Origin of the sequence: Caballeronia arationis (assembly GCF_001544975.2) — a bacterium.
Lineage (GTDB): Bacteria > Pseudomonadota > Gammaproteobacteria > Burkholderiales > Burkholderiaceae > Caballeronia > Caballeronia arationis.
Map to the genome: position 1 here is coordinate 57,672 of NZ_FCOG02000014.1, position 83,507 is coordinate 141,178.

Below are 83,507 nucleotides of genomic sequence, written 5' to 3' on the forward strand. Positions count from 1 at the left end.
GGACTGTAGTACGGCAGCATGATGCCGCCCGAGCCAATGCGGATGCGCTTCGTCAGACTACCGATCCGCGCGAGCATCACTTCCGGGCATGGATTCGACACGCCGGAGAGGCCGTGATGCTCGGCGCACCAGTAGCGCGTGTAGCCGAGATCGTCGGCGAGCTGGGCGAGGTCGAGCGTGGCCGCGATGGCGTCGGCTGTGCTGTGGCCGTGGATGACCGGCGTCTGGTCGAGAACGGAGAGTTTCATCATCGTGCGGAGTATGCAGAGTGTGCCGTTTGTGCCGTGCGCTCAGGACAGGATCGAGCCGCCACGCGGCGCGCGCTTTGCAATTTCGCCGATCAGCGTGCGCGCGAGCAGCTTCTTGTCGGCACGTGGCAGGCACGTCTTTCCCGATGCTTCGAAAAGCACGACCTCGTTGTCGTCGAGTCCGAACGTCAGCGGGCCGAGGTTGCCGATCAGAAGCGGCACGTTCTTGCGCACGCGCTTTTCCTCGCCATGCAGGTCGAGATCGCCGCTTTCTGCCGCAAAGCCGACGCAGTACGGCGGATTCGGAAGCTTCGCGACGGCTGCGAGGATGTCGGGATTTTCGACGAAGCTGAAGGTCGGCAACTTCTCGTCGGCCGATTTCTTGATCTTGTGCTCGCTCACGTGATCGACGCGCCAGTCGGCAACGGCCGCCACCGCGATGAAAATGTCGGTGTCGGGACTGGCGTGCATGACCGCGTCGTACATCTGCTGTGCGGTCTGCACGTCCTCGCGGTAGACGCCCCACGGCGTTTCCAGCGCGACCGGTCCCGCGACCAGATGGACGTCGGCGCCGGCCTGCGCGGCGGCGCGAGCGAGCGAGAAGCCCATCTTTCCCGACGAGCGGTTGGTGATGCCGCGCACCGGATCGAGCGGCTCGAAGGTCGGGCCGGCGGTGATCAGCACGCGCCGGCCGCGCAGGATCTTCGGCTGGAAGAACGCGCAGATGGCTTCGAACGTGGCCGTTGGCTCCAGCATGCGGCCGTCGCCGATTTCGCCGCACGCCTGCGGACCGGAATCCGGCCCGAGCACTTCGACGCCGTCGCCGCGCAGGGTTGCGACGTTGCGTTGCGTCGCGGCGTTCTGCCACATCTGGCGGTTCATCGCGGGCACGACGAGCAGCGGACAATCGCGCGCGATGCAGAGCGTCGAGAGCAGGTCGTCGCACAGGCCGTGCGCGAGTTTGGCGATGAAGTCGGTGGAGGCGGGCGCGATGACGATGGCATCGGCTTCACGCGACAGGTCGATATGCGGCATGTTGTTCGGCACGCGGGCGTCCCACTGGGACGTGTAGACCGGGCGGCCGGAGAGTGCCTGCATCGTGACGGGCGTGATGAACTGTGTGGCTGCCTCGGTCATCGCGATCTGGACGGTGGCGCCGGCCTTGGTCAAGAGACGCGTCAGTTCGGCGATCTTGTAGCAGGCGATACCGCCGGTCAGGCCTAGTAGCAGGTGCTTGCCTGCCAGTTCTGCTGTTTGGTCCACTTTGCCCTCCGGGCTGGTCTTGGTTTGGAATCTGCGGTCCGGGGCGGGCGTGGATAGCATTTGATTTCGATCCGCTTCTTCGATGGAACTTGCTTTCTTTGTGGTCTGTTAGCCCTGCCCCTGTCCGGGGCGGGACTTACTTTCTTTGCTGCTGCAAAGAAAGTAAGCAAAGAAAGCAGCTTTTTCAGGCATCAGTCACAACACGTCAACGCACGAGCATTACCGAGAGGTGCAGCGCCTAAGTGTCGCCCTCAAACATCCGCCCGGCTTGGTGCGCGCACGCACTGACGCCACTAGCAGTCCAACAAAGCGGTATGCGCTACGTGCCGTTTCGTCCGCGCTTCGCTCGGACGAGGGGCACAACCGAAAACCAGCGGATTGCATCGACCGCGAACCTAAACCGCACGACGAATGTACCTTTCGTCCAGCGAAGCGAAAACGGATGAATGACTGCTGTGCCAATCCGTTCACTGTGCGATGACACAGTGCGTGCCGCGCACCAAGCCCCTATAGTCCTTTGAGGGCGACACTTAGGCGGTATGTCCACTCAGTACTTCAAGGGCATTGCCGCTCTAAGACTGTTGCCTGAAAAAGCTGCTTTCTTTGGTTACTTTCTTTGCAGCAGCAAAGAAAGTGACTGCCGCCCCGCACAGGGGCAGTGCTAACAGACCGACGCGAAACAAGTTCCATCGAAGAAGCAGATCAAAACCAAACCACACCCGGCGACCCTACTTCGCCGTCCTGACCCGCCGCAGTTCATCGAAGACGAGCAACACCGCCCCGACGGTAATCGCACTATCCGCGAGATTGAACGCCGGCCAATGCCACGTGTTCACGTGAAAATCGAGAAAATCGATCACATGCCCATAAGCAAGGCGATCGATCACGTTACCGATCGCCCCGCCCATGATGAGCGCGAGCGCGGTGCAGAACAAACGTTGCGCCGCATGCTTCTTGAGCAGATAGCAGATCACGATTGTCGCCACGATGCCGAGTCCCGTGAACGCCCAGCGCTGCCAGCCACCCGCCGCCGCAAGAAAGCTGAACGCGGCGCCGCGGTTATAGACGAGCAGCAAATTGAAGAAGGGCGTGAGCGAATGCGGCTCGCCATAGGCAAACACACGTGCGACCGCGATCTTCGTCAACTGGTCGAAGAGAATCACGATCGCCGCGACGCCGAGCCACGGCGCAAGAGAACCACTGCTTTGTTTCGACATCGTTCTTGCCATTATGCTGCGCTCCGCGATTCGCCGGAGCCGAAGAGGTTCGAGATGCAGCGCCCGCACAAGCCCGCGTGCTCGGCGTTCGCGCCGACGTCGGCGCAGTAGTGCCAGCAGCGCTCGCACTTCAGATACTTCGATGCAATCACCTCGACGCCTTCCTCCGCTTCGCTCGCCACCTTCACGAGCGACGCAGCCGACGTGATCAGCACGAACTTCAGGTCAGCGCCGAGGCCCGCGAGCGCGTCGTAGCGCGCACCGCTCGCACGTACTTCGACTTCCGCCTGCAGCGACGAACCGATCTCGTTCGCCGTGCGCGACTCTTCGAGCGCCTTCGTCACGTCGCCGCGAGCCGAGCGCACAAGCGTCCACTTGTCGAGCAGCTCGCCCGCGTTCGGCACTTGCGGATACGCGTGGTACACCTCGGTAAAGATCGTGTCCTGGCCGGGCTTCAGCACCTTGTACGCCTCTTCCGCCGTGAACGACAGATACGGCGCGATCAGGCGCAGCAGCCCGTGCGCGATGTGAAAGAGCGCGGTCTGCGCGGCACGGCGCTCGCGCGAATCGGGCTTCGTCGTGTAGAGACGATCCTTCAGCACGTCGAGATAGAAGCCGCCCAGGTCTTCCGAGCAGAACGTCGCGAGCTTGGAGACGACCGGATGGAACTCGTACTTCTCGTAGTGCGCGAGCGCATCGTCTTGCAGGTTTTGCGCGAGCGCGATCGCATAGCGGTCGATTTCAAGCCACTCTTCGACCGGCAGCGCGTCCTTCTCGACATCGAAATCCGACAGGTTCGCGAGCAGAAAGCGCAGCGTATTGCGGATCCGCCGATACGTCTCCGTCACGCGCTTCAGGATTTCCTCGGAGATCGCGAGTTCGCCGGAATAATCGGTCGAGGCGATCCACAGGCGGATGATTTCCGCGCCAAGCCGGTTCGACACCTCATGCGGATCGACACCGTTGCCGAGCGACTTCGACATCTTGCGGCCTTCGCCGTCGACGGTGAAGCCGTGCGTCAGGAGCGCGTTGTAGGGCGGGCGGCCATCGAGCATCGATGCCGTCAGCAAGGACGAATGGAACCATCCGCGATGCTGGTCCGAGCCTTCCAGATACAGATCGGCGGGGAATTGCAACGAGTCCTTGTGCGAGCCGCGCAGCACGTGCCAGTGCGTCGTGCCGGAGTCGAACCAGACGTCGAGCGTGTCGCGGTTCTTCTCGTACATGTTGGCGTCGTCGCCGATCAGCTCACGCGGATCGAGCGTCTGCCACGCCTCGATGCCGCTCGTTTCCACACGCTTCGCCACTTCCTCCAACAGCTCCAGCGTGCGCGGATGCAGTTCGCCCGTTTCCTTGTGCACGAAGAACGCCATCGGCACGCCCCACTGGCGCTGGCGCGAGAGCGTCCAGTCCGGCCGGTTCGCGATCATGCTGTAGAGACGCTGCTTGCCCCACGACGGATAGAACGCCGTCGCCTCGATGCCTTCGAGCGCCGTTTCGCGCAGCGTCTTCGCGCTGTCGTGCGGCTTCACGTCCATGCCAGCGAACCATTGCGACGTCGCGCGATAGATGATCGGCGTCTTGTGGCGCCAGCAGTGCATGTAGCTGTGCGTGTACTTTTCCGACTTGAGCAGCGACTTCGCGCCCGCGAGCGCCTCGACGATCTGCGGATTCGCCTTCCAGATCGAGAGCCCGCCGAAGAGCGGCAGCGATTCGATGTAGCGGCCGTCGCCCATCACCGGGTTGATGATGTCGGAGTCGGCCATGCCGTGCGCCTTGCACGACACGAAGTCTTCCACGCCATACGCCGGCGACGAGTGCACGATGCCGGTGCCGCTTTCGGTCGTCACGTAGTCGCCGAGATAGACGGGCGCCGTGCGCTTGTAGCCCGGATGCGCGGACGCGAGCGGATGATGGAAGCGCAGGTTCGCGAGCTTCTCGCCCTTCGCGGTCGCGAGCGTCGTTCCGGACAGGTCGTAGTTCTTCAGGCACTCCTCGACGCGCTCTTCGGCGAGGATCAGCAAGCCCTTCGACGTATCGACGAGGCTGTACACAATCTCCGGATGCACGTTCAGCGCCTGGTTCGCGGGGATGGTCCAGGGCGTCGTCGTCCAGATCACGATGCCGCCTTCCGCCTTCGGCAGCGACGCGAGCCCGAACGCCTGCGCGGTCTTTTCCGGTTCGGCGAAGGCGAACATCACGTCGATGGTCGGATCGGTCTTGTCCTTGTACTCGACTTCCGCTTCCGCGAGCGCCGAGCCGCAGTCGAAGCACCAGTTGACCGGCTTCAGGCCGCGGAACACATAGCCCTTTTCGAGAATCTTCGCGAGCGCGCGGATCTCACCGGCCTCGTTCGCGAAGTTCATTGTCTTGTACGGGTTGTCCCAGTCGCCGAGCACGCCGAGACGCCGGAAGCCCGCCTTCTGCTTCTCGATCTGCTCGCTCGCGTAGGCGCGCGCCTTCTGCATGACTTCGGCGGCCGGCAGCGACTTGCCGAACTGCTTTTCGATCTGGATCTCGATCGGCATGCCGTGGCAGTCCCAGCCCGGCACGTAGACCGCGTCGAAGCCCGCGAGATTGCGCGCCTTGACGATCATGTCCTTCAGGATCTTGTTGACCGCGTGGCCGAGGTGGATGTCACCGTTCGCATACGGCGGGCCGTCGTGCAGGATGAACTTGTCGCGGCCCTTGCTCGCCGCGCGGATCTTCTCGTAGATCTTGTTCTCCTGCCATTCCTTCACCCATGCCGGTTCGCGCTTGGGCAGGTCGCCGCGCATCGGGAACGGGGTGTCGAGAAGGTTGACCGGGTATTTCGACTGCGGCTTGGCGTCGGACTTCGAAGAGGCTTTCTTGTCGCTCATGGATGACTCAGTGTGAATGCTGTGGGGCGGCGCCGGGTCGCTTCAATGATCTGGTTGGGCGCGCCGTGGATCGGCTAGGCGAGGCAGCGGGCGGCGCGCCAAAACCTCGCGCCGCGCGCTCACCTAATTCGGTCGGTCGCCGATGTGGCGAAGCCGCTTGCGCTGCCCGTCGTGCCGGAACCCGTGGGCGCGCTCAGTTGGCCGTCCGGATCGCCGGGCCGGCCGCCGCTCGTCGCGAAATATTCGCGCGCATTGGCGACGTCGCGCGCGATCGCGGCCGTCAGCGTTTCGAGGTCGATGTACTTCTCCTCGTCGCGCAGTTTCTTCAGGAATTCGACGCGCACGAGCTTGCCGTAGGCGTCGCCGTGCCAGTCGAGCAGGTGGACTTCGAGCAGCACGCGGCCCGAATCGTCGACGGTCGGACGCAGGCCGAGGCTCGCGACCGCCGGCAGCGGCTCGGGCGCAAGCCCATGCACGCGCACGATGAAGATGCCCGCCGCCGCCGGCCGTTTGTGGGCGATCGGCAGGTTCAGCGTTGGAAAGCCGAGATCGCGGCCGAGCTTCGCGCCATGCACGACGTGCCCGCTGATCACGTATGGACGGCCGAGCGCGACATGCGCGGCGTCGAGATCGCCCGCGACGAGCGACGCCCGCACCGACGACGACGAGATCCGCGCGCCGTTCGGATGCGCGACGGTCGCCATCTGCTCGACTTCGAAGCCGTGCTGCTCGCCCGCCGCCTTGAGCGACGCGAAGTCGCCGGCGCGCTTGGCGCCGTAGCGGAAGTCGTCGCCGATCATGACCCAGCGCGCGTGCAGGCCGTTCACGATGATGTTCTCGACAAACGTGTCCGGCGACTGCCCGGCAAACGTGCGGTTGAAATGCTCGACCACCACGCGGTCGACGCCGTTCGTGCGCAGCGCTTCCAGCTTGTCGCGCAGCATCGCGATGCGCGGCGGCGCGCCCGCCGGGTTGAAGAACTCGCGGGGATGCGGCTCGAAGGTCATCACGCAGACCGGCAGGCCCCGCGCGTCGGCGGCGGCCCGCACGCGCGCGAGCAGCGCCTGGTGGCCGCGGTGGACACCGTCGAAGTTGCCGATGGTAAGTGCGCAGGGCGCCCGGCTCTCGGCATTGGGTAGGCCGCGAAAGACTCTCACGATGGCGGATGGTCGGTGGTTGGGCTCTTTGGGCTGATCTTCGCCGCCGCGCCGGGACCGAGGCTCGGGCGAATGCAGCAAAGCGTTCGATTATAAACGCTCACACGGATGCACGGCGCCGGCGCCCCGTTTTGGCACGGTTTTCGCAGCGCCGAATGATAAAATCCGCGGATGAAAAAAATCGTCATTCTGATTTCCGGGCGAGGAACCAACATGGAAGCCGTCGTGCGCGCCGCTGCGCGCGAAGGCTGGCCGGCCGAGGTTCGCGCCGTCGTATCGAACCGGCCGGACGCCGCCGGCCTCGGTTTCGCCGCCGCCAACGACATCGAGACCGCGGTCGTCGATCATCGCCAGTATGCTGACCGCGCGGCTTTCGATCGCGCGCTCGCCGCCGCCATCGACCAGTTTGCGCCCGATCTGGTCGTCCTTGCAGGCTTCATGCGCGTCCTGACGGACGGTTTCGTCAACCACTACGCCGGGCGCATGCTGAACATCCATCCGTCGCTTTTGCCGTGCTTTCCGGGCTTGCGGACGCACCAGCAGGCGCTCGACGCCGGCGTGCGCGTGCACGGCGCGAGCGTCCATTTCGTGACGCCGACGCTCGATCACGGGCCGGTCGTGGCGCAAGCCGCCGTGCCGGTGATGGCCGGCGACGACGCGGCCGCACTGGCCAAGCGCGTGCTCGCCGCCGAACACGTCATTTACCCGCGTGCGGTGCGCTGGTTCGTCGAAGGGCGTCTCGCCATCGACGGCGAGCGCGTCGTGCTCACGCCACCGGAGCCGCAGTGGCTCTTTGCCGACATTGCCGGGGAGGGCGTATGAGGCTGCACGGATTTCTGATTGGACAAACCGAAACACTGATCGCAGACGTACTGCGGTTTTCCGGCCCGGCCGATGCCGCCACCAGCCGCTTTTTCCGCGCGCATCCGAAGCTCGGACACAACGAGCGCGGCGTGATCGCGGAAGCGGTGTTCGCGGTGCTGCGCCGGAAAATGGAGTTTTCGCACCTCGCCGAGAGCGGCAGCGGCAATCAGGCGCGGCGTCTCGCGCTGCTCGGCCTCATGCAGACGGCCGGACTTTCGGCGCTCAAGCCGTTCATCTCCGCCGACGAGCACCAGTGGCTCACGCAAGTCTCGAAGATCGATCCGGCGAGCCTGCCGGTGCGCGTGCGCACGAACCTGCCGCAGTGGATCCACGATGCGCTCGCGAAGCGTTTCGATGCCGAGGAACTCGCGCAGCTTGCCGCCGCGCTGAATTACCCGGCGCCGCTCGACTTGCGCGCGAACCCGATCAAGGCGACCCGCGACGCGGTCGTCAAGGCGCTGACCGAAGCCGGCATCGACGCGGGCGAAATGCCGTTCGCGCCGTTCGGCGTGCGCGTCGACGGGAAGCCCGCGCTCACGCGCCTGCCCGCGTTCCAGGAAGGCTGGATCGAGGTGCAGGACGAGGGGAGCCAGTTGCTCTGTTCGCTCGTGGCGCCCAAGCGCGGCGAGATGATCGTCGACTTTTGCGCGGGCGCAGGCGGCAAGACGCTCGCACTCGGCGCGATGATGCGCTCGACCGGCCGCCTCTACGCGTTCGACGTCTCCGACCGGCGTCTCGCGAAGCTCAAGCCGCGTCTGGCGAGGAGCGGGCTGTCGAATGTGAATCCGGTCCTGATCGACAGCGAGCACGACGCCAAGATCAAGCGCCTGGCCGGCAAGATCGACCGCGTGCTCGTCGATGCGCCGTGCTCCGGCCTCGGCACGCTGCGCCGCAATCCCGACCTGAAATGGCGGCAATCGCCGGACTCGGTCGCCGAACTCACGCCCAAGCAGCTCTCGATACTGTCGAGCGCGGCGCGGCTCGTGAAGGTCGGCGGGCGGCTGGTCTACGCGACCTGCAGCATGCTCGAGGCGGAAAACGAAGGCGTCGTCACGCAATTCCTCGCGGCGAATCCGCAGTTCAAGCTGATTCCGGCGCGCGACGTGCTCGCGGAGCAGCGCATCGACCTCGATACCGGCGACTATCTGTCGCTCTGGCCGCACAAGCACGGCACCGACGGTTTCTTCGCCGCCGTGCTCGAACGCGTGCCCGCGCCGGCCAAGGCGCAAGCGGCGGAAACACCGGAAGCGGCGGAAGCGCCGGAAGACGCGCCTTCGGAGTAAGCGACGTGCCCGCGAGGATGCAGAACGCCTATTTTCCTCACATGCTCGGCGGGATCGTCCGCGATTTTGGCGAGGCCGCGGCGATCTGGCAGGTGATCGTGCTGTTCGGCTCGCTCGCCGTGGCCTGGTGGCTCGCGCGCATCCTGCGGCGGCAGCTCGAAGAGCGGCGCCAGTCGCGCTTCGAGGCGCTGCGCTTTGGCGCCGAAAGCCTCAACAAGGCGCTCTTTCCGCTGCTCGGGACGGTGCTCGTCTCGATCGCGCAGGTCGTGATGTCGCAGTTCATGCACACGGCGCTTCTGCGGCTCGCGCTCGTGCCGCTGCTCGGCATCACCGTCATCTACACGATGTTCTACGTCGCGCGGCGCGTCTTCAGCCGGGGTGGCGAGGCGAGCGCGCTGCTCTTTCTGTTCGAGAAAGTCGTCACCGCGCTCGTCTGGGTCGCGATGCTGCTGACCGTGATGGGCATCCAGGAAGACGTCGTGCGCTGGATGGCGAGCGTGCGCTTCAACCTCGCGAACGCGCACATGACGCTGCTTTCGCTCGCGTCGGGCGTGCTGTGGGTCTGCGTGACGCTGATCGTCGCGATGTGGGCGGGCGCCGCGCTCGAAGACCGCCTGATGCGCGCGCGCTCGCTCGACGCCAACGTCAAGGTCGTGCTCGCGCGGATCGGCCGGGCGCTGATGATTCTGGCGGCGATCCTGATCAGCCTGTCGATCGTCGGCATCGACGTCACCGTGCTCGGCGTGTTCGGCGGTGCGCTCGGCGTGGGGCTCGGCTTCGGCCTGCAGAAGATCGCCAGCAATTACGTGTCCGGCTTCATCATCCTGCTCGACCGGTCGCTGCGGCTCGGTGACATGATCAACGTCGCGAACTTCCAGGGCACCGTCACGCAGATCCGCACGCGTTACACGATCGTGCGCGGCCTCGACGGCATCGAAACGCTGATTCCGAACGAAAAGCTGATCACCGACGTCGTGCAGAACCATTCGTCATTTCTGACGCGCGGCAACGCGAAGCTGGCCGTGCAGGTCAGCTACCGCTGCGACGTCGAGTTCGCGATGAAGCTGCTCGCCGACGCCACGCAGGGCGTCGAGCGCGTGCTGCAGGACCCGGCGCCCGTCGCGCTCCTCGCGAGCTTCGGCGCGGACGGCATCAACCTGGAACTGAGCTTCTGGATCGAGGACGCGGCGAAAGGGACGGGCGGCGTGAGATCGCAGGTGAATCGCAACATCTGGCGCCTTTTTTCCGAGCACGGCATTGAAATTCCGTACGCGCAGCGCGAGATCGGGATCATCGATGGCGTGAGCGCAATGCCGCCGGATTCGGAAATTGTGACTCGATCCTCATCTGTCACCGATACAAACGATCGGCAATAGCCGGTCTGACCATCAAAATCTCTCCGATCTCACGGAAAACGGCTAGTTCGGGAGGAGTTCGAATCTTCCTCGTTTTGCCATCAATCAAAAAATTTCTCCTTTGGCACAACGACTTGGAACGCTTGAAGTAGAATGCGATCGAACTCCTGCATATTCCTTTCACGCGCCCAACACACGTCGAAGACGTTTTTCGACCGGCCATTTTTTCCGCCTCAACAGGTAAATTGCCTTGCTGAATTCCTCGCTTGATTTTCTCGCCAACGGATTGCTCGACTTTTCCTGGTGGCAGATCCTGCTCTACACCCTCGTGATGACCCACATCACGATCATCGGCGTTACGGTCTATCTGCACCGCTGCCAGGCGCACCGCGCGCTGGAGCTGCATCCGATCGCGAGCCACTTCTTCCGTTTCTGGCTGTGGATGACCACCGGCATGCTGACCGGCCAGTGGGCCGCGATTCACCGCAAGCACCACGCGAAGTGCGAAACCGAAGAAGATCCGCACAGCCCGCAGACGCGCGGCATCTGGAAAGTGCTGCTCGAAGGCGCCGAACTCTATCGCACGGAAGCGAAGAACGAAGAGACGCTGCGCAAGTTCAGCCACGGCACGCCGAACGACTGGATCGAGCGCAACATCTACACGCGTTACCCGATCCTCGGCATCAGCGTCATGATGGTCATCGACGTCGCGCTGTTCGGCATCGTGGGCCTGAGCGTGTGGGCCGTGCAGATGATCTGGATCCCGTTCTGGGCCGCGGGTGTCGTGAACGGTCTCGCGCACTGGTGGGGTTATCGCAACTTCAATTCCGCCGACGCCAGCACCAACATCTTCCCGCTCGGCATCATCATCGGCGGTGAAGAGCTGCACAACAACCACCACACGTACGCAACGTCGGCGAAGCTGTCGAACAAGTGGTACGAGTTCGATATCGGCTGGATGTATATCCGCATCATGTCGGCGTTCAAGCTCGCGAAGGTGAAGAAGCTCGCGCCGACGCCACGTCTGTCCGCCACCAAGCCCGTGCTCGACAATGACACGCTGCAGGCCGTGCTCGCGAATCGCTACGAAGTGATGGCGCGTTACGGCAAGACGCTGAAGCACGCGTATCGCCAGGAACTCGCGAAGCTGAAGGAAGCCGGCGCGCGCGAGAAGTACCAACTGATGCACGGCGCGCGCAAGTGGTTCCACAAGGAAGAAGACGGCCTGAACGAGCCGCAGCGCCAGCAGTTGCCGGAAATTTTCTCGGACAACCAGAAGCTGCGCACTTTCATCGAACTGCGCAAGGATCTGTCGGCGATGTGGGACCGGTCGAATGCATCGCGCGAACAGCTGCTCGTGCAATTGCAGGACTGGTGCCATCGCGCTGAACAAAGCGGCATCAAGGCGCTGCAGGACTTCGCGGTTCGCCTGCGTCGCTACGCCTGATCGATCGCTGCAGCAGTTGCACGCTCAGGCACGCGTTATCCGTTAAAATTTGATGACGTCACAAGACCCCGCTCTGGCGGGGTCTTTGTTTTTGGACGGCCGAAATTCGCGAGAAGCGAGGCAGCAACCGTTGCATGGACCAGAGTAGGGCGCTTATGCGTCAACTCAGGTCGACAGGAGACAGAGGACAGCATGGAAGCGAGCATCAGGAGCGTCGAATACGATCGACCGCACGGCTTGACGTGCGGAGTGGGCGAAGCGTGGGCGAAGGTACCGGACGCGCCATCGGTCGAGCGCAAGCGGGAACTGAAAGAGCAGATCCGGGCGTTGCTCAAGCGCGAGAAGGCCGTGCTGGTCGCGCACTATTATGTCGATGCGGAATTGCAGGAACTTGCCGACGAAACCGGCGGCTGTGTCGCGGATTCGCTGGAGATGGCGCGCTTCGGGCGCGATCACGCGGCTGATACGCTGGTTGTCGCCGGCGTGCGTTTCATGGGCGAGACCGCGAAGATCCTGAGCCCGGAAAAGCGCGTGCTGATGCCGGATCTCGACGCGACCTGCTCGCTCGACCTGGGCTGTCCCGCGGACGAATTCTCCGCGTTTTGCGACGCGCATCCGGACCGGACGGTCGTCGTGTATGCGAATACCAGCGCGGCCGTGAAGGCGCGGGCGGACTGGATGGTGACGTCGTCGATCGGACTCGAGATCGTCGCCGACCTGCACGCGCGCGGCGAGAAAATCCTGTGGGCGCCGGATCGCCATCTCGGCGGCTACATCCAGAAGAAGACGGGCGCCGACATGCTGCTGTGGCAGGGTTCGTGTCTCGTCCACGACGAGTTCAAGGGCATCGAACTCGACCTGCTGCGCGCCCAATATCCCGACGCCAAAATCCTGGTTCATCCGGAGTCGCCGGAAGCGGTCGTGGCGCTCGCCGACGTGGTCGGCTCGACGACGCAACTGATCGACGCCGCCGTGCGTCTTGATGCGAAGCGTTTCATCGTCGCGACGGACCTGGGGATTCTGCACAAGATGCGGCTCGCGGCGCCGGGCAAGACCTTCATCGAGGCGCCGACCGCCGGCAACAGCGCGACCTGCAAGAGTTGCGCGCATTGCCCGTGGATGGCGATGAACGGACTCGCGAATCTGGCCGAAGTGCTGGAGCGCGGCCACAACGAGATCTTCGTCGATCCTGAGATCGGCGCGCGCGCGCGTCTGCCGATCGACCGGATGCTCGACTTCGCGGCGCGCCACAAGAAGCGCGTGCAGGCGAGCGGCGATCTCGCGAAGGATGGCGCGCTCTTCTCGAATGTAGGAGCGGCTTGATGGCGACGGATTCGAACGATTTCGTGTCGCCGCTCTACGCGGAGATTCGGGCGCAGTACGGCGAGGCGTTTGAAGCGGCGCTGGCTCGCAATGTCACCGATGCGCTCGCCGAGGATATCGGCAGCGGCGACCAGACCGGCCGCCTCGTTCCCGCCGATACGCGCCGCACGGCACGCATCACAGTGCGCGAGGAAGCGGTGCTATGCGGTGTGCCGTGGTTCAACGAAGTAATGCGGCGCGTCGATCCGTCGATCGACGTCGAGTGGCAGTATCGCGAGGGCGACCGCATGGCCGCGAACACGCCGGTCGTGCTGCTGCACGGCCCCGCACGCGCGCTCTTGACCGCCGAGCGCAACGGCCTCAATTTCCTTCAACTGCTCTCGGGCGTGGCGAGCGCGACGCGCCGTTTCGTCGATGCGATCGAGGGCTCGCGTGCGCGCATCCTCGATACGCGCAAGACGCTGCCGGGTTTGCGGCTCGCGCAGAAGTATGCGGTGCGCGTCGGCGGCGGAGCGAATCAGCGGCTCGCGCTCTACGACGGAATCCTGATCAAGGAAAACCACGTCGCCGCGGCGGGCGGCGTCGGTGCCGCGATGGACGCGGCGCTCGCCCTGGACGCGGGCGTGCCCATCCAGATCGAAGTGGAGACGCTCGAACAACTGGAGTCGGCGCTCGCGCATCGCGCAGAGTCGATCCTGCTCGACAACTTCAGCTTCGACGCCATGCGCGACGCCGTGCGCATAACCGCCGGCCGGGCGGTGCTCGAAGTGTCCGGCGGCGTCAATTTCGAGACGGTTCGCCAGATTGCCGAGACCGGCGTCGACCGGATCTCGATCGGCGCGCTCACGAAAGACGTGCGCGCAACCGATTACTCGATGCGGCTTATCTGACTTCGACCGCGACGCTCAGACCTGACGCCGCCGGGCCACCGGCGGCGTAAGAACGGTCGGCAGCGCCTTCGGCAGCGTGTCCGGCCAGTCGCGGCTGAAGTGCAGCCCACGACTTTCGCGCCGCGAACACGCGCTTTCCACGATCAGCGACGCCACGTCGACGAGATTGCGCAGTTCCAGCAAATCGCGGCTCACCTTGAAATTCGCGTAGTACTCATGGATCTCCTCGCGCAGGAGCGCAAGCCTGTGCTGTGCGCGGGCGAGCCGCTTGTCGGTCCGCACGATGCCCACGTAATTCCACATCAGGCGCCGCAGCTCGTCCCAGTTGTGCGCGACGACCACTTCCTCGTCCGGATCGGAGACGCGGCTTTCGTCCCAGTCGGGCAGCGGCGCGTGACAGCCCGCCGAGAAGCCTGCCGCTTCGATCGCCTGAGCCGCCGCCCGGCCCACCACGAGGCATTCGAGCAGCGAATTGCTCGCAAGCCGGTTCGCGCCGTGCAGCCCCGTATACGACGTCTCGCCGACCGCGTAGAGGCCCGCGCGATCCGTACGCCCCGCGAGATCGGTCACCACACCGCCGCACGTGTAATGCGCCGCTGGCACGACGGGGATCGGCTGCTTCGCAATGTCGATGCCGAATTCGCGGCAGCGCGCGAGGATCGTCGGGAAATGCTCTTCGAGGAACGCTCGCGGCTGGTGGCTGATGTCGAGATACACGCAGTCGATACCGCGCTTCTTGATCTCGAAGTCGATCGCTCGCGCGACGATGTCGCGCGGCGCGAGTTCCGCCCGCTCGTCGTGCGCGGGCATGAAGCGCGTGCCGTCGGGCAGGCGCAGGATGCCGCCTTCGCCGCGCACCGCTTCCGAAATCAGGAAGGATTTCGCATACGGGTGGAAAAGACACGTGGGGTGGAACTGGATGAACTCCATGTTCGACACGCGGCAGCCCGCGCGCCACGCCATCGCGATGCCATCGCCGGTCGCGGTGTCCGGGTTCGTCGTGTACAGGTAGACCTTGCCCGCGCCGCCGGTCGCGAGGACCGTATGCGGCGCCTCGATCGTCACCGTGCGGCCGCTCGCGAGATCGAGCGCGTACAGACCATGACAGCGATGCCCCGGCAGGCCAAGGCGATCGGACGTGATCAGGTCGATCGCGTAGTGATCTTCGAGAACGGTGATGTTCGGATGATTGCGCACGCGCTCGTTGAGCGTAGAGACGACTGCGTGGCCGGTCGCGTCGGCGGCGTGGATGATGCGCCGGTGGCTGTGGCCGCCTTCGCGTGTCAGGTGAAAGCCGAGTTCCGCGGAAACGTCCTTCGTGAACGGCACCCCTTCCGCGATCAGCCATTCGATGGCCGCGCGCCCGTTCTCGACGATGAAGCGCGTCGCGGCCTCGTCGCACAGGCCGCCGCCGGCGACGAGCGTATCTTCGACGTGGTTGTCCGTGCTGTCGGCGGAGTCGAGCACGGCGGCGATGCCGCCTTGCGCCCAGTCGCTCGCGCCGTCGCTGACGGTGCGCTTGGCGATGATAGCGACGCGCCGTGTCTGCGCGAGATTCAATGCGACGCTGAGTCCCGCCAGGCCGCTGCCTACGATTGCTACGTCGAAATTCATGCTGCCGCTTCTCCGTCGTTATGCCTTGTAGTCGCTCGTCTCGCATTGCGCGGAGAACGTGAACCAGCAAGGATACCGGGCAAATTCCGGGACGGACAGTCGGCCGAACGCTCAATATCCCGCGGAAATGCAAAAAGCCCCGCATTCGCGGGGCTTTTTGCTGTCTTCGTCGGGCTCGTTGAAACCAGATTTACTTGATCTTGGTCTCTTTATAGTCGACGTGCTTGCGGACGACGGGATCGAACTTCTTGATCAACATCTTTTCCGGCATGTTGCGCTTGTTCTTCGTCGTGGTATAGAAGTGACCCGTACCTGCGGTCGATTCGAGCTTGATCTTGTCGCGTGCGCCCTTGGCCATTTCAGTGCTCCTTAGACTTCACCGCGTGCGCGCAGGTCTGCGAGCACAGCGTCGATACCGTTCTTGTCGATCAGGCGCAGGCCGGCGTTCGACACGCGCAGACGGACCCAACGGTTTTCGCTTTCAACGAAGAAACGACGGTTCTGCAGGTTCGGCAGAAAACGACGCTTGGTACGGTTGTTCGCGTGGGAAACGTTGTTGCCGCTCATCGGCGCTTTCCCAGTTACTTGGCATACGCGTGCCATGAGAGCACTCCTAATACGCTGAAATTCTGAGTTCGAACGCCTGGTGTAACTCCCGGTGCGCATGCCTTGACGGCATTACCAGAGAGCAACCCCACTAACATTCCGCGCTCGGAACAGGTTGGTTGAAAGAAGCAAACCGAGATTCTAGCAGCAAAAACTCAGCAATATCAAGCCTTTTTGGTTTCGTTCCGATTGAGATGGGCGCCCGGCCCGCACACATTTGCCTCAAATCCAGCCCTGTCGCGCGAAAGAGAATATCTCATTCGAGGCGACGACCAGATGATCGAGCAGTCTGACGTCGATGAGCGTCAGCGCGTCCTGCAGCGTGCGCGTGAGCCGGCGGTCGTTTGCGCTCGGCGCGACGCCGCCCGACGGGTGATTGTGCGCGACGATCAGTCCCGCCGCGTTCAGCGTCAGCGCGCGCCGCACGATTTCGCGCGGATACACCGCCACGCGCGTGATCGAGCCGCGCGCCGATTCTTCCGCCAGCAGCAACTGATGGCGCGCGTCGAGATAGAGGCACACGAAGACTTCATACGGACGCGTGCCGATGAGCATCTTCAGATAGTCTTCGACTGCGCCCGGTGAATCGAGTAGCGCGCGTTCGCGGGCACGCTCCGCGAGCGCCCGCCGGCACAATTCCGAGACCGCTAGCAACTGCGCCGCCCGCGCGGGCCCGATGCCGCGCAGCGCGCACAGTTGCGTCGCGGAGGCATCGAGGACGCTGCGCAAGGTTCCGAAGTGCGCGAGCAGTTCGCGCGCGAGATCGACCGCTGTCCGGCCCGGGATGCCGGAATGAAGGAGGAGCGCGAACAACTCGGCATCCGAGAGCGACCCGGCGCCGACGTCGAGCAGCCGCTCGCGAGGCCGTTCGCCCGCGGCCCAGTCGCGGATGGGGGACACGCCCGGCGCAGGTTTCGCCGGCTCCGCGATGTCGCCGGCACCACGCACCAGTCTCAGCGCAGCGTTCATGTTGTCCTCCGCACGGAGAGCCGCGGCTGCGCTTCCATATAGTACGGCCGGTCACGCGCGATGAAACCGGGCGGCACGTCGGTTGTCGAGTGTGGCTTACAATGGCGGTTTGGCGCGCCGCGGCGCCCGGCAATCGCGGCGCATGTTGCGCGCGCGCCGTCTCTGACTGTTCGGTTACATCCAATACACATGAGCATCATCGATATCTCCGAGGTGAAACCCGGTTCGCACGTCACGCTTCACTACCGGCTGGCGCTGGCCGATGGTGCCGACATCGTCAATACCTTCACCGACAAGCCCGCGACGCTCCTGCTCGGCGCGGGCCAGCTTGCACCGCCGCTCGAAGAAATTCTGCTCGGGCTGAAGGTCGGCCACCATTCGACCTTTCAGCTAACGCCGGAGCAGGCGTTCGGTCCCCGAAATCCCGAGCTGATCCAGCGCGTGTCGCTTGCGACGCTGCGCGAAAACAGCATGATCGGCGAGGATTTTTCTCCGGGCGATCTCGTCGAATTCAATGCGCCGGGCGGCGGCCGCTATGCGGGCGTGCTGAAGGAAGTGGGCGAAACGTCGGCGCTGTTCGATTTCAACCACCCGCTTGCCGGCCAGGCGCTGGCGTTTGAAGTGAAAATCATCGGAATTCTGTAGCCATGAGCCTCGCTGACACCCTGACCGATATCGAAATCCTCCTCGCGCAGCCGCGCGGGTTTTGCGCGGGCGTCGATCGCGCAATCGAAATCGTCGAGCGCGCGATCAAGCTGTTCGGCGCGCCCATCTACGTGCGTCACGAAATCGTGCACAACGCCTATGTCGTCGAGGATCTGCGCAAGAAGGGCGCGATCTTCATCGAGGACCTTGCGGACGTGCCGCCCGGCAGCACGCTGATCTTCAGTGCGCACGGCGTGTCGAAGGCGGTGCGTTCGGAAGCCGAAACGCGCGACCTGCGCGTATTCGATGCCACCTGCCCGCTCGTGACCAAGGTCCACATGGAAGTCGCGAAGATGCGCCAGGAAGGCTTCGACATCGTGATGATCGGCCACAAGGGCCATCCGGAAGTGGAAGGCACGATGGGGCAGTCGGGCGAGGGCATGCATCTCGTCGAGGATATTGACGACGTCATGGCGCTCGCGCTGCCCAATCCGGAGCGCATCGCCTACGTGACGCAGACGACGCTCTCCGTCGACGACGCTTCGGCCATCATCGATGCGCTCAAGAAGCGTTATCCGGCGGTGAAGGAACCGAAGAAGCAGGACATTTGCTACGCGACGCAGAATCGCCAGGACGCGGTGAAGTTTCTCGCGCCGCAGTGCGACGTGGTGATCGTGGTCGGCAGCCCGAACAGCTCGAACTCGAGCCGCCTGCGCGAAGTGGCCGAAAAGCGCGGCATCCCGGCCTATATGGTGGATTCGCCGACGCAGATCGATCCGAAATGGGTCGAGGGCAAGAAGCGGATCGGTGTGACGGCGGGCGCATCCGCGCCGGAAGTGCTCGCGCAGGCGGTGATCGCGCGGTTGCGCGAACTCGGCGTGCGCAGCGTGCGGCCGCTGGAGGGCATCGAGGAAACCATTTCCTTCCCGCTGCCCCGCGGCCTGGCACTGCCGCAGTAACGCGAAGCCAAAATAGAAGCGCCCTTCGGGGCGTTTTTTTGCAGTGAATATATCCAAATAAAGATAAATAAATCTAGATCGCGCGAAAGACTCGATAGCGCGGCTGAACCTGTCGCACTTTCCCGGTGCATTCCACGGAAACCGAGCCTTTGCTCGAAGTAAGGGCATTCCCTTACGCCGTGCAGCATCGCCGAACCTTACAATCCGCCGCCTGCCGGACACTTACATTTTTGGTGCAACTGCTGCACAAACACGGATCGCAACCTGGTTGCGCCTCGGCGCGAAAATCGGTCAAAAAGAGCGGTTGCAATGCAGGAAAACCCCTGTCACAGAACAATATTGCCCGTCCCATAATTAGAGTTACAATGCGCGCGTTCCAGCCCGGAAGGGCTTGAAATATCGGCTTTTAGAGGCGCAGGAGACCTACTTAATGCGAGTCAAGTTTGCTTACGCCGTGACCTTCGCGGCTGCGGTTGCAATGGCAACCGCATGCGGCAAGAAGAGCGATGGCGAGGCGGGCACCGGAGCATCGGCCGCCAGTTCGGTGGCCGCACCGGTGGCGGCGGCATCGGCATCGGCATCGACGCCGGCGAGCGAGGCGGTGACGGTCGTCAAGATCGGCCACGTCGCGCCCCTGACTGGTTTGCAGGCGCATCTCGGTAAAGACAACGAGAACGGCGCCCGGCTCGCGCTGGAAGAAATCAGCGCGCAGGGCCTCACGATCGACGGCCATCCGATCAAGCTCGAACTCGACGCCCAGGACGACGCCGCCGATCCGCGCACAGGCACGGAAGCAGCACAGAAACTCGTCGACGACCACGTCGTCGCCGTCATCGGGCATATGAATTCGGGCGTGTCGATCCCGGCGTCGAAGATCTATCGCGACGCGAACGTGGCGCAGATCTCGCCGTCGACGACCAATCCTGACTACACGAAGCAGGGGTTCAAGACGACGTTCCGCGTGGTCGCCACCGACGCGCTGCAAGGCCCGGTGCTCGCCGATTACGCGATGAAGACGCTGCACGCGAAGAAAGTGGTGATCGTCGACGATACGTCGGCCTACGGCCGCGGTCTCGCGGACGAATTTTCGAAGACTGCCCAGGCGGGCGGCCTGAAGGTGCTGTCCCGCGAGGCGACCAGCGAAAAGGTTCGCGACTACAAGGCGATCCTCACAAAAATCAAACGATCCCAGCCCGACGTCGTGATGTACGGCGGAATGGACGTGACCGGCGGCCCTTTCATCAAGGAAGCGGCGGCGGCCGGCATCAAGGCCAGAATCCTTGCCGGTGACGGGGTGTGCACTGACAAGATTGCGGAGCTTGCGGGCGACGCTGTACAGAACCTGGTCTGTTCGGAAGCGGGACTCGCGCTTTCGAAAATGGACAAGGGAGCGGATTTCTCCCAGAAGTTCGAGGCCCGCTTTCACACGCCGGTGCAGATTTACGCGCCGTTCACGTATGACGCGATGTACGTGATCGTCGACGCAATGAAACGCGCCAATTCCATCGAGGCGCCCAAGGTGCTCGCTGCGATCGCGTCGACCGACTACAACGGTCTGACGGGACACATCGCATTCGACGACAAGGGCGATTTGAAGGCAGGCACGATCACGCTTTACGACTTCAAGGACAAGAAGAAGAACGTCCTCGATGTCGTGAAGCAGTGATGGCGCGGCGTTTGCAAACTGACGGCGCCGGCTACCCGGTGGCGCCGTTTCCGTATCCGTCCGACAGGTGTCCGCCGCCACATCCGGCAGCGGGCGCGGGTCGAGGCGATTGACCCTTACCGGTTTTTTTACACGTACGCGCGGTGCCGTTCTCGATTTCGCTTCACACCGGTTTATCGGCCGGTGATAAAGCGGTATCCAGTCGCACGGGCTAAGGAGCTTTTAATGGATATTTTCATCCAGCAGATCTTGAACGGTCTGGTGCTAGGCAGCGTCTACGCCATCATCGCACTGGGCTATACGATGGTGTACGGCATTCTGGGCATCATCAACTTCGCTCACGGCGACGTGCTGATGGTCGGCGCGATGGTGGCGCTTTCCGCGATCGGCGTGATGACGAATCACTTTCCCGGCTTGCCCGGACCGATCATGCTGGTGATCGCGCTCATCGTTGCGGCAGTTGTCTGCGCGCTGGTCGGCTATACGATCGAACGGGTCGCCTACCGCCCGCTGCGCAAGGCTCCGCGTCTCGCACCGCTCATCACCGCGATCGGCGTGTCGATTCTTCTCCAGACCCTCGCGATGATGATCTGGGGCCGCAACCCGCTGCCGTTCCCGCAGCTTCTCCCGACCGATCCGATCAACGTGATCACCGCGACCGAAACGCGTCCGGGCGCCGTCATCTCGATGACTGAAATCGTGATCATCGTGGTGGCTTTCCTCGTGATGGGCGGCCTCCTGCTCCTCGTGCACAAGACCAAGCTCGGCCGCGCGATGCGCGCGATCGCCGAGAACCCCGGCGTCGCCTCGCTGATGGGCGTGAACCCGAACTTCGTGATTTCCGCGACCTTCATGATCGGCTCGGCGCTGGCCGCGCTCGCGGGCGTGATGATCGCCTCCGAATACGGCAACGCGCACTTCTACATGGGCTTCATTCCGGGCCTGAAGGCATTCACGGCGGCGGTGCTGGGCGGGATCGGCAACCTCGGCGGCGCGATGGTCGGCGGCGTGCTGCTCGGCCTGATCGAACAGTTGGGCGCGGGTTACATCGGCAACCTGACGGGCGGCGTCTTCGGCAGTAACTACCAGGACGTGTTCGCCTTCATCGTGCTGATCATCGTGCTTGTGTTCCGTCCGTCCGGCCTGTTGGGCGAACGCGTTGCAGACCGCGCATAAAGGGAGCGTATAAAAATGACATCGATTCAACCGATTGAGCCGTCGACGACGCTCATCCCCGAGAAAAAAGGCGCGAAAAGCTACGCGATCACCATTCTGGTCGCCGCGTTCGTGATCCTCGCGCCGATGGTGATCGGCGCGGCCGGCGGCAACTACTGGGTGCGCGTGCTCGACTTCGCGATGCTCTACGTGATGCTCGCGCTGGGTCTTAACGTGGTGGTCGGCTTCGCCGGCCTGCTGGATTTGGGCTACATCGCGTTCTACGCGGTTGGCGCGTACGTGGCGGCCTTGCTGTCCTCGCCGCAGTTGACGAGCCAGTTCGAATGGATCGCACAAATCGCGCCCGGCGGGCTGCACGTGCCGTTCCTCCTGATCGTGCCGTGCGCGATGGGGCTCGCGGCAACCTTCGGCGTGCTGCTCGGCGCACCGACGCTGCGTCTGCGCGGCGACTACCTCGCGATCGTGACCCTGGGCTTCGGGGAAATCGTCCGGATCTTCATGAACAACCTCGATCGTCCGATCAACATCACGAACGGTCCGAAGGGTATTACCGGCATCGATCCGGTGACGGTCGCCGGCTTCAACCTGTCGCAGACGCACACGTTGTTCGGACTCAAGTTTCCGTCCGTGTACATGTACTACTACCTCTTCGTGCTGTGCGCGCTGTTCGTGATCTGGGTGTGTACGCGCCTGCAGCACTCGCGCATCGGCCGCGCCTGGGCCGCGATCCGCGAAGACGAAATCGCCGCGAAGGCGATGGGCATCAACACCCGCAACGTGAAGCTGCTCGCGTTCGCGATGGGCGCGTCGTTCGGCGGCTTGTCGGGCGCGATGTTCTCCGCGTTCCAGGGCTTCGTGTCGCCGGAATCGTTCACGTTCTGGGAATCGATCGTCGTGCTGGCGTGCGTGGTGCTCGGCGGCATGGGCCATATTCCGGGCGTGATTCTCGGCGCGGTGCTGCTCGCCGTGTTCCCCGAATTCCTGCGCTCGACGATGGGTCCGCTGCAGAACGCCATCTTCGGCCATCAGATCGTCGATACCGAAGTCATCCGCCAGTTGCTGTACGGCCTGGCGATGGTGCTGATCATGCTGTATCGCTCGGAAGGCCTGTGGCCCGCCGCGAAACACGAAGACAAGATCGCGAAGATCGCAAAGCGCAACGGCAAGAAGCCGGCGCGCGCCTAAGGCGGGGGAATTCAAATGAGCGATAAACAGAATCGATTGTCCGTGACGGGCGTGAACAAGCGCTTCGGCGGCTTGCAGGCGCTCTCCGATGTGCGCCTCGAAATCAAGGAAGGCGAGATCTACGGCCTGATCGGCCCGAACGGCGCCGGCAAGACGACGTTCTTCAACGTGATCACGGGCCTCTACACGCCGGATTCGGGCGTCTTCAAGCTCGATGGCGAAGCCTATACGCCGACCGCCGTCTATCAGGTGGCGAAGGCGGGCATTGCGCGCACGTTCCAGAACATTCGTCTCTTCGGCGGCATGACCGCGCTGGAGAACGTGATGGTCGGGCGCCACGTGCGCACGAAGCACGGGCTGATCGGCGCGGTGTTCCAGACGCCGTCCGAGCGTCGCGAAGAGCGCGAGATCAAGGAGCGCGCGCTGGAACTGCTCGAATACGTGGGCGTGCTGCAATACGCCGACTACACGTCGCGCAATCTGTCGTATGGACACCAGCGGCGTCTGGAAATCGCGCGCGCGCTGGCGACCGATCCGAAGCTGCTCGCGCTCGACGAACCCGCCGCCGGCATGAACGCGACGGAGAAAGTGGAACTCACGCGCCTGCTCGACAAGATCCGCTCGGACGGCAAGACGATCCTCTTGATCGAACACGACGTGAAGCTGGTGATGGGATTGTGCAACCGCATGACGGTGCTCGATTACGGCAAGGTGATCGCCGAGGGTCTGCCGCAGGACGTGCAGAAGGACCCGAAGGTGATCGAGGCATATCTGGGTGCGGGGGTCCACTGATGTCCACAACTAACGCGATGTTGAAAATCAAGGGCCTGCAGGTCAATTACGGCGGCATTCAGGCAGTCAAGGGCGTCGATCTGGAAGTCGGGCAGGGCGAACTCGTCACGCTGATCGGCGCGAACGGCGCGGGCAAGACGACCACGATGAAGGCGATCACGGGTCTGAAGCCGTATTCGGCGGGCGACATCGAATACATGGGCCAGTCGATCAAGGGCGTGCCGACGCATGAACTGCTCAAGCGCGGTCTCGCGATGGTGCCGGAAGGGCGCGGCATCTTCGCGCGGATGTCGATTCTGGAAAACATGCAGATGGGCGCGTACCTGCGCAACGACACCGCCGAGATCCAGAAGGATACCGATCGCATGTTCGGCTTCTTTCCGAGGCTGAAGGAACGCGCGTCGCAGTATGCGGGGACGCTCTCGGGCGGCGAACAGCAGATGCTGGCGATGGCGCGCGCGATCATCTCGCGTCCGAAGCTGTTGCTGCTCGATGAACCGTCGATGGGTCTGTCGCCGATCATGGTCGAGAAGATCTTCGAGGTGGTGCGGGCGATCTCGGCCGAAGGCATGACGGTGCTGCTGGTCGAGCAGAACGCGCGGCTCGCGTTGCAGGCGGCCAACCGCGGCTACGTGATGGACTCCGGACTGGTGACGATGTCCGGCGACGCCAAGACGATGCTGAACGATCCGAAGGTGCGGGCGGCTTATCTGGGCGAGTAATCACGCGCCACGCCGCTTCAGGTAAAAAACCGCATGCGCCTCAAACGCATGCGGTTTTTTTATGCGCTTTGAAGCCGCTTGCCGAGGCTCACGACTTCATCGGCGCGATAGCCGAGTTTTGCGTAAAACGCCTGCACGTCGGATTTGCTGGTCAGTATCTGCAGGTTCACTTTCGGACATCCGCGTTTCGCCAGCTCGCGTTCCGCATGCTGGACCAGCGCGCGCCCGTACCCGTGCCGACGCATGTCCTGCGCGACGGCGAGCGAATACAGCCATCCGCGATGCCCGTCGTAACCCGCCATGATCGTGCCGATCACGCGCGCATCCACCTCGCCCACGAAGAACAGATCCGGCTGCGTCGCGAGCTTGTTCGCAATCGACAGACGCGGATCGCGTTGCGGCCTCGACGCATCCGCGTACTCGGGGAATGCTTCACGCCAGAGCGCGATCACCGGATCGGCGTCGCGCGCTTCGAACACGCGAATCTTCACAGCGAATCCAGCACGGAACGCAGCATCGACATCATCTGGTCGATCTCGTCCTTCGTTATGTTGAGCGCAGGCATGAAGCGCAGCAGGTTCGGACGCGCGGCGTTCAGGAGCAGGCCGTCGGGCTGCATCAGGCGCGCTTTCTCGACGATCTGCGGACCGTTGTCGGCGTCGAGCAGCAGCGCGCGCAACAGGCCTTCGCCACGTTCGCCCTTGAAGCCACGCTCTTCCGACAGTTCGAGCAGTTGCGACTTCAGATACTCGCCGCGTTCGCGCACGCCTTCGAGGAAGCCGGGCGCGGTCAGTTGCGAGATCACCGAATGGCCGACGGCCGTCATCAGCGGATTGCCGTTGTAGGTGCCGCCCTGGTCGCCGGGTTCGAAGCACGCGACTTCGGCCTTCGAGAGCAGCGCCGCGAGCGGCACGCCGCCGCCGATGCCCTTGCCGAGCGTCATGATGTCCGGCTCGACGCCCGACAGTTCGTAGGCGAAGAGCGTTCCCGCGCGGCCGCAGCCGCTCTGCACTTCATCTACGATCAAAAGCAGGTTGTGCTTCCTGGTCAGCGCGCGCAGTTGCTGCATGAATTCGCGCGTCGCGGGGATCACGCCGCCTTCGCCCTGGATCGGTTCGAGCATCACGCCGACCGTTTTCTCCGTGATGAGCCGCTCGACTGACGCGATGTCGTTCAGCTCGGCCTTCGGGAAGCCGGGCACTTGCGGCGCGTAGATGGTGTCCCAGCCGGCCTTGCCGCTCGCCGACATCGTCGCGAGCGTGCGGCCGTGGAAGCTGTGATCCAAGGTGATGATCTCGTAGGCGCCTTCCTTGAACTTGCGGCCCCACTTGCGCGCGAGCTTGATCGCGCCTTCGTTCGCTTCGGCGCCGCTGTTGGCGAAGAAGACCTTGTCGAAGCAGCTGTGCTCGGTGAGGAGGCCCGCGAGTTGCGCCATCGGCGCGTTGTAGAACGCCGGCGACGGGTTGATCAGCGTACGCGCCTGCTTTTCCAGCGCCTCGATCATGCCGTCGTTGCAATGTCCGAGCGAATTCACGGCCCAGCCCTGGATGAAGTCCAGATAGCGCTTCCCGGTGTTGTCGTAGATCCACGAGCCCTTGCCGTGCGTGAACACGATTTCAGGGCGGTTCGTGATGAACATCAGCGATTCGACGGGGTACTCATTGAAATTCATGACAGCGGGCTCCACGAGAGCGACAGCGAGGGTTAAAAAAAGGGTGTCGGAAAAAACAAAAAGCCACGGTATCCCGTGGCTTCATTTCGTGCGCATCGATCAAGACATGAGCGCGAGTCCGTGACGAGCCAGCGGCATCCCTAGGGAAGCGGCGAGCGGCGACGTCGGAGGCTGGTCTGGATTTCGATCATTCGCGAAGGATACGATACGAGGTTTGTGCGTGTAAACCGTGCAGCGCGGATTTTTTGGCCGCGCCGCTCACGGCGAACCATTGCTGTCAGACCGGATGTGCGAGATCGGCGGCGCTCGTGAACGAGTCCGCGTAGAACTCGTCTTCCGGCAGCCGGTGATGATTCGTGAAATCGCGCTGGGCCGATTCCACCATCACCGGCGCACCGCACGCGTACACCTGATACGCGCTCAAGTCTGGCAGATCCTCGATGACAGCGCGATGAACGAAGCCCGTACGGCCGGTCCAGGCATCGTCGGCGTCGGGTTCGGAAAGCACCGGCACGAAGCTGAAGTTCGGCACTTCCTTCGCCCATTGCTCGGCGAGGTCCATCATGTACAGGTCCTTCTTGCGGCGACCGCCCCAGTAGAGCGTCATCGGGCGACCGAGATTCTTGAACGTCGCATGCTCGATGATCGCCTTGATCGGCGCGAAGCCCGTGCCCGATGCGAGCAGCACGATCGGCTTGTCCGAATCCTCGCGCAGGAAGAACGTGCCGAGCGGGCCTTCGAAACGCAGGATGTCGCGCTCCTTCATCGCGCCGAACACGTGGTCCGTGAACGTGCCGCCGGGCATGTGGCGGATGTGCAGTTCGAGCGGGCCCTCGTGATGCGGCGGGCTCGCCATCGAATAGCTGCGGCGCTTGCCGTCCTTCAGGATGAATTCGATGTACTGGCCGGCGAGATACTGCAGGCGCTCGTTGGCGGGCAATTGCAGCTTCAGCTCGACCACATCGTCGGCGCGGCGGGCGAGCGCGTTGACCCGGCACGGCAGCTTCTTCACCTGCACGTCGCCGACGCCGGCCACTTCGCGCACGTCGATCTCGAGGTCGGTCTGCGCGGTCGCGCAGCAAAAGAGCGCCATGCCGCGGGTCTTCTCGTCGTTGGACAGCGCCGACGACGAATGCGGCGCCTGCTCGACCTCGCCGCTCACCACCGTGCCCTTGCACGACCCGCACGCGCCGTTCTTGCAGCCGTACGGCAGGCCGATGCCCTGACGCAGGGCGGCGATCAGCACCGCTTCGTCGGGTTCTACTTGAAACTGTCGGCCGCTTTGCCGGAGCGTTACGTTGAAAGCCATAGATCGTTATGTGTTGGGTGTGTCGAATACGTGTTTCATCGGCATGGAGCGCGACGTGCCTGCGCTGCGTGCCGCATGAGCTTCGCATGCCGCGGCTACAATCACAGCATGATTGCCACTCGAAACCTGCGCCGTGCGCGTGTCCTGATCGTCGGCTGCGGCGATGTCGGGATGCGCGCCGTGCCGCTCTTCACGAAGCGGGCGGCAGCGCCTCGCGTGATCGCGCTCACGAGCCATCCGGAACGCGTCGCCGAACTGCGCGCGGCGGGCACGACGCCGATCGTCGGCGATCTCGATGACCGTGCGAGCCTTGCACGGCTCGCGGGCCTCTCGTCGACCGTGCTGCATCTCGCGCCGCCGCAGAAGGAAGGCGACGGCGATCGCCGCACACGGGCGCTCATTGCCACGCTTTCCGCGAAACGACGCAGCGTCTCGCGTGGCGCGGTGGGCGCCGTGGCGCCGCATCGCGCGTGGCGCGCACGGCTTCGCGCGAGGACTGAAAACAGATCGGCGCGCGCGCAAAACCCCGCCAGAACAGCGCCCATTGTACCTGACGGACCTTTCGCGACCGTGCGCCGCCGCCCGCCGATCCGGCTCGTCTATGCGAGTACGACGGGCGTCTATGGCGATTGCGGAGGAGCGCTGATCGACGAAACGCGGCCGGTACGCCCGGAGAACGCGCGCGCGAAGCGCCGGGTGTCGGCCGAGTCGCAAGTGCGGCGCGCCGCCGTGCGGGGCGATTGGCGCGTTTCCATCGTGCGGATTCCGGGCATCTATGCGGCGAACCGCCTGCCGCTCGCGCGCATCGAAAGGGGTATGCCGGCGCTCATCGCGAGCGAGGACGTCTTCACGAATCACATTCACGCCGACGACCTCGCCGCCATTCTCGTGCGCGCGATCCGGCGCGCGAAGCCGCAGCGCGCGATCCACGCGACGGACGAAACCGACCTGCCGATGGGAGATTATTTCGATCGCGTCGCGGACGCGAAGGGCATGCCGCGCGTGCCGCGCATCACGCGGGAAGCCGCCGAGGCGCAACTCGAGCCGTTGACGCTTTCGTTCATGCGCGAGTCGCGCCGCCTGACCAACACGCGGCTCAAGCGCGAACTCGGTTACGTGTTGCGCTATCCGACCGTCGACGACTTCCTTCGCGCTAGATGAGCGCAGGGATCGTCTCCAGCAGCACGAAGCAAAGCAAGGCACCGATCAGCGCGCCGATGAGGTTCGGCTCGTACTTGTGTCGCATATGCATGGCGACAAGCAAAGCGCCGATCAGGACTGCGCTCAGCGCGACGAACGCCACGAGCGCGACGGTCATGTGGGAGCCCATGATGCCCTCCTGCCTTTTTTGATAGTCGTTATTCAGCTACCCGTTAGACAAGTATAAGAGTCCGCCGGCGAGAAGGCATGCTGCGCCGCAGCGTATGCTGCTAGGTGCTTTTACGGACTTGCATGACCGTTCGTTCGTTTCGAGCGGGCGCGGGGACGCCGACGCACCGTCTTGTCGCGGCTATTCGCGTCGCAGCGCCGCGAGTTCGGGTTCGTCGAGCCAGCACCAAGTACCTTCGGCCAGCGTCGCGGGCAGCGCGAAGCCGCCAATCCGTTCGCGATGCAGCTTTTCCACCCGGTTGCCGGCGGCCGCGACCATCCGCTTCACCTGGTGATACTTGCCTTCCAGAACGCTCAGTTCCAGCAGATGGTCGTCGCGCCGAACTGCCGCGAGCGCCGCGCTCGGATCCGATTCGCCGTGCAGCAGCACGCCCTCGGAGAGCGCGGCGAGTTGCGCTTCGTCGAGCGGATGGCGCGTCGTCGCGAGATAGACCTTCGGCACCTTGCGCTTGGGCGACGTGAAGGCGTGGACGAACGCGCCGTCGTCGGAGAGGAGCAGAAGGCCGGTCGTGTCCTGATCGAGCCGGCCAACGCATTGCACGCCGCGCGTCGTCAACTGGGGCGGCAGCAGATGGAACACGCTCAGATGATGCTGCGGATCGCGCGAGCACTCGTAGCCCTCGGGCTTGTTCAGCGCCAGATAGGCCTTTTCGCGATACCGCCACGATTTGCCGTCGACTTCGAAATCGAGCGTCGGCGTCAGCGGAAAATCCGCGTCGGGGTCCGTGCAGAGGGCGCCCGCGACCCGCACGCGACCGTCCGCGACGATGCCCCGGCACTGGCGGCGCGTGCCGAAACCCTGGGAAAAGAGAATGCGTTCGAGATCCATCGGAAGCGTCGGGAGTGAGTCGCGCATTTTAACAATGCGTCGGCCCCGGGCGGCCGGATGAACCAGGACGAAAAAGAACGCGCCGCCCGGTAAGCAGGCGGCGCGTCAGGGGCATTGTGCAGCGGATTCTGACGGCGAATCCGCTGCAGTGCCCCGGGGGAAACCATCGAAACCGCCGTCCGCCTCGTTACTGCATGTCGAGCCGGCCATACACGCCGTCGGCTTCGTCGTTCGGGCCGGCCGCGAAGAAGAGCGTGTTGGTGGGTTGGGCGTTGAGTCCGTTGCCGAACGCGATGCCCCAGAGGCCGGACTGCGCGAATGTCGAACCGTCCGGATTCGTCACCGTGCCGACAAGCTTTCCGCTCGTCGGGTCGAACGCCTGGATGGTGCCGTCGCCGAAATTGCCGATGAGTATGTCGTTGGAGAGGGTCCCGAAGTTGCCCGGCGCCTGCGTGACGCCCCACGGCGCGTTGAGTTGCGAAACGTGGTCGAGCCGCTGCAGCAGATGCCCGTCCGTATCGAACACGTCGACGAAACCGAGCCCCGCGCCCGCTACGTCGTCGTGCGCGTCCGCGTCCTGTTGCGCGTAGGTCACGTAGAGCTTCTGGGCGATCGCCTGAATGCCGAAGGGCGCGAAATTGCCGGGTATCTGCGAATCCTGGAACGCGCCCGCGAGCGTGACTTTCTGGAACGCGTTGTCGAACACGTCGATGCGGTTGTTATGGAAATCGGTCGCGTAGAGCCGCTGGCCGGTCGACGCAGTCGCGATCGCGAGGCCCTTGTAGACGGCGCCCGCCGCGCTGGAATCCGACACGGTGATGGCGTGCGTCAGATCGACGGCCGGCGACCACGCGGTGACCGACCCGCCTTCGCCGACGAAAATGAACGCCGCCGCGCCCGTTTTGCCCGCCTGCGACACCATGAAATCCGTGGTGCTGCCGTTGAACACGATGCCCGTCGGGCTGGCGGGGCCGGATGCGGTCGCGGGAATCGCCACGACGAGCGATTGCACGACGCCGTTACCGTCGTAGAGCGTGGCCGTCTGGGTGCCGTTGTTCGCGACCCACACGAAGCCCTTCGGGTTGAACGCGACGCCCCAGGCGTTCTTCAGATTCGGGTCCGTGTGCGCCGCGGCGACCGCGCCGTCGGAGACGAGCATCGTCGATTTGAAGCGCGTTGCCGTCGGGCCGTTGTCGGAACCGCCGCACGAGGCGAGACCCGACAGGGCCGCCACCGCGGCCATCGATGCGATGAGGATCATCGCACGCGCGCGCATCGCTGCTGGTTTCATGATGACGACTCCCTGGCGCGAGGCGCGCCCGTAGTTGTGTGTCGTCATCTCTAAACGGACGCCGGGCGGGGCTTATTCCGGTGCGGCGGGATATTCGCTCGGTGCGGTGCGGCGCAAACCGGATGCGAGGCAGGCGGGGTTTGCGAAGCGGCGCGTCACTGACGCGCTCGCTTCAGTGCGCGTCGCCGCGGCCTTTCGCTACTGTCGGCACGCCCCAGCCGAACCAGGTGAACGAACGATCGGGTTGCGGAGCGGCTTCGGGGGTACGCTTCGGCGGATTCGGATGCGCTTCCGGCGCCGGAGCAGGCGACGCAGCGGCGATTGCCGGCCGCGCCGACGCCGGTTTGGTCCGCGTCGACACGCGGCGCGCCAGCGCGAGCGCTTGCGGGTTGCGCGCGTCGAGCGCGAGCGCCTGATTCGCGTTGCGCGCGACGCATGTCGACGACTTCGTGCTCGCGCAAGCCTTCGCGCGCTGCAATGCGGCGTCGCGCTGGCGTTCCAGTCGCGTGAGGCGCGTCGCGACACGCTGCAACTCCGGGCTGTCCTGCTGAGTCTCGGGGACCTCATCGATATACCGGCGCGCGGTCGCGAGATCGCGATTGGCCATTGCCTTGCGAGCCGCCGACGCGTTGCGGGCGGGCTGGGCGTCACGCGGCGCAGTCTCGGCGACAACGGGCGGGGGCGGCGCGGTGCGCTGCACGGCGGGCGGCGCGATCGTCAGAGGCGGGCTGGCGAGCGCGGTCTTCGGCGACGCCGGGGCTGCGGGTGACGCGTTCGCGACCTGAGTCGACGGTGCGCGCGCGGACGATGCGCCGGAAGGCCTGGTCGAATTGGCGAGCGTAGTCGGGGTCGCCGATCTGGTGGCACTGGCAGCTGCAGGGACTTCCGGCGCTGCGGGTACCGTGGCAACGACCGCGCCTCTGGAAGTGAGCGGCGGCGCGCGTCGGGCGGCAGCGACCGCCGGATCACGCGGATCCGGCGCGATCGATCCGCCCGAGCTTTGCGCTTCCGTGACGCGCGGCGCCTTGATTGTGGTGTCGATGTTGGCGAGGATGAACGCGCCGGCCGCAAAGCCGATCACGACGACGCCGCCTGTCGCGAGCACGCCCCCGAGCAGCGTGCGCTTCTTCGGCGCTTCGAGTTCCGGGGTGATATCGCCGTGTTCGCGGATGCTCGGATAGGTCACGAGCGCGCTGCGACGCACTTTCGTGACGAGCCAGCCGGCGCGCGGCACTTCTTCGGCCAGGCGCAACGCATCGGCGCTGAAGATCGCGCCTTCGCGATCGGCGCCGCAATGCGGGCAGGTATCGTCTTCCGCTCTCGACGCAGCGCCGCAGCGCGCGCAGATCACGGAATCGAGCTGCAGTGAATATTTAGAGCGACTCATGCCGCACCCGATGAGTTTTCGCCTGGACAACCAATGCCCGGGCGTAACGTTCTTGGCCGCAGAATAACTCAGGAAGGCGAACAATCGGCGTGTTCGCTGGCAAATTTCTCAATAAAGATGAGATTTTTGATCATTCGAGCCTTTTGTCGACGTTTCGCCGCACCGCAGCAAGCGCTGGTCGAATTCGTACGGCGAAATAATTATGTCAGCGAAAATTGATCGCGACTACGCGGCTGCGCACACTTATCCGATGATTGGCGATTAAAAGCGATGCGGGAGCGCTGAGGACGACTTCTGGGGAGCGACTGCGAGGCGCGTTCGAAACGCGAGGGAGGAGGAACTGCGAAGTGCTTGGTGCCCAGGGCCGGAATCGAACCGGCACGCCTTGCGGCGGGGGATTTTGAGTCCCCTGCGTCTACCAATTTCACCACCTGGGCACTTGCATTCTGATTTGCCGGGCCGACGCACCGGGAAGAGGCACGCCGATTGGCAAGTCAGCGATTATGTCGGAAAACGCGGACCGCGGCAAGGGTGCCCCGGCCGCGCTTGCAGCGTCGCTTACTGGCTCAGATACGTGAACGAGCCGTTCTTGATGACACCCATCACGCTCGCGCGCTGATCGAGGCCGACGTGATCGGTCGCGCTTGTATTCACGACGCCGTTCGGCACCACTAGTTCATGCGCGTGCTCCAGTTCCGAGCGCAGCGCCACGCGAAACGCCTTCGTCCCCGGCTGGCCGGCCTTGAGCGCTCGCGCGACGGCATCCTGGAGGCGCGGATAGACGCCCGCCGCATCCCCGGCGAACTGCGTGACCGTGCCCGGGCCGTACTGCGCCTCGTAGGCGTTGACGAACGCCAGTGCCGCCTTCTTCGACGGATGATCGGCCGGCAGCGTGCGCGCGACGACCACCGGCTGCGTCGGGAATAGCGTGCCTTCTACGTCCTTGCCGCCGAGCTTGATGAATTCCGGCGTCGCGATGCCGTGCGTCTGGTAGATCGCGCCCTTGAAACCGCGCTCGACGAGCGTGCGTTGCGGCAACACGGTCGGCGTCCCGGCGCCGGCGATCAGCACCGCATCGGGCTTCGCGGCCATCAGCTTGAGAATCTGCCCGGTGACGCTGGCGTCCGTCCGGTTGAAGCGCTCGCTCGCGACGATCCTGATATGCCGCAGATCCGCGAACTTCGAGAACTCGTTGAACCAGCTGTCGCCGTAGCTATCGGCGAAACCGATGAAACCGGCCGTCTTCACGCCGTGGTTCGCCATGTAGCGCGTCATCACGTCGGCCATCGCGCGGTCAGTCTGCGCCATCTTGAACGCCCACACCTTCTTGCCTTCCTGCGGCTCGACGACCGACGCCGAGCCGATCAGCGTGATCATCGGCGTTTCGTACTCGGAGACCGGATCGAGCGCCGCGAGCGCCGCCGGCGTGATGTTCGGGCCGACGATCACGTCGACCTTGTCCTCGGTGATCAGTTTTCTGATGTTGCGCACAGCGGCGCCGGGGTCAGATCCATCGTCGAGAATCAGGTATTGGGCTTCCTGGCCGGCGATCGTCTTCGGCCACATCAGCATCGCGTTCTTGCTCGTGATGCCGATCGCCGCGGCGGGCCCGGTGCTCGACAGGTCGATGCCGACCTTCAGTTGCGCCTGTGCAGCGGCGCTCAACGCTGAAAACGCGCTCGCGAGCGCGATGCGACGAAGGGACTTCGACAACTTCATTGGCTGGTCTCCGGGGCGGATGGTGAGTTAATTAGCAGATGAATCGATATTTTGACCGGCCAGAACCGGCACGCCGGATCGGAACCGCTCATAGCTCGTAGCTTTCGTGTTCCCCGGAAAGCGCCTGCTCGATGAGCTTGCGGTTCATCGAAGGCGAGAGCAGTTCGACGAGCGTGTATACATAACTGCGCAGATACGCGCCCTGCTTGAGCGCGAGGCGCGTGACGTTGGTCCCGAACAGATGGCCGACGGGCATCGCGCGCAGGTGCTTGTCGCGCTCCGGATTGAACGCGATGTCGGCCATGATGCCGACGCCGAGCCCGAGTTCGACGTAGGTTTTGATGACGTCCGCATCGATCGCTTCGAGGACGATATCCGGGGCCAGGTTGCGCAGGGCGAACGCCTGATTGATCTTCGAGCGGCCGGCGAACGCGGCATCGTAGGTGATGAGCGGGTACTGGACGAGATCGTCGAGCGTGAGCAGCTTGCGCTCGAGCAGCGGATGGTCCGGCAGCATCACGGCGAGATGCTGCCACTGGAAGCACGGCAGCGAGACGAGCTCTTTATAGTTGGCGATCGCCTCGGTCGCGATGGCGATGTCCGCCTGATCGTGGATCACCATTTCCGCGACCTGCGTCGGGCTGCCCTGAAGAATCGACAGATGCACCTTCGGAAAGCGCTTTTTGAACTCGGCGATCGCGGCCGGCAGCGAATAGCGCGCCTGCGTGTGCGTGGCGGCAATCACGAGCCGTCCCTGATCCTGCGCCGCGTAATCCTTACCGACGCGTTTGAGCGTTTCCACTTCCTGCAGTATTTTTTCCACCGACGCCAGGATGATCCTTCCCGGCTCCGTGAGCGAGCGCACGCGCTTGCCGTGGCGCGTGAAGATTTCGACGCCCAGTTCGTCTTCCAGCTCGATGATCGCCTTCGACACGCCCGGCTGCGACGTGAACAGCGCCTTCGCCGCCTCCGTGAGGTTGAAGTTCTGGCGAACGGCCTCGCGGACGAAGCGGAACTGATGCAGGTTCATTTATAACCCATCCGCATATCAAAGTAATTTTTCAGTCGTTTGCTATATAAAGAAAGTTTATTACGATTTGTCCAATTTTTCCAATTTCCATATCTGTATTTGTCATTAGCAAATGAGCGTTCCGTCTGAACGACGCTCCGCGCGACGACTCAATGGGTATCGATGTGCGGCGTTGTGCACGACGCTCGCGTGTGACAAAAAACTTGGGGTCCCCGAATGTACCAATACGATCAGATCGACCAGACCATCGTCGACGAACGAGTCGCCCAATACAGCGACCAGGTCCGCCGCCGGCTGTCGGGCGAGTTGAGCGAAGAGGAATTCCGTCCGCTGCGTCTGCAGAACGGTCTCTACATGCAGCGTCACGCCTACATGCATCGCATCGCGATTCCGTACGGCAACCTGCGCAGCGACCAGATGCGCGTGCTTGCGACCATCGCGCGCGAGCACGACCGCGGCTACGGCCACTTTTCGACGCGCACCAACATCCAGTTCAACTGGGTCGAGCTCGAAGAAACGCCGGAAATCCTGCGCAAGCTGGCTTCCGTCCAGATGCATGCCATTCAGACCTCGGGCAACTGCATCCGCAATATCACCGCCGACCAGTTCGCGGGCGTTGCGCCGGACGAAATCGTCGATCCGCGTCCGTGGGCCGAAATCCTGCGCCAGTGGTCGACGTTCCACCCCGAATTCGCGTGGCTGCCGCGCAAGTTCAAGATCGCGGTGAACGGCTCGGTCGAAGACCGCGCAGCCGTGCAGGTGCACGACCTCGGCGTGTACCTGAAGAAGAACGCAGACGGTGAAGTCGTCGCGAGCATTCTCGCGGGCGGCGGTCTCGGCCGTACGCCGATCGTCGGCGCGGTGATCAAGGAAGACCTGCCGTGGCAGCATCTGCTGACGTACTGCGAAGCCGTGCTGCGCGTGTACAACCGCTACGGCCGCCGCGACAACATGTACAAGGCGCGCATCAAGATCCTCGTGAAGGCGCTCTCGCCGGAGAAATTCGCGAAGCAGGTCGAGGAAGAGTGGCAGCATCTGAAGGACGGCCCGTCGACGATCACGCAGGACGAGTTCGATCGCGTGTCGAAGTTCTTCGCGGCGCCCGTCTACGAAAAGCTGCCGGACACGGACGCCTCGTATGAAAAGCATCTGATCGACAGCAAGCCGTTCGCGCGCTGGGTCGAGCGCAACGTGCGTCCGCACAAGGTGGCGGGCTACTCGTCGGTCACGCTCTCGCTCAAACCGACGGGCATCGCCCCCGGTGACGCCACCGACAAGCAGATGGACGACGTCGCCGACCTGGCCGACGAATTCTCCTTCGGCGAAATCCGCGTGTCGCACGAGCAGAACCTGATTCTCGCGAACGTGAAGAAGCGCGATCTGTACGCCGTATGGGAACGCGCGAAGGCGGTGGGTTTCGCGACCGCGAACATCGGCTTGCTGACGGACATCATCGCGTGCCCGGGCGGCGACTTCTGCTCGCTCGCGAACGCGAAGTCGATCCCTATCGCGCTGGCGATCCAGGAGCGCTTCAACAATCTCGACTACGTGTACGACCTCGGCGACCTGACGCTCAACATCTCGGGCTGCATCAACGCGTGCGGTCATCACCACATCGGCAATATCGGCGTGCTGGGTGTCGATAAGGACGGCTCGGAGTGGTATCAGGTGACGCTCGGCGGCGAGCAGAGCTCGGGCGCGACCGGCGCGCATCTCGGCAAGGTGATCGGCCCGTCGTTCTCGGCGGAAGAAATGCCCGATGTGGTGTCGCAGGTGATCGATACGTTCGTCGACAACCGCATGGAAGGCGAGCGCTTCATCGAGACGTTCAACCGCATCGGCATCGCGCCGTTCAAGGATCGCGTGTACGCGTCGCGCCAGGCGCACGCGTAAGCCACGGCCCCATTCGAGGAAATTGCAGATGGCTTTGATTATCAAGAACCGCGCCGTGGTGAACGACGACTGGACCGTGGTGCGCGCAGCCGAAGACGGCGCAGTGCCCGCAGTCGATGCGCTTCCCGCGGGCAAGGTGCTCGTGCCGTTTTCGCTCTGGAAAGAGCAGAAGGACGCGCTCGCTTCTTCGCGCTCGAAGGACGAACTCGGCGTGTGGCTCGCGCCCGATGACGAACCCGCCGATCTCGTCGCCGACTTCGACAGGATCGCGCTGATCGCCGTCGATTTTCCGGTGTTCCGCGACGGACGCGGCTTCTCTATCGGCCGCCTGCTGCGCGAACGCTATCAGTGGACGGGCGAACTGCGCGCGATCGGCGACGTGCTGCGCGACCAGTTGCTGTTCCATTCGCGCTGCGGCTTTGACGCATTCGCGGTGCGCGAGGACAAGGACATCAACGACGCGCTGAACGCGTTCAACGAATTCAGCGAGCAGTATCAGGGCGCGACTGACAATCCCGAACCGCTCTTCCGTCGACGTGCCGCCGTGCTTGCCGCATCCGGAGCCGCGTGATGACCCCCGAACTGCAAGCCAAGGTTGAACGGCTCGACGCGCTGCTCGATTCGATCGCGCAGCGTCACGAGAGCGTCAAGCTAGCCAGCAGCCTCGCCGCAGAAGACATGCTGCTTACGCATGCCATCCTTTCGCGCGGTGTGAAGGTCGGCATCTTCTCGCTGAACACGGGGCGTCTGCATCAGGAAACGCTCGGCATGATCGACCGCGTGAAGGAACGCTACGGCTACGACATCGAACAGTTTCATCCGCAGCCGGAAGCGATAGAGGCTTATGTACGCGATCACGGACTCAACGCGTTCTACGAGAGCGTCGATCTGCGCAAGGCGTGCTGCGGCATCCGGAAGGTCGAGCCGCTCAATCGCGCTTTGAAGGACGTGAGCGCCTGGGTGACCGGACAGCGCCGCGAGCAGTCGGTGACGCGCGTCGAGTTGCATGAGGAGGAGCACGACGCGCCGCGCAATATCGCGAAGTTCAATCCGCTCGCGGACTGGACCGAAGCCGAAGTGTGGGACTACCTGAAGGCCTTCGATGTGCCGGTGAATCCGCTGCATGCGCGCGGCTATCCGAGCATCGGCTGCGAGCCCTGTACGCGCGCAATTCGTCCCGGCGAGGACAGCCGCGCCGGACGCTGGTGGTGGGAATCGCGCGATACGAAGGAATGCGGCCTGCACATTACGAACATCAAGATCGTCGAAGAAGCGCCAAGCTCCGCGATCTAAGGCGCGTCCCGGACGCGCCTCGCATCAAACCTCTGTCATTGAAACGCAGCGCTTTCGTCACAAGCTGAAGGCGATGCAAAGAAAAGGATCGACGAACATGAGCACCACGCTCGACTCAACCGTCACCGCCCCGATCGCCAATACGGCGACCCGGATGGACCACCTCGACTGGCTCGAAGCCGAGTCGATTCACATCCTCCGCGAACTCGTCGCCGAGTGCAGCAAGCCGGCGCTCCTGTTCTCGGGCGGCAAGGACTCGGTCGTCGTGCTGCATCTCGCGCTGAAGGCGTTCGGTCTCGGCGGCGGTCGCAAGACGCAGCTGCCGTTCCCGCTCGTGCATATCGACACCGGCCACAACTTCGACGAAGTGATTGACTTCCGCGATCGCCGTGCCGCTGAAATCGGCGCGGAACTGGTCGTGGGTCATGTCGAGGATTCGATCAAGAAGGGTACCGTGCGTCTGCGCCGCGAGACCGATTCGCGCAATGCCGCGCAAGCGGTCACGCTGCTCGAAACCATCGAGCAATACGGTTACACGGCGTTGATCGGCGGCGCGCGCCGCGACGAAGAGAAGGCGCGTGCGAAGGAGCGGATCTTCTCGTTCCGCGACGAATTCGGCCAGTGGGACCCGAAGGCGCAGCGCCCGGAACTGTGGAGCATCTACAACGCGCGCCTGCATGCAGGCGAACACCTGCGCGTGTTCCCGATCTCGAACTGGACCGAACTCGACGTGTGGCAATACATCGCCCGCGAAAAGCTCGAACTGCCGTCGATCTACTACGCACACGACCGCGAGATCATTCGCCGCAATGGCCTGCTCGTGCCGCTCACGCCGCTCACGCCGTTGCGCGAAGGCGAAACGGCCGAAGTTGCGCAGGTCCGCTTCCGTACGGTCGGCGACATCAGCTGCACGTGCCCGGTCGCAAGCGATGCCGACGATGTCGAGAAGATCATCGCGGAAACGGCCGTGACGGAAATCACGGAGCGCGGCGCAACGCGGATGGACGACCAGGCATCCGAAGCCGCGATGGAACAGCGCAAGAAGCAAGGTTATTTCTGAGCATCACGCCAAAGGAAAACGGATCATGAGCATTTATCAAGCTGAAGACCTCGGCGTGTTGCGATTCATCACCGCGGGCAGCGTCGACGACGGCAAGAGCACGCTGATCGGCCGCCTGCTTTATGACAGCAAGGCGGTGTTGTCGGATCAACTCTCCGCGATCTCGCGTGCGAAGAACAAGCGCACCGTCGGCGATGAAATTGACCTGTCGCTGCTGACCGACGGCCTCGAAGCCGAGCGCGAGCAGGGCATCACGATCGACGTCGCGTACCGCTACTTCGCGACAGCGAAGCGCAAGTTCATCATCGCCGATACGCCGGGCCACGAGCAGTACACGCGCAACATGGTGACGGGCGCATCGACGGCGCATGCCGCGATCATTCTCGTCGATGCCACGCGCGTCACGTTTGTCGACGGCGTCGCGCAACTGCTGCCGCAAACCAAGCGCCACAGCGCGATCGTGAAGTTGCTTGGGCTTCAGCACGTGATCGTCGCGATCAACAAGATGGACCTCGTCGAATACAGCGAGACGCGTTTCAACGAAATCCGCGATGCCTATGTCGAACTCGCGCGCCAGCTCGGGATTTCGAACGTGCGCTTCGTGCCGGTGTCGGCGCTGAAGGGCGACAACATCGTGACCGCGAGCGAGCGCATGCCGTGGTACGCGGGCGAGCCGCTGCTCGACCTGCTCGAAGCGCTGCCCGTCACGCAGCCGACCGACCAGGCGTTGCGCTTCCCGGTGCAGTGGGTCGCGCGTCAGGACGGCAGCCAGGCCGACGATTTCCGCGGCTACATGGGCCGCGTTGAAGCGGGCGAAGTGCGGGTGGGCGATACGATCACCGTGCTGCCCGCGAGCCGCGAAGCGACGGTCTCGGAAATCATCGCGCCGGTGCCGGGCGGCGTCGCGCAGGTGGATCGCGCGTTCGCCGGCCAGACGGTGACGATCCGCCTCGCGGAAGACGTCGACGTGTCGCGCGGCGATACGTTCGTGCCGAGCGGATCGAAGGTCGAGCCGGCGAAGAAGCTCGAAGCGGACCTGTGCTGGTTCGACGAAGAGCCGCTCTCGCCGCAACGCAAGTACCTGCTGAAGCAGACCACGAACACGGTGTTCGCGCGGATCGGCGCGATCAAGGAAGTGCTCGACGTGCATACGCTGTCGCACGCGGTGGATCGCCGCGATCTCGCGATGAACGACATCGGCCGTGTCGCGCTGACGCTGCAAAAGCCGCTCGTCGCCGATGCGTACGATACGCATCAGGGCACCGGCGCGTTCGTGCTGATCGACGAAGCGACGCATCATACGGTCGCGGCCGGCATGATCCGTTCGTTCTCGGCTTGACACACGAAGGGTGAACGCGATGGGCAAGGTCTATCTGATCGGAGCAGGGCCGGGCGCGGCGGACCTCATCACGGTTCGCGGCGCGCGCATCCTGAGCGGGGCGAACGTCGTGCTGCACGACGCGCTCATCGAACCCGCGATGCTCGACTATGCGCCGAACGCGCGCAGGATCGCGGTCGGCAAGCGTTGCGGCCAGCGCTCGACCGCCCAGCATTTCATCAACAAGCAGATCGTCGATGCGGCGCGCGAGCATGACGTCGTCGTGCGTCTGAAGGGCGGCGATCCGATGCTCTTCGGCCGCGCCGACGAGGAAATGCGCGCGCTCGAAGCGGCGGGCATCGAATACGAAGTGGTGCCGGGCATCACGGCGGCGCTCGCGAGTGCGGCAACGCTCAAGCGCTCGCTCACGCTGCGCGGGGTGTCGCGCAGCGTCGCGCTCGCCACGCACAGCCGTGCGCCGGACAGTGACGAGATCCGTCAGCAGGCGAGCGCGGATTCGCTCGTGTTCTACATGGGCCGCGACAGCGCGCCCGACATCGCGCAGCAGTTGATCGACGCGGGCCGTGCGGGATCGACGCCGGTTGCGATCGTCGAGGCATGCAGCACGCCGCGCGAACGCATGCTGACGCTCACGCTTGAACGCATGGCGCGCGGGGAAGCGCAGGAATGGCTCGATGCGTCGCAGCCGAGCTTGTTGATGATCGGCGAGGCGTTTGCCGAGCGCGCATCGGCAAAGGCGAAGATCAAGCTGAAGGCGCTGCAGTTCGCGGCTTGAAACGCCAGAGCTTTAATGAAAAACGCACCGTCTCGACGGTGCGTTTTTTTTCAGGCATCTAACTGCCGCATACAGTACCCCGCGATCGCGTCCAGCACGGCATCGTCTTCGCCGACTGCCGTCGCGCAATGTATCGTCAGGCCCGGGTGCGCCGCGCGGCACGCGTCGATGATCTGGGGCAGGTCGCGGCGAACGTGTCCGCCCTGTCCGAAGAACACCGGCACAACGGTCACCGCGTCGCAACCGCTCGCGGCCTGCTCTGCGACGGCGGTTGGCAAATCGGGCGTCATCAATTCGAGGAAGGCGAGCGAGACCGGTTCGCTGCGCGCTTTGCGCAGCCTGACGGCGAGGCGTTCGAACGGTTCTGCCCAGCGTGCATCGCGCGCGCCGTGGCCGAACAGAATGATGCCATGCTTGCTCATGCTTCCTCCGGCGCGGGGCCTAGTGCCGGTCGACCCACTTGAGGCCGACCAGCCCGATCACGAGATAGGCGAGCGCCGGAACGGCCGCGGTGACCGGCGCGGGCCACGTGTTCAGGTTGCCGATGTGCGAAAAGAGCGTGTTGAACAACTGGAAGCTCATGCCGATCATGATTCCGCCGAACACCTTCACGCCGACGACACCCGCTCGCGTGTGCAGGTACGCGAACGGCAGCGAGAGCACCAGCATCACGAATACCGCGAACGGATACAGGATCTTGCGCCAGAACGCGATCTGATAGCGCTGAGTGTCCTGATGATTCTCGGTCAAGTGCTGGATGTAGCGGAACAGGTTGAACATCGACATGCGATCCGGCGACACCAGCAGCACCGACAGGATCTGCGGCGTGAGTTCGGAGCGCAGCGAGTATTCGGGTAGCGTTGTCTGCTTCGCGCGATACACCGGGTTCAGCGCATCGCCCGGGCTCGCGGCCTGCGGCGCGGCGTCGATCAGCTGCGTGTCGGTCACGCCCGTGAGCTTCCAGTGTCCCGGCGGCTCGTACACGCCCGTCTTCGCGATGCGCACGTTCTGCAGGCGGAACTTCGAATCGAACTCGTAGATGCGCACGTTGGCGATCGTCGTATCCGGATTCAGTTGCCCGACGTTGACGAAGCGCGTGACCTGCTCGCCGTTGTCGCGGGCGGTGAGCGTGTCCTTCACCCAGACGCCCGACTGGAAGTTCGTCGACACCGACGAGCCGAGCGCCTCCAGCCGCACGCGCTCGCTCAGCTGGTCCGAGTAAGGCCCGACCACTTCGCCGATGATGTAAGTCACGAACACGAGCGGCACGCCGATCTTCAGGAGCGACCGCAGCGCCCGTCCCGTAGAGAGACCGGAGACGCGGAAGATCGTGAATTCGGAGGCCGCGGCCATCTGCGCGAAAACGTAGATCGCGCTGATGAGCGCCGCGACCGGAATGATCTCGTAGAAGCGCGACGGCGTCTGCAGCCCGACGCGCAGCACGGCGAGCCCGAACTTGTAGTTGCCGTGTCCGACAGTGTTGAGTTCATTGATCAGGTCGAAGAAAAAGAACAGACCCGAGAACGCAAACAGGATGAAGACGAACGCGTAGTAAATCTGACGCGCGAAATACCGTTCGTAGATGCGCATTGCGTCAGGCCTCCTTCGAACGGCGGAAGGACGACAGCCTGAAGAGCGGCCGGTTGCGGATGCGCAGCCAGAAGATGAAGCCGACCAGCAGCGCCACGAGAATATGCAAGCCGATAATGCCGACGCCGAACGACATCTTCCCCTGCTCGATCCACGACTGCACCACGTTCAGAAGATTCGAGTACGTGAGGTAGATGAGCACGGCCATCACGAGGTTGATCGTGCGGCTGCGGCGCGGGTTCTGGTAAGAGAGCGGAATAGCGAGCAGCATCAGGTTGACCGCGATGAGCGGAAGGCCCGCGCGCCACGCGAATTCGGCGAGATTGTTCTTGGTCGGATTGGCGAGCAGGTCGGGCGTGGAAATGCCGGTGGTGGTCGGCGTGTTGACGACCTGACGGCTCTGTATCTTCACACCATAGCGCTCGAACTCCATGATGCGGAAGTTCGGCTGGCCCGGTTCGCCGTCGTAGCGACGGCCGTTTTCGAGCACGATGAAGCGGTCGCCATCCTCGCGCGTTTCGGTGTGGCCCGTCTTCGACACGATCACGTTGACCTTGCCGCCTTCGGTGCTCGTGACGAACACATTCTCGACATGCCCCTGGTCAGGCGACATCTTCTCGATGAAGAACACGCGATGGCTCGCGGGCGACTCGCGGAACTGGCCCGGCGCGAGCAGCGACACTTCATCGCGCTGCTGGAAGCGCTGCTTGATGAGCTTGCTCTGCTGATTCGACCACGGCCAGCCGACAAACGCGAAGAACACGATCAGGATGAGGATCGGCGTGGAGAAGACGGCGACCGGCTTGATGAGCTGCGTCTGGCTCACGCCCGAGGCGAGCCACACCACCATTTCGGAATCGCGATACCAGCGCGTGAGCACGAAGAGAATCGAGACGAACAGCGTGACGATCAGCATGACGGCGAGATAGCCGATCACGGTGAGGCCGATCAGCACGACGACATCGCGCGGATCGATTTCTCCCGACGCAGCGAAGCCGACGATGCGGATCATCATCGTCGTCAGCATGATCGTGAGCAGCACCATGAATACGGCACCGGCCGTATACGCGAGTTCGCGCTGTAGGGAGCGTTCGAAGATCATTGATTGGTAACTGATGGCCGGCGGCGATGCTTTGCAAGCGCATGCTTTGACAGACGCCCGGGCGATGCGAACGTTCCCGGAGACTCCCGCCTGTGACCGCCGCGGAAAAAATAGCGGATAATTGCGGCTTTCATCCTTCAGCCCAGATTTTATCCGAGGATAAGCGCGATGGACTTTAGCATAAAAGCCTGTGATTGGAGCAAAGGCGCGGCAAATGGTTTCCTCAACGGGAAGGCCGACGTCATGGTGGTTGGCGTGTTCGAAGCGCAGACGCTGACAGGCGCCGCGCTCGAGCTCGACCTGGCCACCAAGGGGCTCATCACGCGTGTCGTGAAGGCCGGCGACATGAACGGCAAGGCGGGCACGACGCTCTTTTTGCACGAGATCACGGGCATCGGCGCTTCGCGGATCCTGCTCGTCGGACTCGGCAAGCAGGATGTCTTCAGTCAGAAGGCTTATGGCGAAGCCGCACGCGCGGCATGGCGCGCCATTCTCGGCACTAAGATCGCGCAGGTGACGTTCACCCTCGCGCAACTGCCCGTGCTCGAACGCACCGGCGACTGGGCCGTGCGCGCCGCGATCCTCGCGCTGCGCGAGCTGACCTACAAGTTCACGCAGATGAAGAGCAAGCCGGAAAACGGCGCGCGTGCGCTAAAGAAGATCGTGTTCAGCATCGACCCGACCGAAGAAAAGGCGGCCAAACTCGCCGCGAAGCAGGGCGCCGCGCTGGCGAACGGCATGGACCTCACGCGCGATCTCGGCAACCTGCCGCCGAACGTCTGCACACCGACCTATCTCGGCCAAACCGCGAAGAAGCTCGGCCGCGACTGGAAGCTGAAGGTCGAAGTGCTCGGCCAGAAGCAGATCGAAGCGCTCGGCATGGGTTCGTTCCTCGCGGTCGCGAAGGGCTCGGTCGAGCCGCCGGCGTTCATCGTCATGCACTATCAGGGAGCTGGCTCGGGCAAGAACGCGGGCGCGCCGGTCGTGCTGGTCGGCAAGGGCATCACGTTCGACTCGGGCGGCATCTCCATCAAGCCCGGCGAGGCCATGGACGAGATGAAGTACGACATGTGCGGCGCGGCCTCGGTGTTCGGCACGCTGCGCGCGGTCGCGGAGATGGGGCTGAAGCTCAACGTGGTCGGCATCGTGCCGACCTGCGAGAACATGCCGGCCGGCAACGCGCTCAAACCCGGCGACATCATCACGGCGATGAACGGCACGACCATCGAAGTGCTCAACACCGATGCCGAAGGCCGCCTCATCCTGTGCGACGCGCTCACGTATGCAGAGCGCTTCAAGCCGGCGGCGGTCGTCGACATCGCGACGCTCACGGGCGCCTGTATCATCGCGCTCGGCCATCACAATTCGGGGCTCTTCTCGAAGGACGACGCGCTCGCGGGCGAACTGCTCGACGCCTCGCGCGAAGCGGTCGACCCGGCCTGGCGCCTGCCGCTCGACGACGAATATCAGGACCAGCTGAAGTCGAATTTCGCCGATCTCGCGAATATCGGGGGACGTCCGGCGGGCAGCGTGACGGCGGCGTGCTTCCTGTCGCGGTTCGCGCAGAACTATCCGTGGGCCCACCTCGACATCGCGGGCACCGCGTGGAAGAGCGGCGCGGCGAAGGGCGCGACGGGCCGTCCGGTGCCGCTCCTTGCACAGTTCCTGATCGACCGCGCGGGTCAATGACGTCCGGCTTTTGTCGCGCCATGCGGGCGAGCGAGGCGCAGGCATGACGCGCATCGACTTTCACACGAACGTCGGCGATTCGATTGCCTATGCGTGCCGCCTCGTCAGGAAGGCGTATCTGAGCGGCGAGCCGATCATCGTGCTCGCCGAGCCCGCGCGGCTCGCGGCCTTCGACGAACAGCTCTGGACCTTCTCGCCGCTCGACTTCGTGCCGCACTGCATGGCGGGCAGCCCGCTCGCGAAGGACACGCCGGTCGTGCTCGCGGCCAATCTCGATGACGCGCCGCACCATCGCATCCTGATCAATCTGGGTCAGAGCGTGCCTGTACAGTTCGCGCGCTTCGAGCGGCTGATCGAAGTGGTCGGCGACGACGAGGAAGAGCTTGCGGCCGGCCGACAGCGCTTTCGCTTCTACCGCGACCGCGGCTATGCGCTCAACATGCACAAGCAAGGCGGTTGACCGTACATAAGTCGCGCGACGCGTCGCGATATGATCGGCCGCACATCTACAGAGAGACGGAGTGAACCGTGCCCAACACGCCAGAAGATTTCGATACCTCGATCCCCGTTCTCACTGAAGTCGTCGTGCCGGGCAAGTCGCAATACGCGCGCACGCCGGGACAGGGCGCGCCGACGCCCGCGCACGCCACGGATTACGATGCCGAATTCATCGCCGAGCGCCTGCACGGGCGCTTCACGAACTTCCTGACGGGCGACGGCCGCGAGCTGATCGAGTCGCGTTGCCGCGACGCGCTGAGCGAACATTCGACCTGGCTCGTGCATCAGATCACGCGCGAGGTCGCGCTCGCGCTGGAAGCGGAGATGACGGACTGGGTGCGCGAGGCGGTGGAAGAAGAACTGCAGCGGCGCCGGAGCGCCTGAGCGGCGCGCGTCAGCGCAGCGAAAGGATCCAGTCGGCGAGGGCGCTCGCCTGAGCGGCGGTCAGTTGCGTATTCGCGGGCATCGGCACCGGGCCCCAGACGCCCACGCCGCCTTCCACGATCTTGCGCGCGAGCACTGCGTGCGCGCCTTCAACGCCGGCGTATTTCTCCGCGACACTGCGAAACGCGGGGCCCATCGACATGCGCGTCACCGAGTGGCAGCTCATGCAGTTGCGGCTCTGCGCGAGCGACAGCATCGAGTCTTCTCCCTGCGCCCGTGCTGCACCGCACACCGACAGCATCGCAAGCGCTGCGAGCGTAGCGGCATATCGTCCGATCGAAATCATGATGGTCTCCGTCGATGCCTGCCCGACCTGCTTTCGCGGCATTATAAAAGACGCCGCCCAATGACAAGGGGCGCACGATTTGCATCGTGCGCCCCTTCGTTCGTCAGCGTTCAGCAATCAGCGACGAATCGTCAGCCCGTCACCGCGCCCTTGTTGGCGGGCAGCGCGAGCGCTGCGTACTTCGAGAGCACGCCGCGTGTGTAACGCGGCGACGGCTTTTTCCATGCGGCGCGACGGCGCTCGATTTCCGCGGCATCGACGTTCAGTTCCAGCAGCAGCTTGTGCGCGTCGATGGTGATCGAATCGCCTTCGTGCACGAGGCCGATCGTGCCGCCCGCGAACGCTTCCGGCGCGACGTGGCCGACCACCATGCCCCATGTGCCGCCGGAGAACCGGCCGTCCGTGATGAGGCCGACCGATTCGCCCAGCCCCTTGCCAATGATCGCCGAAGTCGGTGCGAGCATCTCCGGCATGCCCGGGCCGCCTTGCGGTCCGAGATAGCGCAGCACGACGACGTCGCCGGCCTTGATCTTGTCGGCGAGGATCGCATCCATCGCGCTCTGCTCGTCTTCGAACACGCGCGCCGGGCCCGTGATGACCGGGTTCTTCAGGCCCGTGATCTTGGCAACGGCGCCGTCCGGCGCGAGATTGCCCTTCAGGATCGCGAGGTGGCCTTCTTTGTAGAGCGCCTGGTCGATCGGATAGATCACCTTCTGATCGGCACGCGGCTTGCCCGGCACGTCCTTCAGTTCTTCAGCGATCGTGCGGCCCGTGATCGTGATGCAGTCGCCGTGCAACATACCCGCGTCGAGCAGGATGCGCAGCACTTGCGGAATGCCGCCCGCCTTGTGCAGGTCGGTCGCGACGAACTGACCCGACGGCTTCAGGTCGCAAATGACCGGCACTTTCTTGCGCATGCGCTCGAAGTCGTCGATGGTCCATTCCACTTCCGCGGCGTGCGCGATCGCCAGATAGTGCAGCACGGCATTGGTCGAGCCGCCCGTCGCCATGATCAGCGCGACCGCGTTCTCGATCGACTTCTTCGTGATGATGTCGCGCGGCTTCAGGTCCTTCTTGACCGCTTCGACCAGCACGCGCGCCGATTCGGCCGACGAGTCGACCTTTTCCTGATCCGGGTTCGCCATTGTCGACGAATACATCAGCGACATGCCGAGCGCCTCGAACGACGAGCTCATCGTGTTGGCGGTGTACATGCCGCCGCACGAACCGGTGGACGGGCACGAGTTCTTCTCGATGCCCTTGAAGTCCTCTTCCGACATGCGCCCGGCCGTGAATTCGCCGACCGCCTCGAACGACGACACGATGGTCAGATCCTTGCCCTTCCAGTTGCCCGGACGGATCGTGCCGCCATACACGTAGATGCCCGGCACGTTCATGCGCGCGAGGCCGATCATGCCGCCCGGCATGTTCTTGTCGCAGCCGCCGATCACGACGACGCCGTCCATCCACTGGCCCTGGACGGCCGTCTCGATACAGTCGGCGATCACTTCGCGCGAGACGAGCGAGTACTTCATGCCTTCGGTGCCCATCGACATGCCGTCGGAAATGGTGGGCGTGCCGAAGATCTGCGGGTTCGCGTCCGATTTCCTGATCGATTCGACGGCGGCGTCGGCAAGACGCTGCAGGCCGGCGTTGCACGGCGTGATCGTCGAGTGGCCGTTGGCGATGCCGATCATCGGCTTGTCGAAGTCTTCTTCCTTGTAGCCAAGGGCGTAGTACATCGAGCGATTGGGCGAGCGCGCCACGCCCTGGGTGATGTTTTTCGAGCGGCGATTGAAGGCCATTTGGGGGCTCCTTGAGGATTTTTTCGTCTAGTGCCGGAAGGATGCAGCGTCGGCAAGTGTCTGTCCAATATATTATTCAGGGTTTATTAGGTCGCACGAGATATCAATGGACCTGCGCAATCCACCCATCGAATTGCGGCTGCTGCGCTACTTCGTGACCGTCGCGGAAGAAATGCATTTCGGCCGCGCGGCGGCGCGCCTCGCGATGACGCAGCCGCCGCTGTCGCAGGCGATCCGCGCACTGGAGGAGGCGCTTGGCGTGGCGCTGTTCGTCCGCACGAAGCGATCCGTCGAGCTTACGCCGGTCGGCCACGACCTGCTGCCGGAAGTCCGGCGCCTGCTTTCCGCCGCCGAGGCGCTCAGGCCGCTCGCGCAATCGCTCGCGCGCGGCGAGGCGGGGGTGCTGTCGCTCGCGTTCGTCTCGACGGCGGACTACGGTCTCCTGCCGTCGCTCCTGCGCGATTTCGGCGCGCGCTATCCCGGCGTGCGCCTGCAGCTCACCGAAGCCACCAGCGACGTGCAGATCGAGGAACTGGTCGCGGGCCGCATCGACGCGGGCCTCGTGATTCCGCCGCTGCCGACGCGCCATGTCGCGGCGCTGTCGTATCTGCCGATCGCGCGCGAGCCGCTCGTCGTCGCACTGCCGGCGGAACTGGCCGCGCAACTCGGACAAGGCGCGGGCGAATGGGCCGACACGCCGGTGAGCCTGGAAGAACTGGCGTCCACGCCGCTCGTCGTCTTCCCGAGACGGCTTGCGCCCGGTTTCTATGACATCATTATGGGTTGCTACGGCGCGTGTGGACTCACGCCGCGCATCGGGCAGGAGGCAATCCAGATGCAGACCATCGTGAGCCTCGTGTCCGCCGGCATGGGCGTCGCGCTCGTGCCGCAGTCGCTTCGTAATCTGCGGCGCACGGGCGTGGTGTATCGTCCGCTTGCTGAAACCGGCGCGGGCAACGGCGCTCTTGTCGAGACCGGCCTCGTGTGGCGCGCGGCGGAGGTGAGTCCCGTGCTTGCCGGTTTCATCGACATCGTGCGAGCCCACGGCGCGTCGGTGCCTGCTTCATAGTTCGCGCTTTATAGTTCGCGCATCTCGAACCGCTACTACAACTTACGATGCTCATACACCCCAATTTCGATCCCGTCGCGATTCATCTCGGCCCGCTCGCCGTGCGGTGGTACGGTCTCATGTATCTGGTCGCGTTCGTGACGGCGGTCGTCGTCGGCCGGCTGCGACTGCGGCTGCCGCACGTCGCGGCTCAAGGCTGGACCGCGCGCGACATCGACGACATGCTGTTCTACGGCGTGCTCGGCACGATTCTGGGCGGCCGGCTCGGCTATGTGGTCTTCTACAAGGCGAGCTGGTACGCGGCGCATCCGCTCGATATCTTCAAGGTGTGGGAAGGCGGCATGTCGTTTCACGGCGGCTTTCTCGGCGTGACGCTCGCGATGATCCTCTTCGCGTACCAGCGCAAGCGCACCTGGATGCAGGTCACCGACTTCGTCGCGCCGATGGTGCCGCTCGGGCTCGCGGCGGGGCGCCTCGGCAACTTTATCAACGGCGAGCTGTGGGGCCGCGTGACCGATCCGAATGCGCCGTGGGCGATGCTCTTTCCGGGCGCATCGAACGATGACGCGATCTGGCTCACAAAGCATCCGCAAGCCGACATGCGCTGGCATCTGACAGAGATCTTCGAGCGCTATCACATGCTGCCGCGCCATCCGTCGCAGTTGTACGAGATCGCGCTGGAAGGCCTCGTGCTTTTCATTGTGCTGTGGACGTTCTCGCGCAAGCCGCGGCCGGTGGGCGCGGGCTCGGCGCTCTTTCTGATCGGCTATGGACTTGCGCGCTTCACGGTGGAATTCGCGCGCGAACCGGACGATTATCTCGGCCTCCTCGCGCTTGGCTTCTCGATGGGGCAGTGGCTTTCGCTGCCGATGATCATCGCAGGGATCGGCATGATGATCTGGGCGTACCGGCGCGACGGGCGATTGCCTTCGAAGCCCGCGAACGCGGCCTGATCCATGAACAACGCCTCGCAAAATGCGAGGCGTTGTTCTTCGTGCAAGACGATGCGTGCGTTCAGCGCGCCATCTGCACCGACCCCGACACGTTGACCGTCACTGTCGACGTGCCCGCCTCGAAGGCCATGGGCGCGGCCATCTTTGCATCGGCGCCCATCGCGCGTGCCTGCATCATCATCACGGGACGCGGCGCCGTACCGTCGTGATTCACGCTGACTTCGCGGATCGAATAGCCGCTATAGCCGAACGCCTGCGCCGACGCCTGCGCCTGCTGGCGAAACGATTCGATTGCCTGCGTCGAGAGCTTCTGCGCGGCCGTGCGCTGCGCCTGCGGCGACAGCGAGAACGCGACGTTGCCGACCTGCATCGACGAACTCATCTTGCCCGCGAGCTTCGACGCCGCCGCGAAATCATGAGACTCCAGCACGACCTCGGTGCGGCCGCGCCAGGCGGAAATGCGGCCGTCGCGATCGGTCGACGGAAACACGGTGAACGAACCGCTGCGCGCCGTGACGCCATCGACGCCCTTTGCCGTGCGCAAGGCAGCGTCGGCGCGCTGGTTGAGCGTGGTCGTGAGCGACGAAGCGTCCTGCGCTTCCTGCTCGTAGAAGAGCGTGATGTTGACGGTGTCCTGCGGGACTTCGGTGCTCGCCTGCGCCGACAGCGACAGCACGCCCGAAGGCTGCGGCTGCGTGAGCACGGTTTGCGCGGCGACCGTCGCCGACATCGTGAGCGCCGCGCTCGAAATGGCGGCGGCTGCGAGCGCGAACGCGGTTTTGCTTTTTATCATCGTGGAACTCCGGGAGCGTTGAATCGCCTGATTTGCGACGTCACTTAGGCGGCTCACGAGCGCGCGAAGTTCCTTGGCGCTTCTAGACGAGATGCTCGGTGATGAAGCGCCATTGCGCTTCGGTCACGGGCGTGATCGAGAGACGATTGCCTCTCGCGAGCACCTGCATGTCGGCGAGTTCCTTGTGTTCGCGCAGTGTCGCGAGCGGGACGAGCGGCGTCTTCTTCACGAAGCGCACGTCGACGAGGAGCCACCGTGGCGTCTCCTGCGTCGACTTGGGATCGTAATAGGGGCTCTTGGCGTCGAACTGTGTGGGATCGGGGTAAGCCGTCGAGACGACCTCGGCGATGCCCGCGATGCCTGGCTGCGGGCAGCTCGAATGATAGAAGAGCACGCGATCGCCGACCTGCATCGCGTCGCGCATGAAGTTGCGTGCCTGATAGTTGCGCACGCCTGTCCATGGCAGGGTTTTCTTCGGTGCGTGTGCGAGATGATCGATGCTCGCTTCGTCCGGTTCGGACTTCATCAGCCAGTAACGCATGATCGATGTGAATGTAAGAGCGTGTTGAGCAGCGTACCAAAGCGACGACCAAAAGAAAAACGGCATCGGAAAAACCGATGCCGTTTCAAATAAGGTCCCCGCCTCAGCCGCTAGGCCGGCATCCTGAACCGGGGTTCAAGATTGGTCGCAGTAAGCAGCACTTCGGGTACATCAGACAGAGTGACGCGCGCGCCCGTGCTACAAATTTCCGCAACCGTGCACAATGGCATTGGTTCAAGGAATATATGACCTTGGCGAACCAGGCAGGGAGTACTAACTCTACACCAATCGCCAGTCGGATGCAGCAACGACTTTAACCTTTCGCGATTTAAGGACGCTTGTCACGCAAGCGGCCATGTGATGAGCATGCTCGTCGCAAGAGTGTGCTTACTGCGCTTCATATTGCGCGATGACCGCGCCCAGCTGCTCGTTCATCTGGTGCATCGTGTGGCGGATTTCTTCGGCGGGGAAGGCTTCCCCATGACGCACGCTGTTCTGCAGCTTAAGCAATTCCGACGCCAGCGAGAGCGCCGCCATCACCGCGATACGGTCCGTGCCGCGCACGTTGCTTGCATTGCGCACCTTGTTCATCTCTGCATCGACGCGGGCCACGGCCTCGCGCAGTGCGTCTTCTGTTTCGGCCGAGCAGGCGAGACGGTATTGCTGGCCGAGAATGGAGACTTCGATCTGTTTGGTGCTCATGCTTTTTCTCCGTGGCTGTGTTCACCGTGCATCTCGCCGGCGTGCGCGGGTTCGGGCGGCGCATCGGACGACGAATCGGGGCCAAGGAGATCCAGTTGGTTGTCGGGCTCGGGCGCGGCTTTTGCGCGCGGCAGTTTTTCGAGGATGGCATTCAGGCGCACCTGCGCGTCGTCGATCTTCGCCGAGAGTCCGTCGCGTTCCGCCTGCAGCGTGTCACGATCTTCGCGCACCTGCGCGAGTTCGATCTGCACGGCGGCGAAGTCGGCACGCAACTGGTCGAGTTGTTCTTCGAGTGCGCGGCGGGCCTGGTGATGGCGCTCGCTGATCTTGATCAGCCGGCCGATGTTCTGTGAAAGTGATTCGAGTTCGTTGAGCATGTGCTGCGTCCTCTAAAGACCTCGCATTTTAGCGCGGTTCATCCGTGCTTCCGATAAATGTCTCGTTTCGAGACGTAACAGCACGCCTTCATGCGCAAAAACGCATTTCTTCAGCGCAATACGTGTGTGGAAAGAGCGGGCAGTTGCGTCGCGTCAAAAGGAGCGCGCGCAAACCTTTTGCATCTGCGACGCTTTCTTGACGCCCTTTGGCGTGGCTCCTAAACTTGCTGCACTTTTGGTGCTCGCGCCCGCGTTCGAAGCGGGCGCAGTCAAACGGGAAACAGGGAGCGAAGTCCGGCAAGGACGAGCCAACCTGTGCTGCCCCCGCAACGGTAAGCGACCGCAACGCAAGTTGCAAGTCGTCCCCGATGCGTTTTGTCCGCGTTTTAGTCCACATTTTTCGTCACTTGAAATATGCGGCTGCGGCAAACGTTAAAAGCCACTGCGCGAATGTGCGGGAAGGCGGGACGATGCTGTCGCCAGCCCGGATACCGGCCAGAGGTCGGGTCCGTCGCGCTTTGCCTTGTGCTCGCGCGCCGTGCCGATACGCGCATGAAGCCCGCGGGGAGCGGGCCGCGCTCGTCATCGACAGGAAACGCTTCACACATGTTTTCAATCTTCGCCCGCGCGGCGCGTCCGGTGCTGCTCGTCGCCTGTGGCATGCCGTTCGCTTCGCTCGCGCAGTCCATCGATCCGGTCGACCGCAATGCGTTGACGACGCTCGCGCCCGTCGTCGTGACCGCGACGCGCGCGCCCGAGCCGCTCGCCGATTCGATCGGGCAGACCTCGCTCTTCGACGCACAGGACATCGCCGATACCAACGCCTCCGATGCGCTCGGCCTTCTGGCCCTCGCGCCGGGCGTGCAGGTCACGCGCAACGGGGGGCCGGGCGCGACGTCGGGGCTCTACGTGCGCGGCGCGTCGTCGGCGCAGTCGCTCGTCTTGATCGACGGCGTGCGCGTCGAGTCGGCGGGACTCGGCGCCGCGCAACTCTCGCAACTGATGCTCGACGAAATCGACCGCATCGAAGTGGTGAACGGCAACGTGTCCGCGCTGTACGGATCGGGCGCGATCGGCGGCGTCGTGCAGATCTTCACGAAAGAGGGCGGCAATCATCCGCCGCGCGTGAACGTCGAAGCCGAATACGGCAGCTATCACACGCAGCGGCAGCAATTCGGCGTGAACGGCGCGCTCGACCGCGAAGGCCGCACGACATTCGACTTCACCGTCTCGCGCGAAAAGACCGACAGCTTCTCGTCAATCGATCCCGCCGTCGCACCCGGCGCGAACCCGAACGCGAACGGATATTTGAATGAAAGCGTCGCGGCGACGTTGCGCCATGCCTTCACTGACAAGTGGGATGGCGGCGTACGATTCTTGCAGTCGAACGGCATCAACAGCTTCGACGACGCCTACGGCAGCCCGTTCGACCTCAACGAATCGCACGACCGCGTGCGATCGGCATCGGTATTCGCGAACGGCAGACTGACCGACCTCTGGACCACGCACTTCACGATTGCCCAAGGCCAGGACCGCGCGAACATCGAACAGAACGGCGTCTATACGAACCGCTTCAACTCGGAGAATCGCCAGTACCTGTGGCAGAACGATGTCCGGCTCGCGCCCGGTCACAAGCTGCTCTTCGGCTACGAGCACATGGACCAGACGCTCGATTCCGACCAGCTCGACGCGCCCGACCGTCACGTGAACTCCGTGTTCGCCGGTTATGTGGGGCGGATCGGGGCGAGCCAGTTCCAGGCGAACCTGCGGCGCGACCAGTACTCCGATTTCGGCGGCGCGAACAGCTACTATCTCGGCTATGGCTACAACTTCGATGCGCACTGGAAGGCGACCGCAAGCTACGCCGCATCGTTTCGCGCACCGAGCTTCGACGATCTGTACTATCCGCTCAGCGGCAATCCGTCGATCGAGCCTGAACGCAGCCATTCGATCGAGGCGGCGTTGCAGTACGCGTCGTCGCAGCTTGGCGTGCTGCGTCTCACGGCGTTCCAGACGCTCTATTCGAACCTGATCGATTATGTCGCCGATGGCAGCGGCTTCTACATTGCGCAGAACGTGGGGCGCGCGAAGGTGCAGGGCATCGAGGGATCGTGGGCGGGGCATGTCGGCGCCACCGACGTGCGCGCGAGCTTCACGCTGCAGAACCCCGTCGACGAGACGAATCACGAAGAACTCACGCGCCGCGCGCGTCGTTTCGCGAGCTTCACCGCGCATCGCTCGATTGGCAACTGGCGCCTGGGCGGCGAATGGATCGTGAGTGGCGCGCGAAGCGACTACGAGTCGACGCTCGCGGGCTACGGTCTCGTGAACCTGTCGGCGCGTTATGACATCACGAGGTCGTGGTACGTGGACGCGCGCATCGACAACCTGTTCGACAAGGACTATGAACTCGCTTATTCGTACAACACGCCGCATCGCGGCGCGTACATCACGATCGGCTGGCGGCAGCTTTGAACCGGACGATGCGCGCTGACGCAAGCACCGGGCGTCCGCCCGCGCGCGGCATGAATGCGAGCCGCGCCGCCGCCATCTGGACCGCGCTCGCGGTGGCGGCGCTCGTCTTGTTCGTGGCGTCTCTTGCGCTCGGCAGCATTGCGCTGTCGCCGCTGCGGGTGATCGATGCGTTGCTGCATGCGCGAACATCGTCGTCCGATGTGATCGATGAAATCGTGCTGAGTCTGCGCCTGCCGCGCGCGCTCGCGGGCTTCGCCTCGGGCGCGTTGCTCGCGATGGCCGGCGCGCTGCTGCAAGTGCTTCTGCGCAATCCGCTTGCGGAGCCATACGTGCTCGGCGTGTCCGGCGGCGCGGCGACGTTCGCGCTCGGCGCAATGCTCGTTTCGATGCCGTGGTGGAGCGTCGATGCGGCCGCTTTCGCAGGCGCCTTGCTGTCGATCCTGCTCGTGCTCGGCCTTGCGCGCCGCGAGCTTTGGCGCGGAGAACCGCAGGACGCATCGCCGCGTCTGCTGCTGACGGGTGCGGTGATCGCGGCGGGCTGGGGCGCGCTCATCACGCTGATGCTGGCCGTCGCGCCGGAGAGCCGCCTGCGCGGCATGGTCTTCTGGCTGACGGGCGACCTGAACGGCGTCGCGACCCCGTGGACCGCGCTTGTTGCGCTGGCCGTCGCGTTCGTGTTCGTCGTTCCCGTCGCGCCGCAACTCAACGTGCTGCTGCGCGGCGATGCCGCCGCAGAGGCGCTGGGCGTGCCGGTCGTGCGCCTGCGGCTCTGCATCTATCTCGTGGCATCGCTTGCGGCGGCAGCGGCCGTGACGACCGCGGGCACGATCGGTTTCGTGGGACTGGTCGTGCCGCACGTATTGCGGCTTGCGTTCGGCAATGACCAGCGCATGCTGATGCCCGCTGCCGCGCTCGGGGGCGGCGCCGCGGTGATGAGCGCGGACCTGATCGCGCGCACGGCGATCGCGCCGGCGCAGTTGCCGGTGGGCGTGATTACGGCGCTAATCGGCGTGCCTGTGTTTCTGTGGATGCTGCTGCGGAGGCCGCGATGAACGCGAGCCTTCGCGTTACCAGCCTCACGTTGCGAGCCGCGAGCCGCACGCTCGTCGAATCGCTCACGCAGACCTTCGCGCCCGGCGAAATGTGGTGCATCGCCGGGCCGAACGGCGCGGGCAAGACTACGCTCATCGGCGCGCTGGCTGGTTTGTCGAAGGCTGCGGCGCGCTCGGTCTCGATAGATGGCGTCGATCTCGACGACTGGCGCGCCGCCGATCTCGCGCGCCGTCGTGCGCTGATGCCGCAAAGCACCCACGATGCGTTCGATGCGGCCGTGCTCGACATCGTCATGCTCAACCGCTTTCCTCATCTGACGGGCTGGGGCTGGGAAAGCGATGCGGACCGCAAGGCGGCACACGCGGCGCTCGACCTGCTCGGGCTCGCTGCGTTCGCTGCGCGCGACGTGCTGTCGCTTTCAGGCGGCGAGCGGCAGCGCGTCGCGCTGGCCGCGACGCTGTGCCAGGACGCGCCGTTGCTCTTGCTCGACGAACCGCTGTCGCATCTGGACCTGCATCACCAGATCGACTGCCTGCACGCGCTGAACGCATGGGTGCGCGAGCGCAGCGATGCGCGCACGGTGATCTTTTCATGCCACGATCTGAACCTCGCGCGCCGTTACGCGACGCACGCGCTTTTGCTCGACGGCGCGGGCCGCGCGCACGCAGGCCCCGCTCGCGACGTGCTGAGCGCGGAGCACGCGAGCGCCGCGTTCGGCTATCCGCTTACGCTGATCCGCCAGGGCGATCACGAGGCGCTCGTGCCCGCGATGCGCATGCCCGACCTGTCGCCATAGAACGCCTTCAAAGGACGAACCGATGTCTCTCATTCAAGACCTGCCCCAACCGCTCGACCGCTCGTTGCAGGCCGAACTGCAGCACATCATCGATACGAAGACGAAGCCGCCCGGCAGTCTCGGCCGGCTCGAATCTCTCGCGCTGCAAATCGGCCTGATCCAGCAGACGACGAAGCCGCGCATCGAACGGCCAGCGATGATCGTATTCGCAGGCGATCACGGCATCGCCGCTGAAGGCGTGAGTTCGTATCCGCAGGAAGTGACCGTGCAGATGGTCGCAAATTTTTTGGGCGGAGGCGCCGCGATCAATGCGATTTCGCGCTCGGTCGGCATGACGCTCGAAGTGGTCGATGCGGGCGTCGCCACGGCGCTGCCCGCGACGGATGGCCTCGTCGACATCGCGATCCGGCGCGGCGCCACGCGCAACTTCGCGCACGAGCCGGCGATGACGCGCGACGAAGCCTTGCAGGCAATCGAGGCGGGCGCTTCGCGCGTGCGCCATCATGCGTCGCTCGGGACCAATGTGATCGGCTTCGGCGAGATGGGCATTGCGAACACGTCGGCGGCGGCGTGCCTGATGAGCCGTCTGTGCGGCTTGCCGATCGACGTTTGCGTCGGGCGCGGCACGGGCTTGTCGAACGAAGGCGTGAGCCACAAGCGCGATGTGCTCGCGGCAGCGCTCGAACGTCATGCAAAAGGCGCCGATCCCGTCGATACGCTCGCGACCTTCGGCGGCTTCGAGATCGCCATGATCGCGGGCGCGTACCTCGCCGCCGCGAAAGCGCGCATGACCATTCTGGTCGACGGCTTCATCGCAACCTCCGCGCTCCTCGTCGCGCATGCGATCTCGCGCGACGTGCTCGACTACTGCGTGTTCGCGCATGCATCGAACGAAGCGGGGCACGCTCGCATGCTCGAATACTTCGATGCCGCGCCGCTCCTGCAACTCGACCTGCGACTCGGCGAAGGCACGGGCGCGGCGCTCGCGTTGCCGCTCCTGCGCGCGGCGGCGGCATTCGTCGACGAGATGGCGAGCTTCGAGTCCGCCGGCGTCTCGGACCGGGACGCCTGACGCCATGCTCCGGCCGCTCGACGAACTGCGCTACTTCTTCACCGCGCTCGGCTATTTCACGCGCGTGCCGGTGCCGCGCTGGGTCGGCTTCGAGCGGCATTATCTGAACGCGGCGGCGCGCTACTTTCCGCTCGTCGGGCTGATGGTCGGCGGCGTTGCCGTACTGGTTTATCTCGCGGCGTTGCGCGTGTTTCCGGCGGGTGTCGCCGTGCTGCTGTCGATGGCGGCGACGCTGGTCCTGACCGGCGCCTTCCACGAAGACGGCCTGGCCGATTGCGTCGATGCGTTCGGCGGCGGCTACACGCGCGACGACGTGCTGCGCATCATGCATGACTCGCGTATCGGCGCGTTCGGCGCGATCGCGCTGGTCGTCTCGCTCGCGCTGAAGTGGCAGACGCTTGCCGCGTTGCCGCCCATGCGCGCCGTGTGGCTGATGCTCGCCGCACATGCCGCGAGCCGCACGTTCGCGATCAGCTATCTGCTGACGCTCGATTACGTGCGAGCCGAAGGCAAGGCGAAGCCCGTAGCGCAACGCATGAGCGCGACGGCATTTGCGCTCGCGTCGGTCTGCGGCTTGCCGTGGCTCTTCTGGCCCGACTGGCGGCTCGGCTGCCTGACGCTGGCGGTGCTCGCCGCGCTGCGCTTTTTCATCGGCCGATACTTCGTGCGGCGCATCGGCGGCTATACCGGCGACTGCCTCGGCTTTGCGCAGCAACTCTTCGAACTGGCGATCTACCTGATCGGACTCGGATGGATCTCGTCCTGATACGTCATCCCGCCGTCGGCATCGATGCGGGCATTTGCTACGGTCAAAGCGATGTGCCGCTCGCGTACGATGTTGCCGGGTCGGCGCGCGTGCTCGATCAACGGATGCGCGCGCTGAAGGTGCCAGCGTGCGTCGGCGCATGGCATACGAGTCCGCTGCAACGATGCGCGTTGCTTGCTGACGCGCTCGGCGCATCCCATGCGGACCCACGTCTCATGGAAATCGATTTCGGCGCATGGGAAGGTCGCGCGTGGGACGACATCGACCGCGCGTTGCTCGATGCATGGGCCGGCGATCTCGAACATGCGCGTGCGCATGGCGGCGAGAGTCTTGCGCAGTTCAGTGCGCGCGTCGGCCGATGGTTCGACGAGACTTGTCGCGACGGCGATGCGCCCGTTCATGTCGTCACGCATGCGGGCGTGATTCGCGTGCTGACGGCGCGGCTTATCGAAGCAAGACCGGCGAGCGTGCTGCAATGGACGCTCGACCACGGCGGCATCGTGTGGCTGAGGCGAACGCGCGGCGAGTGGTTCCTCGTGCGCTGGAACGCGTGATTACTTTGGACGCCGCCCGCGCGCCGCGTCGAGGTCTTCGCAGAGTTGCGCCGCACCGAGCGCGAGCCGCGGTGTCGGGCGGTTGATCAGATCGCCGTCGATGCCGAAGAGGTTGTCGCGCGCGACCGCGGTCATCGAAGGCCACTTCTTCCAGCGATCGAATGCCGGCAACGCACGGTCCGGGCGCGTCGCGCCGACGGTCGCCGTGACGATCGCTTCGGGGTTGGCCGCGAGCACGGCTTCGGTCGAGATCGTCGGCACGTTCGGCTTGAGGTCCGCGAACACGTTGCGCCCGCCGCACATTTCGATCACTTCGCTGAAGACATTCGCGTCGTTGAGCGTCATCAGCGGATCGTCCCACACCTGATAGAACACGCCGACCGCCGGGCGGCTCGCATACCGCGCGCGCAACCGTGCGATGTCGCGGCGAAACGCATTCGATGCTTCGGTCGCGGCCTCTTTCGTGCCGAGCAGGACGCCGAGCTTGTCGATGGTCGCGGGGATGTCGGCGAGATGCTTCGGCTCGCTGAAGTAGAGCGGCACGTGCAGGTCGCGCAGGCGCTCGGTCTGACGCGCCGCATTGCCATGCCGCCACACGACGATCAAATCCGGCTTCATCGCGACGATGCGTTCGAGATCCAGCGCCTTGTTGTCGCCGACGCGCGGAATCGACTGCGCTTCGGGCGGGTAATCGCTGTAGGTCACCGCGCCGACGACGCGCGCGCCGCCGCCCGCCGCGAAGAGCAGTTCCGTGACGTGCGGCGCGAGGCTCACAACGCGCTTTGCGGGCGCTTCGAGTGTGACGGTGGCGCCGGTGTCGTCGGTGACGGTGAGCGCGGCGTGAGCGTGACCGCAGCAAGCCAACGCGACGAAGAGCGCCAGGCGCCGCACACTCATGCGCGGATCTCCGCCAGCGCGCGCGAAAGGCGCGCCCAGTCGCCCTCGGAGCCGGCCAAGCCGATGCGCAGGCTGGGCGTCATGCCGGCGCGGTCGAAAAGGCGCGTCCAGATGCCGTGCGTGGCGAGCGCGTGTTGCAGCGTCGCGGCATCGGCGGTCTGAAACCAGACGAAGAGCGGCGTCGACTTCACGTCGTCGAAACCGTGCTGCGCGATCAGCGCGGCGAGACGCGCGCTGTCGGCGGCAAGCCGCTCGCGCGTCGCGCATTGCCAAGCGCGGTCGGCGAACGCGGCTTCGACCGCGTGACGCGCCGGGCCGCTGACCGTCCACGCGCCGAGCGTCCCGGCGAGCGCGGCGCGCAACGGCGCGGCGGCGAGCACGAAGCCCGCGCGAATGCCCGCGAGACCGAAGAACTTGCCGACCGAGCGCAGCACGACGAGACCTTCGCGATCCGTCTCGCTCGCCAGCGACGCGTGCGGACCGGCAGGATCGAAGACATCGGCGAACGCTTCGTCGACGATCAGCGTGCCGTTGCGTTTCGCGAGTTGCGAATGCCAGCGCAGCAGCGTTTCGCGCGGGATGCGTTCGGCCGTGGGGTTGTTCGGGTTCGCGACGATCGCGTGATCGACCTGCGAGGGCAACTCGTGCGCGGACACATCGAGCGGCACGACGCGATGTCCCGCGCGCTCGAAGGCGGGCGCGTACTCGCCGTACGTCAGGGGTGCGACCGCCGCCGTGCCGCGCGTGAGGAGCGTCGGCAGGGCGCGAATCGCCGCCTGGCTTCCTGCAACCGGCAGCGCCACCTTTGCGCCGTAATAGCGCGCGGCGGTTTCGGCGAGACCGTCGTCGTCCTCGGGCAGACGCCGCCACGCGTCGGGCGGCACCGGCGGCACCGGGAAGCCAAGCGGATTGATGCCGGTCGAGAGGTCGAGCCAGTCTTCGAGCGGAATCGAGTAGCGGCGCGCGGCTTCGCGCAGATTGCCGCCGTGGCGGATCGGCTCAGACATGCGCGCCCACGCTGATGAAGGCGCCGACGAGGAAAAGCGCGAGCCACAGCACCGTCGAGCGCTCGACGAGCTTCAATGCCGCGACCACGTGCACGGGCATCGCAGCCATCCCGGCGCCGAGCACCGGACGCGATTCCCGCGTTCCGTGATAGATCGCCGGGCCGCCGATCAGCACGTTCAGGCTGCCCGCGCCCGACGCCATCACGGGCCCCGCATTGGGGCTGTCCCACGATGGCGCCTGGGTGCGCCAGCAGTGCCAGGCCGTGCGCGTATCGCCAAGGAGCGCGTAGCTCGCGGCCGTGAGGCGCGCGGGAACGAAGTTGAGTACGTCGTCGAAGCGGGCGGCCGCCCAGCCGAAACGCAGGTAGCGCGGCGTGCGGTAGCCCCACATCGCATCGAGCGTGTTGGCGAGGCGAAACGCGAGCGCGCCCGGACCGCCCGCGACGGCGAACCAGAAGAGCGCGCCGAAGATCGCGTCGTTGCCGTTTTCCAGCGCGGATTCGACCGCCGCCCGCGACAGCGCGCCTTCGTCGGCGTTCGCGGTCTCGCGCGACACGATGCGCGCGGTGAGCGTGCGCGCTTCGTCGAGGTCGCCGCGGCCGAGCGCGCGCGCGATGGGCGCGATATGGTCGCGCAGGCTTCGCGCGCCGAGTGCGAACCATAGCAGCACGACGTGGACGATGCATGCAAGCGTGAACGGCAGCACGCTCACCAGCAGCCACGCAATCGCGACGGGCGGCACGACGGCTGCAAGCCACGCGAGAATCCCCGCTGGACGCGCGCGAAAACCGCTGTTCATGCGTGCTTCGAGGCGCGTCGCGAGCGTGCCGAAGCCGACGAGCGGATGGCGCGTGCGCGGCTCGCCGATCAGCCGGTCGACGATGACGCCCGCAATCGCGAGCATCGCCATGGCGTAGAAGGAGAGGACGAGCATCGCGCCTAGCCCTTGAGCACGAGCGGCAGGCCCGCGGCCATCAGGAGCGCACGGGTGCTCGCGGCGGCCACGCGCTGGTTCAGGCGGCCGAGTTCGTCGACGTAAAGACGCGTCACCGAGCCGAGCGGCACGACACCCATGCCGATTTCGTTGCTGACGACGATGATCCTGCCCGGAGCTTCGGCGAGGACGGCATCGAAAGCGTCCAGGGACTGCCTGGGTAAGGCGGGCGCTTCGGTGTCTTCGGCGGGACAAAGCAGATTGGCGAGCCACAGCGTCAGGCAGTCGATCAGCACGCAGTGTCCCTCGCGCGCTGCCGAGCAGAGCGCGCCCGCGAGATCGAGCGGCGCCTCGACGAGCGACCAGTGCGCGGGCCGCCGCTCGCGATGCAGCGCTACGCGTGCTTCGAACTCCGCGTCGCCGATATGCGCGGTCGCGACGTACGTCACGGGCAGGCCGCTTTCGATGGCGAGCCGCTCCGCGTGCGCGCTCTTGCCCGAGCGCGCGCCGCCGAGCACGAAGGTGAGATCGCGCGATGGAGCAGATGAGGTCATCGCGATATTGTAACGGCGGGCTAAGATAACGGGCCCGCCTTAACGAGCGCTTGATACGAGAACCGACCCATGCACTTCGCACCGCACGGCACGCTGATGATCCAGGGCACCACGTCCGATGCCGGCAAGAGCACGCTCGTCGCGGGCCTTTGCCGGCTCGCGCGGCGCGGCGGCGTGCGCGTCGCGCCGTTCAAGCCGCAGAACATGGCGCTCAACAGCGCGGTGACCGTCGACGGCGGCGAGATCGGTCGCGCCCAGGCGTTGCAGGCGGTCGCGGCCGGCGTCGATGCCCGGATCGACTTCAATCCCGTGCTCCTCAAGCCGACGAGCGACCGCGGCGCGCAGGTCATCATCCACGGCCACGCGCATGCGAACCTCGATGCGCGGGCCTATCACGAATACAAGAGCGTCGCGTTCGAGGCCGTGCTCGCGTCCTATGGGCGCCTGACGGCGGGCTTTGACGCGGTGATCGTCGAAGGCGCGGGCAGTCCCGCCGAAGTGAACCTGCGCGATCGCGACATCGCGAACATGGGTTTTGCGGAGCGCGTCGATTGTCCGGTCGTGCTGGTCGCGGACATCGATCGCGGCGGCGTCTTCGCGCATCTGGTCGGTACGCTCGCGTGTCTCTCCGATAGCGAGCGCGCGCGGATTCGCGGTTTCGTCATCAACCGGTTTCGCGGCGACATCAGCTTGTTACAGCCCGGGCTCGACTGGCTCGAAGGGCAGACGGGCAAGCCGGTACTGGGCGTCGTGCCGTATCTCCACGGCCTCACGCTCGACGCCGAGGACATGTTGCCGCGCGAGTCCCACACGCGCGGCGCGCGCGGGGCGCTGAAGGTGATCGTGCCTGCGCTGCCGCGCATCAGCAATCACACGGATTTCGACGCGCTGCGCGTCCATCCACAGGTCGATTTCGAGTACGTGCGGGCCGGAATGGCGCCGCCGCCGGCCGACTTGATCGTGCTGCCCGGCTCGAAGAGCGTGCAGCGCGATCTCGCGTGGCTGCGTGAAAACGGCTGGAATCGCGCGATCGAGCGGCATCTGCGCTATGGCGGCAAGGTGCTCGGAATTTGCGGCGGCATGCAGATGCTCGGGCGCGACATCGACGATCCGGACGGCATCGAGGGTCCGGCGGGGCGGGTGAAAGGGCTCGGCCTGCTCGACCTGTCGACGACGCTCACGCCGCACAAGCTGCTCGATAACGTCGGCGGGCGGCTCGCGTTAGGCGACACGCCGGCCGCGGTGCGCGGCTACGAAATCCACATGGGGCGCACGAGTGGAGCGGCGCTCGCGCGGCCCGCGGTGCTGCTGGACGGCGGGCGGCCGGACGGCGCGGTGTCTGAAGACGGCCAGATCGCTGCGACCTACCTGCACGGCATCTTCGACACGCCCGACGCGTGCGCGGCACTGCTCGAATGGGCGGGCATCGAAGGGGCGGAAGCGCTCGACTATCCGGCCCTTCGCGAAGCCTCGATCGACCGGCTCGCCGATACGCTTGCCCAATCGCTCGATCTGGACAAGCTCGCGGCGGCGTTCGGCTGACGCGCGCCGAGAGCGAGCGCGAAAAAACCGGCGCCTCGTCCTGCGCCCGTCATTGGATCAATACAGAATCATCTGCGTGCAGCGAAAGAGCGCGACGGTCTTGCCGTCGGCGTTCGTCACCGTCGCGTCCCATACGTGCGTGCTGCGGCCGAGGTGCACCGCCGTCGCCCTCGCGATGATCCTGCCCTCGCGCGCCGTTCCCACGTGGTTGCTTTTCAGCTCGACGGTCGTGAAATTCTTCGCGCCTTCGGGCAGATGCGCGATGCACGCGTAGCCGCAGCAGGTATCCGCGAGGCCGATGACGCTCGCCGCATGCAGGAAGCCGTTCGGGGCGAGCAGCTCGGGCCGGATCGGCAGTTCGCCGACGAGCGTGCCGCTCTCGAGCGACACGAGTTCGACGCCCAGCAGCTCCGGCAGGCAGCCGCGCTGGCGATTGCGCAGGTAATCGAGAGTGACGTCGGGGCGAAGTGTGGTCATGGGAGGCAGATTGGCTGTTCGGGAGATGTTCCGGTCGCGCCGGATTTACCGATAATATCAACGGCTCGCGCATTGCAGGTTCCAAAACAACGAACCGGCGGGCGGAATCGCAGCAGTTCCGGGCGGTGCCGCCGGCCGTCAGAACACTCGGGAAACTTCATGACGGTGATCGTGGTGGCGAATCCGAAGGGCGGCGTCGGCAAGAGCACGCTCGCGACCAATCTGGCGGGGTATTTCGCGGCGAACGGCGAGTGGGTCGCGCTCGCGGACCTCGACAAGCAGCGCTCCGCTCACGCGTGGCTCACCTTGCGGCCGGACACGCTGACGAAAATCGAAGAATGGCAGCTGGATGTCGATGCGCCCGCGAAGCCGCCGAAAGGTCTGGAGAAAGCGGTCGTGGATACGCCTGCCGGGGTTCACGGCAACCGGCTCGCGCTGGCGCTCGAACTGGCGGACAAGGTGATCGTGCCGCTCCAGCCGTCGATGTTCGATATTCTCGCGACGCAGGATTTCCTGCAGAAATTGTCGAAGGAAAAGGCGGTGCGAAAGGGCGCGATCGAAATCGGCGTGGTGGGAATGCGCGTCGATGCGCGTACGCGCTCGGCCGAACAGCTGCACCGGTTTGTCGAAGGGCTCGATCTGCCGGTGCTGGGATTTTTGCGCGACACGCAGAATTACGTGCAACTGGCGGCGCACGGGCTCACGATATGGGACGTCGCGAAAAGCCGCGTGGAGAAGGATCTGGAACAGTGGCAGCCGATCGTCGAGTGGGCGGGGCGTTAAGCAAACGCCTCCCGCACACCCGCGCGCTCAGGTCCAGTTCTGCGTGGGAACGTGGTCGCGGCTGCCCTTGATGCGGTTGTTCTCGTCGACGAATACGAGATCCGGCTTCCAGCCCGCCTTCAGTTCCGCCTCGTCCACCTGCGCGAACGCCGCGATGATCACCAGATCGCCCAGTTGCGCGCGGCGCGCCGCCGAGCCGTTCAGCGAAATCATGCCGCTGCCGCGCTCGCCCTTGATCGCGTAGGTCGTCAGGCGTTCGCCGTTGTTCACGTTCCAGATGTCGATCTGCTCGTTTTCGACCAGATTGGCCGCTTCGAGCAGGTTTTCGTCGATGGCGCACGAGCCTTCGTAATGCAATTCGCAATGCGTGACGGTCGCGCGGTGAATCTTCGATTTCAGCAGGGTTCGCAGCATGTCTTCGTCTCTCTCAGATTTCCAGATTGTCGATGAGGCGTGTCGCGCCGAGCTTCGCCGCGGCCAGCACGACGAGCGGCGCGTCCGCGTCGGCGGCGCCGGGCGGTAGCAGGTTCGAGCGCTTGCGCACGGCGATGTAGTCAGGCTTCCAGCCGCGCACGGCGAGCGAATCCATCGCGTCCTTCTCGACTGACGCGAAATCGCGATTGCCGGCGAGCACCGCATCGCGCACGCGGTTGAGCGCGGCGGCCAGCGCCGGCGCTTCGGCGCGCTCGTCGGGCGAGAGAAAGCGGTTGCGCGAGCTGAGCGCGAGGCCGTCGGCGTCGCGCACGGTTTCGGCGGCGATCACTTCGGTCGGCAGCGCGAACTGGTCGCACATCTGGCGCACGATCATCAACTGCTGGTAATCCTTCTTTCCGAACACGGCGACACGCGGCTGCACGCACGACATCAGCTTCATCACGACCGTGCACACGCCCTGGAAGAATCCCGGGCGGAACTCGCCTTCGAGGATGTCGCCGAGATCGTGCGGCGGATGCACACGATATTCCTGCGGCTGCGGATACAGTTCCTTTTCCGTCGGCGCGAAGAGCACGTAGACGTTTTCCTTCTGCAGCTTGTCGATGTCGGCTTCGAGCGTGCGCGGATATTTCTCGAAATCTTCATTCGGGCCGAACTGCAGGCGGTTCACGAAAATGCTCGCGACGACCGGATCGCCGTGCTGGCGCGCGAGCCGCATCAGTGAGAGATGGCCGTCGTGAAGATTGCCCATCGTCGGGACGAAGGCGGTTCGGTTCTGGCCGCGCATCTGGTCGCGCAGTTCATGGATCGAGCTGATGACTTTCATCGGGCAGGTGTCTCCTGGTTTGCCCGCGAAGGCTCTTCCGGGGCACAAGGTTTATTGGAGGCGCAAAGGCGCTCATGCAGGCGAATAGGCGAGTCTCACGTAGATCGGCGCATACGGCTCGGCCTGGGTGATCTCGATCAGCGACTCGCGCGACAGTTCGAGCATCGCAATGAAATTCACCACGACGACGGGCACGCCGCGCGAGGTGTCGAAGAGCTCGGAGAATTCCATGAAGCGGGTGTCTTGCAGACGCCGCAAAATCACGCTCATGTGCTCGCGCACCGAAAGCTCTTCGCGCGAGATCTTGTGATGCTGCACGAGCTTCGCGCGCTTGATGACGTCGGCCCAGGCGGCGCGCAGGTCGGCGACCTCGACGTCGGGGAAGCGCTGCGTCTGCGCCTGCTCGATATAGACTTCGGCGCGCAGGAAGTCGCGCCCGAGCTGCGGCAACTGGTCGAGCCTCATCGCCGCGAGCTTCATCTGCTCGTATTCGAGCAGGCGCCGCACGAGTTCGGCGCGCGGATCCTCCGCGTCCTCGCCGGTGTCCGCCTTCTTCACCGGCAGCAGCATGCGCGACTTGATCTCGATCAGCATCGCCGCCATCAGTAGATATTCCGCAGCAAGCTCCAGATTCGACTCGCGAATCTGCTCGACGTAGCCGAGATATTGCGCGGTGACGTCCGCCATCGGAATGTCGAGGACGTTGAAGTTCTGCTTGCGGATCAGGTACAGCAAAAGGTCGAGCGGACCTTCGAACGCTTCCAGAAAGACTTCGAGCGCGTCCGGCGGAATGTAGAGATCCGTCGGCAGCTTCCAGAGCGGCTCGCCGTACAGATGCGCGAAAGCGACGCCGTCGATGGTGTCGGGCGTCGAGTCGGTGGCGGGCGTGGCGAGCGCTTCTGCGCGCTCATCGCGCGCATGTCCGTGGCGCGCGTCCGGGTGAGGCGGTTCCGTCGCCGGCTGCGCCTCGCGGGCGGAACTCACGTTCAGAAGTTCTGGTAGTAGACGTAGGGCGTCTGTTGCACGCGGGAGGTTTGCTGTTTCGAGCGCTCGTCGAGGTCGATGGGCTGCTTGTCCCACAGGAGCGCGCGGCCGCGGCGCTGTTCTTCTTCCAGTGACGGCTTCTGCGCTTTCAGCTGATTGATGAACTGGGTGATGTCCGACTGGTACATGGTTCGACTTCCGTTAAGGTCCGCGTGGGGCCGGGGGCGTTGCGTCCGGGTGGCGGCGGCCCCGTTGTAGCGTCAGGACCGGCGCGATGTCTTCGCAATTTTACCGCAAGCGACTCGCTGCGGTTCGATATCGGCGGGACAGACGGCATGATTCGCCGAACGGTCTATCGGATCACGCTCAAAAAGGATGTCGCGCGGAATGCGGCATGCGCGGAACAAGCGACGGGGCGAACCGTCCAAAGGCGCACGGCCTGCATGTCGGCTGACCTTTCCGGCGCCTTGCAGGCGGCGGCGCGGCCTGTCGTGGCTTCTGGCCGTGTCGGTTTTAGGACGGCAGGTCTTACCGATGTGGTGAAATAGCGCCTGCGCCACGCGGTTGCAGCGTATGGCCCGTCGATATCCGGGCCCCGCGGGCAGCCGGCCGCCGGAGCAATCCGACGAATCTGTTCCGCGATTCATTTTCTCGATAACCATCCCAACGCCGGAGGTCACGTTTGGCGGGGCGCCCGTTTGGCCTGTTCGATCCGCTGCGCAACCCGCGCGCCACAGCCGACTGGCGACGGTCCGCCGCGCCGGCACGCCGCCACCAGTCGGCTGCGGCGCGCATGCGCGGCGCGCTGCTGCCGCTGATTCTCCTCGCTGCCGCCCATCCGGCCTACGCAAAATACGACGTCGATATCGAGGCGCCGCGCAGCGTGCGCTCCCTGCTGAAGGACCATCTCGATTTGTCGCGCTTTGCGAAACGCGACGACATCAGCGAGGACCAGTTCGAGTTCCTCGTCACTGCGGCGCCGCAGTCGGTGCGCGATCTGGTCGCGACCGAGGGTTATTTCACGCCGGTCGTGCGCACCGACGTCAAGATGGCCCACGACAAGAAATCGGTCACGGTGAGCGTCGATCCCGGGCCGCAGACAACGGTCGCCTCGGTCAACCTGACGTTCAAGGGCGCCGTGACGACGGAAGACCGCGCGCGGGAGAACGCCGCGCGCTTCGCCTTCTCGGTGAAGGAGGGCGATCCGTTCTCGGAGAGCGCGTGGGACGACGCCAAGAACGCGTCGCTCAAGGCGCTGCAGGCGCGCCGCTATCTGGGAGCGAAAATCGCGCGCTCGCAGGCACGGGTGAATCCGCGCACGCATATCGTCGATTTGTCGGTGGTGTTCGACAGCGGCCCGACCTTCACCTTCGGCGATCTCGACGTGAGCGGTGTGCGCCGTTATCCGGAACAGATCATCCACAATGTCGACCCGATCCATCCCGGCGACATCTACGACGTCGCGCGCGTGAACGAGCTGCAGCGCCAGTTGCAGAACACGCCGTACTACGCGAGCGTCGCGATCGACGCCGACAACGACGTGAACAAGCCCGATCGCACGCCGATCCACCTGAAGGTCAGCGAGTATCCGTACAACAGCGTGCGCTACGGCGTCGGCTATGCGACCGATACGGGCCCGCACATCCAGGGTTCGTACAGCTATCTCGACACCTTCGGCGCGGCCTATCCGTTCACGGTCTCCGGTCGGCTCGACGGGACGCAGCAGTACGGACAGGTGACGCTCGCGATGCCGCCGAGCACACGCGGCTGGGTGAACAGCGTGCTCGCGTCGTACACGAACACGAACGTGTCGGACACGCGCATCTACAGCGCGCGCCTGGGCGTGCAGCGCTCGCGCTCGACGCAGAACATCGACACAACCTATTCGCTGATCTTCTACGACGACCGCCTGACGCAGAACGCGCCGAACCCGTCGAATGCGCGCGCGCTCGTGCCGGCGTGGCAGTGGATCCGCCGCAACGTCGACGATCCGCTGTTCCCGAGGAGCGGCAACCTGATCCGCGCTGAGGCGGGTTTCGCGATCAAGGGCGTGGCGACCGAGCAGACTTTCGGGCGGCTCTACACAAACCTGCTGCAGTACGTGCCGATCTCGAAGCGCGATCTCTTCGTGTTCCGCGCGGAGTTCGGCGGCGTGTTCACGAGCGGCCCGACCAACAGCATTCCGGCGTCGCTGCTGTTTCGCGCGGGCGGCTCGAACTCGGTGCGCGGCTACAGCTATCAAAGCATCGGTAACGACGTCGACGGTTCGATCCTGCCGACCAAGTATCTCGTCACGGGCAGCACCGAATACCAGCACTGGTTCACGCGTGACTGGGGCGGCGCGGCATTCTTCGACATCGGCACCGCCACCGACACCTGGAGCGAGCGCGTCTTCCAGCCGGGCGCGGGCCTCGGCGTGCGCTGGCGCAGCCCGGTCGGGCCGGTGAACATCGACCTGGCGTACGGTTTCAAGAACAAGAGCGTCAAGCCTTATCTGACGCTCGGCATCGCCTTCTGATTTTTTTTTAATCCACCACGCATGACTGAACCGACCAACCCAGCGAACGCAGACGAACCCGGCAGCAACGGGGACGCCGGCACGCCCGACGCCAGGCCGCCGCGCCGCCGCGGCGGCTGGCGGCGGCTCGCGAAGTGGCTCGGCGGGATTGTGCTCGCGCTCGCGCTTTGTCTCGCGCTCGGGATTGGGCTGATCTTCTACGGCACCGACATCGCGGTCGACAGCGCCTCGGGCCGCTGGGAGCTGACGCGCGAGCCGTGGCGCTTCACGATCGACTATCTGCACATCGGGACGATCGACGCGCGCATCGCGCCATCGCCGAAGGAAACCACGAAGACCGAACTGCCGAAGGACCTGCGCCTGCCGATCCAACTGACGATCCGCGATTTGAGCGTCGCAAAGCTGCGCCTGCACCAGGGCGCGACGACGACTGAATTCTCGCGCCTGCTGTTCCACGGACGCAGCGACGGCCGTCATCACGAGGCGAGCGTCGAGCGGCTCGATACGCCCTTCGGCGGCGTCACGGCGGCGGTGAAGCTGGACGGCGGCGCCCGGCCGTTTCCGCTTTCGGGCGACGCCGGCTACTCGGGCAAGGTCAACGGCGAGGCCGTGCAGGTCGGCGCGCATCTCGGCGGGTCGTTGGAGACGCTCCTCGCGGACGTCCAGGCGAGCGGCATGAAGCTGAACGGCAACGCGCACGTCGAAGCGACGCCGTTCAACGAAGTGCCGCTGAAAAACGCCATCATCACCGTCGATCACGTGAACCCGCAGGCATTCAATCCGGGCGCGCCGTTCGCCGATCTCGCGGTGCGCGCCGAAGTGAAGCCCGCCGAGCCGGACAAGCCGGGTTCGCTCGTCGTGACCGGGCCGGTGTCGGTCGTCAACGCGAAACCGGGTTCCATCGACGACAAGCTGCTCCCGCTCATCGACGCCCACGCGAACGTGCGGCTCGACGCGTCGGCGCAAACCATCTCCGATTTGTCCGTGCGGCTCGTGAAGGATGCGACGGTCACGGGCGGCGGAAAGCTCGCGGGCAATCGCGGACAGTTCGACCTGAAAGTCGCGAAACTCGATCTGAACGCGATCTCGTCAAGCATCCGGCCAACGCAGTTCGCCGGGCCGATCGGCGTCACGCTCGCCGGCGACACGCAGACCGTCACGCTCGACCTGAACGACCAGAAGGCCGCGATCCGCGCGCAGGGCAAGGTGAAGCTCGACGCAAAGCAGACCGCGTTCGAAGGCGTGAAGCTGACCGTGGGCAAGGGCCGCGTCGAACTGAATGGCGCGCTCAAGAAGGACGCCAATTCGAGCTACGATCTGAAGGCGACGCTCGTCGAATTCAATCCGCTGCTGCTCGTGGAGCAGAAGCCCGCCGCGCCGGCCAAGGGGAAGGGCAAGGTCAAGGCCGCGCCGCCCGCGCGCACGATCGAGGCGCGCGTGAACGGCACGCTTTCCGCGACGGGTGTGCTCGCCCCGACGCTCACCACGAAAGCGCAGTTCAAGCTCGGCGAGAGCGTCTACGACAATCTGCCGCTGACAGGCGCGGGCACCGTGCAGGTCGCGGGCACGCGGATCCTGCCGAGCACGGCGAAGCTCTCGGTGGCGGGCAACGACGTCGATCTGAACGGCAGTTTCGGCGCGCCCGGCGACCGTCTGCGGTTTCGCATCGATGCGCCCGCGCTCGAACGCCTCGGCTTCGGCCTGGCCGGGCTGGTGAAGGCCGACGGCGACCTGACCGGCTCGTTCGCGCATCCGAACGTCGCGGCGAACTACGAAGCCGACGGCGTCGTGTTCGGCCCGAACCGCCTCGGCCACGCGGAAGGACGCGCGGAATTGCGCGACGGCGCGAACGGCGCGCTCGTCTTTACTACAAAGGCGCGCGATTTCGAGACCGAAGGCGTCGAACTCGCGACGCTCGATGCCAGCCTTACCGGCACGCGCGCGAACCACAAGCTCGACGCCAGCGCGACCGGCAAGGTGCGCGGCGAGGCGGTCAACCTAACGCTCGCGGCGAACGGCACGCTCGTCGACGCCCGCGACGGCCCGCACTGGGACGGCACGGTCACGCGGTTCACGAACAAGGGCACGCCCGCGGTGAATCTCGAATCGCCGCTTTCGGTGAGCTACGCGCCCAGTCGCACCGTGCTCGGCTCGACGCGGCTCTCGGCCGAGGGCGCCGTGCTAGACCTGAAGTCGTTTGCGTTCGAAGGCGGGCGCATGCAGTCGGCGGGGACGCTCGCGAACGTGTCGGTCGCGCGCATTCTCGAAATCCGCCAGGAACTGACGGGCGCCGAGCCGCCCGTAAGAAGCGATCTCGTGTTCGACGGCGACTGGAACTTCTCGCTCGGCACCACCGCCACCGGCTACGTGCAGGTCAAGCGCCGCTCCGGCGACGTGTCGATCGACGCGGTGCGCGGCGTGGCGGCGCTCGGCATCACCGATATCGCCGCGCGCGCCGACTTCACCGAAGGCAATCGCCTGAACGCGACGTTTCGCGCGCAGGCGAACCGCATCGGCACGATCGATGCGAACGTGCACACGCCGCTCGTCGTGCGCGACGGCATCTTGACGGTGGCCGACGAATCGCCGCTCACGGGCGCCATCGACGCGAACATTCCCCAAATGCGCACGACGGGCGGCCTGCTCGGCCCGACGTACCTTCTCGGCGGACGCATGGCGCTCAAGCTGACGATCGCGGGGATCGTCGCGAAACCGAACCTGTCGGGCATGCTGACCGGCGACGAGCTTTCGGCGACGCTCGTCGGCCAGGGCATCCAGTTGAAGGACGGCGTGATTCGTATCGCGCTCTCGGAGAATCTCGTCGACATGCAGCAGGTCGAGTTCCACGGCGCGAGCGGCACGCTGCGCGCGACCGGCAAGGTGCGTCTCGACCAGAATGAGCCGGACCTGACCGCGAGCGTGATCGCGGACAAGCTCGAACTGTTCGCCTCGCCCGACCGGCAACTGTCGCTCTCGGGCAGTGCGAGCATCGCGAATGGCGGCGTGCTGGGCGGCATGATGATCGACGGCAAGTTCAAGGTCGATCACGCGCTCTTCGACTTGCCGGAGAAGTCGGCGCCCTCGCTCGGCGACGACGTCGTGATCGTGCGGCCCGACGGCACCGTCAAGGGCGAGGACCGGAACCAGCAGGTCGTCGCCACCACCGACAAGCCGGTGAAGTTCGCGCCGCGCGCCAACGTCGACATCGACCTCGGCAGCAACTTCCGTTTTCGCGGCGCGGGCGCGGATCTGGGCCTCGCCGGCACGATCACGGCGATGAGCGCGCCGAACATGCCGCTGCGCGCGATCGGCAACGTACGCGTGACGCCGGGGTCCACGTACACGGCGTTCGGGCGCAAGCTCAATATCGAGAACGGCTTCTTCACGTTCAACGGGCCGGTGGCGAATCCGGGCATCAACATTCTCGCGATGCGGCGCAACCAGGAAATCGAGGCCGGCGTGCAGGTGACGGGCACGGTGCAGTCGCCGAATGCGAAGCTGATCTCCGAGCCGAACGTGCCCGATAACGAAAAGCTGTCGTGGCTGCTCTTTGGCCACGGCACGGATCAGGGCAACAACCTCGGCCAGCAGAGCGCGATGACGAACGCGCTAGCGCTGCTCGGCAGCGCGAGCGGCAAGCGGATCGCGCAGACCTTCGGACTCGACGAGTTTTCGATCGGGACGAGCGAGGTCGGGCTGACCGATCCGCAGGTCGTGATGATTTCGAAGGCGATCAACGAGCGGCTCGTCATAGGGTACGAGCAGGGCTTGCAGTCGGCGAGCAACGCGATCAAGGCGACGATCAACCTGTCGCGGTTCTGGTCGGTGGCGGCTTACGGCGGGACGTTCCAGGGCGTCGATCTGCTTTATACGCGGCGGTTCGATTCGTGGTCGAGGAGAGGTGGGCCGTGAGGCCTGTTGCGCCGGTGGAATGAAAAAAGGGCACGCTGTCGGCGTGCCCTTCGTCCATCGCGCGGCGAAGCGCTTATTTCACCCGCATCCCCGGCTTCGCGCCGCTGTGCGGCTCGAGGATATACAGGCCCGGCTCGGCTTTCTCGTCCGTGGCAGACGCGGCCAGGACCATGCCTTCCGACAAGCCGAATTTCATCTTGCGCGGCGCCAGGTTCACGACCATCACGGTCAGCTTGCCGACCAGATCCTGCGGCTGATACGCCGACTTGATGCCGGAAAACACGTTGCGCGTCTTCTCCTCGCCGACGTCGAGCGTCAGTTGCAGCAGCTTGTCGGAACCCTCGACCGCCTTGCAGTCGACGATCTTCGCGATCCGCAGATCGACCTTGGCGAAATCGTCGATAGAGATCGTGCCTTCGGCTTCCGGCTCCTTCGACTTCACTGCTTTGGCCGCTTTGCTCGAAGCAGCGGAGGCAGCCGAAGCCGCCGCCGCGCCTTCCTGCCCCGGCTGCAGCGACTCGCGATTCGCCGCGATCAACGCCTCGATCTGCTTCGGATCGACGCGCGTCGTCAGGTGCTTGTAGGCGTTGATCGGCTGCTCGGAGGAGAGCGGGTTCGCCGCATCGGACCAGACGAGCGGCGCGATGCCGAGGAACGCCTCGACCGCTTCCGCGAGCTTCGGCAGCACCGGCTTCAACGCCAGCGACAGCAGGCGGAACGCTTCCAGACTCACGCTGCACGTTTCATGCAACGCGACGGAATTCGCCGGGTCCTTCGCCTGATCCCAGGGCTTCGCGGCATCGACGTAATGGTTCACGGCGTCGGCGAGTTCCATCGTCGTGCGCAGCGCACGGCCGTATTCGCGCGACTCGTATAGCGCCGCGATCGTCGGAATCGCAGTGCGCAACTGGCCGACGAGCGGATGATGCATCGCGCTGTCCTGCACGCGGCCATCGAAACGCTTGATCAGGAAACCCGCCGCGCGGCTTGCGATGTTTACGTACTTGCCGACGAGATCGCTGTTCACGCGCGCCTGGAAGTCCTCGAGGTTCAGGTCGATGTCTTCCATTGTGTTGTTCAGCTTCGCCGCGAAGTAGTAGCGCAGCCATTCCGGATTGATACCGGTGTCTATCACGCTTTGTGCGGTGATGAACGTGCCGCGCGACTTCGACATCTTCGCGCCGTCGACGGTCAGGAAACCGTGCGCGAACACGTTAGTCGGCGTGCGATGGCCGGAAAACTGCAGCATCGCGGGCCAGAAGAGCGTGTGGAAATACAGGATGTCCTTGCCGATGAAGTGATACTGCTCGGCAGTCGAATCAGGCTTCACCCACGCGTCGAAGTCGATGCCGCGCTCGTCGGCCAGCTTCTTGAAGCTCGCGTAGTAGCCGACCGGCGCATCGACCCAGACGTAGAAGTACTTGCCCGGCGCGCCCGGAATCTCGAAGCCGAAGTAGGGCGCGTCGCGGGAGATGTCCCAGTCGGCGAGCTTGGCTTCGCCCTTGTCGCCGAGCCATTCGCGCATCTTGTTGGTCGCTTCCGGCTGCGCGAGGCCGCTCACCCAGCCGCGCAGGAAGTCTTCGCAGCGCGGGTCGGAGAGGCGGAAGAAGTAGTGCGTCGAAGTCTTCCTGATCGGCGTCGCGCCCGAGACCACGGAATACGGGTTGATCAGCTCGGTCGGCTGGTAGGTCGAGCCGCAGACCTCGCAGTTGTCGCCGTACTGGTCCTTCGCGCCGCATTTCGGGCACTCGCCCTTGATGAAGCGGTCCGGCAGGAACATTTCCTTGACGGGATCGTAGGCCTGCTCGATGTCGCGCGCTTCGATCAGTCCGGCTTCCTTCAGCGCCCCGTAGATCTTTTCGCACAGCAGGCGGTTTTCTTCGGCGTCGGTCGAATAGTAGTTGTCGAACGAGATGCCGAAGCTGTCGAAATCGCGCTTGTGTTCCTTCCAGACGCGCTCGATCAGCGCCTTCGGCGTGATGCCTTCCTTCTCGGCGCGCAGCATGACGGGCGTGCCGTGGGTATCGTCGGCGCCGACGTAGTAAACCTCGTGACCGTGCATTCGCAGCGCCCGAACCCAGATGTCCGTCTGAATGTATTCGACCATGTGGCCGATATGAATCTGGCCGTTCGCGTAGGGAAGCGCGGACGTGACGAGAACCTGGCGGCGGCCGGCTTGGGCGGGAGCCGCGGCGGATGCGGTGGCGGAGATCGGTGCTGACATAGAGACGCGGGCCTGCGGGTTGAGTTACGTGATTGCGTGAAAAACGGAATCACGATTCTAGCAGGGGTGGGCGTTCGGGACGGGGCAGCCAGTTGGCAGACGGCCTGCGGAGCGCTGCTGCGCCTTGACGTGCACATGACGGAGATGGATCGCGCGCTGAATCCGCGACATCCCTCGAAGCGTCGTTCGACAAACTTGGGAAGGCGTCTGGAAGTGTCGATTGCGTGAGAGCGGGTTCGCTCAAAACCACGCGCCCAAAAAAAACCGGGGCTTGATGATCGGCCCCGGAGCAACAACGACAAGAGGAGAATGGCGGGTGGCGGCATCGCCAGCCACCCACCGTAATGAGAGACACGCGGCGCGCGGCCAAGTTTCAAATTTTTTTCGATTCGCCTGACCTGCGCCGCTTCACGCCACTGGCGCGTCCCATTTCTCCTTTTAGATCAGTCGTTTACTGAACCTGGCCCGGCTGCGCCGTCGCACGCAGGTAGATTTCCACGCGACGGTTCTGCGCACGGCCGGCTTCGGTCGAGTTGTCCGCGATCGGCTGGTTCTGGCCCATGCCCTGAGCCGACAGGCGTTGCGCCGCCACGCCGTGACCGGCCAGATACTGCGTGACGCTCTGGGCGCGATTCTGCGACAGCGTCTGGTTGTAAGCCGGCTGGCCGGTGTTGTCGGTATGGCCGACGACCGACGCGATCAACTCCGGATGCTGCGTGAGCGTCTGCGACACCGAATTGAGCACCGGATCGAACGACGGCTTGATCGCGTAGCTGTTCGTGTCGAAGGAAATCGAGTTCGGGATATTCACCTTGAGCGAGCCATCCTGCTGTTCGGTGACCTGCGTGCCGGTGCCCTTCGCGTCGCCGGAAATCTTGCCCTTGATCGCCTGCCAGTTGTAGCCCGTGATGCCGCCCACCGCCGCGCCCACGCCCGCGCCGATCGCCGCACCCTTGCCGCCGCCGAAGATCGCGCCGAGACCTGCGCCCGTCGCCGCGCCGACGCCCGTGCCGACCGCCGTGTTGGTGCCCTGCTGCGAGGCGCAACCCGCGACGAGCGCGCCTGCCACGGCGAAAACGGACAGACGGGTCAACAATTTTGCATTCATTTTCAATTCTCTCCAGTAATCAACTAACGATCCGGACGACCCCGGACATGCGGTCCGAGGGGTCTTCCGGCGGTCCCGCGCCGCAGACACTACAATAAGATTCTGGCTCCTGCGCAGGACCAGGCGCTGCTCCAGGCCATTTGCCGCGTCGGATAGTGCAATGCAGGCGTGTCCTGCGCAACTGCACTTAACAATTCCTTTCAATTTCTCACGTTGTCCTGCGCAGCCGCCTGGCGCCAGCAACCACAGTTCCATGGAGTTTCGATGAGTATTGACCGCGCCCAGATCGACACCGCACTCGCTACCTTGATCGATCCGAACACCAATCGCAAGTTCGCGGACGCCAAAGCCTTCCGCAACATCGCGGTCGACGGTTCGAAAGTCTCGTTGAGCGTCGTGCTGGGCTATCCGGCGAAGTCGCAGTTCGAGGCGGTCCGCGCGCTGGTCGGCGATGCGCTGCGGCAAGTCGCGGGCGTCGGCGAGGTCCAGGTGGACGTATCGTCACAAGTGGTCGCGCACGCGGTCCAGCGCGGCGTGAAGCTGCTGCCGAACGTGAAGAACATCATCGCGGTGGCATCGGGCAAGGGCGGCGTCGGCAAGAGCACCACGGCCGCGAACCTCGCGCTCGCGCTCGCGGCGGAAGGCGCATCGGTCGGCATGCTCGACGCCGACATCTACGGCCCGTCGCTGCCGATGATGCTCGGCATCACCGGCCGCCCCGAGTCGCCCGACAACCAGTCGATGAACCCGCTCGTCGGCCACGGCATCCAGGCCAATTCGATCGGCTTTCTGATCGAGCAGGACAATCCGATGATCTGGCGCGGCCCGATGGTCACCTCCGCGCTCGAACAGCTGTTGCGCCAGACCAACTGGAAGGACCTCGACTACCTCGTCGTGGACATGCCGCCGGGCACGGGCGACATCCAGCTCACGCTCTCTCAGAAGGTGCCGGTAACAGGCGCCGTGATCGTCACGACCCCCCAGGACATCGCACTGCTCGACGCAAAGAAGGGGCTCAAGATGTTCGAAAAGGTCGGCATTCCGATTCTCGGCATCGTCGAGAACATGAGCACGCACGTCTGCTCGAACTGCGGCCACGAGGAGCACATCTTCGGCGCAGGCGGCGGCGAGCGCATGGCGAAGGAATACGGCGTCGAAATCCTCGGCCAGTTGCCGCTCGACATCTCGATCCGTGAGCGCACCGACGCGGGCGCGCCGACCGTTGTGTCCGACCCGGCGAGCCGCGCCGCTGAGACTTATCGGGCGATCGCGCGCAAGGTGGCGATCGGCATCGCCGAGCGTCAGCGCGACATGACGTCCAAGTTCCCCAGCATCGTCGTGCAGAACACCTGATCGACCCCTCTAGTGCGAGCCTAGCGCCGTGCGGCTCGCGGTATCATGTTGCCTTCGATTGGTGCGGCAGCGCGCATGCATGGGGCGTGCGCGGCCGCCAAGAGGATCGCATGAGACAGAGATTCGACGGGCGGTCGTGTGCCGCCTTGATCGCGATGGCGGCGAGCACGCTCCTGCTCTCCGGCTGCGGCATCATTTTTCAGAACCACGAGAAGCGCGCCGACGCGACGCTTCTGCCCACACCCGGCAGCGCCACGCGCGGCACCGTCACGCTGATCGAACGCGCGGACGGCGTCCAGATCTCCTATAACCTCGCCGGCATGCCGCCGAACAGCGAGCACGCATTGCAGGTGCACGAGCGCGGCGACTGCATCGTCACGAGCCAGCCCGACGCCGCCGGCCCCGTCTTCGCGCTGGCTGGCGACCGCAAGCGGTCGAGCTCACGCGCCGAAGGCGATCTCGCCAACATCCGCTCCGACGCGAACGGCGCGGCGACCGGCTTCATCGTGGCCACCGACGTGTCGCTCGACGGCGTGCGCTCCGTGGTGTCGCGCGCGATCCTGCTGCATGGCGACGCCTCCGACCCCTACGTGATTGGCCCGCACAGCGCCGGCCCCGCGCTTGCGTGCGGCGTCATCAGACAATAATCCGCACGCGCGGGCGCGCTTGTCCGCGAGCGGTGAGCCGTCACGTCATTCAAGTAAAATACGCGCTTTCGTTTGTCCGGCAGTGCCTTCTGACTTCCCGAAGCGCCGTCCGGCCATGCCCCGTTTCACGCAAGGCGCCGGATTTCGTGTCCGCGCCGCTCACCGCTGGTAGCGTCCCTTATGAGCATCAAATCCGACAAGTGGATTCGGCGCATGGCCGAAGAGCACAAGATGATCGAGCCGTTCGTGCGCGATCAGGTGCGCGTGGCCGACGACGGCCGCAAGATCGTCTCCTACGGCACGTCGAGCTACGGCTACGACATCCGCGTCGCCGACGAATTCAAGATCTTCACGAACATCAATTCGACCATCGTCGATCCGAAGAACTTCGATGAGAAGTCGTTCGTCGACTTCAAGGGCGACGTCTGCATCATTCCGCCGAATTCGTTCGCGCTTGCCCGCACGGTCGAGTATTTCCGCATTCCGCGCTCGTGCCTGACCGTGTGCCTCGGCAAGTCGACGTACGCGCGCTGCGGGATCATCGTGAACGTGACGCCGTTCGAACCCGAATGGGAAGGCTATGTGACGCTCGAATTCTCGAATACGACACCTTTGCCTGCCAAGATCTATGCGAACGAGGGCGTGGCGCAGGTGCTCTTCTTCGAGAGCGACGAAGTCTGCGAGACGTCGTATGCGGATCGCGGCGGCAAGTATCAGGGGCAGCACGGCGTGACACTGCCGAAAACCTGAGCCGCACCTAACGCCGTGAAGCAAGTCGAACCGGAAGTCCAACCCGCACCGGTTGACGAAAGACCGCTGGAATCGGGCACCGAGCGCCCGGCCAGCGGTCGTTCCATTTGGAGATTCGCCCAATGAAGTTCCGCTTTCCCGTCGTCATCATCGACGAAGACTTTCGCTCCGAGAACATCTCGGGTTCCGGAATCCGCGCACTCGCCGAGGCGATCGAGCGCGAAGGCGCCGAAGTCCTCGGCCTGACAAGCTACGGCGACCTGACGTCGTTCGCGCAGCAGTCGAGCCGCGCGTCGTGCTTCATCCTGTCGATCGACGACGACGAATTGCTGCCGTATGCGGAAAACGTCGTGGTCGCGGATGGCGACACGCCGGAACTCGCGGCCGCGATCGTCGCGCTGCGGGCGTTCGTCACGGCCGTGCGCCGCCGCAATGCCGACATCCCGATCTTCCTGTACGGCGAGACGCGCACCTCGCGCCATCTGCCGAACGACATCCTGCGCGAGCTGCACGGTTTCATCCACATGTTCGAGGACACGCCGGAGTTCGTCGCGCGCCATATCATCCGCGAGGCGAAGGTCTATCTCGACTCGCTCGCGCCGCCGTTCTTCAAGGAACTCGTGCAGTACGCGGAAGAGGGCTCGTATTCGTGGCACTGCCCGGGGCACTCGGGCGGTGTTGCGTTCCTGAAGAATCCGCTCGGCCAGATGTTCCACCAGTTCTTCGGCGAGAACATGCTGCGCGCCGACGTCTGTAACGCCGTCGACGAACTCGGCCAGTTGCTCGATCACACCGGCCCGGTCGCCGCGTCCGAGCGCAATGCGGCGCGCATCTTCAGCGCGGACCATCTGTTTTTCGTGACCAATGGCACGTCGACGTCGAACAAGATCGTCTGGCACGCGACCGTCGCGCCCGGCGACATCGTGCTCGTCGACCGCAACTGCCACAAGTCGATCCTGCACGCGATCACGATGACGGGCGCGATTCCCGTGTTCCTCACGCCGACGCGCAATCACTTCGGCCTCATCGGCCCGATTCCGCGCGACGAATTCAAGCCTGAGAACATTCGCAAGAAGATCGAGGCGAATCCGTTCGCGCGCGAGGCGCTTGCGAAGAATCCGAAGGTCAAGCCGCGGATCCTGACGATCACTCAGAGTACCTACGACGGCGTGATCTACAACGTCGAGATGATCAAGGACCTGCTCGGCGACCTGCTCGACACGCTGCACTTCGACGAAGCGTGGCTGCCGCACGCCGAGTTCCACTCGTTCTATCAGGACATGCACGCGATCGGCGCGGGCCGGCCGCGCACGGGCGCGCTCGTGTTCGCGACGCATTCGACGCACAAGCTGCTCGCGGGCATTTCGCAGGCGTCGCAGATTCTCGTGCAGGACAGCGAGAACAGCACCTTCGACCGCCATCGCTTCAACGAGGCGTACCTGATGCACACATCGACGAGCCCGCAGTACGCGATCATCGCGTCGTGCGACGTGGCCGCAGCGATGATGGAGCCGCCGGGCGGGACGGCGCTGGTGGAGGAATCGATCGCGGAGGCGCTCGATTTCCGCCGCGCGATGCGCAAGGTCGATGCCGAATACGGCGACGACTGGTTCTTCAAGGTCTGGGGCCCGGAGGCGCTGGCCGAGGAAGGCATCGGCGACCGCGAGGAGTGGATTCTGAAGCCGAACGACCGCTGGCACGGCTTCGGGCCGCTCGCGGAAGGCTTCAACATGCTCGACCCGATCAAGGCGACGATCATTACGCCGGGGCTCGACGTGGACGGCGAGTTCGGCGAAACCGGCATTCCGGCCGCGATCGTGACGAAATATCTGGCGGAGCACGGCATCATCGTCGAGAAGACGGGGCTTTACTCGTTCTTCATCATGTTCACGATCGGCATCACGAAGGGTCGCTGGAACTCGATGGTCACCGAACTCCAGCAGTTCAAGGACGACTACGACAACAACCAGCCGCTGTGGCGCGTGCTGCCGGAATTCATCGCGCAACATCCGTCGTACGAGCGCATCGGGCTGCGCGATCTGTGCGAGCAGATTCACAGCGTCTATCGCGCGAACAACATCGCGCGCCTGACCACCGAGATGTATCTGTCGAGCATGGAGCCGGCGATGAAACCGTCCGAAGCGTTCGCCAAGCTCGCGCACCGCGAGATCGACCGGGTGCCGATCGACGAACTCGAAGGCCGCGTGACGAGCATCCTGCTGACGCCATATCCGCCGGGCATTCCGCTCCTGATTCCGGGCGAGCGTTTCAACCGGACTATCGTCGATTATTTGCGCTTCGCGCGCGAGTTCAACGAGCGCTTCCCGGGGTTCCATACGGATATCCACGGGCTGGTGGGCGAGATGATCAACGGGCGCATCGAGTATTTCGTGGATTGCGTGCGGGATTGATGTCCGCTTGACATGCTGCAATAAAAAACGGCCCGCGAGGGCTAATGCCGTTCAGTTAAGCACTGGACGGCATTTTAATTTTGGTACGGGAAGTGGTTGTAAACGTTGCGCCGAGCTGTTAACTTTTCGGAGCGATGCTTGCCAGCCACCTCACCTACCTGATCGAAGCGCAGCAGCCGGCCGACCTGCGACAGTTGGCCGAACATCTGCCCTACGAGTGGATCGAACGTGCGGTCCAGGCGACCGGCACAGCGAGTATCCGGCGCCGTCGCCTACCGGCTGATATGACTTCCCGTGTCAAGAGAGATCGGTTTTCGGTTTTTCAGGACGCTAAATTTCCTGAGGGCGACGT

Annotated in this window: 78 protein-coding genes, 1 tRNA gene, 1 other RNA gene and 1 riboswitch (1 of these 81 only partly in view); of the genes, 40 read left to right on the forward strand and 40 right to left on the reverse strand. The window is 64.6% G+C overall.

Annotated features, from left to right (window positions below; translation table 11 throughout):
* The 5 genes from AWB81_RS10990 to AWB81_RS11010 all read right to left on the reverse strand — a co-directional run.
* Positions 1–251 carry the 5' portion of an LLM class flavin-dependent oxidoreductase gene (locus AWB81_RS10990; protein ID WP_062635115.1) on the reverse strand. Its footprint begins 757 nt before the window's first position, so only the first 251 of its 1,008 coding nucleotides appear in the window; the start codon lies at positions 249–251; the stop codon falls past the left edge of the window.
* Between the two features lie 39 nt (positions 252–290).
* Complete coding sequence (gene coaBC, locus AWB81_RS10995) at positions 291–1,511, reverse strand: bifunctional phosphopantothenoylcysteine decarboxylase/phosphopantothenate--cysteine ligase CoaBC (RefSeq protein ID WP_062635117.1); 1,221 nt, start codon at positions 1,509–1,511, stop codon at positions 291–293.
* A 728-nt stretch (positions 1,512–2,239) separates the two neighbouring features.
* Complete coding sequence (gene lspA, locus AWB81_RS11000) at positions 2,240–2,740, reverse strand: signal peptidase II (protein WP_062635119.1); 501 nt, start codon at positions 2,738–2,740, stop codon at positions 2,240–2,242.
* Entirely contained in the window at positions 2,740–5,589 is a 2,850-nt protein-coding gene (ileS, locus tag AWB81_RS11005) for an isoleucine--tRNA ligase (protein ID WP_062635121.1), read from the reverse strand. Before ileS ends, lspA begins: the two co-directional genes overlap by 1 nt.
* Positions 5,590–5,708: 119 nt before the next feature.
* Positions 5,709–6,746 carry a bifunctional riboflavin kinase/FAD synthetase gene (locus tag AWB81_RS11010; protein WP_062635257.1) on the reverse strand — a complete coding sequence of 346 codons (1,038 nt, stop codon included), beginning with the start codon at positions 6,744–6,746 and terminating at the stop codon, positions 5,709–5,711.
* A 171-nt stretch (positions 6,747–6,917) separates the two neighbouring features.
* Between AWB81_RS11010 and purN the strand changes: the two genes are divergently transcribed.
* The 6 genes from purN (at position 6,918) to nadC (ending at position 13,908) form a co-directional block, all read left to right on the forward strand.
* Positions 6,918–7,568 (forward strand): phosphoribosylglycinamide formyltransferase, encoded by a 651-nt coding sequence (gene purN / locus AWB81_RS11015; RefSeq protein ID WP_062635123.1) that lies wholly within the window; start codon positions 6,918–6,920, stop codon positions 7,566–7,568.
* Positions 7,565–8,893, forward strand: coding sequence for an RsmB/NOP family class I SAM-dependent RNA methyltransferase (locus tag AWB81_RS11020; protein ID WP_062635125.1), 1,329 nt, complete (start codon positions 7,565–7,567; stop codon positions 8,891–8,893). Before purN ends, AWB81_RS11020 begins: the two co-directional genes overlap by 4 nt.
* Positions 8,894–8,910: 17 nt before the next feature.
* Positions 8,911–10,269, forward strand: coding sequence for a mechanosensitive ion channel family protein (locus tag AWB81_RS11025; protein ID WP_062635127.1), 1,359 nt, complete (start codon positions 8,911–8,913; stop codon positions 10,267–10,269).
* Between the two features lie 229 nt (positions 10,270–10,498).
* Entirely contained in the window at positions 10,499–11,695 is a 1,197-nt protein-coding gene (locus AWB81_RS11030) for a DesA family fatty acid desaturase (protein ID WP_062635129.1), read from the forward strand.
* A 192-nt stretch (positions 11,696–11,887) separates the two neighbouring features.
* Positions 11,888–13,018, forward strand: coding sequence for a quinolinate synthase NadA (nadA, locus tag AWB81_RS11035; protein ID WP_062635131.1), 1,131 nt, complete (start codon positions 11,888–11,890; stop codon positions 13,016–13,018).
* Positions 13,018–13,908: a carboxylating nicotinate-nucleotide diphosphorylase gene (gene nadC / locus AWB81_RS11040; RefSeq protein ID WP_062635133.1), complete on the forward strand. Its 891-nt coding sequence runs from the start codon at positions 13,018–13,020 to the stop codon at positions 13,906–13,908. The genes nadA and nadC overlap by 1 nt, the downstream gene beginning before the upstream one ends.
* A gap of 15 nt (positions 13,909–13,923) precedes the next feature.
* On the opposite strand, the gene nadB is transcribed toward nadC, so the two are convergent.
* From nadB to radC, 4 genes are all read right to left on the reverse strand, one after another.
* Positions 13,924–15,522: an L-aspartate oxidase gene (gene nadB, locus AWB81_RS11045; RefSeq protein ID WP_062635135.1), complete on the reverse strand. Its 1,599-nt coding sequence runs from the start codon at positions 15,520–15,522 to the stop codon at positions 13,924–13,926.
* 190 nt (positions 15,523–15,712) lie between these two features.
* On the reverse strand, positions 15,713–15,880 hold the full coding sequence (gene rpmG / locus AWB81_RS11050; RefSeq protein WP_006050116.1) for a 50S ribosomal protein L33: 168 nt from the start codon (positions 15,878–15,880) through the stop codon (positions 15,713–15,715).
* Positions 15,881–15,891: 11 nt separating this feature from the next.
* Positions 15,892–16,125 carry a 50S ribosomal protein L28 gene (rpmB, locus tag AWB81_RS11055; RefSeq protein WP_035926472.1) on the reverse strand — a complete coding sequence of 78 codons (234 nt, stop codon included), beginning with the start codon at positions 16,123–16,125 and terminating at the stop codon, positions 15,892–15,894.
* A 225-nt stretch (positions 16,126–16,350) separates the two neighbouring features.
* Positions 16,351–17,097, reverse strand: a complete 747-nt coding sequence (gene radC, locus AWB81_RS11060; RefSeq protein ID WP_062635137.1) for a RadC family protein — start codon at positions 17,095–17,097, stop codon at positions 16,351–16,353.
* A gap of 189 nt (positions 17,098–17,286) precedes the next feature.
* Here radC and AWB81_RS11065 point away from each other — a divergent pair, with 189 nt between their 5' ends.
* From AWB81_RS11065 to AWB81_RS11095, 7 genes are all read left to right on the forward strand, one after another.
* Positions 17,287–17,742, forward strand: a complete 456-nt coding sequence (locus AWB81_RS11065; protein WP_062635140.1) for an FKBP-type peptidyl-prolyl cis-trans isomerase — start codon at positions 17,287–17,289, stop codon at positions 17,740–17,742.
* Between the two features lie 2 nt (positions 17,743–17,744).
* Positions 17,745–18,701, forward strand: a complete 957-nt coding sequence (gene ispH, locus AWB81_RS11070) for a 4-hydroxy-3-methylbut-2-enyl diphosphate reductase (RefSeq protein ID WP_062635142.1) — start codon at positions 17,745–17,747, stop codon at positions 18,699–18,701.
* Between the two features lie 430 nt (positions 18,702–19,131).
* On the forward strand, positions 19,132–20,367 hold the full coding sequence (locus tag AWB81_RS11075) for a branched-chain amino acid ABC transporter substrate-binding protein (RefSeq protein ID WP_062635144.1): 1,236 nt from the start codon (positions 19,132–19,134) through the stop codon (positions 20,365–20,367).
* A 225-nt stretch (positions 20,368–20,592) separates the two neighbouring features.
* Complete coding sequence (locus tag AWB81_RS11080; RefSeq protein WP_062635146.1) at positions 20,593–21,543, forward strand: branched-chain amino acid ABC transporter permease; 951 nt, start codon at positions 20,593–20,595, stop codon at positions 21,541–21,543.
* A gap of 15 nt (positions 21,544–21,558) precedes the next feature.
* Positions 21,559–22,728, forward strand: coding sequence for an ABC transporter permease subunit (locus tag AWB81_RS11085; RefSeq protein ID WP_062635148.1), 1,170 nt, complete (start codon positions 21,559–21,561; stop codon positions 22,726–22,728).
* A 15-nt stretch (positions 22,729–22,743) separates the two neighbouring features.
* Complete coding sequence (locus tag AWB81_RS11090; protein WP_062635154.1) at positions 22,744–23,520, forward strand: ABC transporter ATP-binding protein; 777 nt, start codon at positions 22,744–22,746, stop codon at positions 23,518–23,520.
* Between the two features lie 17 nt (positions 23,521–23,537).
* Positions 23,538–24,242, forward strand: coding sequence for an ABC transporter ATP-binding protein (locus AWB81_RS11095; protein WP_087134894.1), 705 nt, complete (start codon positions 23,538–23,540; stop codon positions 24,240–24,242).
* A 59-nt stretch (positions 24,243–24,301) separates the two neighbouring features.
* Here AWB81_RS11095 and AWB81_RS11100 read toward each other — a convergent pair whose 3' ends face one another.
* The 3 genes from AWB81_RS11100 to AWB81_RS11110 form a co-directional block, all read right to left on the reverse strand.
* The gene (locus tag AWB81_RS11100; RefSeq protein WP_062635158.1) at positions 24,302–24,733 is read right to left on the reverse strand and encodes a GNAT family acetyltransferase; all 432 of its coding nucleotides are present in this window, start codon (positions 24,731–24,733) and stop codon (positions 24,302–24,304) included.
* A complete protein-coding gene (locus AWB81_RS11105) occupies positions 24,730–25,914 on the reverse strand; it encodes an acetylornithine transaminase (protein ID WP_062635161.1) in 1,185 nt (394 codons plus the stop codon). The genes AWB81_RS11100 and AWB81_RS11105 overlap by 4 nt, the downstream gene beginning before the upstream one ends.
* Before the next feature lie 277 nt (positions 25,915–26,191).
* Positions 26,192–27,223 carry a CDP-6-deoxy-delta-3,4-glucoseen reductase gene (locus tag AWB81_RS11110; RefSeq protein WP_062635163.1) on the reverse strand — a complete coding sequence of 344 codons (1,032 nt, stop codon included), beginning with the start codon at positions 27,221–27,223 and terminating at the stop codon, positions 26,192–26,194.
* Positions 27,224–27,331: 108 nt separating this feature from the next.
* On the opposite strand from AWB81_RS11110, the gene AWB81_RS11115 reads away from it, so the two are divergent.
* Entirely contained in the window at positions 27,332–28,384 is a 1,053-nt protein-coding gene (locus AWB81_RS11115; protein WP_062635259.1) for an NAD-dependent epimerase/dehydratase family protein, read from the forward strand.
* On the opposite strand, the gene AWB81_RS46415 is transcribed toward AWB81_RS11115, so the two are convergent.
* The 7 genes from AWB81_RS46415 to AWB81_RS11145 form a co-directional block, all read right to left on the reverse strand.
* Positions 28,377–28,553 (reverse strand): hypothetical protein, encoded by a 177-nt coding sequence (locus AWB81_RS46415; protein ID WP_167306340.1) that lies wholly within the window; start codon positions 28,551–28,553, stop codon positions 28,377–28,379. The two genes, AWB81_RS11115 and AWB81_RS46415, sit on opposite strands and share 8 nt — an antisense overlap.
* 180 nt (positions 28,554–28,733) lie before the next feature.
* Positions 28,734–29,441 carry a pseudouridine synthase gene (locus AWB81_RS11120; RefSeq protein ID WP_062635260.1) on the reverse strand — a complete coding sequence of 236 codons (708 nt, stop codon included), beginning with the start codon at positions 29,439–29,441 and terminating at the stop codon, positions 28,734–28,736.
* A 187-nt stretch (positions 29,442–29,628) separates the two neighbouring features.
* Positions 29,629–30,717, reverse strand: a complete 1,089-nt coding sequence (locus AWB81_RS11125) for a TIGR03118 family protein (RefSeq protein WP_062635262.1) — start codon at positions 30,715–30,717, stop codon at positions 29,629–29,631.
* Positions 30,718–30,904: 187 nt separating this feature from the next.
* A complete protein-coding gene (locus tag AWB81_RS11130) occupies positions 30,905–32,119 on the reverse strand; it encodes a hypothetical protein (RefSeq protein WP_062635165.1) in 1,215 nt (404 codons plus the stop codon).
* Positions 32,120–32,471: 352 nt separating this feature from the next.
* Positions 32,472–32,556, reverse strand: a tRNA-Leu gene (locus tag AWB81_RS11135).
* A 121-nt stretch (positions 32,557–32,677) separates the two neighbouring features.
* Entirely contained in the window at positions 32,678–33,838 is a 1,161-nt protein-coding gene (locus AWB81_RS11140; RefSeq protein WP_062635167.1) for an ABC transporter substrate-binding protein, read from the reverse strand.
* Between the two features lie 88 nt (positions 33,839–33,926).
* On the reverse strand, positions 33,927–34,868 hold the full coding sequence (locus AWB81_RS11145; RefSeq protein WP_062635169.1) for a CysB family HTH-type transcriptional regulator: 942 nt from the start codon (positions 34,866–34,868) through the stop codon (positions 33,927–33,929).
* A gap of 216 nt (positions 34,869–35,084) precedes the next feature.
* Between AWB81_RS11145 and AWB81_RS11150 the strand changes: the two genes are divergently transcribed.
* The 6 genes from AWB81_RS11150 (at position 35,085) to cobA (ending at position 41,228) form a co-directional block, all read left to right on the forward strand.
* Positions 35,085–36,761: a nitrite/sulfite reductase gene (locus AWB81_RS11150; RefSeq protein WP_062635171.1), complete on the forward strand. Its 1,677-nt coding sequence runs from the start codon at positions 35,085–35,087 to the stop codon at positions 36,759–36,761.
* 28 nt (positions 36,762–36,789) lie between these two features.
* The gene (locus tag AWB81_RS11155; RefSeq protein ID WP_062635173.1) at positions 36,790–37,332 is read left to right on the forward strand and encodes a DUF934 domain-containing protein; all 543 of its coding nucleotides are present in this window, start codon (positions 36,790–36,792) and stop codon (positions 37,330–37,332) included.
* Positions 37,332–38,054 carry a phosphoadenylyl-sulfate reductase gene (locus AWB81_RS11160; RefSeq protein ID WP_062635175.1) on the forward strand — a complete coding sequence of 241 codons (723 nt, stop codon included), beginning with the start codon at positions 37,332–37,334 and terminating at the stop codon, positions 38,052–38,054. The genes AWB81_RS11155 and AWB81_RS11160 overlap by 1 nt, the downstream gene beginning before the upstream one ends.
* 97 nt (positions 38,055–38,151) lie before the next feature.
* Complete coding sequence (gene cysD, locus AWB81_RS11165; RefSeq protein ID WP_062635177.1) at positions 38,152–39,114, forward strand: sulfate adenylyltransferase subunit CysD; 963 nt, start codon at positions 38,152–38,154, stop codon at positions 39,112–39,114.
* Between the two features lie 25 nt (positions 39,115–39,139).
* Complete coding sequence (locus tag AWB81_RS11170; protein ID WP_062635179.1) at positions 39,140–40,453, forward strand: sulfate adenylyltransferase subunit 1; 1,314 nt, start codon at positions 39,140–39,142, stop codon at positions 40,451–40,453.
* Positions 40,454–40,472: 19 nt separating this feature from the next.
* Entirely contained in the window at positions 40,473–41,228 is a 756-nt protein-coding gene (gene cobA, locus AWB81_RS11175; protein WP_062635181.1) for a uroporphyrinogen-III C-methyltransferase, read from the forward strand.
* 50 nt (positions 41,229–41,278) lie between these two features.
* Here cobA and AWB81_RS11180 read toward each other — a convergent pair whose 3' ends face one another.
* The 3 genes from AWB81_RS11180 to lptF are packed head-to-tail and all read right to left on the reverse strand — an operon-like array spanning position 41,279 to position 43,920.
* Positions 41,279–41,650, reverse strand: coding sequence for a sirohydrochlorin chelatase (locus AWB81_RS11180; RefSeq protein ID WP_062635183.1), 372 nt, complete (start codon positions 41,648–41,650; stop codon positions 41,279–41,281).
* A gap of 19 nt (positions 41,651–41,669) precedes the next feature.
* Positions 41,670–42,818: an LPS export ABC transporter permease LptG gene (gene lptG, locus AWB81_RS11185; RefSeq protein WP_062635185.1), complete on the reverse strand. Its 1,149-nt coding sequence runs from the start codon at positions 42,816–42,818 to the stop codon at positions 41,670–41,672.
* A 4-nt stretch (positions 42,819–42,822) separates the two neighbouring features.
* Positions 42,823–43,920, reverse strand: a complete 1,098-nt coding sequence (lptF, locus tag AWB81_RS11190; RefSeq protein ID WP_062635187.1) for an LPS export ABC transporter permease LptF — start codon at positions 43,918–43,920, stop codon at positions 42,823–42,825.
* 168 nt (positions 43,921–44,088) lie between these two features.
* Here lptF and AWB81_RS11195 point away from each other — a divergent pair, with 168 nt between their 5' ends.
* From AWB81_RS11195 to AWB81_RS46810, 3 genes are all read left to right on the forward strand, one after another.
* Positions 44,089–45,609 carry a leucyl aminopeptidase gene (locus AWB81_RS11195; protein ID WP_062635189.1) on the forward strand — a complete coding sequence of 507 codons (1,521 nt, stop codon included), beginning with the start codon at positions 44,089–44,091 and terminating at the stop codon, positions 45,607–45,609.
* Positions 45,610–45,652: 43 nt separating this feature from the next.
* Positions 45,653–46,069: a DNA polymerase III subunit chi gene (locus AWB81_RS11200; protein ID WP_062635191.1), complete on the forward strand. Its 417-nt coding sequence runs from the start codon at positions 45,653–45,655 to the stop codon at positions 46,067–46,069.
* A 68-nt stretch (positions 46,070–46,137) separates the two neighbouring features.
* Entirely contained in the window at positions 46,138–46,491 is a 354-nt protein-coding gene (locus AWB81_RS46810) for a DUF2486 family protein (RefSeq protein ID WP_062635193.1), read from the forward strand.
* Positions 46,492–46,501: 10 nt separating this feature from the next.
* On the opposite strand, the gene AWB81_RS11210 is transcribed toward AWB81_RS46810, so the two are convergent.
* Positions 46,502–46,837 carry a c-type cytochrome gene (locus AWB81_RS11210; protein ID WP_062635264.1) on the reverse strand — a complete coding sequence of 112 codons (336 nt, stop codon included), beginning with the start codon at positions 46,835–46,837 and terminating at the stop codon, positions 46,502–46,504.
* A gap of 131 nt (positions 46,838–46,968) precedes the next feature.
* A complete protein-coding gene (gene ilvD, locus AWB81_RS11215; protein ID WP_062635195.1) occupies positions 46,969–48,642 on the reverse strand; it encodes a dihydroxy-acid dehydratase in 1,674 nt (557 codons plus the stop codon).
* A 106-nt stretch (positions 48,643–48,748) separates the two neighbouring features.
* On the opposite strand from ilvD, the gene AWB81_RS11220 reads away from it, so the two are divergent.
* Together AWB81_RS11220 and lgt are read left to right on the forward strand one after the other, a co-directional pair.
* Positions 48,749–49,711: a LysR substrate-binding domain-containing protein gene (locus AWB81_RS11220; protein WP_062635196.1), complete on the forward strand. Its 963-nt coding sequence runs from the start codon at positions 48,749–48,751 to the stop codon at positions 49,709–49,711.
* Between the two features lie 47 nt (positions 49,712–49,758).
* A complete protein-coding gene (gene lgt, locus AWB81_RS11225) occupies positions 49,759–50,664 on the forward strand; it encodes a prolipoprotein diacylglyceryl transferase (protein WP_062635198.1) in 906 nt (301 codons plus the stop codon).
* A gap of 61 nt (positions 50,665–50,725) precedes the next feature.
* On the opposite strand, the gene AWB81_RS11230 is transcribed toward lgt, so the two are convergent.
* The 5 genes from AWB81_RS11230 to AWB81_RS11250 form a co-directional block, all read right to left on the reverse strand.
* Positions 50,726–51,457 (reverse strand): SIMPL domain-containing protein, encoded by a 732-nt coding sequence (locus tag AWB81_RS11230; RefSeq protein WP_062635200.1) that lies wholly within the window; start codon positions 51,455–51,457, stop codon positions 50,726–50,728.
* An 82-nt stretch (positions 51,458–51,539) separates the two neighbouring features.
* Positions 51,540–51,998, reverse strand: a complete 459-nt coding sequence (locus tag AWB81_RS11235) for an EVE domain-containing protein (protein ID WP_062635266.1) — start codon at positions 51,996–51,998, stop codon at positions 51,540–51,542.
* A gap of 91 nt (positions 51,999–52,089) precedes the next feature.
* Positions 52,090–52,271, reverse strand: a non-coding RNA gene (gene ssrS / locus AWB81_RS11240) — 6S RNA.
* 114 nt (positions 52,272–52,385) lie between these two features.
* The gene (locus tag AWB81_RS11245; protein WP_062635202.1) at positions 52,386–52,700 is read right to left on the reverse strand and encodes a cell division protein ZapA; all 315 of its coding nucleotides are present in this window, start codon (positions 52,698–52,700) and stop codon (positions 52,386–52,388) included.
* Positions 52,697–53,077 carry a hypothetical protein gene (locus AWB81_RS11250; protein ID WP_062635204.1) on the reverse strand — a complete coding sequence of 127 codons (381 nt, stop codon included), beginning with the start codon at positions 53,075–53,077 and terminating at the stop codon, positions 52,697–52,699. Before AWB81_RS11250 ends, AWB81_RS11245 begins: the two co-directional genes overlap by 4 nt.
* 219 nt (positions 53,078–53,296) lie before the next feature.
* Positions 53,297–53,591, forward strand: a riboswitch (cobalamin riboswitch).
* Positions 53,592–53,683: 92 nt separating this feature from the next.
* On the opposite strand from AWB81_RS11250, the gene AWB81_RS11255 reads away from it, so the two are divergent.
* The 6 genes from AWB81_RS11255 to cobC are packed head-to-tail and all read left to right on the forward strand — an operon-like array spanning position 53,684 to position 59,793.
* Entirely contained in the window at positions 53,684–55,552 is a 1,869-nt protein-coding gene (locus AWB81_RS11255; protein WP_062635206.1) for a TonB-dependent receptor domain-containing protein, read from the forward strand.
* 8 nt (positions 55,553–55,560) lie between these two features.
* On the forward strand, positions 55,561–56,604 hold the full coding sequence (locus AWB81_RS11260; protein WP_062635208.1) for a FecCD family ABC transporter permease: 1,044 nt from the start codon (positions 55,561–55,563) through the stop codon (positions 56,602–56,604).
* Positions 56,601–57,401, forward strand: coding sequence for an ABC transporter ATP-binding protein (locus AWB81_RS11265; protein ID WP_062635210.1), 801 nt, complete (start codon positions 56,601–56,603; stop codon positions 57,399–57,401). Before AWB81_RS11260 ends, AWB81_RS11265 begins: the two co-directional genes overlap by 4 nt.
* A gap of 22 nt (positions 57,402–57,423) precedes the next feature.
* Positions 57,424–58,473, forward strand: coding sequence for a nicotinate-nucleotide--dimethylbenzimidazole phosphoribosyltransferase (gene cobT, locus AWB81_RS11270; RefSeq protein ID WP_062635212.1), 1,050 nt, complete (start codon positions 57,424–57,426; stop codon positions 58,471–58,473).
* Positions 58,474–58,477: 4 nt separating this feature from the next.
* Positions 58,478–59,239, forward strand: coding sequence for an adenosylcobinamide-GDP ribazoletransferase (locus tag AWB81_RS11275; RefSeq protein ID WP_062635214.1), 762 nt, complete (start codon positions 58,478–58,480; stop codon positions 59,237–59,239).
* Positions 59,224–59,793, forward strand: a complete 570-nt coding sequence (gene cobC / locus AWB81_RS11280; RefSeq protein WP_062635217.1) for an alpha-ribazole phosphatase family protein — start codon at positions 59,224–59,226, stop codon at positions 59,791–59,793. The genes AWB81_RS11275 and cobC overlap by 16 nt, the downstream gene beginning before the upstream one ends.
* On the opposite strand, the gene AWB81_RS11285 is transcribed toward cobC, so the two are convergent.
* The 4 genes from AWB81_RS11285 to cobU are packed head-to-tail and all read right to left on the reverse strand — an operon-like array spanning position 59,794 to position 63,185.
* Positions 59,794–60,690, reverse strand: a complete 897-nt coding sequence (locus AWB81_RS11285) for a cobalamin-binding protein (RefSeq protein ID WP_062635219.1) — start codon at positions 60,688–60,690, stop codon at positions 59,794–59,796.
* Positions 60,687–61,697: a threonine-phosphate decarboxylase CobD gene (gene cobD / locus AWB81_RS11290; RefSeq protein WP_062635221.1), complete on the reverse strand. Its 1,011-nt coding sequence runs from the start codon at positions 61,695–61,697 to the stop codon at positions 60,687–60,689. The genes AWB81_RS11285 and cobD overlap by 4 nt, the downstream gene beginning before the upstream one ends.
* The gene (cbiB, locus tag AWB81_RS11295) at positions 61,690–62,631 is read right to left on the reverse strand and encodes an adenosylcobinamide-phosphate synthase CbiB (protein WP_062635223.1); all 942 of its coding nucleotides are present in this window, start codon (positions 62,629–62,631) and stop codon (positions 61,690–61,692) included. Before cbiB ends, cobD begins: the two co-directional genes overlap by 8 nt.
* A 5-nt stretch (positions 62,632–62,636) precedes the next feature.
* Positions 62,637–63,185, reverse strand: a complete 549-nt coding sequence (cobU, locus tag AWB81_RS11300) for a bifunctional adenosylcobinamide kinase/adenosylcobinamide-phosphate guanylyltransferase (RefSeq protein ID WP_062635225.1) — start codon at positions 63,183–63,185, stop codon at positions 62,637–62,639.
* A 69-nt stretch (positions 63,186–63,254) separates the two neighbouring features.
* On the opposite strand from cobU, the gene AWB81_RS11305 reads away from it, so the two are divergent.
* Positions 63,255–64,727, forward strand: a complete 1,473-nt coding sequence (locus tag AWB81_RS11305) for a cobyric acid synthase (protein ID WP_062635227.1) — start codon at positions 63,255–63,257, stop codon at positions 64,725–64,727.
* 57 nt (positions 64,728–64,784) lie between these two features.
* On the opposite strand, the gene AWB81_RS11310 is transcribed toward AWB81_RS11305, so the two are convergent.
* Positions 64,785–65,204 (reverse strand): PaaI family thioesterase, encoded by a 420-nt coding sequence (locus AWB81_RS11310; RefSeq protein WP_062635229.1) that lies wholly within the window; start codon positions 65,202–65,204, stop codon positions 64,785–64,787.
* Between the two features lie 159 nt (positions 65,205–65,363).
* Here AWB81_RS11310 and AWB81_RS11315 point away from each other — a divergent pair, with 159 nt between their 5' ends.
* Positions 65,364–65,987: a ParA family protein gene (locus AWB81_RS11315; protein ID WP_062635231.1), complete on the forward strand. Its 624-nt coding sequence runs from the start codon at positions 65,364–65,366 to the stop codon at positions 65,985–65,987.
* Positions 65,988–66,014: 27 nt separating this feature from the next.
* On the opposite strand, the gene panD is transcribed toward AWB81_RS11315, so the two are convergent.
* From panD to AWB81_RS11335, 4 genes are all read right to left on the reverse strand, one after another.
* Positions 66,015–66,401, reverse strand: a complete 387-nt coding sequence (gene panD, locus AWB81_RS11320; protein WP_062635233.1) for an aspartate 1-decarboxylase — start codon at positions 66,399–66,401, stop codon at positions 66,015–66,017.
* A 13-nt stretch (positions 66,402–66,414) separates the two neighbouring features.
* A complete protein-coding gene (panC, locus tag AWB81_RS11325; protein ID WP_062635235.1) occupies positions 66,415–67,248 on the reverse strand; it encodes a pantoate--beta-alanine ligase in 834 nt (277 codons plus the stop codon).
* Between the two features lie 72 nt (positions 67,249–67,320).
* Positions 67,321–68,106: a segregation and condensation protein A gene (locus tag AWB81_RS11330; RefSeq protein ID WP_062635268.1), complete on the reverse strand. Its 786-nt coding sequence runs from the start codon at positions 68,104–68,106 to the stop codon at positions 67,321–67,323.
* A gap of 128 nt (positions 68,107–68,234) precedes the next feature.
* Positions 68,235–68,420, reverse strand: a complete 186-nt coding sequence (locus AWB81_RS11335) for a DUF3460 family protein (protein WP_062635237.1) — start codon at positions 68,418–68,420, stop codon at positions 68,235–68,237.
* Between the two features lie 605 nt (positions 68,421–69,025).
* Between AWB81_RS11335 and AWB81_RS11340 the strand changes: the two genes are divergently transcribed.
* Positions 69,026–70,750 carry an autotransporter assembly complex protein TamA gene (locus AWB81_RS11340; protein ID WP_087134896.1) on the forward strand — a complete coding sequence of 575 codons (1,725 nt, stop codon included), beginning with the start codon at positions 69,026–69,028 and terminating at the stop codon, positions 70,748–70,750.
* A gap of 21 nt (positions 70,751–70,771) precedes the next feature.
* A complete protein-coding gene (locus tag AWB81_RS11345; RefSeq protein ID WP_062635239.1) occupies positions 70,772–74,662 on the forward strand; it encodes a translocation/assembly module TamB domain-containing protein in 3,891 nt (1,296 codons plus the stop codon).
* Positions 74,663–74,735: 73 nt separating this feature from the next.
* Here the strand turns inward: AWB81_RS11345 and metG are convergent, their stop codons facing one another.
* Together metG and AWB81_RS11355 are read right to left on the reverse strand one after the other, a co-directional pair.
* A complete protein-coding gene (gene metG, locus AWB81_RS11350) occupies positions 74,736–76,886 on the reverse strand; it encodes a methionine--tRNA ligase (RefSeq protein ID WP_062635241.1) in 2,151 nt (716 codons plus the stop codon).
* A 451-nt stretch (positions 76,887–77,337) separates the two neighbouring features.
* Positions 77,338–77,994, reverse strand: coding sequence for a YiaD family glycine zipper/OmpA-like lipoprotein (locus AWB81_RS11355; protein WP_062635242.1), 657 nt, complete (start codon positions 77,992–77,994; stop codon positions 77,338–77,340).
* 264 nt (positions 77,995–78,258) lie between these two features.
* Between AWB81_RS11355 and apbC the strand changes: the two genes are divergently transcribed.
* The 5 genes from apbC to AWB81_RS11380 form a co-directional block, all read left to right on the forward strand.
* Positions 78,259–79,347 (forward strand): iron-sulfur cluster carrier protein ApbC, encoded by a 1,089-nt coding sequence (apbC, locus tag AWB81_RS11360; RefSeq protein WP_062635244.1) that lies wholly within the window; start codon positions 78,259–78,261, stop codon positions 79,345–79,347.
* A gap of 110 nt (positions 79,348–79,457) precedes the next feature.
* Positions 79,458–79,994 carry a superoxide dismutase family protein gene (locus AWB81_RS11365; protein WP_062635245.1) on the forward strand — a complete coding sequence of 179 codons (537 nt, stop codon included), beginning with the start codon at positions 79,458–79,460 and terminating at the stop codon, positions 79,992–79,994.
* A 180-nt stretch (positions 79,995–80,174) separates the two neighbouring features.
* Complete coding sequence (gene dcd / locus AWB81_RS11370; protein WP_062635247.1) at positions 80,175–80,744, forward strand: dCTP deaminase; 570 nt, start codon at positions 80,175–80,177, stop codon at positions 80,742–80,744.
* A gap of 122 nt (positions 80,745–80,866) precedes the next feature.
* Positions 80,867–83,155 (forward strand): arginine/lysine/ornithine decarboxylase, encoded by a 2,289-nt coding sequence (locus AWB81_RS11375; RefSeq protein ID WP_062635249.1) that lies wholly within the window; start codon positions 80,867–80,869, stop codon positions 83,153–83,155.
* Between the two features lie 134 nt (positions 83,156–83,289).
* A partial coding sequence (locus AWB81_RS11380) for a transposase domain-containing protein (protein ID WP_235025760.1) occupies positions 83,290–83,507 on the forward strand: 218 nt, incomplete at its 3' end.

Coding starts and splice junctions, on each gene's coding strand:
- lspA (WP_062635119.1), bottom strand. CDS start 2,740: ATGGCAAGAACGATGTCGAAACAAAGCAGTGGTTCTCTTGCGCCGTGG.
- ileS (WP_062635121.1), bottom strand. CDS start 5,589: ATGAGCGACAAGAAAGCCTCTTCGAAGTCCGACGCCAAGCCGCAGTCG.
- purN (WP_062635123.1), top strand. CDS start 6,918: ATGAAAAAAATCGTCATTCTGATTTCCGGGCGAGGAACCAACATGGAA.
- AWB81_RS11020 (WP_062635125.1), top strand. CDS start 7,565: ATGAGGCTGCACGGATTTCTGATTGGACAAACCGAAACACTGATCGCA.
- AWB81_RS11025 (WP_062635127.1), top strand. CDS start 8,911: ATGCAGAACGCCTATTTTCCTCACATGCTCGGCGGGATCGTCCGCGAT.
- nadA (WP_062635131.1), top strand. CDS start 11,888: ATGGAAGCGAGCATCAGGAGCGTCGAATACGATCGACCGCACGGCTTG.
- nadC (WP_062635133.1), top strand. CDS start 13,018: ATGGCGACGGATTCGAACGATTTCGTGTCGCCGCTCTACGCGGAGATT.
- nadB (WP_062635135.1), bottom strand. CDS start 15,522: ATGAATTTCGACGTAGCAATCGTAGGCAGCGGCCTGGCGGGACTCAGC.
- rpmG (WP_006050116.1), bottom strand. CDS start 15,880: ATGGCCAAGGGCGCACGCGACAAGATCAAGCTCGAATCGACCGCAGGT.
- rpmB (WP_035926472.1), bottom strand. CDS start 16,125: ATGGCACGCGTATGCCAAGTAACTGGGAAAGCGCCGATGAGCGGCAAC.
- radC (WP_062635137.1), bottom strand. CDS start 17,097: ATGAACGCTGCGCTGAGACTGGTGCGTGGTGCCGGCGACATCGCGGAG.
- AWB81_RS11065 (WP_062635140.1), top strand. CDS start 17,287: ATGAGCATCATCGATATCTCCGAGGTGAAACCCGGTTCGCACGTCACG.
- ispH (WP_062635142.1), top strand. CDS start 17,745: ATGAGCCTCGCTGACACCCTGACCGATATCGAAATCCTCCTCGCGCAG.
- AWB81_RS11075 (WP_062635144.1), top strand. CDS start 19,132: ATGCGAGTCAAGTTTGCTTACGCCGTGACCTTCGCGGCTGCGGTTGCA.
- AWB81_RS11080 (WP_062635146.1), top strand. CDS start 20,593: ATGGATATTTTCATCCAGCAGATCTTGAACGGTCTGGTGCTAGGCAGC.
- AWB81_RS11085 (WP_062635148.1), top strand. CDS start 21,559: ATGACATCGATTCAACCGATTGAGCCGTCGACGACGCTCATCCCCGAG.
- AWB81_RS11090 (WP_062635154.1), top strand. CDS start 22,744: ATGAGCGATAAACAGAATCGATTGTCCGTGACGGGCGTGAACAAGCGC.
- AWB81_RS11095 (WP_087134894.1), top strand. CDS start 23,538: ATGTTGAAAATCAAGGGCCTGCAGGTCAATTACGGCGGCATTCAGGCA.
- AWB81_RS11105 (WP_062635161.1), bottom strand. CDS start 25,914: ATGAATTTCAATGAGTACCCCGTCGAATCGCTGATGTTCATCACGAAC.
- AWB81_RS11110 (WP_062635163.1), bottom strand. CDS start 27,223: ATGGCTTTCAACGTAACGCTCCGGCAAAGCGGCCGACAGTTTCAAGTA.
- AWB81_RS11115 (WP_062635259.1), top strand. CDS start 27,332: ATGATTGCCACTCGAAACCTGCGCCGTGCGCGTGTCCTGATCGTCGGC.
- AWB81_RS46415 (WP_167306340.1), bottom strand. CDS start 28,553: ATGGGCTCCCACATGACCGTCGCGCTCGTGGCGTTCGTCGCGCTGAGC.
- AWB81_RS11120 (WP_062635260.1), bottom strand. CDS start 29,441: ATGGATCTCGAACGCATTCTCTTTTCCCAGGGTTTCGGCACGCGCCGC.
- AWB81_RS11125 (WP_062635262.1), bottom strand. CDS start 30,717: ATGCGCGCGCGTGCGATGATCCTCATCGCATCGATGGCCGCGGTGGCG.
- AWB81_RS11130 (WP_062635165.1), bottom strand. CDS start 32,119: ATGAGTCGCTCTAAATATTCACTGCAGCTCGATTCCGTGATCTGCGCG.
- AWB81_RS11140 (WP_062635167.1), bottom strand. CDS start 33,838: ATGAAGTTGTCGAAGTCCCTTCGTCGCATCGCGCTCGCGAGCGCGTTT.
- AWB81_RS11145 (WP_062635169.1), bottom strand. CDS start 34,868: ATGAACCTGCATCAGTTCCGCTTCGTCCGCGAGGCCGTTCGCCAGAAC.
- AWB81_RS11150 (WP_062635171.1), top strand. CDS start 35,085: ATGTACCAATACGATCAGATCGACCAGACCATCGTCGACGAACGAGTC.
- AWB81_RS11155 (WP_062635173.1), top strand. CDS start 36,790: ATGGCTTTGATTATCAAGAACCGCGCCGTGGTGAACGACGACTGGACC.
- AWB81_RS11160 (WP_062635175.1), top strand. CDS start 37,332: ATGACCCCCGAACTGCAAGCCAAGGTTGAACGGCTCGACGCGCTGCTC.
- cysD (WP_062635177.1), top strand. CDS start 38,152: ATGAGCACCACGCTCGACTCAACCGTCACCGCCCCGATCGCCAATACG.
- AWB81_RS11170 (WP_062635179.1), top strand. CDS start 39,140: ATGAGCATTTATCAAGCTGAAGACCTCGGCGTGTTGCGATTCATCACC.
- cobA (WP_062635181.1), top strand. CDS start 40,473: ATGGGCAAGGTCTATCTGATCGGAGCAGGGCCGGGCGCGGCGGACCTC.
- AWB81_RS11180 (WP_062635183.1), bottom strand. CDS start 41,650: ATGAGCAAGCATGGCATCATTCTGTTCGGCCACGGCGCGCGCGATGCA.
- lptG (WP_062635185.1), bottom strand. CDS start 42,818: ATGCGCATCTACGAACGGTATTTCGCGCGTCAGATTTACTACGCGTTC.
- lptF (WP_062635187.1), bottom strand. CDS start 43,920: ATGATCTTCGAACGCTCCCTACAGCGCGAACTCGCGTATACGGCCGGT.
- AWB81_RS11195 (WP_062635189.1), top strand. CDS start 44,089: ATGGACTTTAGCATAAAAGCCTGTGATTGGAGCAAAGGCGCGGCAAAT.
- AWB81_RS11200 (WP_062635191.1), top strand. CDS start 45,653: ATGACGCGCATCGACTTTCACACGAACGTCGGCGATTCGATTGCCTAT.
- AWB81_RS11210 (WP_062635264.1), bottom strand. CDS start 46,837: ATGATTTCGATCGGACGATATGCCGCTACGCTCGCAGCGCTTGCGATG.
- ilvD (WP_062635195.1), bottom strand. CDS start 48,642: ATGGCCTTCAATCGCCGCTCGAAAAACATCACCCAGGGCGTGGCGCGC.
- AWB81_RS11220 (WP_062635196.1), top strand. CDS start 48,749: ATGGACCTGCGCAATCCACCCATCGAATTGCGGCTGCTGCGCTACTTC.
- lgt (WP_062635198.1), top strand. CDS start 49,759: ATGCTCATACACCCCAATTTCGATCCCGTCGCGATTCATCTCGGCCCG.
- AWB81_RS11230 (WP_062635200.1), bottom strand. CDS start 51,457: ATGATAAAAAGCAAAACCGCGTTCGCGCTCGCAGCCGCCGCCATTTCG.
- AWB81_RS11235 (WP_062635266.1), bottom strand. CDS start 51,998: ATGCGTTACTGGCTGATGAAGTCCGAACCGGACGAAGCGAGCATCGAT.
- AWB81_RS11245 (WP_062635202.1), bottom strand. CDS start 52,700: ATGAGCACCAAACAGATCGAAGTCTCCATTCTCGGCCAGCAATACCGT.
- AWB81_RS11250 (WP_062635204.1), bottom strand. CDS start 53,077: ATGCTCAACGAACTCGAATCACTTTCACAGAACATCGGCCGGCTGATC.
- AWB81_RS11255 (WP_062635206.1), top strand. CDS start 53,684: ATGTTTTCAATCTTCGCCCGCGCGGCGCGTCCGGTGCTGCTCGTCGCC.
- AWB81_RS11260 (WP_062635208.1), top strand. CDS start 55,561: ATGCGCGCTGACGCAAGCACCGGGCGTCCGCCCGCGCGCGGCATGAAT.
- AWB81_RS11265 (WP_062635210.1), top strand. CDS start 56,601: ATGAACGCGAGCCTTCGCGTTACCAGCCTCACGTTGCGAGCCGCGAGC.
- cobT (WP_062635212.1), top strand. CDS start 57,424: ATGTCTCTCATTCAAGACCTGCCCCAACCGCTCGACCGCTCGTTGCAG.
- AWB81_RS11275 (WP_062635214.1), top strand. CDS start 58,478: ATGCTCCGGCCGCTCGACGAACTGCGCTACTTCTTCACCGCGCTCGGC.
- cobC (WP_062635217.1), top strand. CDS start 59,224: ATGGATCTCGTCCTGATACGTCATCCCGCCGTCGGCATCGATGCGGGC.
- AWB81_RS11285 (WP_062635219.1), bottom strand. CDS start 60,690: ATGAGTGTGCGGCGCCTGGCGCTCTTCGTCGCGTTGGCTTGCTGCGGT.
- cobD (WP_062635221.1), bottom strand. CDS start 61,697: ATGTCTGAGCCGATCCGCCACGGCGGCAATCTGCGCGAAGCCGCGCGC.
- cbiB (WP_062635223.1), bottom strand. CDS start 62,631: ATGCTCGTCCTCTCCTTCTACGCCATGGCGATGCTCGCGATTGCGGGC.
- cobU (WP_062635225.1), bottom strand. CDS start 63,185: ATGACCTCATCTGCTCCATCGCGCGATCTCACCTTCGTGCTCGGCGGC.
- AWB81_RS11305 (WP_062635227.1), top strand. CDS start 63,255: ATGCACTTCGCACCGCACGGCACGCTGATGATCCAGGGCACCACGTCC.
- AWB81_RS11310 (WP_062635229.1), bottom strand. CDS start 65,204: ATGACCACACTTCGCCCCGACGTCACTCTCGATTACCTGCGCAATCGC.
- AWB81_RS11315 (WP_062635231.1), top strand. CDS start 65,364: ATGACGGTGATCGTGGTGGCGAATCCGAAGGGCGGCGTCGGCAAGAGC.
- panD (WP_062635233.1), bottom strand. CDS start 66,401: ATGCTGCGAACCCTGCTGAAATCGAAGATTCACCGCGCGACCGTCACG.
- panC (WP_062635235.1), bottom strand. CDS start 67,248: ATGAAAGTCATCAGCTCGATCCATGAACTGCGCGACCAGATGCGCGGC.
- AWB81_RS11335 (WP_062635237.1), bottom strand. CDS start 68,420: ATGTACCAGTCGGACATCACCCAGTTCATCAATCAGCTGAAAGCGCAG.
- AWB81_RS11340 (WP_087134896.1), top strand. CDS start 69,026: ATGCGCGGCGCGCTGCTGCCGCTGATTCTCCTCGCTGCCGCCCATCCG.
- AWB81_RS11345 (WP_062635239.1), top strand. CDS start 70,772: ATGACTGAACCGACCAACCCAGCGAACGCAGACGAACCCGGCAGCAAC.
- metG (WP_062635241.1), bottom strand. CDS start 76,886: ATGTCAGCACCGATCTCCGCCACCGCATCCGCCGCGGCTCCCGCCCAA.
- AWB81_RS11355 (WP_062635242.1), bottom strand. CDS start 77,994: ATGAATGCAAAATTGTTGACCCGTCTGTCCGTTTTCGCCGTGGCAGGC.
- apbC (WP_062635244.1), top strand. CDS start 78,259: ATGAGTATTGACCGCGCCCAGATCGACACCGCACTCGCTACCTTGATC.
- AWB81_RS11365 (WP_062635245.1), top strand. CDS start 79,458: ATGAGACAGAGATTCGACGGGCGGTCGTGTGCCGCCTTGATCGCGATG.
- dcd (WP_062635247.1), top strand. CDS start 80,175: ATGAGCATCAAATCCGACAAGTGGATTCGGCGCATGGCCGAAGAGCAC.
- AWB81_RS11375 (WP_062635249.1), top strand. CDS start 80,867: ATGAAGTTCCGCTTTCCCGTCGTCATCATCGACGAAGACTTTCGCTCC.